Below are 111180 nucleotides of genomic sequence, written 5' to 3' on the forward strand. Positions count from 1 at the left end.
CGGCACGGCCACGGACGGCGGAGCCGCCACCGACGGAGGCACACCGGGCACGCCGGGCGGCACCGGGCCTCAGCTGGCCGCCCGCAGAGCGCTGGAGCAGTGAGCGCCCACGCCTCTCAGTGACCGCTGCGCCTGTCAGTGACCACTGCGTCCGTCAGTGACCGCTGGTCGCCTTGAGACCCACCACGGCGACCAGCAGCAGGCACACGAAGAAGATCCGGGCGGCGGTGGCCGGCTCCCCCAGCACCACCATGCCGAACACCGCCGCGCCGGCCGCCCCGATTCCCACCCACACGCCGTAGGCGGTGCCGATGGGCAGGGAACGGGCGGCGTACGACAGCAGCAGCATGCTGACGACGATGCCGGCGCCGGTGAACAGGCTGGGGACGAGACGGGTGAAACCGTCGGTGTACTTCATGCCGATCGACCAGGCGACCTCGAGCAGACCGGCGACGACGAGCAGAACCCAGGCCACGGTGGGCACCTCCGAGAGACGAGACTTCTTCACTGGGGTGCGTCGTCTTTGCCTGCGATCCCGGTACGGCGCGTCTCGTCGGGCGTCTTCCAAGCTAGCAAAGAAAAGCCGAAGGGGCTGGTGACCATGGTCACCAGCCCCTTCTTGTCCTGCGTGTCAGAGGTGTCAGGGGTCGCAGAGGTGTCAGAGGTGTCAGAGGTACAGGCCCGTGGAGTCCTCGGACCCCTCGAACCGGTCCGCGGCCACCGCGTGCAGGTCGCGCTCGCGCATCAGCACGTACGCGATGCCCCGCACCTCCACCTCGGCCCGGTCCTCCGGGTCGAACAGGACCCGGTCGCCCGGCTCCACGGTCCGCACGTTCTGCCCCACCGCGACGACCTCGGCCCAGGCCAGCCGACGGCCCACCGCCGCCGTCGCCGGGATCAGGATCCCGCCGCCGGACCGGCGCTCGCCCTCGCCGGCGTCCTGCCGGACGAGGACACGGTCGTGCAGCATCCGGATGGGGAGCTTGTCGTGCTGAGTGCTGTGCTCGCTTCTGTTACCGCTCACGCCTTCGAACCTACCTGCCTCGGACGGACGGGGACGCCGTCGGGTCAGCCCCGGCGACGGCGGGTGCTCAGGGCCAGCAGCCCCACCACCCCGACCACGACCAGGGCGAGGGGCACGACCCGCTCGAGACGCGGCGCGCCCTCCTCGTCCACGAACTGCGCCCGCACATCGCTCACGGCCCGGTTGACCTGCACATAGGCCCTGCCGAGCGTGTGGTCGACGTTGGCGACGACCTTGGCCTTGGCGTCCCCGACGATCGTCTTCGGGTGCACCCGCACCCCGATCTCGTCGAGCGTCTCGGCCAGGGTTTCACGGCGGCGCCTGATGTCCGCCTCGATCTGCGCCGGGGTTCTGGTGTCCGACGTGTCCGCCACGGTGGGGCCTCCGAAGTGAGCCGACGTTCCTACTTGTTCTGGACAGTCTGTCAGCTCTGTCCACGGCCGCACTGTCAGGACCCCCGGTTACGCTGGTCCGATGAGCGAGCGACTCCAGCCCGGCGACGTGGCCCCCGCCTTCACCCTGCCCGACGCCGACGGCAACGAGGTGTCCCTGTCGGACCACAAGGGCCGCAAGGTCATCGTCTACTTCTACCCGGCCGCCCTGACGCCGGGCTGCACCAAGCAGGCCTGCGACTTCACCGACAACCTGGACCTGCTGGCGGGCGCGGGGTACGACGTCATCGGCATCTCGCCGGACAGCCCCGAGAAGCTGGGCAAGTTCCGCGACAAGGAATCCCTGCGGGTCACCCTCCTCGCCGACCCCGACAAGAAGGTCCTCGACGCGTACGCCGCCTTCGGCGAGAAGAAGAACTACGGCAAGACGTACCAGGGCGTGATCCGCTCCACGATCGTCGTCGACGAGGAGGGCAAGGTCGAACGGGCCCTGTACAACGTCCGAGCGACCGGCCACGTGGCGAAGATCATCAAGGACCTGGCCATCTGAAACCCCCTCCCCCGCACTCGAACGGCCCGCACCGGACACCCCGGAGCGGGCCGCTCCGCATTTCGTGCGTGACTGTCCGATAAGCGGTTCGTTGTTCTGTGTGGGCCACGAACAGACATCCGGACAGGGGGGCGCATGAGCGCGCGGGCAGCACTGGGGCGATCGGACGTGTACAGCAAGGAACGGCTGGCGAGAGAGGTCGCTGGGGCACGCAACTGGGTTGACCTCATGCGACGGCTCGGCCTCGAACCGAGTGGCGGCCGACGACGCGTACTGCAGGAGCACGTGACGCGCCACGCGCTCGACACAAGCCACTTCGTCAAGCGCAGCCCCTGGCGCAAGTATCCCGACGCCGCCATCGCCGAAGCGGCCGCCGCGTCGTCCTCGCTCCGGGAAGTGGCCTTGAAGCTGGGTGCTGCTCCGGCAACAGGAACTCTCTCCCACATCCGACGCCGCATCGCCGCGGCGGGCATCGACATCAGCCATTTCCCCGGCATCGATCGCCCCGAACCGGACCTGCCTTTCACTCCCGAAGAACTCCGGGCCGCCGCGGCCGAAGCCACGAGCGTGCGTGGCGTGGCACGCGTACTGGGCGTTCCCGACGACAGCCGGTCGCGGGCGGCGCTCAGCCGCATGCTGGCAACCCAGCACATCGACGTCAGCCACTTCTCCTACCGGCGGGCAGCGATTCCCGAGGACAAGCTACGGAGTCTGGTAAGGAGTTCCACCAGCTACGCCGACGTCATGCGCGGTCTCGGCATGGAGGTGAACGACACCAATCACCGGCGCGTACGGCGAGCCGCTGCCCGCCTCGATCTCGACACCAGCCACTTCAAGCGTCGATCCTGCGGGCGGCCGGAGCGCCCCGCACCCCCACAGACTGCACATCGAGTGCTGGTCGTCCTCCCGGAGCAAGCCGGCCGGACGGACAGGACCCGACTTCACCGAGCCCTGACCGAGATCGGGGTTCCGTACGTATGCGTGGAGTGCGGCAACAACGGTGAGTGGCGCGGGCGGCCGATCACCTTGCAGATCGACCATATCAACGGGAACTGGCGGGACAACCGGCCAGAAAACCTGCGGTACCTGTGCCCCAACTGCCATGCGCTGACAGAAACGTGGTGTCGTCGGAAGAGCGGAGTGCCCCTCGCCGGACGACCCGACAGCCCCGTACACTGAGTGCCGTCGGTCGAGCGCGATGACCGTTTTTGAGCGGCCGTGATGGAATTTTGGCAGTCATGCTGGGTTTAGGTCCCAGTGGGTTAACACCCGTGTGGGTTCGAGTCCCACCGGCCGCACATGTACGAGGGGCCGTCCTATGGACGGCCCCTTTGCATACCTCAGCCCAACAGCTCCCGCACCACCGGTACCAGTGCCCTGAACGCCTTCCCCCGGTGGCTGATCGCGTTCTTCTCCTCCGCCGACAGTTCGGCGCAGGTTCGTGACTCGCCCTCGGGTACGAGGATCGGGTCGTAGCCGAAGCCGTTCGTGCCGGTGGGGGTGTGGCGGAGGGTGCCGGTCAACTGGCCTTCCACCACTCGTTCCGTGCCGTCCGGCAGCGCCAGGGCCGCCGCGCAGGCGAAGTGCGCGGTGCGGTGTTCCTCGGCGATGTCGGAGAGCTGGGCCAGCAGGAGGTCCAGGTTGGCCTTGTCGTCGCCGTGGCGGCCGGACCAGCGGGCCGAGAAGATGCCGGGGGCGCCGCCCAGGACGTCGACGCAGAGGCCGGAGTCGTCGGCGACGGCGGGCAGTCCGGTGGCCCGGGCCAGGGCGTGCGCCTTGAGGAGGGCGTTCTCGGCGAAGGTGACGCCGGTCTCGCGGACGTCGGGGATCTCGGGGTAGGCCTCCGCGCCGACGAGGTCGTGGGGCAGTCCTGCGTCGGCGAGGATCGACCGGAGTTCGGTGATCTTCCCGGCGTTGCGGGTGGCGAGGATCAGGCGGGTCATGGCCCCCAGTATCGCGGGGGCCGCCGCCCGGCGTTCATCACGGGGCGAGGCCCGGCACCCGCCCCGGGGCGGGGTCCGGCGTTCACCACTCGGCGAGGCCCGGCGTTCACCCCGGGAGCCCGGCGCGCACGCCGGGGCGCCGCTACGGGGTGCAGACCTTCGTCAGTTCGCCCGCCGCGTCGGTGACGGGGCTGAGGTCGGGCGTCTCGTCGCCGTTCTTGACGGCCGTGCGGACGTTGCCGACGGCCGTGGTGAGGTCGTCGACCGCCTTGCTGACGTCGGTGTTGTCGGTCGTGTCGCCGATCTTGGTGAGGTTCTGGTCGATGGAGTCGAGGGACTTCTCGAGCTGGGTCGGGTCGTCGGACGCGTTCTGCACGGCCTGCTGGAGTTCCGTGACGCTGTCCGCGATGGCGTCGGCGGTCTGGACGCAGTCCAGCGCCTTGTTGACGGCGTCGCAGCCGGTGGTGAGTCCGGCCGTGAGGCCGAAGGCCGCCAAGGCTGCGGCGGTCACGGCGATACGGCGACGACGGCGTCGGCTCTCGGCCATGGTGATGGTCCTCCCCTTGCTCAGCCCCCAAGGGCCCCCGTGCACTGACTGGCCGGGCGCGCGGCGGTGAACCGTACACCCGTACCCCTAGTGACGCGAGGGCGGCCGGCCCGGTTGCCCGCACCGGCCGCCCGTCTTGGCGTGTCTTTTTGTGTGCCCTTTACTTTTCCAGGACGGTATCAAGGGCCGTGCGCTGAAGGACAGTGAGTTCCGCGCAGCCCGAAACGGCCAGGTCCAGCAGGGAGTTGAGCTCCTCGCGGGCGAACGGCTCGGCCTCGGCGGTGCCCTGGACCTCGACGAAGCGGCCGTCGCCGGTGCAGACGACGTTCATGTCGGTCTCCGCGCGGACGTCCTCCTCGTAGCAGAGGTCGAGCAGCGGCACCCCGCCGACGATGCCGACGGAGACGGCGGAGACGGTACCGGTGAGGGGCTGCCGGCCGGCCTTGATCAGCTTCTTGCGCTGCGCCCAGGAGACCGCGTCGGCCAGCGCGACGTACGCGCCGGTGATGGCGGCGGTGCGGGTGCCGCCGTCGGCCTGGAGGACGTCGCAGTCGAGGACGATGGTGTTCTCGCCGAGCGCCTTGTAGTCGATGACGGCGCGCAGGGAGCGGCCGATGAGACGGGAGATCTCGTGGGTGCGGCCGCCGATCCGGCCGCGGACGGACTCACGGTCGCCGCGGCTGTTGGTGGCGCGGGGCAGCATGGAGTACTCCGCGGTGACCCATCCCTCGCCGCTCCCCTTGCGCCAGCGCGGGACTCCTTCGGTGACGGAGGCGGTGCAGAAGACCTTGGTGTCGCCGAAGGAGATGAGGACGGAGCCCTCGGCGTGCTTGCTCCAGCCGCGTTCGATGGTGACCGGGCGGATCTGGTCGGGCGTGCGGCCGTCGATTCGAGACATGGCGCTGAGCCTAGCGGGAGGAACGCGAGGGGCCCCTGCCGCGGGTGGGAAGGGGCCCGTCGGGGGTGAACCGCGGGGGCTACATGAGGTCTTCGATCTCGGCCGCGATCGGGTCGGCGTCCGTGCCGATGACGACCTGGATGGCGGTGCCCATCTTGACGACTCCGTGGGCGCCGGCGGCCTTCAGGGCGGCCTCGTCGACCAGCGAGGGGTCGGAGACCTCGGTGCGCAGGCGCGTGATGCAGCCTTCGATCTCCTCGATGTTGTCGATGCCGCCGAGCCCGGCGACGATCTTCTCAGCCTTGCTGGCCATGTTCGGTCTCCCTGAATTCCCTGGTGCGAAGCGTTGTGTGGCAGTAACCCACAGTCGGCCCAACTTCGCGAGCGATCGCGCTGTGGATGCCGAAGGATGGCGGCACAGTAACGAAATCGTCGGTAGCTGGTCTACACCACCTGACAGGCGGTCGCCAAACCATGAGTGCCGAGAGTGCCGGAAGCACGGCCGGGAGGCCGGCGAGCCCCGCGCGCGCCCGCTGGAGCAACCTGTTCCAGGGGCTTCAGAAGATGGGCCGCAGTCTCCAGCTTCCGATCGCGGTGCTGCCGGCCGCCGGCATCCTCAACCGACTCGGCCAGCCTGATGTGTTCGGGGACGAGGGGCTGGGCTGGACGAACGTCTCCAAGGTGATGGCGGGCGCGGGCGGGGCGCTGCTCGACGGGCAGTTGGGGCTGCCGTTGCTGTTCTGCGTGGGCGTGGCGATCGGCATGGCGAGGAAGGCGGACGGTTCGACGGCGCTCGCGGCGGTGGCGGGCTTCCTCGTCTACTACGGGGTGCTGAAGCAGTTTCCCGAGGGCTGTCCCGGGGGCTCGAAGGCGTTGGTGGGCATCGGCTGCCAGGCGACGGTCGACGGCACCGTGGTGGCGTTCACGTACCAGAACCCGGGGGTGTTCGGCGGCATCGTGATGGGCCTGCTGACCGCCTATTTCTGGCAGCGGTTCCATCGCACGCGGCTGGTGGACTGGCTCGGCTTCTTCAACGGGCGGCGGCTGGTGCCGATCGTCATGGCGTTCGTGGCCATCGCGTTCGCGGCGCTGTGCCTGTGGATCTGGCCGCCGATCGGCGGCGGGCTGGAGAGCTTCAGCGACTGGCTGGACGGTCTGGACGCGTGGGGCGCGGGCGTCTTCGGCGTCGCGAACCGGGCGTTGCTGGTGATCGGGCTGCACCAGTTCCTGAACGTGCCCATCTGGTTCCAGTTCGGCAGCTACACCAAGCCGGACGGGACGGTGGTGCACGGTGACATCAACATGTTCCTGGCGGGCGACCCGGACGCGGGCCAGTTCACCTCGGGCTTCTTCCCGATCATGATGTTCGCTCTGCCGGCCGCGGCCCTCGCCATGACGCACACCGCCCGTCCCGACCGCCGCAAGGAGGTCGGCGGTCTGATGCTGTCGGTGGCGCTGACGTCGTTCGTCACCGGCATCACGGAGCCGATCGAGTACTCGTTCCTGTTCGTGGCGCCGCTGCTGTACGCGATCCACGCGGTGCTGACGGGTGTGTCGATGGCGGTGACGTGGGGGCTCGGGGTGCACGACGGATTCAGCTTCTCGGCCGGGCTCATCGACTACGTCATCAACTGGAACCTCGCCACGAAGCCGTGGCTCATCGTTCCGATCGGTCTGTGCTTCGCCGCCGTCTACTACGTCCTCTTCCGCTTCGCGATCACCAGGTTCGACCTGAAGACGCCGGGAAGAGAGGCGGAGGAGGAGCGCGAGGACGTCGCCAAGTAGCCGAGCAGCCGAGTAGCGGCCCGGGAGAGCCGCGGGAAGCGGCCCCGAAATCGGTAGCCCACGGTAGTCCCGTGAACACGGGAACCGTGGGTTCCTTATGTCACCTTCATCGTGCTACAACAGGTCTACACCACTGAGTGGTGTAGACCACCACCCGATGGAGGAAGTCTATGAGCACCGCCACCTCGCCAGCGGCGGCCCCCACGAAGAAGTGGGGATCCGGTCTTTTGCAGGGCCTTCAGAAGGTCGGCCGCAGCCTCCAGCTGCCCATCGCCGTGCTGCCGGCGGCGGGCATCCTGCTGCGGCTCGGCCAGGACGACGTCTTCGGCAAGGACGGCCTCGGCTGGGACCAGGTCGCCAAGGTCTTCGCGACCGCCGGCGACGCCGTCTTCGCCAACCTGCCGCTGCTGTTCTGCGTCGGCATCGCCATCGGGTACGCCAGGAAGGCCGACGGCTCCACCGCCCTCGCCGCGCTGGTGGGCTTCCTCGTCTACAAGAACGTGCTGACCGCGTTCCCGATATCCGAGGAGAAGATCCAGAACGGCAAGGACGTCGCCGCGACCTACAACGATCCCAAGGTGCTCGGCGGCATCATCATGGGTCTGATAGCCGCGGTCACCTGGCAGCGCTTCCACCGCACCAAGCTCCCCGACTGGCTGGGCTTCTTCAACGGCCGCCGGCTGGTCCCGATCCTGATGGCCTTCATCGGCACCGCGGTGGGCGTCTTCTTCGGCCTGGTCTGGGAACCGATCGGGGACGTGATCACCAGCTTCGGCGAGTGGATGACCGGCCTCGGCGCGACCGGCGCGGCCGTCTTCGGCGCCATCAACCGCGCGCTCGTCCCGGTGGGCATGCACCAGTTCGTCAACACGGTGGCCTGGCAGGAGATCGGCAGCTTCAAGGACGCGTCCGGCGCCGTCTGGCACGGCGACCTGCCGCGCTTCTTCCACGGCGACCCGACCGCCGGTCAGTTCATGACGGGCTTCTTCCCCATCATGATGTTCGCCCTCCCGGCCGCCGCCCTCGCCATCACCCATTGCGCCCGCCCCGAGCGCCGCAAGGTCGTGGGCGGCATGATGATCTCTCTGGCCCTGACGTCCTTCGTCACCGGCATCACGGAACCGATCGAGTTCGCGTTCATGTTCATCGCGCCGCTGCTCTACGCGATCCACGCGGTGCTGACGGCCGTGTCCATGGCCGTGACCTGGGCCCTGGGCGTCCACCACGGCTTCACTTTCTCCGCCGGCTTCATCGACTACGCCCTGAACTGGAACCTGGCCACCAAGCCCTGGATGATCATCCCCATCGGCCTGGTGTTCGCCGCCGTCTACTACTTCGTCTTCCGCTTCGCCATCATCCGCTTCAACCTCCCCACCCCGGGCCGCGAGCCCGAGGAAGAGGTCGAGGACCTCACCAAGGCGTAGACCCCGCGCGCCCGTAGGGCAGGTAGCACGGCACGAGAAGGCCCCCGGAGCTGAACCGCTCCGGGGGCCTTCTTCCCGCTCGTACGCCTGAACCTCGTACGGCGGGACCAGTTCCCGCGGCGTGCCTAGACCTCGTACGAGACCCGCGGCACCGCCAGTTCCACCGGACCGGCGAAGACCTCGCGCGCGTCGGCGAGGTTGACCTCGGGGTCGGTCCACGGGGGGATGTGGGTGAGGACCAGGCGGCGGGCACCCGCCCGGGTCGCCGTCTCTCCCGCCTCGCGGCCGTTGAGGTGCAGGTCGGGGATGTCCTCCTTGCCGTGCGTGAAGGCGGCCTCGCACAGGAACAGGTCGGCGTCGCGGGCCAGTTCCTCCAGCGCCGGGGTGACGCCCGTGTCGCCGGAGTAGGTCAGCGCCTTGCCGCCGTGCTCGACGCGGATGCCGTAGGCCTCCACCGGGTGGGCCACGCGTTCGGTGTGGACCGTGAAGGGGCCGATGTCGAAGGTGGAGGGCTTCACCGTGTGGAAGTCGAACACCTCGCTCATGGAGGAGGCGGAGGGGGTGTCGGCGTAGGCCGTGGTGAGGCGGTGCTCGGTGCCCTCCGGTCCGTAGACCGGGATGGGGTCGCAGCGTCCGCCGTCGTGCCGGTAGTAGCGCGCCACGAAGTACGCGCACATGTCGATGCAGTGGTCGGCGTGCAGATGACTCAGGAAGATCGCGTCGAGGTCGTAGAGACCGCAGTGGCGCTGCAACTCGCCCAGGGCGCCGTTGCCCATGTCGAGAAGCAGCCGGAAGCCGTCGGCCTCGACGAGGTAGCTCGAGCAGGCCGATTCCGCGGACGGGAACGACCCCGAGCAGCCGACGACGGTGAGCTTCATGGAACAGAAACCTCCGCTGGCGGGAAACCGAGAGATACCGGGAAGGATCGGGGGACGAAAAGGACGTGCGAGGGTGGCGACAGGGGTCGTGCGGTCCGTCGAGCGTAAGGCGCAAAACCCTCGGTCGCTCCTCCGCCAGGGGCCGTTGTGGGCGAACTCACCTGTGCTGTCACCGGTTCGGCTGGAAGCGGGGCGCGTGAGGCGCGCGGGAAGGCGCGCGTTGCCGTACGCGCCCCGGTAACGTCGTCCTCATGGACACGTCCTGGTGGCTCGCGCTCGCGGCAGTCGTACTGCTGGCGCTCGTCGCCACGCTCGTCGACGGGTGGGGGCGCGGCCGGCGGCCCTCGGGGCGCAGGCCCCGGCCGCCGGGCCGGCCGTCCGGCAGGCCGACGCGGAGCCGGGGCGCGGCGGGCCGGCCGCAGCCGGCGGAGATCTGGTGGGCGAACGTGCCCTTCGAGGACGGTCCGGGCGCGAAGGACCGGCCGTGTCTGGTGCTGGTGGTGCGCGGGGACCGGGTGACCGTCGCGAAGATCACCAGCAGGTTCCGCGACGAGCGGTCCGGGGTGATCCCGCTGCCGCCGGGCGCGGTCGGGGACGCGCAGGGCAGGCCGAGCTTCCTGGAGACGGACGAGCTGCGGCAGGTGCGGGTGGCGGACTTCAGGCGGCGGGTCGGCGTCGTGGACCCGGTCCTGTGGGACCAGGTCCGTCATCTGACGCGCTAGCCGGCACATCGGTCACAGTCCGCCTGGTGAGGCTCACGCCCAGAGCTGGCCCTGGAGCGTCTCGATCGCTTCCTCCGTCGTCGCGGCCGTGTAGACGCCGGTGGAGAGGTACTTCCAGCCGCCGTCGGCCACGACGAACACGATGTCCGCGTTCTCGCCGGCCTTGAGCGCCTTGTTGCCGACGCCGATCGCGGCGTGCAGCGCGGCGCCGGTGGAGACGCCCGCGAAGATGCCCTCCTGTTGGAGCAGCTCGCGGGTGCGGGTGACGGCGTCGGCGGAGCCGACGGAGAAGCGGGTGGTGAGGACGGAGGCGTCGTACAGCTCGGGCACGAAGCCCTCGTCGAGGTTGCGCAGGCCGTAGACCAGGTCGTCGTAGCGCGGCTCGGCGGCGACGATCCTGACGTCCGGCTTGTGCTCGCGCAGGTAGCGGCCGACGCCCATGAGGGTGCCGGTGGTGCCGAGGCCTGCGACGAAGTGGGTGACGGAGGGGAGGTCGGCGAGGATCTCCGGGCCCGTCGTGGCGTAGTGGGCGCCCGCGTTGTCGGGGTTGCCGTACTGGTAGAGCATCACCCAGTCGGGGTGCTCGGCGGCGATCTCCTTGGCGACGCGCACGGCGGTGTTGGAGCCGCCCGCGGCCGGGGAGGAGATGATCTCCGCGCCCCACATGGCGAGCAGGTCCCGGCGTTCCTGCGAGGTGTTCTCCGGCATCACGCACACCATGCGGTAGCCCTTGAGCTTGGCCGCCATGGCGAGGGAGATGCCGGTGTTGCCGCTGGTCGGCTCCAGGATGGTGCAGCCGGGGGTGAGGCGGCCGTCCTTCTCCGCCTGCTCGATCATGTGCAGGGCGGGGCGGTCCTTGATCGAGCCGGTGGGGTTGCGGTCCTCCAGCTTCGCCCAGATGCGGACGTCGGCGGACGGCGACAGCCGCGGCAGGCGCACCAGAGGGGTGTTGCCCACCGCGGCCAGCGGGGAGTCGTAGCGCATGAGCGGTCAGCGACCCGTCAGGCCATGCCGCCGGCCACGGCCGGCAGGATCGTCACGGTGTCGCCGTCGGTCAGCTTGGTGTTGATGCCGTCGACGAAACGGACGTCCTCGTCGTTCAGGTACACGTTGACGAAGCGGCGCAGCTGGCCCTCGTCCACGATGCGGGCCTGGATGCCCGAGTGCCGGGTCTCGAGGTCGGCGAACAGGTCGGCGAGGGTGTCGCCGCTGCCCTCCACCGCCTTCTGGCCGTCGGTGTACTGGCGGAGGATGGTGGGGATGCGGACCTCGATGGCCATGATGCGGGCTCCTGTCGGGAGTGGTCGGGTCGGTGGGCGCGCGGCAGCGCCGGCACGGCAGGGGTGGTGCGTCGCGCCGCGGCTCACGGGCCGTACGGCGGCAGGGCCTGCGTCAACAGATGGCGCTGGCGAGCCTGCACAGGTCGACGTGCAGCCGCGCCACGAGCAGCGCTCCGGGCGTCCTGTCGCTCACGTCGTTCACAACCATGGGTTCATCGTATCGATTCCCGGTCCGGCTCCCGGAGGGTGATCCCACATGATGGACGAAATCGGGCCGGCGAGTGAGACCGACCTCGTCACAGGGCCCGTGCGGCGTCCGGGTTTCAGGCCGATCGCCGGCGCACCAGACGGGTCGGTCGTGGCGGCGATGAAGGCGAGGTCGTCGAAGCCGACGACGGCGACGTCCTCGGCTCGCCGTCGACCACCCGGGACACGGTGGACCTCGATACGCCCGTCAGTATGCCTCGACGATCTTGATCTCCTCCTCGGTCACCCGGCCCTCGACGATGCGGAAGGAGCGGAACTGGAACTCGCCGCCGCCGTCGGTGTCGGCGGTGGAGACGAGGACGTAGTGGGCGCCGGGCTCGTTAGCCAAGGAGATGTCGGTGCGCGAGGGGTAGGCCTCGGTCGCGGTGTGGGAGTGGTAGACGACCACCGGCTCCTCGTCGCGGTCGTCCATGTCCCGGTAGAGCTTGAGCAGGTCGCCGGAGTCGAACTCGTAGAACGTGGGCGACATGGCCGCGTTGAGCATCGGGATGAACCGCTCGGGACGGTCCGTGCCGGCCGGGCCGGCGACGACGCCGCACGCTTCGTCGGGGTGGTCCTTGCGCGCGTGCGCGACGATCTTGTCGACGAGGTCCTGGGTGATGGTCAGCATGTTCGTCAGGATAAGCAGACGGGCCGCCCCGTACCGAGGGGCGGTACGGGGCGGCCCGCATGGTGGACGTCCTGAGCGGCGGCCGGAGGGGGCGCCACGAGTGCTCCCTCCGGCCGGACGTCCTCGGCGGTGGTCAGCCCACCTTCTCCAGCTCCTGCTCGCCACGTCGGGCGACCTCGGGGTTGCGGGCCTTCAGCACGGCCCAGCCGATGCCGAGGGCGACGGCCCAGCCGGCCATGACGTAGAGGCAGATGCGGGAGTCGGCGTCGAAGGCGATGAGGCCGGTGACGAAGAGGAGGAACGCGATGGCGACGTAGGAGCACTTCGCGCCGCCCGGCGCCGGGAAGGACGAGGCCGGCAGCCGGCCCGCGTCGACCGCGCGGCGGTACAGGACGTGGCTGATCAGGATCATCAGCCAGGTCCAGATGCCGGCCGCGGTGGCGATGGACATGACGTAGCCGAAGGCCTTCTCCGGGACGACGTAGTTCAGGACCACGCCGATGCCCATGAAGAGCACGGAGACGAGGATGCCGAAGGCGGGCGTCTTGGTCGACGACAGCTTCTTGAAGACCGCCGGGGCCTCGCCGCTCTCGGCCAGGTTGCGCAGCATGCGTCCGGTGGAGTACATGCCGGAGTTGCAGGAGGACAGCGCGGCGGTCAGCACCACGAAGTTGACGATGCCGGCGGCGGCCGGGATGCCGATCTTCGCGAAGGCGGCGACGAACGGGCTGACGCCCTCCTCGAACTCGGTCCACTTCACCACGCACAGGATGACGGTGAGCGCGCCGACGTAGAACAGCGCGATGCGCCAGGGCAGGGTGTTGATGGCCTTGGGGAGCGTCTTCTCCGGGTCCTCCGACTCGCCGGCGGTGACGCCGACCAGCTCGACGGCGAGGTAGGCGAACATGACGCCCTGGAGGGTCATCAGGGACGAGCCGACGCCCTTGGGGAAGAAGCCGTCGAAGGCCCACAGGTTGGAGACGGCGGCGGTGTCGCCGGCGGCGCTGAAGCCGAAGGTGAGGACGCCGAGACCGATGACGATCATGCCGATCAGGGCGGTGACCTTCACCATCGAGAACCAGAACTCCAGCTCGCCGAAGAGCTTCACGGAGATCAGGTTCACCCCGAAGAGGACCACCAGGAAGACCAGCGCGGTCACCCACTGGGGGATGGACGGGAACCAGTAGTGGACGTAGATCGCGGCGGCCGTGAGTTCGGCCATGCCGGTGACGACCCACATCAGCCAGTACGTCCAGCCGGTGAAGTAGCCGAAGAACGGGCCGAGGAACTCACGGGAGTACTCGGCGAAGGAGCCCGAGACGGGGCGGTAGAGCAGCAGCTCGCCGAGGGCCCGCATGATGAAGAAGATGATCACGCCCGCGAGGGCGTACATGAAGATGAGGCTGGGACCGGCCTTGGCGATGTTCGCCCCGGCTCCCAGGAACAGGCCGACGCCGATGGCGCCGCCGATCGCGATCATCTGGACCTGACGGCTGCCGAGCCCGCGCTCGTATCCCTCTTCGGCCCCCTGCGGGACCTTGTCGTCCGTGCCGACCTGAGCGGAGGTCATGTGTGGTGCGCCTTTCTCCATGCCGAACCGGGCCTCTCGTCGGCCTCGGATCGGGTTTCGATCCCCCCGGATTGATGGAGCTGAGCGGGCTTCGCGGGCCCGCTCGTGCCTGGCCGGCGATCAACCGGCTCGGTGGCGCACCCGGCGGAACATAAGGGTGGTGTTCGCCGGGCGGTCGTGAAGATTTATCACGCCCGCAACATTGATCACGGGAGGCGGCTGTGGCGCATCGCACAAGAAGAAGCGGTCAAACAGTGAACAAAAGGGACACAGTCGGCCGCGCCGGTGACGGGATCGTTATCCGGATTTGAGCGTCCGCTGAGCGAACACAGGACGGTCACATTCGCGGCGAAACCGCCACAACTCACTGCATGAGCGTGGCGACCAGCGTCTCCTGGAGCCCGCCCAGCCACAGGTAGGCCATCACCATCGGCTTGCGCGGGTCCTCGTCCGGCAGCCGGTAGAGGAGGTCGGTGTCGTCCTCGTCGGCGATGTCCAGCCGGGAGCCGATCGCCAGCCGCAGGTCGTTGAGCGCGCCGAGCCACTGCCGGGAGGCCTCGGTCGACAGTTCGAGCACCGCCCCGCCCTCGCCCCCGGCCCCCAGCTCGTCCAGCGAGCGCACCACCGCGAGGGCGTTCTCGCGCTTGCCGGCCCGCAGGTCGTTCTCGGTGAAGCGGCGGAACTCGGCGGAGTGCGCCTGCCGTTCCTCCGCCTCGCGCGGTCCGGGCGTGGCCTCGGGGTCGGTGTAGGCGTCGGGGAAGAGCCGCTTGAGCACCGGGTCGGCGGGCGGCTCGCTCGGCCCCTCGGCGAACAGCTCGGCGAGCGGGTCGTCGGGGGCGTCCTCGGCGGGGCCGGGGCCGATCAACTCCAGGAGCTGCACGGCCAGCGACCGGATGATGGAGATCTCGACGTCGTCGAGGGCGACGGCCGCGCCGCCGCCGGGGAGCGGTTCGAAGTGTCCTGGCATCAGTGAGGTGACTACTTCCGGTCCTGCTGGAGGGTGGCCCACAGACCGTAGCCGTGCATCGCCTGCACGTCGCGTTCCATCTCCTCGCGGGTACCGCTGGAGACGACCGCCCGGCCCTTGTGGTGGACATCGAGCATGAGCTTGGTGGCCTTGTCCTTGGAGTAGCCGAAGTACGTCTGGAAGACGTACGTCACGTAGCTCATCAGGTTGACCGGGTCGTTGTGGACGATCGTGACCCAGGGGACGTCCGGCTCGGGGACGGCGAAGACCTCCTCCGCCGACTCGGTGCGTTCGATCTCTACGGGCGCGGGTGACGTCACAGGGCCCATGCTGCCACGCCCCACTGAAATCGTCACACCGACGAAAAGGGGGTACCATCTTCGTCATGCTGCATACGCCGGGGGACAACCCCCGGACCCCCGGCCGCCCCGGGGACACCCGGAGAGTCATAGCTAGGAGAGCTGTCGTGGATGTAGCGGACCTTGGGTTGCCGGTGGACGTTCCCTCGACGGCGCTCTTCACGGACCAGTACGAGTTGACGATGCTGCGGGCCGCGCTGAAGGCGGGCACCGCCGAGCGGCGCAGCGTGTTCGAGGTCTTCACCCGGCGGCTGCCGGAGGGGCGGCGCTACGGAGTGGTCGCCGGCACCGGGCGTGTCCTGGACGCCGTCGAGAACTTCCGCTTCGACGCGGACGTCCTCGGCTTCCTGCGGGAGCGGGAGATCGTCGACGAGGAGACTCTCGAATGGCTCCGCGGCTACCGCTTCTCGGGTGACGTCTGGGGCTACCCGGAGGGCGAGGTGTACTTCCCGGGCTCGCCGATCATGCGGGTCGAGGGCTCCTTCGCCGAGTGCGTGCTCCTGGAGACCGTGATCCTGTCCATCCTCAACCACGACTCCGCGATCGCGGCCGCCGCCTCCCGGATGGCCTCGGCCGCCGGGGAGCGCCCGCTGATCGAGATGGGCGCGCGCCGCACCCACGAGCTGGCCGCCGTCGCCGCTTCCCGCGCCGCCTACGTCGGCGGCTTCGCCACCACCTCCGACCTGGCCGCCGGCTTCCGCTACGGCATCCCCACCGTGGGCACCAGCGCGCACGCCTTCACCCTGCTGCACGACACCGAGCGCGACGCCTTCCGGGCCCAGGTGGACACGCTGGGCCGGGGCACCACCCTGCTGGTGGACACCTACGACGTCGCCGAGGCCGTCCGCACCGCGGTGGAGATCGCCGGGCCCGAGCTGGGCGCGGTGCGCATCGACTCCGGCGACCTGCTGCTCGTCGCGCACCGGGTGCGCCAGCAGCTGGACGAGCTGGGCGCGACCGGCACGAGGATCATCGTGACCTCGGACCTCGACGAGTACGCGATCGCCTCGCTGGCCGCGGCCCCCGTGGACGCGTACGGCGTCGGCACCCAGCTGGTGACCGGCTCCGGGCACCCCACCTGCTCGATGGTCTACAAGCTGGTCGCCCGCGCCGAGTCCGCCGACCCCGGGGCGCCGCTGGTGCCGGTGGCGAAGAAGTCGTCCGGCGGGAAGACCTCCGTCGGCGGCCGCAAGTGGGCCGCGCGGCGGCTGGACGCGCACGGGGTGGCGGAGGCGGAGGTCGTCGGCACCGGGGCCGTGCCCGCGGAGCTGGCCGACCGGCAGCTGCTGGTGGAACTGGTCAAGGGCGGCGAGGTCGTCGCCCGCGAGCCGCTGGACGTCGTCCGCGACCGCCACACGGCCGCCCGCTCCCGGCTCCCGCTGTCCGCGACCCAGCTCTCGCGAGGGGAACCCGTCCTTCCGACGGAGTACGTACAGGAGCGGTCGGGTAGCTAGAGCGCATGGCCCGCCGCCGGAGCACAGGGGACCGCGGCCGGGCCGTCCGCGCCCCCTCCCGCACCGCCGTCGAAGTCTCTAGGCTCGTAACTTCACCGATAGTCGAAGGACACCCACCATGCGCCGCGCCTTGATCGTCGTTGACGTGCAGAACGACTTCTGCGAAGGGGGCAGTCTCGCGGTGGCCGGCGGCGCCGACGTGGCCGCCGCGATCACCGAGCTGATCGGGCAGGCCCCCGCCGGGTACCGGCACGTCGTGGCCACCCGCGACCACCACATCGCGCCCGGCGGCCACTTCGCCGACAACCCCGACTACGTCCACTCCTGGCCGGCGCACTGCGTCGCGGGCACCGAGGGCGTGGGCTTCCACCCGAACTTCGCGCCCGCGGTCGCCTCGGGCTCCATCGACGCCGTCTTCGACAAGGGCGCCTACTCCGCCGCGTACAGCGGTTTCGAGGGCGCCGACGAGAACGGCGTCGCGCTGGGCGACTGGCTGCGGGCGAGAGAGATCGACGAGGTCGACGTCGTCGGCATCGCCACCGACCACTGCGTGCGGGCCACCGCCCTGGACGCCGCCCGGGAGGGCTTCCGCACCCAGGTGCTCCTCGACCTGACCGCCGGGGTGGCCCAGGAGACCACCGAGCGGGCCCTGGAGGAGCTGCGCGAGGCGGGCGTGGAACTGACCGGCAAGCCGGTCGTCCACTAGGCCCAGCCCCTCCAGGAGGGGTCCACTGCCGGCCATCCTCCAGGAGGGGTTCACGGCTGGGCCGCCGGTCTTCTCAGCAGGGATCTGATCGGACGCCACAGCTCCGGGACGCCGGCCGCCGCGGGGGCGGCGTTGTCGGGGGCCGTGCGCCAGATCAGGCCGTCGGGGTGGTGCAGGACGGCCGTGATCTCGTCCGGGGTCGGCGGGGCCGCGTTGCCCCGCAGGTAGACGGCGCGCAGGCCCAGGTTGCGCAGCCTGGTCAGGGCGCGGGCGCGGTTCTGGGCGACGACGAGGACGCGCACGCCGGCGGCGGCCTGGGCGGTGGGGCTGGGCAGGTTCAGCGCCACCACCACGCTGCCGTTCGGCAGCTTGCAGAACCCTCCTGCGGCCATGCGGTCACACCCCCGTGCGTATCGGCGTCGATGCGGCTGTCAATAAGAGAAGCACAGGAGGCACCTAAACACGATCGGCGGCGACCCGCCAGTGGGTCGCCGCCGATACGCCTTTGACCTGCGAAAACGTCGGCTACTTCGCCGACGGTCCCACCCGGACCGTGATCGTCTGGCCGCTCAGCGGCTCGCTGACGATCCGGATCGAGGTGTCGGTGTCAGTGACGCGGACGCCCGCGAGCGGGTTCGACTCGTCCCAGTGGTCGGACAGGCTGTCGTCGAAGACCGGGACGCCCGGACGGGACGGGATCTTGGTCGCGACGTCGGCCTTGTGCAGCGTCAGCGCGTCCGTCGGGTACAGGCTGAAGGTGGCGTCGAAGGACTGGATGCGGTTGCGCATCAGGGTGCCGTCGGTCCACTTCAGCGGGGTGGGGTGCGCGTCGACCGGGAGGATCAGACCCTCACCCGGGTGCTGGCTGGTGTTGTCGTCGGCCTGGGAGGTGTCCCACTTCCAGATCAACAGACCGTTCTGGTACGGGTAGTGCTCCACCCACTCCGGACGGGTCGTGGAGAAGCCGTAGTTGTACGGGCCGACCTTGAGGGTCGTGTCGTACGAGACGTACTGGCGGTTCTCCGCGATGTAGTACTGGGCGTAGTCGTCCGTGATGCCCGCGCCGATCCGGCTGAAGCCGTTGGCGGTCCACGCCGCGTCCGCGCTCTCCGCGTTGTCGGCGAAGAGGGTCGCGCCGTCGGCGGTCACCGTGATCTGGTCGGCCGTGAAGCCCTTCTGGGCCACGCCGCCGTCGGTGGCGTAACGGAAGCGCAGGCCGATCTTCTTGCCGGCGTAGGCGTCCAGCGGGAACGTCAGCTTCTGGTAGGCGTCGACCGTGCCGGTGAGGGCGGGCTTGCCGCTGCCGTCGCGCGGGACGGCGGTGCCGTCGGCGAGGGTGCCGTCGATCGGCGTCCAGTTGGCGCCGTCGGTGGAGACCTCGGTGTAGAGGTAGTCGTAGTCGGTCTCGATGTCCCACCAGCCGTCGAGGCTCAGCGAGGCGGAGGACTTGCCCGTGAGGTCGACCGAGCGGGTCAGGGTGTTGCGCAGGTCGTCGCCGCTGCCGCTCCACCACTGGGTGGCGCCCTGGGCGGGCGGGATCACGTCGGTGGTGACCGTCTTGTCGGGCAGTTCGACGATCAGCGCCTGCGCGTTCTTGGTGTTGTACTCGGCGACGCCCAGCTTGTGACGGGACTTCACGCCCGCCTTGGCGACCTCGTAGTCGAGCCAGCCGAGCTGGAGCTTGTCCCAGGCGTTCATGTCGCCGGGCAGGTCGCCGATGGAGTCCTTGCCGGTGCCGAGCCAGGAGCCGGACGACATCAGCGTCCAGAAGCCGGTGGAGTTCTCGCCGGCGCCGGAGGTGTCGTACTCGTCGGGCAGGCCGAGGTCGTGGCCGTACTCGTGGGCGAAGACGCCGAGGCCGCCGTTCTCCGGCTGGATGGTGTAGTCGCCGACCCAGATGCCGGTGTCGCCGACCTGGGCGCCGCCGAGCTTGTTGGTGTCGGGGCCGGTGGAGCCGGCGTCCGTGCCGAAGGCGTACCAGCGGTGGGCCCAGATGGCGTCCGTGCCCTGGGCGCCGCCGCCCGCGGACTCGTCCTCGCCGGCGTGCACGATCTGGAAGTGGTCGATGTAGCCGTCGGACTCGTTGAAGTCGCCGTCGCCGTCGAAGTCGTAGCGGTCCCACTGGTCGAACTCGGCGAGCTCCGCCTTGATCTCGGCGGGGGTGTCACCGGCGGCCTCGCGCTGGGCGACCCAGGCGTTGACGCCGTCCTGCACCGCGTACCAGGCGCCGGTGGTGGCGTCGTTGTGGCCGTAACGGGCCTCGTTGTAGGGGACCTTGACCCAGTCGGTGACCGCGCCCTCGACCGAGTAGCGGCCCGAGGACTGCTTCTCGTAGTACTTCTTCAGCGACTGGGTGCCCGGACCGGTGCCGAAGTACAGGTCCTCGAAGTGCTTGCGGTCGTAGTCCGCCTGCCAGGCCGTGCTGTTGTTCTTGGTGCGGTCGGGCTGGGCTATCTGGTTGTGCAGCGGGCCGGGGGTGCCGCCGTAGCGGGGGTCGACCTGGTCGCCGAACTCGACGAGGATCGTGAAGATCTTGTCGGTCTTCTCGCGGCCCAGCTCGACGTACTTGGGGTCGCCCTTCTGGCTCTTCAGCTGCACGACCTTCGAGCCGTCGCGGTCCTTGACGGCGGCCTGGCCGGATATGACCTGCTCCAGCGCCTCCTGCCGCTGGGCCTCCTGCCGCTTGCTGAGCGGCCCGTCGAAGTCGTGCTCGTGGGCCTGGGCCGGCTGCGGGTCGTGCCGGTCCGCGGCCGGGGCCTGCGCCGGCGCGCTGTCGGCGGCCTGGGCCACGGCGAACGTCGAGAACGTCGCCGAGGCCGCCGCGAGGGCGACGACCGTGGCGGCCGTCCTGAACGTCCAGGATCTCTTGGTCACTTGATTCCTCCCACTCACGCGACCTGCTGCGCGGAAGGGGGTTCCATGTCAAGGGAAGTCCGCGCGCGGTTATACGCGTGTAGTCAAGTGACGTCATTTGACTACTGGTTCACAGGAAAAGACAGACCTTGACTTGGACAGGTCAACTGCATTATTGGAAGCGGGGGTTCGCATTGCGGACACATGACGATCTCGTGACGGGCGCGCGGGTCCGTCCAGGGGGTGGACGTCATGACTCCGTGCGCCCCCCGTGCACCGGCACCGTGGGTCAGCTCACGCTTACCGCTCGTTCCGCTCGGGCATGCAGGCGAATAGAGTCGAGATCGCCCCCGCTTCCGAGGACACGATTGCCATGCCTCGTCCGACGCTCGCACAGCTCACGTACGGTTCCTGCGCCGTCATCCTCTCCACGCTCGCCATGCTGCTGCTGTCGCAGACGAGTTCGGGACCGGGGATCGCGGTCATCGCCGTCGCCGCGGTCGCGCTCGGCGTGCTCGTCGCCATGACGGTGCCGGCGCCCCGGCGTGCGCCCCTCGTCGTGGCCCGCTCCACCGTGGAGGAGCCCGTTCCCGCCTCCGTCGCCGCGGCGTCCGAACCGGTGCGGGAGCCGTCGGCTCCCTGAACCGCCCGTCGGAGGGCCCGCGTCACGCTGGCGCGGGCCTCCGTCGCGCTATGACGTTCCGTCAGGTGACGCTGACGACGACGGACTTGGCGGCCTTGTCGTGCAGGCCCTGCTTGTACGGCTTGTCGAAGAAGCTCCAGCCGCCGCAGATCGCCGTCCACAGACAGGCGCAGCAGAACGCGAACGGCACCCACAGCACCAGCGCGCGGATCAGCGAGGTCTGCACGGAGGGCGTGGAGCCGTTGTCGAGGTTGGCCACGCGCATGCCCAGCCACTTCTTGCCGAGGGTCTGGCCCGTCCTGGCGATCAGGAAGGTGTCGTAGGCGACGTAGAGGACGGCGGCCACCAGGGACTGGGCGAGGGACTTGCCGACCTCGACGCGGGAGCTGTCCACGTCGTACTCGTTGACGCCGAAGCCCCAGGTGAGCAGCCAGACGACGATGCCCACGAGGATCATGTCGATGATCCGGGCGAGGGTGCGTTTGCCGCTGTCGGCGAGCGGGGGCATGCCGGCGAGGGGGTCGGCGGGGTAGCCGCCGTAGGGGTCGCCACCGTAGGGGCCGCCGCCCGGAGGACCGCCGCCGTAGGGGCCGCCGGGGCCGCCTCCGTAAGGGCCACCGGGTCCGCCGGGACCGCCGGGGTCGCCGCCTCCGTACGGTGGGGGCTGCTGACCTCCATAGGGCGGGGGCTGTTGGCCGCCCTGGTCGCCCTGACCGCCCGGCCCCTGACCGTACGGGGGCTGCTGTGGCTGCTGCGGCTGCTGCGGGGGCTGCTTCCTGAACGGATCGTCCTCCGGCGGCTGGCCGCCGGAACCGGGGGGCGGTTCGGTCGTCATGGCCCGAGTCGACCGCGAACGCCACGGCTCCGCATCCGGCGAGCGGCCGTCCGGAGTACGAAATTCCCTGGGCCGTCTGCGGTAGGGGGTGGGGAGCCGGCCGGGCTAGCCCGATACGAACGTGCGTGCGGCCTTGTCGTGCCAGCACTGGCGCCACGGGCGGTCGAACACGCACCACAGGACGCCCACGACGCCGACGGCGAGCAGACCGGGCACGCTGTAGACGAGCCAGCGGCGCAGGGCCGCCCCGAAGGACGGGGGCTCACCGCCCTCGATGTCCCGCACCTCCAGGCCGAGCAGCTTCTTGCCCAGCGTGCGGCCCCACTTGGCGGTGGGCAGCGCCTCGTACAGGATCCCGAAGACCAGCATCACGGCGAGGACGATCCCCAGGTACACCGACGTCGTGCCGTCCAGCAGCCAGACGGTGACGGTCTCCCCGGAGAGCTTCGCCGCGTCGATCTTCTCGTTGACGTGCTCGACGGCCTTCGCCCCCAGCGGGACCGCGGCGGCGGCGGTGACGCCGCCCACGACGAGCGTGTCGACGAGCCGTGCGACCAGCCGCTTGCCGAGCCCGGCGGGGCGGGCCGACGCCTGACGCCGGGCGGCCGCCTGGAACACGTCGTCCACCGGCGGCTTCCAGGGCGCGACGGGCTGATCGTCCCCGGCTCCCGCGAGCTGGTGCACCTGCTGAGCCCAGGAGTGCTGACCACCACCGGGCCCGGCACTCATGGCCGACTGGGGCTGCTGCGGCCCCGGTTGAGCGGGAACGCCGGGAGCGGGCTGGGGGGTGGGAGCCGGCAGCGGGGACGCCTGGGCGGCGGGCGGGACCGGCGGTGCGGCTTGGGGAGCGGAGGTGGCGGGCTGGCCGGGGGCGGCTTGGCCAGGGTTCGGCTGAAGGGGGCCCGGCTGGCCGGGGATCGCCTGGGCTGGAGCTGCCCCCGCCTGGCCGGGAGCCGCTTGAGCAGGGCTCGGCTGGGCGGGGGCCGCCTGAGCGGAGCCCGCGTGGCCCTGACCGTGCTGAGCACCGAACGCCTCAGCTGAGCCGGGGACTTGACCGGAGGCCGCCTGACCGGGGCCTGCCTGCCCCGGGGCCGACTGAGCAGAGCCCACCGGCCCTTGCCCCTGCTGCCCGGCGAACGCCTGCGCCGATCCGGCCACTTGCCCGGGAGCCGCCTGGCCTTGGCCCTGCTGAACGGGGAACGCCGGTGCTGAGCCGGCAAGTTGCCCCGGTGCCGCCTGACCGGCACCGGCCTGAACGGCGCTTGCCTGGCCGGGGGCCGCCTGCCCCAAACCCTGCTGGCCCGCGAACGCCTCGGCCGAGCCAGCCACTTGACCAGGCACCGCCTGACCGCGACCGGCCTGACCCGGAGCCGCCTGGGCGGCACCCGCCTGCCCCAAACCCTGCTGAGCCGCGAACGCCTCGGCCGAGCCAGCCACTTGACCAGGCACCGCCTGACCGCGACCGGCCTGGCCGGAGCCCACCTGACCCGGTACCGCCTGCCCCGAGCCCGCCTGCCCTGGCCGCTGCTGTCCGGTGAACGGCTGTCCCGGGTCCGCCGGCTGGCCCTGGTCCTCGCCCTGTTGGGCAGGGAGTGCCTGGGGTGCTGCCGCGTGGTCGGCGGCGGCCTTGCCCGCGCCGAAGCCGGGGTTGGCCGCAGAGGCGCCGGTGCCCGAGGCGCCCGCCACGCCGACGGGGCCCTGGGGAGGGCCGAACCCCGACCCCGCGGCCCCTGCCGCGCCCACCGGCCCCTGCGGGCCGAAGCCGGGTGTGCCGTCCGACCCCTGGGGGCCGGCCGGTGCGGTCGTGCTCCCCTGGTGCGCGCCGGGTGCCCCGGGCCGGTCGGGTGTGCGCGGGGACGGCGCACGGAACGTCATGGCATCGGGCTCGCCCCCGGGGCCGTCGGCGTCGGACGGGGCGCTTCCGGAGGGAGATCCGGTCGGCGTACGGCGGAAGACGAACGTCCCGTCGGAGACCACGTCACCCGAGCCGGCCTCCGCGCTGTCCGGCTGCCCCTCCCCCACCCGGGGGTCGGGGCCCGGCGGAGTCCCCCAGGACACCCTGCGGTCCTGGTCGCCGCCGAAGCCGGACTGGTGGGAGCGGTCGGCGCCCCACGCGGACGCGGGTTCGGGACGGCTGCCGTACTGCTGCTGCTCCGCCGGCACCGGGTCCTCGTCGAAGAAGTGCGGCCCGGTCTCCTCCACGGAGGCGGGCGCGCCGGACGACGGCGAGGGCGGGGGCGCGAGCGGTTCGCCGCCGGACGGCGCCGGTCGGCTGGTGCCCGGCACCCAGGAGGCGCCGTTCCAGTACCGGACGTAGCCAGGGATGGACGGGTCCGGGTAGTACCCCTCGCGGGGCCTGTCGTCGCCGGGTGCCGGGGAGGGGGCGCTCATGTCCGTCGTCCCGTATCTGCTCGGGGGTGGGATGGGGGGCTCCACATCTATCAGACGAGCGCAACCCCCACCGCCAGTCCCGCCCGACCCACCCCTTTCCGGGCAACCCCGTGCACGCGCTTCACACGTTCGGACCGCGCGGACAAAAAAGTTCTCGGAACCCGCGTAATGCCGCCGCGCGGAACCGCTCTCCCCTCCGTACGGACCAACGCATCGCACGGACCGACGGATCGCAAGGGACCGCACGGACCGCGACGATCCGTGCCGAGAGGAGAACGGACATGCACCCCACCGTGGTGGAACGCGAGCTGGAGCTCGGACTCGTCCTGTCGCCGGAGCGCAGCATCCCGGTGCCGGCCCGGCTCGGCTATCACAGCGACGACCCCTTCGCCGTGCACGTGGCCTTCCACATCCACTCCGAGCGCCCCGTCCACTGGACGTTCGCCCGCGAACTCCTCGTGGAGGGGGTGTTCCGGCCGTGCGGGCAGGGGGACGTGCGGGTGTGGCCGACGAAGGTGGACGGGCGCGGCATCGTGATGATGGCGCTCAGCTCACCCGAGGGCGACGCCCTGCTGGAGGCGCCCGCGGCGCAGGTGACGGCGTGGCTGGAGCGGACGCTGCGGGCGGTGCCGCCGGGCACCGAGAGCGAGCGGCTCGGCCTGGACGAGGCCCTGGACGAGCTGATGTCCCCGGCGGGCGAGGACGACCTGTGGCTGTGCGACCGCTGGCTGCGCGATCCGGGACCGTCGGACGAACCGCACGACGGCGAGTGACGCCGCCCGGGACCGAAGCCCGCGCGGAAGGACGTCAGAACAGCTTGCCCGGGTTGAGGATGCCCAGCGGGTCGAAGACCTGTTTGACGGCCCGCTGCATCTCCAGGCCCACCGGGCCGATCTCCCGCGCCAGCCACTCCTTCTTCAGCACGCCCACCCCGTGCTCGCCGGTGATCGTGCCGCCCAGTTCCAGACCGAGGGCCATGATCTCGTCGAAGGACTCACGGGCGCGCCGGCACTCGTCGGGGTCCTGGGCGTCGAAGCAGACCGTCGGGTGGGTGTTGCCGTCGCCCGCGTGGGCGACGACGCCGATGGTGAGGGCGTACTTCTCGGCGATGCGCTCGACGCCGTCGAGCATCTCGCCGAGCCGGGAGCGAGGCACGCACACGTCGTCGATCATCGTCGTGCCCTTGACCGCCTCCAGGGCGACGAGGGCGGAGCGGCGTGCCTGGAGGAGGAGTTCGGACTCGGCGGCGTCCTCGGCCGGGACGACGGAGGTCGCGCCGGCGGCCTCGCACAGCGCGCCGAGGGCGGCGAGGTCGGCGGTCGGGTCGGGGGTGTCGAACGCGGCGAGCAGCAGGGCTTCGGTGGTCTGCGGGAGACCCATGTGGGTGAGGTCGTTGACGGCGTTCACCGTCGTGCGGTCCATCAGTTCGAGCAGGGACGGCACGTGCCCGCCCGCCATGATCTTGCAGACGGCGTCGCAGGCGGCGGTCCCCGAGGGGAACTCGGCGGCGAGGACGAGCTGCCGCGGCGGCTGCGGCTTCAGGGCGAGGACGGCGCGGACGATGACGCCGAGCGAGCCCTCGGAGCCGACGAAGAGGCGGGTGAGGTCGTATCCGGCGACGCCCTTCGCGGTGCGCCGGCCGGTGGTCATCAGCCGTCCGTCGGCGAGGACGACGTCGAGGCCGAGGACGTACTCGGCGGTCACGCCGTACTTCACGCAGCACAGGCCGCCGGAAGCGGTGCCGATGTTGCCGCCGATCGTGCAGGTCTCCCAGCTGGAGGGGTCGGGCGGGTAGTACAGGCCGTGCTCGCCGACGGCGCGGGAGAGCACCGCGTTGACGACGCCCGGTTCGACGACGGCGATCCGGTCGACGGGGTTGATCTCCAGGATCCGGTCCATCCTGGTGAGGGACAGCACGACGCAGCCGTCTGAGGCGTTGGCGGCGCCGGACAGGCCGGTGCGGGCGCCCTGCGGGACGACGGGGACGCGCAGTTCGGTGGCGGTGCGCATGACGTGCTGGACCTGTTCGACCGTCCGCGGCAGCACGACGGCGGCCGGGACGCCGGCCGGGCAGAAGCTCGCCATGTCGTTGGCGTACGAGGCCGTGACGTCCGCGTCGGTGAGGACCGCCTCGGCGGGCAGGCCGTCGCGGAGCCGGTCGAGGAGGTTGCCGGTCGCTTCGTCACGGGGAGCTTCGATACGGCTCATGATCACAGCGTCGCACCCGGGGCCATCGGTGTGAACCCCGCCTGCGGCACCCGGCGGATACCCCGGCCCCGCGTCCGTCCTGACGCACAGTGATCGCCATGGACGACAGCGCCCCGGAGACGACGACACCGAGCACCCCGGTGGGCGGAGCCCGCCCGGACGGGGCCCCCGACGGCGACGTCAGGCGTGGGCGGGGCGCGGGTCGGTGGCGGCGTCGGTCGGTGTGGGCGGTGGCCGCCGGGGTGGCGGCGTGCGGGCTCGGGGTGGGCGCGGTGATGTGGTGGCCGCCGGTGGAGGCGGGTCCGGAGAGGTCGGCCCTGCCGGCGCCGGGCGCGATGGGCCAGGCCGCGGTGCGCGGCGGGGTCACCGCCGCGCTGCCCGAGCTGGCCGCGCTGATCGGCGAGCACGAGGCCCGGGTGCGGGAGCGTCCCCGCGACGCCCGCAGCTGGGCGGTCCTCGGCGCGGCCTACGTCGAGCAGGGCCGCCGTACCGCCGACGCCGCCGTCCTCTATCCCAAGGCCGAGCGGGCCCTGCGCGCCTCGCTGAAGGCGCACCCGCGCGGCAACGCCGAGGCGCTCGCCGGTCTGGCCGCCCTCGCCAACGCCCGCCGTGACTTCCGTACCGCCCTCGAACAGGCCGAGGCCGCCCGCAAGCTCGCGCCGAAGCAGTGGACGCCGTACCCGCAGCTGATCGACGCCTACACCGGCCTCGGCGACTACAAGAAGGCGCAGGCCGCGCTGGAGCAGCTGAAGAAGCTCCGCTCCGGGCCGGCCGTGAAGGCGTGGGCCGCGGGCGTGTACCGGGACCGGGGCTGGCGTGAGGACGCGGCGGCCGCGCTGTCCGACGCGGTGGCCGGGGCGTCCACGCCCGCCGAGCAGGCGGCCTGGTTGGAACGGGCCGGGCAGCTCGCCTGGGAGCGCGGCGACCGCGAGGCGGCCCTGCGGCAGTTCCAGGAGGCGGTCCGGCTGGACCCCGACCAGCGGGCCGCGCAGGCCGGGCAGGGCCGGGCACTGGCCGCGCTCGGGCGGACGTCGGAGGCGCTCGACGCCTACCGCGTCGCCCTCGCCGAGCAGCCGCTGCCGCAGTACGCGCTGGAGCTGGGCGAGCTGTACGAGTCGCTGGGGCTCACCCAGGCCGCCCGGGTCCAGTACGACCTGCTGCGGGAACGCGTGTGGCGGGACGAGGCCGGCGGCGTCGACCAGGAGCTGGTGCTGGGGCAGTACGAGGCGGACCACGGGGACCCGGCGGCGGCGGTCGCCCGGCTGCGCGCCGAGTGGCGGCGGCAGCCGGGGATCGCGGTGGCCGACGCGCTGGGCTGGGCGCTGCACCGCGCCGGCGACGACCGGCGGGCCCTGCGGTACGCCATGATCGCCACCGACCGGGTGCACGGCGGCGCGGTGCGCAGCGCGCCGTACGCCTACCACCTGGGCATGATCGAGCACTCCCTCGGCCGGCACGGCGCGGCCCGCCGCCGTCTGGAGGAGGCCCTGCGGATCAACCCGTACTTCTCCCCGCTGCACGCCCCCAGGGCCCGCGCGACGCTGACGGCCCTGGGCGAGCCGTCGGTGAAGGACGTGCCGGACTTCCGGCCGCCGTCGCCCCGCGAGAGCGAGCCCCGCGGGAGTGAGCCTCCCGAAAGCGAGCCCCGCGAAAGCGAGCCCCCGCGGGAGTGAGCGCCGGCTACAGGTTGCCCCGCTTCTCCTGCTCCCGTTCGATCGCCTCGAACAGCGCCTTGAAGTTGCCCTTTCCGAAGCCCATCGACCCGTGCCGTTCGATGAGTTCGAAGAACACCGTCGGACGGTCCTGGACCGGCTTGGTGAAGATCTGGAGCAGGTAGCCGTCCTCGTCGCGGTCGGCGAGGATCTTCAGCTCGCGCAGGGTGTCCACGGGGACGCGGGTGTCGCCGACCCACTCGCCGAGGGTGTCGTAGTAGGAGTCGGGCGTGTCGAGGAACTGGACCCCGGCCGCGCGCATCGTGCGGACCGTGGCGACGATGTCGTTCGTGTTCAGCGCGATGTGCTGGACGCCGGCGCCGCCGTAGAACTCCAGGTACTCGTCGATCTGGGACTTCTTCTTGGCGACGGCGGGCTCGTTGATCGGGAACTTGACCTTCAGGGTGCCGTCCGCGACGACCTTCGACATCAGGGCGCTGTACTCGGTGGCGATGTCGTCGCCCACGAACTCCTTCATGTTCGTGAAGCCCATGACGTCGTTGTAGAAGCTCACCCACTCGTTCATCCGGCCGAGTTCGACGTTGCCGACGCAGTGGTCGATCGCCTGGAAGGTGCGCTGCGCGGGCGGCTCGACCATCGGGGCGGCGGCGACGTAGCCGGGCAGGTAGGGGCCGTCGTAGCCGGAGCGGTCGACGAGGGTGTGCCGGGTCTCGCCGTAGGTGGCGATCGCGGCCAGCACCACGGTGCCGTGCTCGTCCTTCAGCTCGTACGGCTCGGCGACCGAGCGGGCACCGTGTTCGAGGGCGTAGGCGTACGCGGCGCGCGCGTCCGGGACCTCTATGGCGAGGTCGACGACGCCGTCGCCGTGCTCGGCCACGTGCCGGTCGAGGAAGCGGCCCCACTCGGTGGCGGGCTTGATCACCGAGGTGAGCACGAAGCGGGCGGACCCGTTCTCCATGACGTAGCTCGCGGTCTCGCGGCTGCCGTTCTCCGGTCCGGAGTAGGCGACGAGTTTCATGCCGAAGGCGGTGGAGTAGTAGTGCGCCGCCTGCTTGGCGTTGCCCACGGCGAAGACGACCGCGTCCATTCCCTTGACCGGGAAGGGGTCGGCCTGCCGGGCGGTGTCGGGAGTCTGCTGGGTGTGCGATGAGGTCACGGCCATGACCGAAGCCTCGACCCGCCGGGCAAGGTGCGCAACACTTCCGTCGTCGGCTGGACAGTATGTGCAGCGCCACACCGGTGGCGGCAGGCTTTCTGTACAGGATGACCATCTGGGAGGCGGCATGGCGATCGATCATCTGGACGGCCGGATCATCGGCCTGCTGGCGCGCGAGCCGAGGATCGGCGTGCTGGAGATGTCCCGTCGGCTGGGGGTCGCCCGGGGCACGGTGCAAGCGCGGCTCGACCGGCTTCAGTCGAACGGAGTCATCCGCGGATTCGGCCCCGACGTCGACCCCGCGGCCCTCGGCTACCCGGTCACCGCGTTCGCCACGCTGGAGATCCGGCAGGGCCAAGGCCCCGACGTACGGGCCCACTTGGCGACCGTTCCGGAGGTGCTGGAGCTGCACACCACCACCGGCAGCGGGGACATGCTGTGTCGGCTGGTGGCCCGCTCCAACGCCGATCTCCAGCGGGTCATCGACCGGGTCGTCGGTTTTGATGGGATCGTCCGGGCCTCCACCGCGATCGTGATGGAGAACGCGGTTCCGCTGCGGATCATCCCGCTCGTGGAGCAGGCGGCGCGGGACCGGGAGCCGTAGCCGACGCGAGGTGGCAGCACGGGTGAACTTCTTCGAGTACCTGGGAAACCGCTACCAGCAGTTGCTGACCGACGCCTGGCAGCACGCCGGCGTCGTCTTCCAGTCCATGGTGATGGCCACCGTGATCGGGGTGCTGATCGGTGTCGTCTCCTACCGCAGCAGCTGGGCCGGCGATCTCGCCACCACCGCCACCTCGACCCTGCTCACCGTCCCCTCCCTGGCCATGATCGGTCTGCTGATCCCGATGGTGGGCCTGGGCGTGCCGCCGACGGTGATCGCCCTGACGCTGTACGGGCTGCTGCCGGTCGTGCGCAACGCGATCGTGGGCCTGCGGGGCGTCGACCCGGCGCTGGTGGACGCGGCCCGGGGCATCGGGATGTCCGGGGCGATGCGGCTGGCGCGGGTGGAGCTGCCGTTGGCCTGGCCGCCGATCCTGACCGGGATCCGGGTCTCGACGCAGATGTTGATGGGCATCGCGGCGATCGCCGCGTACGCCTCCGGGCCCGGCCTCGGCAACGAGATCTTCCGCGGGCTCGCCTCGCTGGGCAGCGCGAACGCCCTCAACCAGGTCCTCGCCGGCACCCTCGGCATCATCGTGCTGGCCCTGCTGTTCGACGCCGGGTACGTCCTGCTCGGGCGGCTGACGATTCCGAGGGGGATCCGTGTCTGAGCCCCGGCCCGTCGTGTCCCACGGCGCCTCCATCGAGCTGGAGAACCTCTCCAAGCGGTATCCGGGCAGCCCGTACCCCTCCGTGGACGGTGTGAGCATGGAGATCAGGGCCGGTGAGACCGTCGTCTTCGTGGGGCCGTCCGGCTGCGGGAAGTCGACGACCCTGAAGATGATCAACCGGCTGATCGAGCCGAGCGGCGGCCGCATCCGCATCGACGGCGAGGACGTCACCGACATCGACCCGGTGGGGCTGCGCCGCAAGGTCGGTTACGCGATCCAGTCGTCCGGGCTCTTCCCGCACATGACCGTCGCCCAGAACATCGCGCTCGTGCCGGGGATGGCCGGCTGGCCGAAGGCGCGGATCCGGCGGCGGGTGAAGGAGATGCTCGACCTGGTCGGGCTGGATCCCGGCGAGTTCCACGGGCGCTATCCGCGTCAGCTGTCCGGCGGTCAGCAGCAGCGGGTGGGCGTGGCGCGGGCGCTGGCGGCGGACCCGCCGGTGCTGCTGATGGACGAGCCGTTCGGCGCGGTCGACCCGATCACCCGCGACCACCTCCAGGACGAGCTGATCCGGCTCCAGCAGGAGCTGCACAAGACGATCGTGTTCGTCACCCACGACTTCGACGAGGCGATCAAGCTGGGCGACCGGATCGCGGTGCTGCGCGAGCGCTCGCACATCGCCCAGTTCGACACCCCGGAGGCGATCCTGACGAACCCGGCGGACGACTTCGTGTCGGGGTTCGTGGGGGCGGGGGCGGCGCTGAAGCGGCTGAACCTGACCCGGGTGCGGGACGTGGAGATCACCGACTGTCCGACGGTGGCCGTCGACGACCCCCTCCAGACGATCTTCAACCGCCTGCGCGCCGACGGCACGAACGAGATCCTGATGCTGGACCGGCACGGCCGGCCCTACAAGTGGCTGCGGCGCGGCGACCTGATGCGGGCCAGAGGTTCGCTGGCCCGCGCGGGCACGCTGGTCAGCGACACGGTGACCAAGGACGCCACCCTGCGGGACGCGCTGGAGGCGGTGCTCACCGACAACACCGGCCGGGCCGCGGTCACCGGGCGGCGCGGGGAGTACGTCGGGGTCGTCGACATGGAGACACTGCTGAACTCCGTCCACGAACTGCTGGAGGCGGACCGCCTGGAGGCCATGCAGGCCCGACACGACCTGGAGGAGTCCCGCTCCGCACAGACCCACGCGGAGCAGGAAGGCCACGGCGGGGAGGTGAAGGCGTGAGGGGCGGGACGGCGGGGGGCGGGACGGCGGGGGGCGGGACGGCCTCGGCGTCGGGGCCGGTGGAACGGCTCGGGGCGCTCGGGCGGACCGGGCCGTCGGGGGCGTCCGGTGACCCCGGGTCGCCGTACCTCGAACCGGACGAACCCGGGGCGGGTCCGGCGGAGCAGCTCGGTGAGGCCGGGCCGTCCGGTACGCCCGGTGCGCCTGGGGCGTCTGGGGCGTCTGGGGCGTCTGGGGCGGCCGGCTCGTCGTATCGGCGGGTCGGTTGGCGGAAGCTGACGCTTCTGCCCGCCTTCCTCGTCGCGCTGCTGCTCTCGACCTGGCTGTGGTTCCAGCGGGCCGACCTCGACCCGGTCTCCGAGAACGCGCTGGCCGACGGGCAGGTCACCAAGGCGCTGTGGCAGCACGTCCAACTGACCGTGATCTCCGCCTTCTTCGTGCTGATCATCTCCATCCCGCTGGGCATCCTGCTGACCCGCCGGGCCTTCCGCGGAGCCGCCCCGGCCGCGATGGCCGTCGCCAACACCGGGCAGGCGGCCCCCGCCATCGGTCTGCTCGCGCTGCTGGTGATCTGGCTGGGCACGGGCATGAAGGCGGCCCTGATCGGCATCATCGTGTACGCCGTCCTGCCGGTCCTGTCCAACACGGTCACCGGTCTGCGGGCGAACGACCCGACGCTGCTGGAGGCGGCGCGCGGCATCGGCATGTCCCCGCTCGGCGTGCTGTCCCGGGTGGAGCTGCCGCTGGCCGTCCCGCTGATCCTGGCCGGCGTGCGCACGGCGCTCGTCCTCAGCGTCGGCACGGCGACCCTTGCGGTGTTCGGCGGGGGCGGCGGCCTGGGCGTCCTGATCACGGCCGGCATCACCAACCAGCGGATGCCCGTGCTGGTGCTCGGCTCGATCCTCACCGTGGCGCTGGCGCTCCTCGTGGACTGGCTGGCCTCGCTGGCGGAGCTGCTGATGCGGCCCCGGGGACTGGAGACGGAGCGGTGAGACGGTCCGTACGGCGAGCGGGCGCGGCGGCACTGCTGACGCTGCCGCTGCTGACGCCGGCATCCGGCTGCGGACTGACCAGCGGCTCCCCCATGGTCGACGACGTCTCGCCCGGGTCGATCGGACGCGGCGAGCCGCTCAAGGGCGCCCGGCTGACCGTCACGTCCAAGTCGTTCACCGAGGGTCTCATCCTCGGCGCGATGATGGGCATCGCCTTCGAGGCGGCCGGCGCGGACGTCCTGGACCGCACCGGCATCCAGGGCTCCATCGGCGGACGCGAGGCGGTCCTCAAGGGCGAGGCCGACGCCGCGTACGAGTACACGGGCACCGCCTGGATCACGTACCTGGGCCACACCGACCCCATCCCCGACCCGCGGGCGCAGTGGCAGGCCGTCCACGACGCCGACCTGAAGAACGGGGTGACCTGGCTGCCGCCGTCACGGCTGAACAACACCTACGCGCTGGCGATGAACCAGGCCGACTTCCGCAAGTACGGCACGAGGACGCTGTCGCAGGTGGCCGCCCTGTCGAAGTCCGACCCGCCGGCGGTGACGCTCTGCGTGGAGGTCGAGTTCGCCAACCGCGCGGACGGACTGCGCGGCATGCAGAAGGCGTACGGGATGGACGTGCCGGCGTCCCGGATCACACAGATGGACACCGGGATCATCTACACGCAGACGGCGAAGGGGAGTTGCACGTACGGGGAGGTGTTCACCACCGACGGGCGGATCAAGTCGATGGACCTGGTGGTGATGGACGACGACAAGAAGTTCTTCCCCAACTACAACGCGGCCCCCGAGATCAACTCCCGCACGCTGGCGAAGTGGCCGGCGATCGCGGAGGTGCTGAACCCGGTGACGGCGAGGCTGGACAACACGGTGGCGCAGGAGCTGAACGCGCGCGTGGACGTGGACGGGGAGGACCCGCATCACGTCGCGCTGGAGTGGATGAAGGCGGAGGGGTTCGTGAAGTGACGTTCCGGGGCGGGCGGTTGGCGGTCGGCGGCCACCGGTCGGGCTCCGGCTAGCAGGAGGGCACGGACCCCTTGCCCGTCTCCAGGGAGACGAGCGAGTCGACGGCGCCCTTGAGCGTCGTCACCGGGATCAGCCGCAGTCCCTTGGGCAGTTCGCCCTTCGCGTCGGAGCACTCGTCCTTCGGGACGAGGAAGACGGTCGCGCCGTCCCGGCGTGCGGCCTGCGTCTTCAGGGAGACCCCGCCGACCGCGCCGACGCGTCCCTCGGCGTCGATCGTGCCCGTGCCGGCGATGTTCCGGCCGCCCGTGAGGTCGCCGCCGCTGCCGTCGCCGTCCAGCTTGTCGACGATGCCCAGGGAGAACAGCAGCCCGGCGCTGGGGCCGCCGACGTCGGCGAGCTCGAGCGTGACGTTGAGGTCGTCGTCGGCGCGGCCGAGGTACTTCAGCGCGGCCTGCGTCGCGGCGTCCTGGGACGCCTTCATCTGCTCGGTGTTGTGCTGCTCGATCTCCTTGCTGCTCTCCCCGCTGGGGTAGACCGCGTCCCGGGGCATGATCGCCTGGTCGGTGCGGAACCAGCCGTCGATCACGTCGCCGAGGGAGACGTCCGTGTCGGGGCTGGTCGCCTCGATCGTCGTCATCCGCAGCTGACCGGTGGTCTTCCGGGTGGGCGCCCCCGAGATGGTGATCACCGGGGTGCCCTTGTCGGTTCCCAGCACGTTCGCCGTCATCCCCGGCTGCGCCACCGAGAACGGCAGCGGCGTGAACACGGCGACGGCGATCAGCCCGACGAGGGGCAGGGCACAGCCGACGAGAGCCTGAGGACGCGAGAGACGAGAGAACACGGCCCCAATCTAAACACCTGCCGTTCCACCACGTAGCTGCGGGCAGTCGTGCCGCTGGGGCGATGGGTCCCCCCGCTCGAGCGAAGCCGAGAGTGGGGAAGGGTGGGCGCAGCGGCACCCCGCGCCGCGGGTCAGGCACACCATCCACCCGCACACCCGCACCGCGCTACCGCAACGCCTCCGCGACCTCCCGCGCCGCGTCCACCACCCGCTGCCCCACCCGTTCCGTCACCGCGTCCCTCAGCATCACCACTCCCACGCTCCCCTCGACCCCCGTCACCCCCAGCAGCGGAGCCGCGGCCCCGCTGGCCCCCGCCTCCAGCTCCCCGTGCGTCAGCGTGTACCCCGGCCCCTCCACCGCCCGCTGCCGTGCCGCGAGTATCGCCTTGCCCGCCGCCCCCCGCTCCAGCGGATGGCGGAACCCGGCCCGGTAGGCCACGTGGTAGTCCGTCCACGTCGGCTCGACCACCGCGACGGCAAGCGCCTCCGCCCCGTCGACGAGCGTGAGATGCGCCGTCGCCCCTATGTCCTCGGCCAGCGCCCGCAGCGCCGGCAGCGCCGCCTCCCGTACCAGCGGATGCACCTGCCGGCCGAGCCGCAGCACACCGAGCCCGACCCGGGCCCGTCCGCCGAGATCACGCCGTACGAGTGCGTGCTGCTCCAGCGTGGCCAGCAACCGGTACACGACGGTCCGGTTGACGCCCAGCTTGTTGGACAGCTCGGTGACGGTCAGCCCGTGGTCGGTGTCGGCCAGCAGCTTGAGGACCTTCAGTCCTCTATCGAGCGTCTGGGAGGTCTCCGCGGTCACGACGCCCACTCCTTAAGTGGTGAGGTCGGCAACCCCCGTCGCGGCGGATGCGTCACCGAGTCCCGTCAGTGACGCGCTACAGAGGCCGCCGATCGACAGATGGGCCCGGCGTGTCCGGGCCCAGTCGCTTCACGGCTGCGCTCCGCGGCGGCGCTGCCACGGGGCGTGTGCGTAGCGGGACATTAGCGAAGCCGGTTCGCTGAGCGGAAGAGTTTGTCCAGAATCCGGTCAATGGCTGGTATGGATCACTCGCGTTTCGCCCTGAAACACACTGCTCGGGCACCCGGCCCGCACGGCTGGGACACCCGGCCCGCACGGCTGGGGCACCCGGCTCTGCACGGCTGGGGCACGCGGGCCCACGCGGCTGGGGCGCCCAGGGCCCGCACGCACGCTCCCCCACCCCGGAGCGGCGTCACTTCATCCGGGTGGCCCACTCCTGCACCTTGGCGATCCGCTGCCGCAGCTGCCCCGCCGTGGCCTCCGCGCTCGCCGGCCCGCCGCACACCCGTCGCAGCTCGGTGTGGATGACCCCGTGCGGCTTGCCGCTCTGGTGGACGTACGCGCCGACCATCGTGTTGAGTTGCTTGCGCAGCTCCATCATCTCCTTGTGGGAGACCACCGGCCGCCGCTCGGCGGGCAGTTCGAGCAGGTCGGCCTCGTCGTCCGGCTTCTTGCGGCTGTGCGCGATCTGCTTGGCCTGCCGCTTCTGGAGCAGCAGTTGCACCTGCTCGGGCTCCAACAGCCCCGGGATGCCGAGGTAGTCCTGCTCCTCCTCGCTCCCCGGGTGGGCCTGCATGCCGAACTCGGCCCCGTTGTACATGACCCGGTCGAAGACGGCCTCCGACTCCAGCGCCTCGAAGGAGAACTGCTCCTGCTCGCCGGTGTCCTCGTCCTGCTCCCGGTTCGCCTCGTCCATCTCCTTCTCGGACTCGGCGTACGGGTCCTCGTCCTCGCCGCCCTTCTTGGGCTTGTCGAGGACGTGGTCGCGTTCGCGTTCCATCTCGTTGGCGAAGCCGAGCAGGTCGGGCACGGTCGGGAGGAACACCGACGCCGTCTCGCCGCGCCGCCGGGACCGTACGAAACGGCCGACGGCCTGGGCGAAGAACAGCGGCGTCGAGATCGTCGTCGCGTACACGCCGACCGCGAGGCGCGGCACGTCGACGCCCTCGGACACCATCCGCACGGCGACCATCCACCGGTCGTCGCTCGCGCTGAACTCGTCGATCCGGTTGGACGCGCCCGTGTCGTCGGAGAGGACGAGGGTCGCCTTGTTCCCGGTGATCTCGCGGATCAGCTTGGCGTAGGCGCGGGCCGAGTCCTGATCGGAGGCGATGACGAGGGCGCCGGCGTCGGGGATGGCCTTGCGGACCTCGGTGAGCCGCTGGTCGGCGGCGCGCAGCACGCTCGGCATCCACTCACCGCGCGGGTCCAGCGCCGTACGCCAGGCCTGGCTGATGGCGTCCTTGGTCATCGGCTCGCCGAGCCGGGCGGCGATCTCGTCGCCTGCCTTGGTGCGCCAGCGCATGTTGCCGCTGTACGACATGAAGATCACGGGCCGGACGACGTGGTCGGCGAGCGCGTTGCCGTAGCCGTAGGTGTAGTCGGCGGACGACCGCCGGATGCCGTCGTTGCCCTCCTCGTACGTGACGAAGGGGATGGGGTTGGTGTCGGAGCGGAACGGCGTGCCGGTGAGCGCGAGACGGCGGGTGGCCGGCTCGAACGCCTCCAGGCAGGCCTCGCCCCAGGACTTGGAGTCGCCGGCGTGGTGGATCTCGTCGAGGATGACGAGCGTCTTGCGCTGCTCGCTGCGGTTGCGGTGCAGCATCGGCCGTACGCCGACGCCCGCGTACGTGACGGCGACGCCGTGGTAGTCCTTGCTGAGCGGGCCCGCGCTGTACTCGGGGTCCAGCCGGATCCCTATCCGCGCGGCGGCCTCCGCCCACTGCTTCTTCAGGTGCTCGGTCGGCGCGACCACGGTCACCTGCTGCACGACGTGATGGTGCAGCAGCCAGGAGGCGAGGGTGAGCGCGAAGGTCGTCTTGCCGGCGCCGGGGGTGGCGACGGCGAGGAAGTCGCGCGGCTGCTCCTGTATGTACTTGTCCATCGCCCCCTGCTGCCAGGCACGCAGCTTGCTGGCGGTGCCCCAGGGGGCGCGGCCGGGGAAGGCGGGGGACAGGTGGTGGGAGGTGGAGGCAGACATAGGTGCGGGCCCGGAGGGCCCTCCGTTGAGGGTGGTGGTGGGTGACGGGCGGGCGGTAGTCACGGTCTCCGGTTCGGGGGTCGGGCGGCTCGTGTGCGTCTGGGTCCATGTCGGTTCGTCCGACGACCGGGCCACCCTACCGGCGGCCCGGGTTCGTCAACGCGCGGGCAGCGCCGGCTCAGCCGCGGATGGGATTCACCTCACACGGTCACTCGGCCAACTCCCGCAGCACCTCGGAGATCGCCTTGACGTCCTCGACGTCACCGGTGGCCACTCCGACCACCAACCGCTCGGCGACATCGATGTCCGGGCGCAACTGAACGTCGTTGAGCGCCAGGAACACGACGCACGACGTCCACGCGGTGCGCTTGTTCCCGTCGACGAACGGGTGGTTGACCGCGAGGGACTGGAGGAGGGCCGCCGCCTTGCCGAACAGGTCCGGGTAGGCCTCCTGCCCGAACATAGCGGCCGAGGGCCGGTGTGCCGCCGACTCCAGCAGACCCGCATCCCGCACGACGACGGTCTGGTCGTCGACGGCGAGCTCAGCGACGGCCAGCGCGTCCTCGGCCGACAGGAAGACCCACGTCACTTGAGCCGCTCCAGGAGTTCGGCCCACTTGGCGGTCTGCTCCTTGGCCGCGTTGCGGACCAGCGCCTGGTGCGCCGTACGGGCCAGGTAGTCGTCCACGGCCCGCAGGAGTATGGCGTGCATGCTGGTGCCCTCTTCCTCGGCGCGCAGTCGCAGGGCTTCGGTCTGGTCGTCGCGGAGACGCACGTTCATAGCCATACCAGAACGGTACCAGCACTTTGGGGTCAAAGTGGTACCACTCCGTTCAGGGGGCTGCCTTCAGCCGCCTCGTCACCCAGGCCCCCACCAACGCCACCCCCGCCATCGGCAGGAACACGGCGGCGAAGGCGGCCGGGTGTGAGGCGGAGGCCTCCGTGGCCGTGTGGGCCGCGTGGCTGACCGTTCCGCCGCCGAGCGCCGCGAAGGCCGCGCCGCCCGCGGCCAGCAGGATCGCGTTGGAGAGCCCGTCCGAGATCTGGAGCGCGGCGGAGTTCGTGCCGGCCTCCTCCGGGGCGGACAGCTTGAGCAGCAGCACGCTGCTGGAGGAGATCACCAGCCCCATCCCGAAGCTGCCGAAGGTCCAGGCGACGGCGACGGCCCAGGCGGGCACGGCGTCGATCAGCACGCTCGGCGCGCCGGCGATGGCGGCGGCCACCAGCACCATTCCGAGGGTCATCAGCCGCTCCCGGTACGGCTCCGCCCGCGGCCGGGACTGCACCCACGACCCCAGCGCCCAGGTCGCCCCGCCGGCGGCGAGGGAGAACCCGGCGAGGGTCGGGCTCAGGCCCCGCTGGGTGACCAGCATCAGCGGCACGAACGACTCGGCGGCGATGAAGGAGCCCGCGGCGACGCCGCGCAGCAGCACGACCGAGGGCAGCCCGCGGGCGGCCCGGTAGGTGCCGCGGGGCAGCAGCCCCAGCACGGCCGGCACGAGCAGCGCGACGCCCGCGGCGGCGGGCAGCACGGACAGGGGCCGCAGGTCCTGCGCGGCGTACTGGAGCAGGCCGGCGCCGAGGGAGATCCCGAGGGCGAGACGGATCCGCCGCCGATCGAAGGAGGAACCCTCGCGGCCCCCCTCGGCCCCGCCGACCGGGCCCGCCGCCCGCCGGCGTATCTGCGGCAGCGCGAGCGCCAACGGGAACACCACGAGGGCGGGTATCCCGACGAACACCCACCGCCACCCGAGATGCTCGGTCACCGCCCCCGCCGCGAGCGGCCCGACGATGGACGGCACGACCCAGCCGGCCGCGAACGCCGCCATGATCGCGGGCCGCAGCCGCTCGGGGTAGGCCCGCCCCACGACGACGTACAGGGCGACGATCACCAGCCCGCCGCCGAGCCCCTGCACGGCCCGCCCCAGGATGAACAGCCACATGGCCCCGGCGGTCCCGGCCAGCAGCAGCCCCGCCGCGAAGGTGGCGATCCCGCAGGTCAGCGGCCCGAGCGGGCCTCGCCGGTCGGACCACTGCCCGGACAGCACCATCCCGAACAGACTGGTCGTGAAGTACCCCGAGAACGCGAACGCGTACAACGCGACGCCGTCCAGCTCCCGCGCCGCCACCGGCATGGCCGTCCCGACGGCGGTCGCCTCGAATGCGATCAGCAGCACGACGGAGACGATCCCGACGCTCAGCGCCCGATACGACCGCCCGAGCACGGTCTCACCGTCGGACGGCTCGGCGGCGGGGGACGCGTCGGCGACACCGGAGTCGCGCGGTTCGAGGAGGGCCATGCCCGCCAGAGTAAGGTCCACACCCCCCGTTGACCCCTGTCCGAAGACGGACCCACCCTGCACCATTGGTCGTACACCCCCCTGCCCTCCCACCCACCCCCGCCCTTCCATGAACGGCGTATGGCAGTCCTGTTGCACCCGCCCCGATTCCCTTGAGCGGGGCCGGCTCCGCCCTCTACGGTCAATACACGCAGTACCGACTGGCCGTGTGCCCGAGTGGTTCAGGGACTCGCCCGCGCTGCACCCGATAGCGAGCTCCGCTCGCGGGGAGTTACGCGGGTCCGATCCCCACCACGGCCGTGACAAGCAGTACCGACTGGCCGTGTGCCCGAGTGGTTTAGGGACTCGCCTGCAAAGCGAGTTACGTGGGTTCGATTCCCGCCACGGCCTCAAGTGCCTTGACCAGGCAAAAGGAAAGGGCGGCACCCTCCGAGGGTGCCGCCCTTTCATACGTCCGTCTCACTCTCCGTCTCAGTCCCAGTCGGCTAGCACGATCGCGCTGGCCGCACCGCACCCTGAACCAGGGTTCGGCCTGTCTCGCCGAGCGCAGCCATGAGACCATCTGCCAATCGGCAGGTAAGGTCACGCGATCCGGGGGGACCATGGACGTGCCGCTGTCCGCCATCATCAGTTCCGGGGTCGGAGGCGCAGCGGTCGCGCTCATCACCTACGTAACGACGCGACCACGCACGCGGGCCGAAGCACGCAAGCTCGAAGCGGAGGCGGAGCGAACCAGAGCCGAAACCACGAAACTGCTCGCCGAATCCACCACGCAACCCGACCCGGAATTCGACTCAGCAGACCTCCCCAAAGGGTGGTACGTCACCGGAGGCCGGGCTGAGGACTACACCTACGGCCTCGACAGCCAGGTACACCAGTCGGGAACCGCAAGTGCGTTCATCCGCGCGCAGCAGAGCCCGCGAGACTTCGGCGGTCTCATGCAGGCCTTCCGGGCTGACGACTACGTAGGGAAGCGGGTTAGGCTCTCAGCCGTCATGCGGACGAAGGATGTGGCCCAACAGGCCGCAATATGGCTGCGCGTCGACGCCCGCGGGAAGTTCATCGCTTTCGAGAACACCGCAACCGAGAGCCGAAAGCTGAGTGGAACAAGCGGTTGGGTGCGGAGAGAAATTGTCCTAGATGTCCCTCCAGAAGGAGAGGAGATCGCCCTTGGTGCGTTTCTGAGCGGCAGTGGATGTCTTTGGATCGACTCCTTCGCGTTTGAGATTGTCACCAACGAAGTCCCGCTCACCGGCTTGGCAGAGGAACCCCTGACTCAGCCGCTGAATCTTGACTTCACTCAAGGCCTGAACTGATCAGAACATGGGCGACACCCACAGGGGTGCCGCCCCTTGCTCACCCGGCTCAGTTGGCCGGTGCGAAGGCACCAGCCGCCCCGTCGTCCCCGTCGGACCGGTCAGTCTCGGGTTTCCAGATCAGGCCGTCCACCTGCCTCGCGATGTCCGTCCGTACCGCGTCGACCATGTGCTGATATCGAGCGGCCATGGCAGTCGTCGACCACCCCATGAGCCCCATGACCGCCCGCTCGGGGACACCGAGGATGAGCAGCACCGTCGCGGCGGTATGGCGCGCGTCGTGCAGACGCCCGTCACGAACCTTCGCCTCCGCCAAAAGAGACTTCCACTCTGCCCAGTCTCGACGGTGGGACGGGCTACGGCCGTGCTCGTCCGGGAACACCAAGCTGTTCTCTTCCCACCGCTTCCCCGCCGCCCGCCGCTCCGCTTCCTGCGCCTTGAGGTGCGCGCCAAGCAGGTCAACGAGCTGTTCGGGGAGACCGACCGCACGACGGCCGGCGCGGGACTTGGTGGTGGACAACTCCAGGTTGGTTCGCCGCCTTTGCGGGCAGTACCCTGCCGCCTTGCGTCCGCAGGGCTCCGCGCATCCGTGGGCGTACTGCGGCCGGTGGCGACTACGGCGGACAACGAGGAACCCACCCTCAAGGTCCACGTCCTCCCACTTCAGCCCCAACACCTCGCCCTGGCGCAGTCCGAGGGCAAGGGCAACGGCCCACCGTGCGGAGTTGCGATGCCGGTCAGCGGCCTTGAGCAACCGCTGTACCTCCTGGACGCTGTAGGGCTCCACCTCGTACTCCCCCGTCTTCGGGGCCTTGGCCAACTGAACGGGGTTCTTGCCGAGATGCCCTCGCCGTACGGCTTCATTGAGGGCGGCCCGGAAGGTGCGGTGCACCTGGTGGGCGGTCCCCGGCTTGCTGCCGTTGGCCTGCATGTTCGCGTAGAACACCTCGATGTGCTCGGGCTTGAGCCGGTCGAGACGGTGAGCCCCCAAACCGGGGATCAGGTGCCTCCGCACGGCGACGCGGTACCCGACCATGGTGTTGTCGTTGACGGCGAGGGGCGCAACGTTCTCGATCCAGTGCGTCAGCCACGTCCTGACTGTCCACGCCTTGCCCGGCTTCCGCACCGTCTTGGCGTCGCGCTGCTTCTCCAACTCGCGTACGGCGGCCGTCGCTTCGGCGCGGGTCTTCCGTTCGACGTGGCGGCGGTCCGGGGTGCCGTCGTCTCGGATGCCAACCGTGACGCGGCCGTGCCACTTGCCGTCACTGCCCTGATAGATGGAACTGCGGCCGTTGGGCTGGCGGGTGCGCTTCTTGTCTTCCGCCACAGGCGGACTCCCTTGAGGTCGAGGCGAGCGAAAACGGCCGGAGCGCCACCCCGCGTGGGCAGCGCTCCGGCGAGAGGGGTAGGTCAGGCCGCCTGCTGTTCGGCGCGACGGCGGGCGAGGTAGGCGGCCGGGGCGTCGGCGGGGACGCGCCTCAGTCCGCCGACCATCAGGGATTCCAGCTCCCCGGTGCGGATGAGGGCGAAGCAGGTGGTTCGGCCGATGCGAAGGCAGCGCGCGGCCTCTTTGACGGTCAACAGAACGGGGGCCGGGCTGCTGGCCTCGGCGGGTCGAGCGGTGTCCAGGATGGTGGTGCCCATGCGGGTCTCCTCGGTGGCGATCCTTCGGGGGTACCTCTGAGGGCCGCTACTTCCGCTACCGCCGCTACCGTGCAGGTCAGGAGCCTGTTCGAGGTAGCGGGAAGGGGTAGCGGTAGCGGATGGGTAGCGGCGCGGTAGCGGCAGAGTCCGGCGCTTGCCGCTACCACATCGCTGCTGGTCAAGCAGCGTTTTCCATGCCCGGTAGCGGAGGTAGCGGACTTTCCGGGGGTGGGGGGCAGTAGCGGGCCCACGCGTCCCAGAGGTCGGTGGCGTAGTAGCCCTTGAGGACGCTGCCGGCGGCCTTGATGTTGCGGGAGGTGATCGGCTCGTTGTCGGCCGTCATGTACTCGGCGAGCATCTTGGACAGACGCCGGTTGTCGAGCGGTTTGCCGCCGAGGTCGGCCCAGGGGGCGTCGTCCATGGCGTTGAGCCGGTCGAGGATGGCGACGGTGGGGAGGCGGTCGATGCCGACCATGACGTGGTCGCGCAGGTCGGTCAGCAGCCGCACGCCCAGGCTTCCCTTGTCGTTGGCGCGGGAGGCTTTGACCACGGTCAGGCAGGCTTCCCGTGCCCGCTCGGGCCAGTCGCCGCCGGCGGCGTCGGCGATGGCGAGGAGCGGTTCCCACACGTCGGCCGGGCGGTCGGCGACTCCGTCGGGCATGTCCGGCCACGCCCCCATGACGAACCCTCGTACCTGCTCCGCCCATGCGGCGAGCCGGTCACGCAGCTTGTGCCCCTCCGCCTCGTGGATGCGGGCCCGGAAGGGTTCGACCTTCTCGTTCCTGGCCCGGCGGCGCATGCGGATGATGACGGAGCGGGTCAGGATCGTGTCGGGCAGCGAGCCGAGTCCGGCGACCGCGACCGCGCAGTACGAGGGGAACGCCTGGACGGTCTGGTTGCCGCCGTCGCCGATGCACCGGTAGGTGACTCCGGTGCGGCGGTGTCCGGCGTTGAGGAACCCGCGCAACTCCTCGTTGTCGCCGGCCTTGGGGCCGAAGACGGTGTCGATCTCGTCGAACAGGATCGTGGGCTTGCCGCCGGGCCCGGAGACGGACCGGAACAGGGCGGCGGCGGACGCGTTCACGGCCGTCATCGGCTGCGGCACGAGGGTTTCCACGATCTCCAGCGCCCGTGTCTTGCCCGACCCCGGTTCCGGGCTCAGGAAGGCGATGCGGGGGGTGGAGTCGAAGCAGTCGAGCAGGTGGGCGTGCGCGTCCCACAGGGCGACCGCGACGAACGCGGCGTCGGTGGGGAAGACGTTGAAGCGACGGTGGAAGGCTTCCACCTCGTCCAGCAGGGCAGCGCCGTCGATGGCGGGCGGGGTCATGCGGCGGTCCTCCGTTCGGTCGGCGCGGCGGGGGTGCCGGTGCAGAAGTGCTTGTGGGCCGCGTAGTCGGTGACCAGATCGGCCACGGCCCTTTGGCCGGTGGCGGTGGCGATGTGACCGCATGGGCAGGCGTAGGCGGCGCTGGGGGTGTCGCCGTAGCGCTTGGACCAGCGGGCCCCGTCATGGGGGTGCCGGTAGACCGGCGGGGCGTAGATGCGGATCCCAGGGCACTCGGGCGTCGGGTCACTGCCAACAGCAACGGGGACGCCCTTACGGGCGGCGACCGTCGGCGCGCCGACGGCCGTCGTGTCCACAGCCTGTGGAGCGGCATGCAACCCGGTCGGGGTGGGGGTGATGCTCTTCAGAGGGGGGCGGGCCGGGGCGCTCATGCCGCGCCTCGGCGGGTCTGGTTGTGGGCGATGGACCAGTTGAGGGCGCTGCGGAGGGTGGAGCGGCACTCGGCGACGGTGAGTCCGGCCGCCTCCCCCGCCTCCTGAAGAGCCTGCTCCACCACGTGCCGGGGGAGGTCGCCCCACGCGACGAAGCGTCCCAGGGCGCGGGCGGCGCGGAACAACGTCCCTTCCCGCGCCCCGGGTTGGGCCGTGGCGACGTTCCGCGTCTCGGCGGTGAGCGCTACATCCGCATATCGGCGGGATTGCCCCGCTACGGTCATCGAGGGGGCCTGAGACGGCTTGGGGGCCGGTCGCAGGATGCATTGCAGCCATCCGGGCAGTACGGCCGTCTCAGGGCCGCACAGCGCCTCGTACGGTCCGGCGGGGGTGAGGGATCCGGCGGCGACGACGTATCCGCCCCATGCCCGGGTGTCGACCAACTCCCCGATCGCGCCTGCCGTGTTGGGCAGGCGGACGCCGGCGGGGGCGGTGAAGTACAGGTGCTCACCGCCGCTCGCGGTCCGCACCCGGTAGGTGGCGGGGACGGCGTGGCCGGCGCGCTCGCAGAGCGCTCGAAAGGTCGTCGCGCCGTCAGGCGCGTCCGAACTGCCCTTGTCCTTCAGCACGTCCAAGTCGATGACGACCAGTCCGGAGGGGCCGGTGGCGATGCCGACGTTGAACACCCCGTGCGACCAGGTGGCGCGGATGCGGTCCGGGTCGGTGGTGGCACGCTGCTCCCACTTCAGATGCCCGTGGGTGCAGGGGCCGGTGCGGGGGCACGCGGACTCGCCGTGCAGGGCGGGCCGCTTGGTGCCCGGGCGCAGGGGGAAGACGTGCCAGCCGCGTTCCGCGGCGGTCAGGGCAGCGTTCAGGAGGGTCTGGTTCATGCGGCGCTCCGGTCGGTCAGGAGCATCTGGTGGTGGGTGGGGATGGCGTTGATGACGCGCTCGCGCCACTTCAGGGCGTAGTCGATGCAGTTGGCGCAGTTCTTGTGCGTGTGGCCGAGCAGCGGGGGCCGGCGGCGGGCGTGGGAGCTCCAGGCGGCGGAGTCCGCGGAGGCGAGCAGGTGACCGACGCGTTCCAGGCCGAGGATTTTGAAGCCGAAGCCGTGCAGCTTGAAGCCGTGCGCGGCCATGGCCGTGACGATCGCGGCCCCCTGGCGGGTGGACTGCAACCGGCACACCGAGCCCAGCCCGACGACCGGTTCGGCCCGCAGGTCCACCCCCGCCTTCTCGTACAGCTCCACGCACCGCTCGTAGGCGGGGATGGTGTCCCCCTGGATCACGGGGGCGATGCGCAGATCGGGGGCGAGGGAGCGCAGTTCGAGGAAGTTGGCCACGGTGCGGCGCTGGTGTTCGGCGACGCTGAGATGGGTGCCGACGAAGTACTGACCGCCGAACCAGCCGCCCTCGATGATCGCTTTCTCGCACATCCAGTCTTGCGGGGCGGCCCAGTCGTAGGGGCCGACGTGCTCCCAGATGCGGCGCAGGTCATCGACGTACCGTCGGGGCGGGCGGGTCCATGTGCCCTTGTCCTTCAGCTCCATAAAGCCGCCCGAGTCGATGGCGTAGGGGCCGCGGGCTTCGTCCCACTTGACGGCACGGTCGAAGTGCTCCGACTTGAGGAACAGCGGCACATCGGTGAGGCGCAGCCAGTGCCGCTTGTGGGTGGTCAGGTAGAACCGCATCTCGCCCGCGGCGGGAGCTCCCGCGGGCGGGGTCTGGATGGCCGGCGGTAAGGCTCGCCGGACGGTGGTGGGTTGCGTCATGCTGGTCTTCTCCAGTTCCTTGATGGGTTCTGGCTGGCAAGGGCGGCCCCGCGTTCTTTGGCGAGAGGTGGGGGCCGCCCTTGGCGTAGCTACTGGTCGCGGGTGGTCATAAGGGCGTACTGCTGGCGGACGTAGGCGCGCGGCTTGCGATCGGCGTGGGCGTCGTCGAGGTCGACCAGGAACACGGCCGCGGTGTGGGCGGTGTCGTCGTCGCGGCGGTCGGCTCCGTCGGTGAGGGCGATCCGGTCGAGGACGGCGGCCTTGCGCAGGTAGTAGTCCCGTTCCATCGCGGTGAAGCACTTGGCGGTGTTGAGGGTGCGGGCGATCCAGTCGAGTTCGCTGTGGATGCTGGGGGCGGTGGCGTAGGCCTGCTCGGGGTCGGGCCAGACGTCGGCGTGGTCGGCGTCGAGGTAGAGGCGCACACGGTGGCCATCGCGGGCAGGGCGGACGGTGACGCGGCCGGCCTTGAACGCGGTCTCCAGCGCGGTGGTGACGCGGTCGGTGTCGGTGGGGTCGCAGATGACGCGGATCTCGAACACAGGGGCTCCTGTCAGCCGTGGAAGTGGTTGCGCTTGAAGGTGGCCTTGCGGATGTGGACCGTCGTTCCGTGCTCGCCGTGGTCGCGTCCGTTGAAGATCTGCACGGCGATCCAGCCGCCGAAGACGACGGCGGCGAGGGTGATGAGCTGGGTGATGAGCGCGGCGAGCGCGGCGATGAACGTGGTGAGCAGCAGTAGTCCGCCGCAGACGGCGAGGAACCCGACGCCGCCGAGGGCGACGTTCACCGCCGTCCGCGAGACGGCCGGCTTGGCGACGTGCGGCGCGGCGTGGTGGGTGGGGACGGCGTAGCCGGTGACGACGCGGCCGTCGGGCAGGACGACGCTCGCGACCGCCGGCACGTCGTGCGGCTGCACCGGGGCGAGCGGCGCGGCCAAGGCCACGTGGGCGGGGGCGATCGGGGTGGGCCGGTGGACTTCCGGGGCCCGTATCGCGGGCGGACGGTGGGTGTGGTCGGGGTACATGCGGAATCCCTTCCGGTGCTTGGTCGGGGAGGCAGGGACACCCCCTGCCGGGGGCGCTGCGGAGGGGGTTTCGGGGGTGCTGACCTGCGCGCCTCCCCACCTCCCCAATCGGGTGTTTTCGCTGATCAAGGCGGGGGAGGCAGGGGTGGGGAGGCGGTTGGGGAGTTCTCCCCGCCTCCCCGGCACGGGAGGGCGCGCCTCCCCGCTACTGGGAGGCGGAAGCGGAACCGTCGGCGTCGCGGTCGGCGAGGGCGCGGGTGACGTCCTCGGTGCGGACGACCATGCGGCCGTGCGACTTCTTCGCCTCGATGCCGTCGGCGTCCAGGACGCGGGTGAGGTCGCCGAACGACCAGTCGTTGTAGGCACCCGGGGCCAGTGCGGCGAGCCGCTTGATGACGTCCTGGGTGAGCACCCGCTTCTCGTCGCCGAGGACGGTGAAGATGTCGGCGAGCGGGTCGCGCTCCTCGTCCCGGTCGATGCTGCGCAGGGTGGTGACGCCGTCGCGGATGGCCTTGGCGCGGTCGGTGATGGCCTTGGCCTCGTCGTCGTCGATGTAGTGCGTGCGCACCGTCAGAGACGACTGCCCCTTGGGGATCTCGATCCCGTCGGAGGCCACGACCAGAGTTCCCTTGTCCAGGCCCTGCCGCAGCAGGTGCGGCGCGGCCCCGCCGTTGACGGCCTTCTCCCCCAGCGCCATGACGGCCTGCGACTCGGTGCCCAGCGCGAGCGAGGCGCGGGTGTGCGCTCCCTCACGGACCAGCTTGGGAAGGTTCTGGTCGGTGGGGTCCTGCGTGCCCTGCCACATCAGCACGTCGACCGCACGCCCCTGGTTGTGGATCTTGCGGACGCCCATGAAGTACCGGGACGTGGCCTTGGAGCCGCCGTAGGGCCGCTTCTGGTCGTCCACGGCCGGGCACATGAACGCCACCTGCGCCTCGTCCACGATGCAGATCAGCGGATCGAACACCGCGCCGGGGTCGAGCCGGCGCTCCTCGATCCGGCGGTTCATCTCGTCCAAGGCGTCCTCGACCATCTCGGTCGCCTCGATCACGTGCTCATCCGTCGGACCCTGAATCAGCACCGTGGCCAAGCCGTCGAACATGGCCCAGTCGCCCACGCCCTTCAGATCGGCGACCCGAAACTCGATCCGCCTGTCCAGCGCGGCCCACAGCGCCAGCGCCCGAAGCGACGCGGTCTTGCCCTGGTTCGACAGACCCGTGATCAGCAGATGCCGCTGATACAGGCTCAGCGATGCCGCGTCGCCGCGCAGGTCCTGCCCCCACGGGGCCTTGCCCTTGACGTAGTCGGCGGTCATCGACTCGTCCGTGACCAGCGGCGAGGGGCCGATCGGCTCGTCCAGCGCCCCGGAGTCGGCGATCCACAGCCGGACCGTGCGCGCGGCCTCCGGGATGGTGATGAACACCTCGTGCTCGTGCCGGGAGAGGTTCTCCGCGAGCTTGCGACGCTTGGCCTGCACCTCGTTGGTGGCCACCCCGGAGGGCAGGGTGACGTCGACCTCGACGCCGCATCCGGCGATCCGGATCGGCCCGAGCATGGACGCGCCGGCGTCGCCCATCTCCTTGATGGCGTTGCGCAGCGCGGGCACGCCGAGGTCGCGCAGGGCCTTGACCACGATGGACGGGGTGATCGGCTCGCCCTCGCCGTTGCGCACGTTCGCGGGCATCGCCCACGCGGGGGCGGCCTGCTGATGCTGGCCGACCGCCCACAGTGCGAGCAGGGCCAGGAACGGCCCGAGGGAGATGAGCGGGCCCCACACCACCTGCACGATGGTGATGAGGAGGTTGATGAAGTCCACCGTGGCCATCAGCGGCGTGACGACGTCGGTCACGTCTTTGGTGGCGATCGCCATGACGACCCCGAGGGCGACCAGGGAGCCGATGCCCATGCCGGTGGTGACCGCGACCCCCTTGGCCGCGTCCACCGGGGAGTGGAGCAGGTCCATGCGGCGGCGGTGCCGGGCGTCGCGGTAGCGCTGGGCACGCTCCTCCCACTCCATCGCCGCGTCCATGTCGCCCGCGGCTTCCGCCGCGCGCATGAACCGCTCGTAGCGGGCGGCGGTCTTGCCGTCCCACGTGCGGCGGCCCACGATCCTCGCTCCGCCGAGGACGTACAGGCCGTGCCGGGCGACCGCGCGGCCGGCGGTGCGGGTGTTCTCGTGCGTGACGGCGGTCTTCACCGCGCGCCCGGAGCGCACCCACAGCGGCACGGGTGCCGGCGGGGCCGGGTCGGGGACCACGGTCAGCGTGGTCACGGTGGCCGGTTCGGCGGGCGGGGCGGTGTTCTTGTGCAGGTGGACGACGGTGTCACCCATGACGGGAGCACTCCTGACTGCCCTGGACGGGGCGGGAAGTTGAGGGCACCCCGCCCGGCAACCCGGGCGGGGAGGAGGGTGGTTCAGCGGCCGTGACGGGCGCGGTTCTCGCGGTGGCTGAGCTGGGACGGCTCGGTGCGCGGGCCGTCCAGCCAGCAGAACGGGCGGATGCCGTCGGCGGCCTTGAACACGCGGATGGCCGTACCGGGCGCGGCGTGCGGGAGGGCGTAGACGCGTCCGCCGTCGAGGGAGGCGAGCATGCGGGCACCGTGGTGCTCGCAGCCGTCCGCGCCGCCGTTGAAGCGGTCCAGCACGGTCACCACGACCTCACCGCCGCACGGGGTGGGGTCTTCCGGGTGCGCGGCCGGGCAACGGCCGCTCGCGGGCGGAATGTTCACCACCAGCGGGAGGCCTTCTTGGCGGCCTTGGCGGCGGCGTGGTCGCGCACGATCCGCTGACGCTCCATGTGCAGCGCGGTCAGCTCGGCCGTCAGCCGGGTGACCGCCTGCTCGGAGACGGAGTCCAGGCGCTGTTCGGCGCGGGCCGGGCTCTTGCCGCGCAGGACGCGGTACGAGCCGCCGGCGAGCGCTCCGAGGACGGCGCGCCGCTCCGAACTGGTCAGGGGCCACATCTCGCCCCGGCGGACCGCTTCCAGCTTGCGGGTGGCCTTCTCGATCTCGCGGTCGAGGCGGCGGGTGTCGGGCTTGCCCATCAGGAACTCCTCAAGGGCTCGGCGGGGGTGGGGTAGGCGCAGGGCGTGCAGGTGCCGAGGGACGGCGGGATGACGTATCCGGCGTCGCGGCGGCAGGCGGGGCAGACGCGGCGGGCGGCGTTGGCCTTGGCCAGAGCCGCCCACTTCGCGGGGGTCATGGGCCGTACCGGCTTGGCGAGGTCGACGCGGTAGAGGTAGGCGACCAGCGGGGGCCGGCGGCGGCGCGGCCGTTCGAGCTGGGCGGCCACGTCCTGTCCGCCGGGGCGCAGGTTCCGCGCCCGGAGCTGGCGGCGGGTGGCGTAGCCGTCCGGGGCCAGGTGCCACCGGAACACGGGCAGCGCGCCCATCAGGCGACGCGCTTCCACGCGGCGCGCAGGCGGACTTCGGAGGCGGCGTGGCCGGTGGCGCGGAAGCGGGCGGCCATCTCGCGGTAGGACAGGGCCGGGGTCTGGCTGTGGCGGATCCGGTCGACCAGCGCGTCAAGCTCCGCGTCGGTGAGCGCGGGCCCGGCTTCCAGCGCGGGAACCGGCTCCGTCGGCCCCCACACCGGGAGTTCCCAGCGGGGTGTGACGCCGGGCGTGACGGGGGTCGTCACGCTGGTCAGCGCCCTGCCGGTGTCCTCCCCGGTGCGGGCCGTCGCCAGCGTCGACCAGGCGGCGGCGAGGGTGGCGGCGGTCCTGGCCTGGACGCGGGCGACGCGCGCCCCCGCCTGCGTCACGGCCGTCAGCCGCGTCTCCTCGGTGGCCGCCTCGGCGCGCAGCCGGGCGCGGGCCACGGCCGCCTCGTCGCGCGCCTCCTGCTGGATGCCACGGATCGCTCCGAGGGCGGCGGGGGTGAGCGCGGTGCGCTCCCACATGCCGTGCACCAGCCACAGGGCCTTGGCCGCGATGGGGAGCCAGGCGACGGCCAGCCACGCGCCGGCCGACGACTCGGCGGTGAGGGCGTGCGCGATGAGGACGCCGGCGGCGATGAGGCCGAACGACCAGCCCACGGCGGTGACCGTGCGGCTGTGGTCACCCTGGGCGGCCAGACGGCGTTCGTAGGCGAGGGTGGCCAGCCATCCCCCGTCGATGCCGAGTCCAACGATCAGCGCGACCGGCCACGGCATGACCGCACCGAGCCACATCACGACCACGGCGAGGGTGAGCACCATGGACACCGCGGTCATCGCCACGGCGGGCAGCGCGGTCTTCGCCCTCATGCCGCACCCGCCAGGGCGAGGACGGCGGCCAGGATCAGCAGGGCGACGCCGGCGCAGGTGGCGTCGACCGCGCGGCGCAGGCAGGTGAACTTGGCGACCGCCAGCTTGGACAGTCCGGCGACGTCGGCGGCGAGGTCGCCGCCGTTGACGGTGGCGGTGATTTCCTCCGGGGTGAGCGTGGCCCACAGCGGGAAGCCGTGCCGGCCGCGCAGGTTCGGCCGCGTCGACCGCAGCAGCAGCACGGCCGCCCCGATGAGCACGGCCATCCCGAGCCCGCCGGCGACGCAGGCGGGAACGGTCAGCGGGACGTCGCGGGCGAGGGTGGCGACGCCGGCGAGGACCGCGCCGACGAATGCCAGCAACAGCCCCGTCTTCGTGTCCGTGCGGGTGATCTCCGCCTTCACCTCGGCGTGCGCGGCCTGGAGGGCCGTCTGCGTCCCGGCGTTCACGCGGCACCGCCCGGCACGATCGTGTCGGTGGCGCGGTTGGCCAGCGTCCGGCGGGCGGCCAGCACCCGGTTCCGGGCCCGGCGGATCCGCCGCTCGTCCACCTCGTTCACGGGGCGGTCCATGGCCTTGATCTGCGCGTCCAACAGGTCGACCTCCGCCAGGATCAGCGGAGACTCCAGCTCGATCGCGTCCAGCTCCGCGAGCGTCGGCTCACGGTCGAACCCCTTGGCGGTAACAACCACCTGAAGTGCACCGATGTGCTTCATGGGTCGTGATTCCTCTCCTACAGGAACGGCCCTACTGCGGTCCCGGTGTTCCCGCACCGGGACCGCGCCGTTGAAGTCGGAACATCCGGCTCCCCTCAGCGCTGCACGTACGAGACGTGCAGCGGAGGCAACCGGCCGCAGCAGGCGCTGCGGAGATTGAGTTGCGCTGTTCCTCACACGGGAGTGAGCCCGCGTGGCCGCCTACTTGGCCGAGGAGAGGCGGCGTGATCCCCATTCAGTTGTCAAAGGGCCTGCGCTTCCTTCGTACTCACCCCTGCGGGCTTTCCTCCGGGCGCAATACGTGCAGGTCAGGCAGCCGCGCTCAACCACCCCCGCCTTGCCTAGGGGGGGTTGCCGCCTTGCTTGATAGGTACCGTAGGCAAATCCGAGGCTGCGCGCAACCCCCTCTCGCGGTAGAGTTCGATAGCCCCCCTAGGCGATGTTGGGAGAGACGTGCAGGACGACATGGAGAAGGTCTCCGGGATCACAGACCCCGTTGACCGCGCCAAAGGCGCAATCGACCTGATGGCGCGGTACCAGAGCCACGTGAACGAGCTGTCGCGCATCCGTCGGGAAGCGATCGAAGAGGCTCAGGCATCGGGCATGACGCAAGCCGAGATCGCGAAGCGACTAGGCGTCAGCCGGGGACGCGTAGGACAGCTCGCGTCAGCCGGCCCCCCGCCAGAGCGCGCCTTCTTCGGCACCGACCTGGTCACGGTGTCCCTCGGCGGCAAGTACGAAGCAGGGAAGACTCCCGACCAGCGCCCCAACGAGGTCGTCGCTCGGGAAGACCTCAACAACTTCGAGCACCTTCGGAAGCTGTTGGGCGGCATGAAGCTGGACACCCAGTACGAGGTGATCCCGCCCACCGGGATCGTGAACCTCAACCGTGAAAACCACGTCGTGGTCTGCGGGCCCCGCCTCTCTCCGATCGTGGCGCAGGTACTCGAAGGTGACGACAACCTTCGGTTTGCCAAGGACAGCGCGTGGCACCTGGTGGACCAGGTGGCGGGGAAGGAGTACCGATCCCCGCAGGATGAAGACGGATCGGCTGGTGACGTCGGGTACCTGGGCCGGCTCCCTCGTCTGGACGGGAAGGGGACATTCCTCTACATCGCAGGTATCCACGCCATTGGAGCGAACGGAGTCGTTCACTTCCTGGAAAACAACCTGGCAGAGCTCTACCGAGAGGTTCGCACCCGTCGCTTTTCCACTCTGATTTCCTGCCGCTACGACCCGAAGACACTTGACGTCTTGGAGAGTCGGCGCGTTACCCCGTTGTACCGACATGAAGGTTGATCATGCGAGTCGCGATCGACACACAACCCGGCGGAGTGGCCCCCAACGAGGATTGGGTCGCTGGCACGCCGGCGCTCGCCGTCGTGCTAGACGGTCTAAGCACTGCGGGCCTAGACACGGGATGCGAGCATGGCGTGCCCTGGTATGTGGCGCACCTTGGCAGTCAGATTGTCAGCGCATTCGCAGACCCGAACACTTCGCTGACCGTCGGCTTGGCAAGGGCGCTCGAACGGGTGGCGGCATTGCACCCTCAGTGCGACCTCAGCAATCCCGGTACGCCCTCTGCCACCGTCGCAATACTTCGGGAACGACACGGCTTCCTTGATCACCTAGTTTTGGCGGACTCCCCCATCATTTTCGATGGCCACCAAGACATTTCCGTGATCACGGATCTACGAGTGGATCAGGTCCTTCCCGAGTTGAAGGCCGAAGTCGCTCGGCACGAGACCCATACGGCGGGGCACAAACAGGCTCTGAGGAACTTGGTGGCTGCGCAGAGAGAAACCCGCAATACGGCCACTGGATACTGGGTTGCGGCCGCCAATCCCGAGGCAGCGAACCAGGCACTGACTGGCACGGTTCCCGCCGGCGACGTACGCGCCGCAGCCCTGCTGTCTGACGGCGCGGCGTGCCTCGTGACGGATTACGCCATGTCGACCTGGCCCGAAGTCTTCACGACGCTTCGAGTCGCGGGACCCAGAGGTTTGATCGACACCGTCCGGAAGGTGGAGGCCACCGATCCAAGTGGCCAACGATGGCCCCGCTACAAGTCCGGCGACGATGCCGCCGTGGCCTTCTGTCAGTGGTGATCGTGGCTGCTCTGTGCGGCGGTCTTCCGTCTCACTCCGTCTCAGTTTCCGTCTCATTCAACTCCGTCCGAAGCCGTTCACGGCGGTCCGCGCTTCGGACGCGCGTACGGCAATGAACGAGGTTGAACAGGAGCGGATCGGACTCTGACCAGCCCGGACAAACCTGCAAAGCGAGTTACGTGGGTTCGATTCCCGCCACGGCCTCAAGTGCCTTGAACAGGCGAAACGAAAGGGCGGCACCCTGGTAAGGGTGCCGCCCTTTCGCCGTCCGTCTGAGTTTGTCCGCGCCAGCGGTGCTGTGCTGGCGGCGGCCGAGCGGAACACCGGTGAATCCTTCAGCGACTCCAACCTGTTCCGCTCGGCACTGGTCACGGCCCGCCTCGCCGAACCGTACCCGGAGCTGCTGGCCGCGAGTTCCCATCTCCTGGCGATGGGACGGGCGCCGGGCGCTGAGCTCTCCTAGGTCGCCTCCGGCCCCGTACGCCGTCCGCGACCTACGCGTAAAGCCCGCCCCCCGCCTCGTCCTCGAACACCCCCGGCCAATATCTCCAGCCGTCGTCGGTCGGGGTGGACGGTGTGGGGTCGGTGGAGGTGGGGTCCAGGGATTTGAGGGTGTGGGTCAGGGTGGTGGCGAGGTGGTCGTAGGCCTCGGTGAGGGTGTGGTCGGTGTCCAGGGTTCTGGCTCGGTGGATCAGCCAGAGGGTGAAGGCCAGGGTCGAGATGTCGGCGTTCAGGGGGCGCAGGGTCGCGTCCGGCTCGCTCCAGGAGAAGACCGCGCCCGTGGTGCCGTCGACGACCAGGGCGGTGTCCTCCAGCAGGCTGCCCAGGCGGAACAGGCGGTCCGTGAGGGCGGGGAGCGGGGCGTCGGTGTCGAGGGTGAACCAGACGCATTCCTCGGGCAGGCCCACCTCCAGCAGGAAGCGGCGGGTCGGCTCGTGGGTGAGCGTGGACGGGAGGTCGACGTCCTCGAAGCGGACGACGGCACGGGCGCCGAACTCCTCGTCCAGCAGGCGGGGCGGGAGGTCCAGGGCGAGGCCCGAGCGGGTGCCGGGGCCGGCGATCAGCGCGAGGGGGCGGATGACCGCCGCGATGCGCCAGAACGGCGGCACCTCGCCGTGCGACCCCGCTTCGTACAGGGCGAGGAGCTGGGCCGAGGCCTCCGCCACCGCCTCACGGCCGTACCGGCCCGCGTAGGCCGCGAACTGGCCTCGCAGCGCGGCCAGTTCGTCCGCCGCCGTCGCGAAGCGCACGAGCGTCTCCAGAGACGGCGCGAGCGGGCGGCGGTCCATCAGGTCGAGGCGGTCGTGGAAGAAGCACGTCGTCGTGACCTCCCCGGTCGCGCCGTCGAGCAGCACCGAGTCCGTCTGCGGGCCGTCCAGGCCGACGAGGCCTCCTATGACGAGCTGTTCACGCAGGTCCGCCGCCAGGCGGCACTCCGGGTCGTCCGTCGAGTCCGCCACCGTGCGCAGACCGTCCGCGCGCAGCGCGTCGAAGGTCAGCAGGCCGCCGACGCCCGGCAGTCCGGGGCCCGTCAGCCAGCGGCGCGTCGGCGCGTGCGTGACGTACGGGTCCAGCTCGGTGTCGGTGAAGGTGATCACCGCCGTGCCGGCGGCGGTACCGGTCGTGCCCATGTGGTTCCCCCGTGCGTGAAGTGTGCCGTCCTGGCGGCAGGCCGCGTCACCGCGCCCGCCGCTGTCCCACTTCCTCGAACACTACGCGGCACCACTGACAACGGGTCCTGCACCGGATAGACGTCGGAGCGCCCTCGCACGTTCCCGCCCGTGCGTCACGGGAGCCGGTCGCCCACCGGCCCGTCAGCCAGACACCCCGTCAGCCCCTCAGCCCGTCACCACCGCCGCCTGGGGTCTTATCGGCAGGCGGTTGACCGGGCGGCCCGTCGCCGCGCGGACGGCGGAGGCGATCGCCGCCGGGGACGTCACCACCGGGACCGCGCTGGCCGCCTTCGCGCCGAAGGGAGCCACCACGTCCCGCTCCTCGACCAGCTTCACGATGCGGATGTCGGGCGCGTCCAGAGCCGTCGGGAGGGCGTAGCCGGTGAGGTCGGGGTGGCGGACGAGGCCGCGCGGGGTGCGCAGGTTCTCGGTGAGCGCGATCCCGACGCCCTGGGTGACGCCCGCCTCGATCCGGGCGGTCAGCTGCGCCGGGTTCAGCACCCGGCCGACGTCCTGGGCGACCGCCAGCTCCACCACCCGCACCGAGCCCAGCTCGATGTCGACGTCCACGACCGCGCGGACCGCGCAGAACGCGAGCCCGACGAAGGCGTCGCCCTGGCCCGCGCCGTCCAGCGGCTCGGTCGGATGCGGGCGGCACTGGGCCGTCGCCCAGAGTTCCTTGCCGTGCAGTTCCTCGGCGACGGTGGTCGACAGGACGCCGTCGTACGAGGTGATCTTGCCGTCGGTGATCTGGAGGAGTTCGGTGGACATGCCGAACTTGTGGGCCAGGGGTTGCAGGAGCTGCGTGCGGACCATCTTCGCCGCGCGTTCCACCGCACCGCCGGAGACCCAGGTGTGACGGCCCCGGCAGCCCGCGCCTGCGGGCGGCTGGTCGGTGTCGACGGGCGCCACGTGCACCTCGTCGATGCCGAGGGTCTCCTGGACGATCTGACGGGCGAGGGTGGTGAAGCCCTGCCCGGTCTCCACCGCCGCGCACAGCACGGTGGCGACGCCGTCCTGGACCTTGACGGTGGCCGTGGAGACCTCGTCCGCGCCCTCCGCGCCGAGCATGTGGACCATGCCGAGGCCGTAGCCGACGCCCCGGCGCACCGCGCCCGGTTCGCCCGCGCCCTCGGGGCCGCCGGGCAGCAGCCAGTCCTCCTCGGGGGTGTCCTTCGGCAGCGGCGGGAGGGGGAACTCCTGGACGGCCTGGAGGAGTTCGGCGACCGGCGCGGGGCAGGTCACCGACTGGCCGGTGGGGAGCACGTCCCCGGTCGCCATGACGTTGCGCAGGCGCAGCTCCGCCGGGTCGACGCCGAGCCGCTTCGCCAGCTTGTCCATCTGCGCCTCGTAGGCGGCGCAGACCTGCATCGCGCCCTCGCCCCGGACATGGCCGGAGGGCGGGTTGTTGGTGCGGACGGCCCAGCCCTCGATGAAGGCGTTCGGGACGACGTAGGGGCCGCAGGCGAAGGAGACCGCGGCGGCCAGGGCCTCGGCGGAGGTGTCGGCGTAGGCGCCCGCGTCGAGCAGGATCTGCGCCTCGACCTTGACGAGCCGGCCCTCGGCGTCGGCGTGGTGGCGGTATCTGAGCAGGGTGGGGTGGCGGTGGGCGTGGCCGAGGAAGGACTCCTCGCGGGTCGCCGTCAGCTTCACCGGGCAGCCCGTCTTCAGGGCCAGCAGGCCGAGCGGGAGCTGGAAGCCCTGGTCCTCGCGGTCGGCGGTGGCGCCGGGCACGCCGGTGACGACGATCTTCACCCGATCGGCGGTCAGCCCGAAGCAGGAGGCGGCGGTGTCACGGTCGGCGTGCGGGTCGGTGGAGGCGAGGTAGAGCTCCACGCCGCCGTCGGGCCGGGGCACGGCGAGTCCGGCCTCGGCGCCGATGGGGGCGGGGTCGGCGCGGCCGATGCGGTACTGGCCCTCGACGACGATCTCGCCGGACGCTCCCGGGTCGCCGTGGTGCAGCGGGATGTGCCGGATCAGGTTGCCGTCCGGGTGCAGGGACTCCGCCTCGAAGGCCAGTTCGGGGTCGATCACCGGGTCGAGGATCTCGTACTCGACGATGACGGCCGCGGCGGCCATGCGCGCGGTGTCCGGGTGGTCGGCGGCGACCGCGGCGATGGGCTCGCCGTGGTGGCGTACGACGTCGGAGGCGAACACCGGGCGGTCGGCCCTGCCCCGGCCGTGCAGCGGGCTGCCGGGCACGTCCTCGTGGGTGACGACGGCCCGCACGCCGGGCATGTCACGCGCGTGGGACGTGTCGATCGACACGATGCGCGCGTGCGCGTGCGGGGAGCGCAGCACGGCCGCCCACAGCAGGCCCTCGGCCCACAGGTCGGCCGCGTAGGGGAAAGTGCCCTCCGTCTTGGCGCGGGCGTCGGCCGGTGGCAGCGAGGCGCCGAGGCCGTGCGGGAGCGGCTCGGGGGCCGGGGCGGCCTCCGCGGGGCTCGTCGCGGTGGCTGCTTCGTTGCTCACGCCTGGCCTCCGTCCTGGCCCTGTCCGTACACCGGGTCGTGCGGGTGGGGCTGTGCCGGGTTCTCGAACGCCGACGGGTGGACGCCGCCCGCGCCCGGACCCGCCTGATGGGGAATACGTGCCTCGTCGCCGTCCGTCTCAGCGTCCGCCGCGGCGTGCGCCTCGCGTTCGGCGACGACGTCCTCGACGGCCCGCAGGACGCCCCGGTAGCCGGAGCAGCGGCACAGGTTGCCGCAGAGCGCCTGGCGGGTCTCCAGCTCGGTGGGGGCGGGGTTGCCCTCCAGCAGGTCGTGCACGGTCATCGCCATGCCGGGCACGCAGAAACCGCACTGCACCGCCCCGCACCGGGCGAGCGCCCGCTGCACGTCCGAGGGCTGCCCGTCGACGGCGAGGCCCTCCACGGTGCGGATCTCGCTGCCGGCCGTGGTGACGGCCGGGACCAGGCAGGAGGCGACGAGACGGCCGTCCACCTGGACGTTGCAAGCCCCGCACTCGCCCTGCGAGCAGCCGTCCTTGGCGCCGGCGAGTCCGAGGCGCTCCCGCAGGACGTAGAGCAGGGACTCGCCGATCCAGGCGTCGGTGACGGGGCGGTCGGAGCCGTTGACGCGCAGGACGTAGGAGGCGAGGGGGTGTTCCTCGTGGAAGGGCGGGGCCTCGGCCGCGTGGCCGGCGGCGGGGTCCGTGCCCGGTTCCGTGCCGTGCTCGTCGTCCACGCGCGTGGACGACGTCGTGTCGTCGTCGGAGGCGGGGGCCTCGGACCGGAGGGCGGCGGACTCCGTCCGCGGGCCCTCGTCGGCCGTCCCGGTCGCGTCCCGGTCGGCGGACGGGCGGCCCTCGTCGGCGGCCTCCGCGTCCCCTATGGGCTCCGCGTCGCGTACGAGTTCGTCGTCCCGTGCGGCTTCGGCGTCCCCTGCGTCCCCTGTGTCGTCCGACTCGCGTGCGGGTCGTTCGTCCCATCCGGCGTCTTCGTCGCGTGCGGCGTCCGTGTCGCGTCGGGCCCCGGTGGCCGTCTCGGTCTCGTAGAGGCGCTCCGGGTCGCCGTAGCCGCCCTCCGAGCCGCTGTACGGGCCCTCGGAGCGCCTGTAAGCGCCCTCGGCGGCCCCGGGGGCGTCGTCGGCCCCGTCGGCGGGCTCGCGGCGCTCCACGGCGTCCACGCCGCCCTCGGCGGCCGGGAGTTCACGGGCGAACGCGGCGGCGTCCGCGGCGAACCGCGCGCGCTCCGCCGCGCGGCCCGCCTCGTCGGCAGTGCCGGGCTCCCGCGTCCACGGCTGCGCCGACGGGCTCACCGTGTCCGGCGCGGGCGCCGTCGCCCAGGGCGCGGCCGCGCCTCCGGGCAGGGTGGCCGGGGGCGTGCCGCCCCACTGCTCGACCAGGGACGAGGTGGTGAACTCGCCCGATTCGTCGGGAAGGTCGCCGCCCGCGACGGGGATGGACCATTGCCCGGTCACGTCGTGGCCGGGGGCGGGGGCAGCCGGGGTCTCGTCGAACGTCCACTGCCCGGTCGCGCCCGGGTGGTACGAGAACCGGTCGTCGCCCGCGGTCGAGCCGCTCGCGGGGTCCGGCCACTCGGCGCCGCCGGCCGGGGCGGGCCACGCGCCCGTGCCGGTCCCGTCGGCGTCGGGCCGGTCGGGCGCCGCCGCGATCCGCGGCGGGACGTACCCGTGTCCGGGGGCCGCGAGCGGGCTGTCGCCGCGTCCGGCGAGGAGGGCGTCGATGCCGCCCTCGGGAAGCTTCACGAAGGCGGTGGCGCCGTCGTCGTAGTCGCCCTGGGGCAGCGGGTCCCAGCGGCCTCCGCCCTGGGGCGCGCCCTGCCCTTGTCCGTGCTGGTCGTCGGTCACGACAGCGCCCTCCCCAGTGCTCGTCGGGCCAGCGCGGCGACGGTGCGCCGCAGGTGCAGTACTGCGGGCGGCAGCGGTTGCACGGATCCGTCCTCGGCGGGGACCGGGTCGGGGATGCAGGCGGCCGCGACGTACTCCCCGAAGGCGTTCAGGGCCTCGGGGACGATGGTGCGGCCGTTGTCCCAGTCGATGAGCCGGGCGACCCACTGCTCGGCCTCCAGGGGGCGCAGCGGCATCGGCGCTATGGCGCCGACGGCGCACCTGACCCCGCGCCGGGCGGGGTCGAGGACGAGGGCGACGGAGGCGGCGGCGCGCCCGGGGCCGGTGCGTCCGGTCGCCTTCAGGAAGACCTGCGGGGCGTGCAGCAGCGGCACGCGCACGAAGCCGATGAGTTCGCCGCCGCGCAGCATCTCCATGCCGGCCAGCAGATGCGACACCGGGATCTCGCGGCGGGCTCCGCCCGGGCCCGCGATGATCAGCGTCGCCTCCAGCGCGGCCAGCACGGGCAGCGCGTCGCCCGTGGGCGCGGCCGAGGCGATGTTGCCGCCCAGGGTGCCCGCGTTGCGGATGTGCGGCGGTCCCGCGGCGCGCGAGGCGGCGGCGAGCGCGGGGATGAGGGCGGCGAAGTCGGGGCGGCCCATACGCGCATGGGTGAGTCCCGCGCCGAGCAGCGCGTGGCCGTCCTGGTACTGCCAGCCGCGGATCTCGCTGATCCGGCCGAGGCCGACCAGGGCGGCGGGCCTGAGCTGGCCGGAGTTGACCGCGGCCATGAGGTCGGTGCCGCCGGCCACCGGCACGGCCGCGGGATGGGCCGTGAGGGCCGCCACGGCCTCGTCCAGTGTCGTGGGCAGCGTGACGGCCTGCGCCGCCTGCGGTGCGTGCGTGCTCAAAACCGGCTGCCCCTTCCCGCTGCCCCACCTGGTCCCGCCTGTGTTGCCGTACGGTACGTGCTGACAGGGCGGACGTGGCAACTCTGGCACATCTTCGCAACGCTCGAACGCGGGGGTCCGCTAGGAGGCATTCGCCCGCCTCACCAGCGAGATGGCCCGTTTTCGCACGGCATCGCCGGTGTGCTCGGATTGCCACTCTTCGGTGACCCTGCCGGGTTTCTCCCTGACGTGCGGCCTCCTCGCCGCCGGGCTGTCGGACTGCCGGGCCGTCGGCCTACCGGTCGGGGGGCGGGCCGTCGATCGGCCGGCCGAGTACTCCCGGCCGCTTCTGCCAGGGCTTGGGGCCGCCCGGTGGCCGGTAGGCGACGCCCAGGGCGTCAAGTCGCGCGTAGTGGGCCTGCATCCGCCGCTCGAAGCCGGCGAAGTCACGTTCCGCCGGGGCGGGCAGCCGGCTCCAGGCGACCTCGGCGAAGGCGGCGAGCCGGGGGAAGGCCTGGTAGTCCACGCGCGCGTGGTCCTCCATCGCCTCCGTCCACAGGTTGGCCTGCGTGCCCAGCACGTGCGCCGCCTCCCGCGGCGTCAGCTCCGGCGGCACGGGCTCGAACCGGTAGACGTCCTCCAGGGTGCGCACATAGCCGATCGGCACGGGCTCGTCGGCGCCGCCGTCCTGCCGGTGGTCCAGATAGACCCGCTGCTCGGGGCACATGACGACGTCGTGCCCCGCGCGCGCGGCGGCGATCCCGCCCGCGTACCCCCGCCACGACGACACGGCCGCGCCCGGGGCGAGGCCCCCTTCCAGGATCTCGTCCCAGCCGATGAGCCGACGCCCGCGCGCGGAGAGCCACTTGTCGAAGTGCGCGACGAACCACGCCTGGAGCTCGTCCTCGTCCGCGAGGCCGAGTTCCGCGATCCGCGCCTGCGCGGCCGGCGAGCGCCGCCACTGCTCCTTGGGGCATTCGTCGCCGCCGATGTGCACGAACCGCGAGGGGAAGAGTTCCAGGATCTCCTCGAACACCCCCTCGTAGAAGCGCAGGGTGTTGTCAGTGGGGGCCAGTACGTTGGGACTGACCCCCCAGGTGTCCCAGACGGAGAGGGCGGTGGTGTCGATGACGTCGGTGTTGCCGAGTTCCGGATACGCGGCGACGGCCGCCTGCGAGTGCCCGGGCACGTCTATCTCGGGGACGACGTCGATATGCCGCTCGGCGGCGTAGGCGACGACCTCCCGGATGTCGTCCCGCGTGTAGAAGCCGCCGTGCGGCCTCTCGTCCCACAGCGGTGAGGCGCGGTGGCCGAATTTCGTACGGGAGCGCCAGGAGCCGACCTCGGTGAGCCTCGGGTACCTCTCGATCTCGACGCGCCAGCCCTGATCGTCCGTGAGATGCAGATGGAGGACGTTCAGTTTGTGCGCGGCCATCAGGTCCAGGTAGCGCAGGACGCCGTCCTTGGGCATGAAGTGCCGGGCGACGTCGAGCAGGAGGCCGCGCCAGCGGAAGCGGGGGGCGTCCTCGACGGTGACCGCGGGGAGGTCCCAGGCCTTCTCGCGCCGCAGCGGGGCCCGGCGGAAGGCGTCGGGGCCGAGGAGTTGCCGGAAGGTCTGCGCGCCCCAGTGGACGCCGGCCGCGCCGCCGCCCTGGATCAGCAGGTCCGGGCCGTCGAGGACGAGCCGGTAGCCCTCCGGGGGCAGATCCGCCACGACGCTCAGCGCGATGCGGGAGCCGGGGCCGCCACCGCCCTCCGGGAGGTTCAGCCCGGTCGCCGCCCCGAGCTCCGACCGCAGCCGGCGTGCGACGCCCTCGGCGCCGGGCCCCGCCACCAGCCGCGTCGCCTCGTCGAGGCCGCAGGGTCCGCCGGGGCCGCCGCCGGACGCGGGTCCGGGGCCGTGGCGGATGACGCGCCGGGGCGCGGGGATCACGTCCGTCATGTGCGCGAGAGCGTCCACGGCCGGAGGCTAGTGACCTCGCGAACCCGGCCACAAGAGGTCTCGACCAATCTGTGCCGCCTCCCGGACGCCCCCCGGGGACGCCCCCGGACACCCCCGGCGGCGGAACGACGTGAAGGCCCTCGGGGCGCACGCCGAAAAGCGCGTGCCCCGAGGGCCTTCACGAAGTCGGGCGGCTACTTGTCGCCCTTGCCCTTGTCGTCGCCGCCGCCGACGCCCATGGACTCGTAGATCTCCTTGCACATGGGGCAGACGGGGTACTTCTTCGGGTCACGACCGGGCACCCAGACCTTGCCGCACAGCGCTACGACGGGGGTCCCGTCGAGAGCGCTCGCCATGATCTTGTCCTTCTGGACGTAGTGCGCGAAGCGCTCGTGGTCACCGTCACCGGACGACACCTGCGGCGTCGGCTCTACGAGGGTCCCCGTACCAGTGCCGCGCTCGGGCTCAAGAGTGCTCATGCGCCCAAGGGTACTGAAGCTCACACCCATCAGTTGAGCGAAGGGTCGTCCGGATACGTGGCCACCATCGCCAGTTCGTTGCGCTGCCTGCGCAGCACCTCGCGCCAGAGCTTCTCCGGCGCCGGCGAGGACACGTCGCCCGGCTCCGACTCGACGACGTACCAAGCGCCGTCCGCCAGCTCGTCCTCCAGCTGGCCCGGGCCCCAGCCGGCGTACCCGGCGAAGATCCGCAGCGAGCCCAGGGCCGAGGCGAGCAGCTCCGGCGGGGCCTCCAGATCGACGAGGCCGATCGCGCCGTGCACCCGCCGCCAGCCCAGGGGCGCGCCGTCGACGGCGGAGCCGCCGGGGATCACGGCGACGCCCAGCGCCGAGTCGAGGGAGACCGGGCCGCCCTGGAAGACGACGCCCGGTTCGCCGGTGAGATCCGCCCAGTCCTCCAGGATGTCGCCCACGCCCACCGGCGTCGGGCGGTTGAGGACGACGCCGAGCGAGCCCTCCTCGTCGTGGTCGAGGAGGAGCACCACCGCACGGTCGAAGTTCGGGTCCGCCAGGGCGGGGGTTGCCACGAGCAGCCGCCCTGTGAGCGAGGACACCTCGGTCATGCCAGACATGATCCCGCATCTTCCCTGGATAGGGGGAGGCGGTGGGGGCGGGCGGGTGAGTGCAGGTCGGGCTCACGGACGCGGTTCGGGCGCACGGACACGGAGACGGCCTTCCGGTGACCTTGCGTGCCCGTCGGGGAACCGTTCGTGTTGTGACACAGCCATGACGTCCCTGAGGGGCTCCTGGGCTTACGGGACAAGGCCACTCGGCGATTACTCTGTCTCTCTCTGGCCCTGCCCCACTTCCATGGAACGCGAGATACATGACCGTCAACGACGATGTCCTCCTTGTCCACGGCGGAACCCCGCTCGAGGGCGAGATCCGTGTCCGCGGTGCGAAGAACCTCGTGCCCAAGGCCATGGTCGCCGCCCTGCTGGGCAGTGAGCCGAGTCGGCTGCGCAACGTTCCGGACATCCGTGACGTGCGGGTCGTACGCGGCCTGCTGCAACTGCACGGGGTGACGGTCCGTCCGGGCGAGGAGCCGGGCGAGCTGGTGATGGACCCGACCTACGTCGAGAGCGCGAACGTCGCCGACATCGACGCGCACGCGGGCTCCAGCCGCATCCCGATCCTGTTCTGCGGCCCCCTGCTGCACCGCCTGGGGCACGCGTTCATCCCCGGTCTCGGCGGCTGCGACATCGGCGGCCGGCCCATCGACTTCCACTTCGACGTGCTGCGGCAGTTCGGCGCGAAGATCGAGAAGCGGGCGGACGGCCAGTACCTGGAGGCTCCGCAGCGGCTGCGCGGCACGAAGATCCGGCTGCCGTACCCGTCCGTCGGCGCGACCGAGCAGGTGCTGCTGACGGCCGTCCTCGCGGAGGGCGTCACGGAGCTCTCGAACGCGGCCGTGGAGCCGGAGATCGAGGACCTGATCTGCGTCCTTCAGAAGATGGGCGCCATCATCGCGATGGACACCGACCGCACGATCCGCATCACCGGTGTGGACAAACTCGGCGGTTACGACCACCGCGCCCTCTCGGACCGCCTGGAGGCCGCCTCCTGGGCGTCCGCCGCGCTGGCGACCGAGGGCAACATCTACGTCCGCGGCGCCCAGCAGCGGTCGATGATGACGTTCCTGAACACCTACCGCAAGGTGGGCGGGGCCTTCCGCATCGACGACGAGGGCATCCGCTTCTGGCACCCCGGCGGCCAGCTGAAGTCCATCGCGCTGGAGACGGACGTCCACCCCGGCTTCCAGACCGACTGGCAGCAGCCGCTGGTCGTCGCCCTGACGCAGGCCACGGGCCTGTCCATCGTCCACGAGACGGTGTACGAGTCCCGCCTCGGCTTCACCTCCGCGCTCAACCAGATGGGCGCGCACATCCAGCTCTACCGCGAGTGCCTGGGCGGCTCCGACTGCCGCTTCGGTCAGCGCAACTTCCTGCACTCCGCGGTCGTCTCCGGCCCCACGAAGCTCCAGGGCGCCGACCTGGTCATCCCCGACCTTCGCGGCGGCTTCTCCTACCTGATCGCCGCCCTGGCGGCCCAGGGCACCTCCCGGGTCCACGGCATCGACCTCATCAACCGAGGCTACGAGAACTTCATGGAGAAGCTCGTGGAACTGGGCGCGAAGGTGGAACTCCCGGGCAAGGCACTCGGCTGACGGCCGCCCGGCAACACCGGCCGGGGCAGCACCGCCCCGGGCCGGGGGTCCGGGGGTCGTCCCCCGGGCAGACACAGCATGGAGAAGCTCGTGGAGCTGGGCGCGAAGGTCGAACTCCCGGGCAAGGCACTCGGCTGACAGCCGCCCGGCAACACCGGCCGGGGCAGCACCGCCCCGGGCCGGGGGCTCCGGGGGTCGTCCCCCGGGCAGACACAGCATGGAGAAGCTCGTGGAGCTGGGCGCGAAGGTCGAACTCCCGGGCAAGGCGCTCGGCTGACGGCCGCCCGGCAACACCGGCCGGGGCAGCACCGCCTCGGCCGGGGGCTCCGGGCTGACGCTTGGTTGCAGGAACGCCGATGGGGCGGCCACCCGTGTCCGGGTGACCGCCCCATCGGCATTGTCCGCGCCCTCGGCAGACGCGCCTCGGCGCACGCGCCCCGAAGGGGCGCGGGGAACTGCGCGACCGGCCAGTGGCGGCCCGCAGCCGCCGACGGCGCTACCTGCCCACGGCGTCAGTGGACGGCGCTCTCAGCGGAGCGTCACTTACCCTTGGCCGCTTCCTTGAGCTTCGAGCCCGCGGAGACCTTGACGCTGTAGCCGGCCGGGATCTGGATCGGGTCGCCGGTCTGCGGGTTGCGAGCGGTGCGAGCGGCACGGTGGGTGCGCTCGAAGGTCAGGAAGCCGGGAATGGTGACCTTCTCGTCGCCCTTGGAGACGATGTCGCCGACGACCTCGGCGAAGGCGGCCAGGACGGCGTCGGCGTCCTTGCGAGTCACCTCGGCGCGGTCGGCCAGCGCGGCCACCAGCTCACTGCGGTTCATGTTGTTACTCCCGTGTTCTTCTTGCCATTGAGGCGTGCCACGCGGCGGAGCCGCATGGGGGACAGCGAAGTCGATGCCCACGCGCCCAGGAACGCATCCTGCCCCTACCTGCGGCGGTAAAGCCAATCCGGCACCCGCAGGAGTCGTGAGAACACCCTTGGGAGTCACACGAAGAGCGCCAGACCCGGCCGTCACAGTAGAGGCATGCCCCGCGAGCGGGGTTCCACGACGCGCCGGGGGCCGGCCGTGGCGATCCTCACAGCCCCCGCGCGCGGGACGTCGACGTCGTTACGGCTGCGAGAGCGCTGCCGCGCCCGCCGACTTCGCGGCCTCCCGGACCGCGCCGGCGACCGCGCCCGCGACCTTGTCGTTGAAGACGCTCGGGACGATGTAGTTCGGGTTCAGCTCGTCCTCGGTCACCACGTCGGCGAGGGCTTTCGCCGCCGCGAGCATCATCTCGGTGTTCACCGTGCGGGACTGCGCGTCCAGCAGGCCGCGGAAGACGCCCGGGAACACCAGCACGTTGTTGATCTGGTTGGGGAAGTCGGAGCGGCCGGTGGCCACGACCGCCGCGGTCTGGCGGGCGATCGCCGGGTCCACCTCGGGGTCGGGGTTCGCGAGCGCGAACACGATGGCGTCGTCGGCCATGGCGGCCACGTCGTCGCCGTCGAGGACGTTCGGGGCGGAGACGCCGATGAAGACGTCGGCGCCGCGCACGGCCTCCTTGAGGGTGCCGGTGAGGCCCTCGGGGTTGGTGTTGTCGGCGATCCAGCGCAGCGCCGAGCCGGGAGCGGCGTCCACGAGGTCCTCGCGGTCGGCGTGGACGACGCCGTGGATGTCGGCGACGACGGCGTTCTTCACGCCCGCCGCGATCAGCAGCTTGAGGATGGCCGTGCCGGCCGCGCCGGCGCCGGACATGACGACGCGGATGTTCTCGATCGCCTTGGTCGCGACACGCAGCGCGTTCGTGAGGGCGGCGAGGACGACGATCGCGGTGCCGTGCTGGTCGTCGTGGAAGACGGGGATGTCGAGGGCCTCGCGCAGCCGGGCCTCGATCTCGAAGCAGCGGGGCGCGGAGATGTCCTCGAGGTTGATGCCGGCGAAACCGGGGGCGATCGCCTTGACGATCTCGACGATCGCGTCGGTGTCCTGGGTGTCGAGGCAGATCGGCCAGGCGTCGATGCCGGCGAACCGCTTGAACAGGGCCGCCTTCCCCTCCATGACGGGCAGCGCGGCCTTCGGGCCGATGTTGCCGAGGCCCAGCACGGCGGAGCCGTCCGTCACGACCGCAACGGAGTTGCGCTTGATGGTGAGGCGGCGCGCGTCCTCGGGGTTCTCGGCGATCGCCATGCAGACGCGGGCCACACCCGGCGTGTAGACCATGGACAGGTCGTCACGGTTGCGGATGGGGTGCTTCGACGCCATCTCGATCTTGCCGCCGAGGTGCATCAGGAACGTACGGTCGGAGACCTTGCCGAGCGTCACGCCCTCGATGCCGCGCAGCTGCTCGACGATCTCGTCGGCGTGCGCGGTGGAGGTGGCCGCGATGGTGACGTCGATGCGCAGCTTCTCGTGGCCGGAGGCGGTGACGTCGAGGCCGGTGACCGAGCCTCCGTGGGACTCGACGGCCGTGGTGAGCTGGGAGACCGCGGTTCCGCTCGCGGGCACCTCCAGCCGGACCGTCATCGAGTAGGAGACGCTGGGCGCCGTTGCCATGGCCGACTTCCTCTGCTTTCACCGGTGTCGCGGATTGCGGTCCGATCGTCGCACCTACTGCCGGGTAGGAGTTAGCCGCGTCGGATTGCGAACGTTTTGTTCACAACGAAAGAGGCCCACGTCACATCGGACGTGGGCCTCTCCCTCACGGAGATGACACCGACCCGCCATGCTCGCCTCGCGGCAAGTGGTCGCTCGTAGCGACGAAGGTTGGGCCCGGGGGCTTGGATCGGGCCGGTGTCACATCCAGGCTAACAAACGGAACCCGGAAGGCCATTCCCGTCCGGCGAGTTCACAGAAAGCGGCCCCCGTTCGGTCCCGGAGGCGGGATCCCGTTCAGTCGCGCAGCAGGTCCGGCATTCCGTCCGCGTCCGGTTCGTCGCGCTCCCCCGAGACGACCGTGAGCTGCTGGGTCGCCCGGGTCAGGGCGACGTACAGCACCCGCAGTCCGGCCGGCGACTCGTCGGCGATCTCCGCCGGGGAGACGACCACCGTCGCGTCGTACTCCAGGCCCTTGGCCTCCAGGCTGCCGAGCGCCACCACGCGGTCGCCGAGCCCGGCGAGCCAGCGGCGCGCCTCCTCGCGGCGGTTCATGGCGACGACGACGCCGACCGTGCCGTCGACCCGGTCCAGGAGGCGTTCGGCCTCCGCGCGCACGGTCGCGCCGAGCGAGCCCGAGGCGGCCGTGAAGCGGGGGACGACGCCGGTGGAGCGGACCGCGGCCGGGGACTCCGCGCCGGGCATGGCGAGCGCCAGCACCTTCGCGGCCAGCTCCGCGATCTCGGCCGGGTTGCGGTAGTTGACGGTCAGTCGGAAGCGGCGGCGCGGGCGGGTGCCGAGGGCCTCGTCGCGGGCCTCGGCGGCCTCGTCGGGGTCGGACCAGGAGGACTGGGCGGGGTCGCCGACGACCGTCCAGGTGGCGTGCCGGCCGCGGCGGCCGACCATGCGCCACTGCATCGGCGTGAGGTCCTGCGCCTCGTCGACGATGACGTGCGCGTACTCGGTGCGCTCCTGGGCGAGCCGTTCGGCCCGCTCGCGCTGCGTCTCCTCGCGCACCGGCATCAGCTCCTCCAGGCCGGTGAGCTGGTCCAGCGGGTCGAGTTCGCGGCGCTTCTTGGGGCGGGCCGGTGCGCCGAGGATCGCCTGGAGCTCGTCGAGCATCGCGATGTCGTGCACGGAGTGGCCGTCCCGCCTCAGCGAGCGGGCGACCCTGCGGACCTCGCCGGGGTTGAGGATGCGGCGGGCCCAGCGGCCGAGCCGCCGTTCGTCGGCCATGGCCGCGAGGACGGCCTTCGGCGTCAGCTCCGGCCACCATGCGTCGAGGAACTCGATGAAGGAGTCCTCGCTCGTGACGTCCTCGTCGAAGGAGGAGCGCAGTTCGGCGGCGAGTTCGGCGTCGGTGTGCCGGCCGGCGGAGCCGGAGCGCTCCCACAGGGCGTCCAGGAGGAGCTTGCGGGCGCGGGGGCGCAGCAGGTTGACGGGCGCGGTGCCGCCGAGGGCGGACCGCCGGATCCGCTCCAGGTCCCCGGCCTCCAGCTCCAGCCGCCGCCCGAAGGCGACGACGCGCAGGCGGGCGGGCGGACCGGAGGGGACCTGGGCGGCCGGGCCGGTGCCACCGCCGATGCCGTCACCGCTGTCGTGGCCGGTGTCGTCGAGGGTGAGCTGACCGGCCGCGGGGGCGCCGGGGCGGCCCAGTTCGAGGGCGCCGCGCGCCGCCTTCCGCAGGACCTTCAGCATCCGGTACGAGCCCTTGGCGCGGGCCACCGCCGGGGAGTCGTACAGGCCGGCCTCGACGCCGTCGACGAGGGAGCCGATCGCGCGGACGGCGACCTGGCCCTCCTCGCCGAGGGAGGGCAGGACGCCCTCGGTGTAGGCGACGAGCAGGGGGGTGGGCGAGACGATCAGGATGCCGCCCGAGTAGCGGCGCCGGTCCTGGTAGAGGAGGTAGGCCGCGCGGTGGAGGGCGACGGCCGTCTTGCCGGTGCCGGGGCCGCCCTCGACGTAGGTGACGGAGGCGGCGGGGGCGCGGATGACGAGGTCCTGCTCGGCCTGGATGGAGGCGACGATGTCGCGCATGGTGTGGCTGCGGGCCTGGCCGAGGGCGGCCATCAGCGCGCCGTCGCCGACGACGGGCAGCTCCTGTCCGTCGAGGGAGGCTCTCAGCTCGGGGCGCATCAGGTCGTCCTCGACGCCGAGGACGCGGCGGCCCTTGGAGCGGATCACCCGGCGGCGCACGACCCGGCCCGGGGCGACCGGGGTGGAGCGGTAGAAGGGGGCGGCGGCGGGCGCCCGCCAGTCGATCACCAGCGGGGCGTACTCCGCGTCGAGGACTCCGATGCGCCCGATGTGCAGGGTCTCGGCGATGTCGGCGGTGTGGTCGTCCCGTACGGCGCCGTCGGCGGGCTCGACGGCGGTGTAGGCGCCGTCGGGCCCCTTCTTGCCGTCCTGGCCGCGGAGGAGGTCGATACGGCCGAAGAGGAAGTCCTCGAACTCGTTGTTGAGCCGGTTGAGGTGGACGCCCGCCCGGAAGACCTGCGCGTCCCGCTCGGCGAGCGCGCCGGGCGTTCCGACGTGGCCGCGCTGGGCCGCGTCGTGCATGAGGAACTCGGCCTCGTGGATCTTCTCCTCGAGCCGGCGGTACACCCGGTCCAGGTGTTCCTGTTCGATGCTGATCTCCCGGTCGCGGACGGAGTCCTGGACTGAGTCCTGGATCGCGTCCCGAACCGGGCCGACCGCGGTTTCCTGCTGTGCCTGAGCGGCCACCGGGCCCCCTTCTGACGTGCTGGGCAGCCGTCAACCGTACGCGAAGGGGGCCGGTGGAGGCGAGGGGCCTGCCCGGACTCGCCGGACAGGCCCCAAAGCTGCGGGAGGATCAGACGTCGATCTGGGCGAGCTTCTTGCCGTCGAAGGTCATGATCTCGAAGTGGTCGATCTGGTTGGGGGTGAAGGCGGCGCCGCCCTGTACGTACAGGGGCTGCTTGGCCTGCTCGGTCTTGGCGTCCGGGAGGCCGTAGCCCCATTCCGGCACCGACCAGGAGGAGACGGTCTCGCGCTCGCCGTTCTTGCCGACGGCGATGAGCGAGCACTTGTTCGGACCCGCGACGTTCGAGAGCTGGACGACGGCTTGGGTGCCCCACGCCTTCTCGGACATGGCGACGGTCGCGGAGACCTTGGTGGAGGCGTCCGTGGCCGACTTCTTGTCGGGGAGCGCGTCGAAGACGGCCTTGGCGGGGTTGGCGGTGTCCGCCTGAAGCGTCTGGGCTCCGCCGCCGTCGTCACCGCCGGTCACCGCGAGCACGCCCAGCGGGCCGCCGGCGATCAGCGCGACCGCGGCCGCGAGCATGAAGAAGGAGCGGCGGCGCTTGGCGGCGCGGCGGTCGGCCACCTCGTCGACCAGCCGTTCCGCGAGTCGCGGGTTGGGCTTGGCGGAGAGGGACTCGCCGATCGCGGGCGTCCCGGAGCCCGGCAGGTCCGCGAGCGCGGCCAGCATCGGTTCCATCCCGGCCAGCTCGTCGAGCTGCTGGGCGCACCACTCGCATCCGGCGAGATGTGCCTCGAAAGCGGTCGCCTCGGCGTCGTCGAGGATGCCGAGGGCGTAGGCGCCGACGGTCTCGTGTTCGCTCGGGCTCGGAGATCCCACAGCTCCCTGCATGGGGCCAGACATACCCGGCCCTCCCGCTCCGAACCCCCCGTAAATGCTCATCACGCCGTCACACCCCGCTCTTCCAGAGCCAGCTTCATCGACCGCAGGGCATAGAACACCCGTGAGCGCACGGTGCCGCTGGGTATGCCCAGCGTCTCGGCCGCCTCATTGACGGTACGCCCCTTGAAATAGGTCTCGACGAGCACCTCCCGGTGGGCCGGGGTCAGGTCGTCGAGTGCGTCCGACAGCGTCATCAGCCACAGCGCCTTGTCGATCTCGTCCTCCGCGGGAATGACCTCCAGCGGCGACGGGTCGACCTCCTGCGGCCGGGCCTGCCGGCTGCGGTGGCCGTCGATGACGATGCGGCGTGCGACCGTCACCAGCCAGGGGCGTACAGATCCGGTCGCTCGATTGAGCTGGCCGGCGTTCTTCCAGGCCCGGATGAGCGTCTCCTGTACGACGTCCTCAGCTCGTTGACGGTCTCCGGCAACCAGGCGCAGGACATACGCAAGCAGGGGTCCGGCATGCTCCCGATACAGGGCACGCATCAGCTCCTCGTCAGGCTCCGAGGGCTGGGACATGCGATGTCGGGCCCTCGATCCACGTTCATTGGCCACGGCCGCATCCTTGCGCACGCCCACCTCCGGTGTCCGGGGGTTCCCCCAGTCGGTCGCTCCCACACCGGTACGCAAGCGATGAGTTGAGTGTTCAAAGTGGGGCGACAGTTTTCTTCGAGGTGTCATGACGAGGGGGACATGGAGGCACATTCCCACCCCCCTTCCTTCACAACTTCGCCACACGGGACGGAGCGAGGGCGGTTCCCGGTCGGCCGTAAAGGTAAACGGTGTGTAATCGAAATCACTTCGACAGTGGGGTTACGAACGGGGCATAGCGGACGGGGAGTTGAGGGGGGAGGGTCGTCGTGGGCGCGTGCGCGTGAAGGTGAAGGGCCGCCGAAAGGCCGTCACGCGCGGGCCAGTGCCGCGCGCCTGCGGTGGCGGGCCACCCGTTCCCGGTTGCCGCAGACCTCGCTGGAGCACCAGCGTCTTCTGCGCCCGCGGGAGGTGTCGACGTACACGATCGGGCAGTTGTCACCCTCGCACTGCCGCAGCCCCGCCCGCGCGGCGGGATCGGTCAGCAGCTCCACGGCGTCCCGCGCGATCTCGGCGAGCAGCGCGGCGCAGGCCGGGGGTCCGTCCAACCGCCGTACGAGCGTGCCGTCCTGGGCGCGCACGGCGAGGGGAGCCGGGGGCGGGGCGGCACGGGCGGCTTGGTTGACGTGGGCGAGGGCGCGGGTGGTGGCGTGGGTGAGGGCGAGGTCGTCGTGGACGTCGTGGACGTCGTGGGCGTCGTGGACGTCGTGGACGTCGTGGACGTCGTGGACGTCGTGGACGTCGTGGACGTCGTGGACGTCGTGGACGTCGTGGGCGAGCCAGCCGTGCACCAACTGTCCGACATGTCCGCGCAGTTCACGGAAGGCGGCCGGCCAGGCGGGGTCGGCGTGGGCGAGGGGCGTGCCCGGCGGGACGAGCCCGGACCCGGTGATCCACGCGCACAACGCCGGGAGGGCGTCGAGGCGTTCGAGGGGATGGGTGGTGGCGAGGAGGTCCAGGCAGATCCGTCCGGCGTCGAACCGCAGGTCGTGGGGGGCCGGAGTGGCCGAGGGCGTACCCAGTGCCATGTGCCTGTCACCGCCTCGAAAGGACCTCTCGGAGTCCTACACACAGTGCCGGGCACCCGCCGCCCACGGAAGCCCTCGTACCGGGGGCGGCGTTCTGGGTCACCGGGGTGAGCGGCTGCTCGGGCACCGAGGCCGGACCGCTGCTCGGCCGAAGGCTGAGGAGGAGGCGCAGGCCGCTACTTGGAGCGCGGCTCATGCCCTCCACCGCGCGCTCAACAGCCCAGCGCTCGGATCACTGCGCGACCCACGAACCAGCTCACCGCTCAGGGGCTCCGGGGCTCAGGGGCTCCGCAGCCTCGATCAAGCCACGGCTCGGCCTGCCCCGCAGCCCGCAGGCCGCAGGCCGCAGGCGAGCCCTCCGCCCGATCGCGGCACGGTCCTCCGCTCGTCCGCCCGCCTGCTCAGCGCTCGCTCGGCCCACCCCCAGCTCACCCCTCAGCTCAGCGCGCCACCGCCTCACCCCGCGTTCCCCTCGCCCCGGGATCGGTCAACGCCCTCTCGCTCAGGCTTCGTTCACGCGTCCGCGTACTTCGTGTCGGCTGCCGGATCCAGGGCCAGGCGGTAGCCGCGTTTCACCACCGTCTGGATGAGTTTCGGAGTGCCGAGGGCCGTACGCAGGCGTGCCATCGCGGTTTCGACGGCGTGTTCGTCGCGGCCCGCGCCCGGCAGTGCCCGCAGCAGGTCCGACCGCGGTACCACCCAGCCCGGCCGCCGGGACAGCGCGCGCAGCAGGGACATCCCGGCCGGCGGCACGGGCCGCAGACAGCCGTCGACCAGCACCGCGTGCCCCCGGATCTCCATCCGGTGCCCGGCGACGGGCAGCGCCCGCGCCCGCGCCGGCAGCTCCTGGCACAGCAGCTGCACGAGCGGCCCGAGCCGGAACCGCTCAGGCTGCACGGTGTCCACGCCGCGTGCCTGGAGCGGCAGCGCGGTGACCGGCCCGACGCAGGCCGGCAGCACGTCGTGGTGGAGGGCGGAGAGCAGGTCGGACAGCAGCCCCCGCTCCTCCGCCCGCGACAGCAGCGAGGCGGCGGCGGGCGCGCTGGTGAAGGTGACCGCGTCCAGCCCGCGGGAGACGGTGGCGTCGAGAAGCCGGTCGAGCGGCGAGAGGTCCTCCGGCGGCATCCACCGGTACACCGGCACGCCCACCACCTCCGCTCCCCCGGCCCGCAGCGCCTCAACGAACCCCGGCAGCGGCTCGCCGTGCAGCTGGACGGCGACCCGGCGGCCGTCGACGCCCTCCTCCAGCAGCCGGTCGAGCACCTCCGCCATCGACTCGCTCGACGGCGACCAGTCCTCCGTCAGCCCCGCGGCGCGGATCGCCCCTTTGACCTTGGGCCCGCGCGCGAGCAGCTCGACGTCCCGCAGCCGGGCGAGGAGCCGCTCACCGAGCCCCCAGCCGTCGGCGGCCTCCACCCACCCGCGGAAGCCGATGGCGGTGGTGGCGACGACGACATCGGGCGCCCGGTCGATGAGGTCCTCGGTGGCGGCGAGCAGTTCGCCGTCGTCGGCGAGCGGCACGATCCGCAGGGCGGGCGCGTGCAGCACCGCCGCACCGCGCCGCTGGAGCAGCGCGCCGAGCTCGTCGGCGCGGCGCGCGGCGGTGACGCCGACGGTGAACCCGGCGAGGGGTCCGTGCGCTTCGGCGTCCCGGCCGCCGCCGGCCTGTTTCGGTCCCTGCTGTTGCTGCTCGTACATAACTCTCGTCCCGCGCTCGAGTCGAAGCACCTACACGAGGTGGCGTTTCACCTGCATGCCGAGCGAGCCTGTCAACGGTGCGTGACAGGCTCGGTTCGGCTTCATGTCGCCAGTGTTACGTCACACCTCGGCGTAGCTGAGCTGCGGCTTCGCCCCGGAGGCGCCGGAGGCGGTGATCCGGCCGGCGGGACGGCGAAGGTATACGGCCCAAGTGACCGCGAAGCAGGCGCCGTAGAAGGCGAGGAAGGCGACGAACGCGCCGGTTCCGGAGCCGTAGGAGAGGAAGGACTGCCGGAAGGCCAGGTTGATGCCGACGCCGCCGAGCGCGCCGACCGCTCCGATGAGCCCCATGGAGGCGCCGGAGAGCCGGCGTCCGTGGGCGGCGGCCTCCTCGCCCACGAGCCCCTTGGCGAGGGCCTTCGCCTGGAAGATACCGGGGATCATCTTGTACGTCGATCCGTTGCCGAGGCCGCTGAGCACGAAGAGCACGACGAAGACGGCGACGAAGAGCCCCAGCGACTTCTGCATGCTGGCGAAGATCAGGACGGCGGTGGCGGCGGCCATGCCGACGTAGTTGTAGAGGGTGATGCGGGCGCCGCCGTAGCGGTCGGCGAGCCAGCCGCCGACGGGGCGGATCAGGGACCCGAGGAGCGGGCCGATGAAGGTGAGGTAGGCCGCCTGGAGGGGCGTACGGCCGAACTGGTTGGTCAGGACCTGCCCGAAGGCGAAGGAGTACCCGATGAAGGAACCGAACGTGCCGATGTAGAGGAAGGACATGATCCAGGTGTGGGCGTCCTTCGCGGAGTCGATCGCGGCGCCGGTGTCGTTCTTCACCGAGGCGAGGTTGTCCATGTACAGCGCGGCGAGGACCGCGGCGATCACGATCAGCGGGATGTAGATCCCGAGCAGCACGCGCGGGCCGCCGGCGGCGCCGATGACGGCGAGGCCGATCAGCTGGAGCACCGGCACGCCGATGTTGCCGCCGCCGGCGTTGAGGCCGAGCGCCCAGCCCTTCTTGCGGAGCGGGAAGAAGGCGTTGATGTTGGTCATGGAGGAGGCGAAGTTGCCGCCGCCGATGCCCGCGAGCAGGCCGACGAGGAGGAAGGTGCCGAACGAGGTGCCCGGCTCCATCACCGTGAACGCGGCGACCGTGGGGACGAGCAGCAGCAGGGCCGAGACGATCGTCCAGTTACGGCCGCCGAAGACGGCGACGGCGAAGGTGTACGGCACCCGCACGACGGCGCCGACCAGCGTCACCATCGACGTCAGCAGGAACTTGTCCGCCGGGGTGAGCCCGTACTCCGGGCCCATGAAGAGCACCAGCACGGACCACATGGTCCAGACCGAGAAGCCGATGTGCTCGGAGAGCACGGAGAAGAGGAGGTTGCGACGGGCGACCTTCTCGCCGGTGGCGTTCCAGAAGGCCTCGTCCTCCGGATCCCACTGCTCGATCCAACGGCTCCCCCGCTTCGGCGCGGCCGACGCGGTCGGGGATGCCGGGGATGCTGAGGACTCCTGGGTTGCGGGACCTGTCCCAGCGGCTGTCATGACGCCTCCACGTGCTCCGGGGCTCGGGTGGTTCGGGGGAATGAGCGGTGATGAGTCCCGAAGGTAGGGAGGGCGCGTTTCCACCCTGTGGCGATGGGTGACCGGAAGGGAACGTTGCTCTCACCTTGAGCGGGGGTGGGGTGAGAGGTTCGGTTCACGGGGAGTGCGGGTGGGGCGGCGCAGGACCGCCGAACAGGGATTCGGAGTGTACTGCTCCGGGTGGCGGCGAAGGCGCCCGTTCCAGATTGATTCCTCGACGCCAGAGGTCTTTGATCGTCGAGCAGCTCGATATTCTCTAGCGGACCCCGCACAGGGATGGGAGGGTCCATGCCGGCCGACTCGAGGCCCGAAACCCCGAAGGCATCACGTGCTCAGCGTTCCTTCGGCGGGAAGGTGCTTTTCGCCGCAGGGCTTATCTTCGTCCTCGCGACGACGTTGCTAGGGGCCTTCGCCTGCGTGGCACTTCTACTCAGGCTGGGCGACACCCCGCCCCTGTCGTCCGTGGTTCCCGAGGATGGACAGGGAGCACTGGTGATCGGCGGCATCGGTGTCGGCGGCATCTCCGGTCTGCTGCTGCCCACGGTTCTCTTCGGCATGGTCAGGGGCAACGAGGACACTCCCCGTGTGGGAGCCGGCGCGGCCGGTCGGAAGCTGCTCGCGCTGCTCGTCTTCGACGTATGTCTCCTGATCGTGGCCTTCGCCGTGTCGCTGCTGGGATCGTTTCTGCCGCAGCCGCTCACCACGTTCGTCGCGGTTCTCGCCGTGGGTTTCAGCTGGGTGCCGGCAGCACTTGCGCCCTGGGAGAAGATCGGGTTGCGCGGCGTGACGGGACGGCCTCCGTCGCCCCGCCGACCGGGTTCAGACCAGCCGGACTGATTCCGCCAACTCTTCTGCCATCTTCAGCAGTTCCTCGCCGAACCCCAGGTTCGACCACAGCAGCCGGCACTCCAGGACCGTGGAGTGCTCACGCGGCACGATGTAGTGCGCCACGCCTTCCACAATCGTGCCCCCGTCACTGTCTGGCGCGGTCGGCTCCTGGCGGTGGACTCGGAGCGCCGGGCCCAACGGAAGCTCGACCTGAGCGAGTCGTTGGCCGCCGAAGTACGGGCCCTCCGAGCGAAGCGCTTCGGCGCGCAGGGCTTCGACGCTCAGGAACTCCCGGGAGACTTTCAGTTCCCGGACCGTGTAGGAGGCGATCACCGCGCTGTCCGCCGGTACCAGCAGTGCCGCGCACAAAGCTCCTTGGCGAAGCGCAGAGTCCCGGTACCACAGGACATCCGCAGCGAACGCATCACGGACCTCGGAGCAAGCATCTGCGGCCACATGCTCCCCCGCGACCTTGCCGGCCCACGCCTCCTGGTCCGTGCGTTGCAGGTCCAGCACCAGCCAGTTGTGCGGAGCGGGCAGGACGACCTGGCATTCATGCCAGTCGTTCGCAGTCGCGGGCGTCATGTCTCGGCTCACCCTCCTGCCAGCGAGGCGTCGGAGCCGGTGACGTCGATCTCCGGATCGCCTCCGAACAACCCGAAGAAGCTGATGCTGTCGGAGGTCGCGCCCACGCTGGTGCCGCCGAGTGACACGGTGTTGTACGCGATGGCCTGCTTGAAGGCGTCGGGTGTTCCGATGAAGCCCAAATCCGCGGCATCGATGCCTTTCATCCGGCCGAGTTCGTCGACCATGCCAGGTCCCGCGTACATGCTCGCCACACCCCGCGCACCGGCCACGTTGTATGCGTCACGGACCGCAGACGTGTTGTCGCCGAACTTGAACAGGTCGCGCCAGTTGCTGCGAATCTTCGCCACGTCGTCCGCGAAGGAGGTGGGAAGACCTCGGAAGGCGGCTGCCAGCGACACGTCGGGCAGCGCGAGATCGGGAACGGCACCGGCCCGCGGACCGACCATCCGCTCGACGAGCGTGCGCCGCGCGGCCGAACTCAGATTCGGGTGCCACCCGCGAACATACTGCGAGGCCGCGTTCCAGACCCTGCTGCGCCCGACCGTGGCCGCGAGTTTGGCGCCCGAGGAGAAGACCCGGCCGATGCCGAACGTCGCCAGCCCGAGGACGTCCACCGCCACGTCGCTCCAGGACCCGTCGCCGTTGACGGCGAGCAGTACATGGCAGATGAGTGAGACGGCTGTCATCACCAAAGCGATCGTGCCCAGCACACCGGCGAGAGCCTGACCGATGATCGGGATCCAGCCGACGAGCAGTGCCAGGATTCCGCAGACCGCGGCGACGGCTCCTGTGATCTCGCTGACGATCTTCAGGGTGTCACGCAGATCGTCGAGCCACGTGTCATTGAGGCCGTCGCTCTCGGTGGTGTCGTGGATCTTCGTTGCCGCCTTGTCACCGGCGTCCCTGTGCCGCTGCTTCAGCGAGGAGAGTTGCGAGCGCAGCCCGTCCAGCCCGTCCTGGAGGTCGGTCACGTTCTTGTCGAGCTTGTCCTGCGCACCATTGTCAGTGCCCTTGGGCGGGTTCTTGGCCTTGGACTTCGCCGTGGCCAGGTCGCTGCTCTGCGTCTCGGCATCCCTGAGCAGTTTGTCCGCCTCGCCCTGAATGGTCTCCAGGTCGGTGTAGTACTCCTTGAGGGCCGCGCCACCGTCGGCATAGCGCTTGTAAGCCTTGCTCACTGTCTTCGCGGTGTCGTTCGCCTTCTCGGCGAAGGCGCGCCCCGCGTCGGAGTCCCAACTCTCCAGATTTCCGAGCCGACGCAGCGCGTCCGCCGTGTCGGTGATGGTTTTCGCCGTGGCTTCGAACCGACCGGCAAGGGCCTTCATGTCGTGGACGTCGCCCGGCACCGGGTCGCCGCTCTCCCCCAGCACCTCCCATCGGTGTCCGGCCGGGCGGGTCACTTCTGCTTCCCCTTGCCGACCAGCGCGTCGTACAGCGCGATGTCGACCTCGGTGTAGGCCTTGCCGGCCTCCTTGGCGAGCTTCCCGAGACCCTGGATCTCCTCGATCATCTTCTTGCGGTTGTCGTCCCAGCCGTCGGAGAAGTCCTGCAACCGCTCGTGCAGCAGTTGATGTCCGACGGTTCGTCGGTCGTAGGCGTCCATGAGCTTGTCGAGGCCTTCCAGTTCGGTCGCCACCGTCCGAAGGCCCGTACCTGCCGTGTGCAGGTCGTCGGTCGACACCTTGAGCTTCTCGCTCATTCCGCTGCTCCTTCCGCCTCCGCGTTTCGGCGCTGCCAGCGCAGGGTGCCGGCCACCGCGTCGAACAGTCCCACCATCGCCTCCGCGATCGGTTCCAGCGGGGTGCTGAAAGTCAGCATCAGCACCTCCTCGCGATCCGGAAGCGGGACGAAGTACTCAACGACGGTGTCCTCGAACTCGGACCCCAACTTCCGTGTCTGCTTGGCGCGCTCGCGGCGTTGAAGCCTGGCCGCCCGGCCGACCGCGGGCAGCGTCACCAGACCCACCTCACCGGACCCGACGAGTGCCGCTACGGCGTCGAGGTCGTCGAACTTCGTGCGGAGGTGGCTGACAAGGAGCGACGCGGACAAAGGGACGCCGACGGCCTCCATGAAGGAGAGGTACAGCACGACGCCGCCTTGCGTCACACCCGCTTCGGCCGTGCCGAGCAGTTGATGCTCCGCCTTGCGGCGCAGGACCGGCTGGTCGTCCGCGCCCGCGAACTGGCGCTTGATCAACGCGTGGACGGCGGCTTCACGGCGGTCCTGCGGCTGGAGTGGAATGCGGTACCAGTCCTCGGGTGTGATCAGCCCGAAGACCGGAGCTGCCGCGCCGGGTAGGTCGGCTGATGCCGATTTCTCCATGTGATCCACTTTGGTTCCCCCGAGCACATCTGGTCAAAGCACGTTAGCGGTTGACGGCTTGGATCTCCTGGACTACCACATTCTGGGGGGCGCCGAAGCTGCCGTCCGGGAGTCTGTCGCCTGTGTTGCCGGTGCCGGTCCAGGTGATCTGCCAGGTGACCGTGGCTCGGAGGGGGAAGGATGTGTCGCCCGAGGAGCGCAGGTACTTCACTCCGCAGGGCGGGGTCAGGTCGGCCTTGCCCTTCTCGTACGGTTCGCCGATGCGGCTGCCCGTGCTCTCGCAGACGCCGGAGGCGGGGTAGGTCTGCGCGTCCGGCGTGCCCGGGTCGATCCGCAGGGAGACCGGCGTCGCCGTCGTGGTCGCGCTGATGCCGAGGACCGGGACGGAAGCGGTGACGGAGACCGGCTTGAAGTCGGCGGCGTCCAGCCAGGCCCACGTCGGGAGGTTGACCTTCGTGGTGCCTGCGGGGGCGAGGGTGATCTCGGTCGTGGGTACGCGGATCTCGGCGTAGGCGAGTTCGGCGAGGATCCGGGGGGTCACGGCGTTCACGATGCCGGGGGGAGGCGGGTCGCCCTGGTCCACCCAGAAGTAGTCGGCGTCGCACTTGTCCCAACCGGGCGGGAAGGACTTGTTGACGTACGAGCCCCACCAGTAGCCCTTGCCGGTCCTGTCCTTGTTGAAGTCCTTGTCCGGCTCTTCCTTGTTGAGGTACTTCTCGCGCTGCTCGGCGTCCCACTCGTAGCCGGTGGACTCCGCCTCCCAGATCGGCTCCAGGTACGCCTGAAGTTGCTCCGGCGTGTACTTCGGCGCGTACCAGCAGGCGGGCGGGGTCCAGGAGGTCGCCGCGGTGACGGGGCCGGCGGCGGGGCCGGTGCCGTTCTTGGAACGATCGAAGACGATGCCTCCGGCGGTCGCGGAGAGGGTGTCACCGTCGGCGTCGCCCGACGTCCCGTTGCCGGATCCGCCGAAGGAGCCGCCGGGAGGGCCCTGGTCCGCGCCCGCGGGGAAGGACGAGAGCAGGCAGAGCGAGCCTGCGGCCAGCAGCGCCGCGGCGGCGCGGACGGGCCGGATCACGGCTGGCACCGGTCGGCCCCACGGGTGGAAGCGATCTTCACCAATTCCCAGACCCCCTTCGCGTTCTTCTGCACCTGCACTCCGTAGGCCACGTAGCTGTTCTTGGTCGCCTGCGTCTTCTTGATCTCGCCGGTCTTGACGACCTTGTTGTAGCCCTTGCTTTCGTCCGCGCAGTAGCTCAGCGAGGCTTTGTCCGCGGACTCGAGGACCACTTGGCGGTCGAAGTAACGCACCGCTCCGGTGACGGTGTAGCCGGTGTCCTTGAACGACTGCACCCACTGCTGAGCCGCTGCGGCACCCTCGCCCTCGGTGTAGTACTCGAGAGCCGGGAACCGCGGATCCTGCGCTTCGATGGCGGCGTCCAGCGCTCGAACCAGCTCCGCGTTGTCCTGAAGAATCGCGTCCTTGATGGCGTCGCCCGTCTTCTCCGGACTGAAGGTGAGCGACACGTCCGCCGGCAGCTCGATCTTCGGTCGGTCCCCCGTTGTCGGAGGTGATGTGTTTGGGGGTGTCGGGGTCTTGCTTCCTGTTTCCGCGCCCGCGATCTTGTCGTTGTCCTTCGGGTCGCTGGAGCCGCCGCAGGCCGTCAGGAGGAGGGCGGCCGTCGCTCCGGCGGCGGCTGTGGCGAGCAGGCGGGGGCGGCGGGTCACGAGGGGCTCCTGGTGGGGCGTCTGGGGTTGAGGAAGCAGCGTTACGGTAGCCGGGGCGCGGGGGAAGGCACCAGAGCGAATTGCTGTCGGACGGTGAGTGAATGCCGATTCCGGCGGGGGCGAGGGCGGAAGTTCCGGCTCCTCAAGGATTGTTGAGCCACACCCCGGCCCCCGTGAGCGTCGCCAGTTGGCCTGTGCAAACAGCTCGCCGAGTCGCAGCCCCGGCTCGCTCACCTCGCCCGGTGAGTGCCCGTCCCCTTGCCCGTCCTCCCGTTCGGCCACACGCGTGGTCTGCGGGACGCCGCCAGGTCCTCCACCCAGCCGAAGCAGACCACGCACGCCGCCGTCAGCAGCCAGATCAGCGGGAGTTGGGGCCACGGGCTCAGCAACAGCCAGGAGGCGTGGGTCTCCAGGAGGGTGACGTCCCACAGGTGGTCCCACAGGGACTCCGTCAGGACGATGCACAGGTTGTGCCACAAGTAGATCGTCACCGCACGGGAGTTGAGCAGTGTGATCAGCCCGTCCCAGCGGCGCAGGCGGCGCGGCCACTCCTGCCAGGCGGGGCTGAAGCGCAGCAGGAGCAGCACCGTCGCGAAGGACCACAGGGACTGGGCGAACGGCATGTCGTCCAGGTCGTGGCCCTGCCGGAAGCCGTCGCCCAGGGCGTACCAGAGACCGGCGGCGCCGACCGCCGGGGCCAGCGAGCAGACGACGTACCGGGGCATCCGGCGCAGCACGCCCCGCTGGTGGGCCATGCCCAGCAGCCAACAGGCCCCGAACGCGCCGAAGTCGCTGAGCGCCGAGTCCAGCCGCCAGTACGGCACGGTCAGCAGGCCCCGCTCCAGCGCCGCCGACAGCGCGATCGGCGCGAGGATCGTCGGCCACGCCGCGACGCGCAGGGCGCGCAGCAGCAGCGGGGAGAGGAGCACGAACAGCAGGTAGGCCCGGAGGTACCACAGGGGGACCGCCATCGCCGTCGCCCAGTTGTCGGCGATCAGGCCGTCGACGCCGGGGAGTCCCTCGCCGTAGGGCGGATCGCTCAACGGGACGATCCACAGGGCGAGATGGAGCCACCAGCGGACGGGGTCGCCGTCGCCGTCGTCCGGGCCCCAGCCCCCGAGCAGCATGCCGGTCACGCCGACCGCCCCCAGCAGCCACAGCGGCGGCAGGAGGCGGCGGACGCGCCCGCGCACGACGGCCGTCGCGGGGCGACCCGCGAGGGAGCGGGCCATGAGGGTGCCGGCCAGGGCGAACATCACGCCCATGGAGGGGAAGACGACGGGCAGCCAGGCCCAGCCCATGAGGTGGTAGAAGACGACGCGGAAGAGGGCGACCGCCCGGAGGAGGTCGAAGTAGCGGTCGCGGGGGCGGGGTTGCGGTGACCCTGCCGTTCTCGACCGCGTCGACGTGCGCGTCGTCTCCGGCAGAGGTGTGGTCAACGATGTGGTCGTCGTCGTTGCCTCCGCCTCCGCCGCCCCGGACGCCGAAGCCGCAGCCGCAGCCGCAGCCGGGACCGACGTCCAGGCGTCCGGGGGCCGGTGGCTCATCAGGCCGTGCCCCTCTCCATCGCCACCTCGCCCGGCGGTGCCGCCACCTGCCCCTTCCTGCGCAGTTTCTGCCAGCGCAGGCGGCCGCCGGTGAGGGCCGTGATCCAGGACTGGAGCAGCACGATGTACATCAACTGGCGGTAGATGAGCTGCTGGAGCGGCAGGGAGATCAGCGGGGTGAGGCGTTCGCGGTCGAGGACGAAGGCGTACGCCGCGCAGGCCGCCTGCACCGCGAGGACGCCGAACCAGGCCGCGATCGTCTTGCCGGTCGGGCCGAACAGCAGGCCGTAGATCAGGAACAGGTCGATCAGCGGGGCGAGCAGCGGGGCCACGACCATGAAGAGGGAGACGAGCGGCAGTCCGACCCTGCCGAAGCGGCCGGACGGGCCCCGCTCGACCAGGGCCCGGCGGTGCTTCCAGATCGCCTGCATGGTGCCGTAGCACCAGCGGTAGCGCTGGGACCACAGCTGTTGGATCGATTCCGGCGCCTCGGTCCAGGCGCGCGCCTTCTCCGCGTAGACCACCTTCCAGCCGTCGCGGTGCATGGCCATCGTGATGTCGGTGTCCTCGGCGAGGGTGTCGTCGCTCATGCCGCCGACCCGGTTCAGGGCGGTGCGGCGGAAGGCGCCGACCGCGCCGGGGATGGTGGGCATGCAGCGCAGGACGTCGTACATCCGGCGGTCGAGGTTGAAGCCCATCACGTACTCGATGTGCTGCCAGGCGCCGATCAGCTTGTTCTTGTTGCCGACCTTGGCGTTGCCGGCGACCGCGCCCACCTGGGGGTCGGCGAACGGCTGGACGAGCTCGCGGACGGTGGACGGTTCGAAGACCGTGTCGCCGTCCATCATCACGATGATGTCGTGCCGGGCGTTGGCGATGCCGCGGTTGAGCGCGGCCGGCTTGCCCGCGTTGACCTGGCGGACGACGCGTACGCCGGGCAGGTCGAGTTCCTCGACGATGCGGGCGGTGCCGTCGGCCGAGCCGTCGTCGATGACCAGGATCTCGACCGGGTGATCGCTCTTCACCAGCGAACGGACCGTGTTCTCGATGCACTTGGCCTCGTTGTACGCCGGGACGAGGACCGAGACCGGCTCGGTGACCGGCGCGTCGGGACCCCAGACGAAGTCGCGGCGGCGGGTGCGGCGGGTGTGGATCGCGGACAGCAGCAGCATGAGGCCGAAGCGCGCGAAGACGAGGAAGCCGATGACGGCGAGGCCGACGACGAGGAAGCCCGTGAGGCTGTCGGCGGCGGCGACCAGGGCGGTCCAGGCGCGGCCCTTCCACAGTTCGAGACCGGCCACCTCGGTGTGCGCGCTCGGGGCGTCGAGCGCGCCGGTGAGGTTGTCGAACTGGTAGCCCTGGCTCTTGAGTTGAGGGAGGTAGGTGTCAAGTGCCTTGAGCGTCTGGCTGCGTTCGCCGCCGGAGTCGTGCATGAGCACGATCGCGCCCTTGCCCTTCGGCGGTGTGGAGTTGCGGATGATCTGGGCGACGCCCGGCCTGCGCCAGTCCTCGCTGTCGGCTCCGGTGAGGACGGTGAGGTAGCCGCGGCTGCCGACGTACTGCGTCACCGGCCAGGAGTTGTTGTCCAGGGCGGAGGCGCTGGAGGAGTACGGCGGGCGGAAGAGGGAGGTGCGGATGCCGGCGGCGCCCGCCAGGGCGAGCTGGTTCTGGGTCAGCTCCCAGTCGATGCGCTTCTTCGACTGGTAGGAGAGATCGGGGTGGTTGAAGGTGTGCAGCCCGATCTCGTGGCCCTCGTCCACCATCCGCCTGACGAGTTCGGGGTGGCGGGAGGCCATGGTGCCGGTGATGAAGAAGACGGCGTGCGCGTCGTGCTTCTTCAGGACGTCGAGGACCTGCGGCGTCCAGCGCGGGTCGGGGCCGTCGTCGAAGGTGAGGACGATCCGGCGGTCCGGTACGTCCATGCTGGTCGCCTGGCCGCCACGGGTGTCGACGACGGGGCCGCCCTCCCGGATCTTCTGCGGCACCCGGTCGGCGGCGGCCTCGGGGCGGATGCGGTAGTCGGCGAGGACCTCGCTGTGCACATAGCCGCGCAGCATCAGCATCGCCATCATCGCCACGAGGACGAGGAGGGGCAGCAGATGGCGCAGCCGCAGGGGCTGGAGCAGCCGCCGCCGGGCCGCGGCGGCCCGGTTCTCACCGCCTCCGGCGGCCCGCCCGCCGGATATGCGGCGGCCTCGCGACCGCCGTGGGGCGGAGCGCTGCGCGGACCTCGGGGCGGATCGTCGCGTGGAGCGGTGCCCGCCGCCGGCCCCGCCGCTCGCCCCGTCGGGCGCTGGGGAGGCGTACGGCTCGTAGGGCGCGTTCGGCTCGTAGGGATCTGCGGGCGTGTCCGGCGGACCGGTCGAGGAGCGGGCGTCCGGGCCGCCGTCGAAGGACGGGGCCGACGGGGCGGACGGAGCGGAGTGGGATGCGTGGCCGGCGGACCGTCGGGTCGCACGCCGGCCGGTGTGAGATGCCATGAAGGGGACGTTCTCCGGGGACGAGGGACGGGTCAGGCGGCGAGACCGGGGACGGCGGCGGCCGGGGAGCCGGGCGCGGTCGCGGAGCGGGATGCGGCTGCGGACGCAGATTCAGATGCGGATGCGGATGCGGTGCCTGCCGTCGCGTGGCCGGCTGCGGCTGCGACGGCGGTCGCGGCGGTGGGGTCCGGTGCGACGGCGGTCGGCGGGACGGCGGCGAACACGGCGGATACGGCGGACGCGATGGGCGCGGTGGGCGCGGTGGACGGAGTCGATGCGGTGGACGCGGTCGATGCGGCCGGGCCGTTCACCGAGGCGCCGCGAGCGGGTGCGCCGCCCGCCACCGTGGTGCCCGCGCCCCCCGCCGGGGAAGGCGAGGACTCGGGCGACGGCGACGCGCTGGCCGACGGCGACGGGGGCGGCGGCGAGGACGCGGCCGGGCTGCTCGGCGCCTGGGGAGACGGCTCCCGGCTCGGCGCGGGGCTCGGCCGGACGGAGGAGGCGCCGCTCGGCGAGGGCCGCGCGGACGCCGACGCGCTCGGCGGTACGGCGCTGCTCCGTGCGCTGGGCGACGCGCTCGCGCCCGGCGACACGCGCGCGGGACCGGAAGCGGTGGCTCCGGGACGCCCCGGCGCCGCGTATCCGGGGGCGCTCTGGCTGGCCGACGCCGTGGGCACCGGGCTGGTGTCCACCTGGCGGGCCGGCTCGTCGTCCTTCTGGCCCGGCACCGGCAGCCAGGGCGCGCTGGAGTTGCCCGACAGGAGCGTGGCGACGATGACGACGGCGTACGCCGCGCAGGCGATCCCGACGAGGATGCCGATCCGGCGGAACGTACGGCTGCGGCGGCCGGACTCGTCGACGAACACCGGTACGTCGGAGGCGTCCTGAGCGCCCCCCGCGCGCGGCGTGCCGGGCGGGGAGTCGAGCTGGACGGTCACCTCGTCGGGGTCGTGGTCGTCGTCACCGCCCACGCCGCCGGCGCTCCCCACGGATCCCGCCTCGCCCACGACACCCGCGACGCCTGAGACACCAGCGCTCACCATGCCGTCTCCCGAGCCTCCCGGTCCGCTCAGTTCATCCAGGCCGCCCCGGCCACCCGAGCCGCCCAAGCCGCCCAAGCCGCCTGAGCCGCTCGAACTGCCCGAGCCGCCCAGGCCGCCGAGCCCTCCGACGCCTCCGACGCCGCCCAGGCCTCCGAGACCGCCGGACGGTCCGCCGGCGCCCTCTCCCCAGGGATCCCGCAGCCCCCCGCTCAACCGTTCATTTTCGGAAAGGTTGTTCGAGAGTGCAGATCCACCGGTTTCCATCGGATTGTTCGGTAATGCCCGGCACCCCTCGCCGGCGGACATCTCCGGGAAGGACGCTCGCACGCCCCCCTCGGGAACACCTCTCGACGACGGTCGTACAGCTCCGGGAAACGCCTGCGTGTTTCCCTCCACAACCGGTACGTTCCCGGTCGGCGACGCCGCTTCCGGCCACTCCGGATAGGCGTCTTCCAGCCATTTCTTCACGTGTGCGTTTCCCCCCATGGGACACCACGGGTCTGTACTGGGCGTGCCTACGACGGCGAGCACATGCCGCGAAACCGGGCCCCCACCCGGCCAACACGCCCCCATTTACCCGGACTTTGCTCAGGCCGACGAATCTAGCGCAGGCGTGCGGCCCATGTTCACGTTGTCGCATTTATGGGGAGAGGTCATGTTCATGTCTATGGCCGGAATCCATCCCCCGGCCGGACGCTCCAGCCATGACTCTGCGAACCCGAGTTCGACGGCCGCCCGGCGCAGTGCGTCGAGCGCCGAATGGACCAGCCCCTTTCGCCACACCAGCGACACGGGGGACAACGGGACCGGCTCGACGAGCGGTCTGAGCACCGTTCCAGGCATGGCTGGAAAGTCCACCGCCGAGAGGACCGGATTGCGGGTCTTCGCCATGATGCGCCGGAATTCCTCCTCCCCGACGGCGAGCGGGGCGGGCGGCGCGACCTCGATACCGCGCCCCTCGAACAGCAGCCGGGCCAGGTCGGTCCACTCCGGCGTACGCGGGTTGCCGGCCCCCGCGTACACACGCTCCCCGGCCAGCTCGGCCAACGGCACCTGGGCGAGCGCCGCCAGCCGGTGGTCCTCGGGCAACACCACCGCCAGCGGCTCGTAGCGCACGATCTGATGCTCCAACTGCCGCCGCAGCGCCGGTTCCAGACCCGCGTACCGGCCGAACGAGGCGTCCAGCCGCCCCGCGACGATCTCGACGGCCGCACCGGTCAGGCCGCTCTCGTAGCGGGCCATCAGCTCCTGCTCGGGGGCGAGTTCACGGGCCCGGTGCAGCACACGGCGGGCGGTGACCAGCCCCGGCGAGTTGAGGTCGACCAACAGGGGCCGGGCGGGCCCGAACGCGGCCAGCAGGTCGTCCTGCGCCCGGAGCACCCGGCGCGCGTGCGGCACCAGCCGCTCGCCGTCGGCGGTGAGCGTCACCTGCCGGGTCGTCCGCACGAACAGCTCGACGCCCAGCGTGCGTTCGAGCCGCCGCACATCCCGGCTCAGGGCCTGCTGGGCGACGTAGAGACGGGCCGCGGCCCGCGTGAAGTGCAGCTCCTCGGCGACGGCCAGGAAGGCGCGCAGGAGTCGGGGGTCGAGGTGGGCGGGCATCCGGTGAAGCTACAACGGCGGGGCGGACTCACAACACCTGTGCGTGAATCATGGTCGGGAAGGTGTTGGACCCCCTGATCGCGGGCGGGCGACGGTGGTGCCATGCCCATCCCCGATCCGACGCCGCCCCAGGCGCCGACGCCCCTGCCCGGCCCGACACCTACGCCCTCGCCCTCGCCCACATCCCTGTCCGGCCCCACGCCAGCGCCGACGCCGACGCCCATGTCCGGCTCCACGCCAGCGCCGACGCCGACGCCCATCTCCGGCTCCACGCCAACGCCGACGCCGACGCCCATCTCCGGCTCCACGCCCCCGCCGGCTTCCACCCCCACCCCCGCATCCAGCCCCGACCCCATACCCGGGCCCGAACCCGGCCCCCCGCCCCGCCGCACCGCCCCCTACCGACGTCTCCTCGCCCTCCCCGGCGCCCGCGCCTTCGCCGCCGGGAGTCTGGTCGCCCGGCTGCCCATGGGCATGTTCAGCGTGAGCGCGGTCGTGATGATCGCCGGCACGCGCGGCTCGTACGCCCTCGCCGGCGCCGTCACCGCGACCGGGCTCGCCGCGACCGCACTGGTCGCGCCCTGGACCGCGCGGCTCGTCGACCGGTACGGGCAGGCGCGCGTCGCCGTACCGGCGACCCTGTGCGCCGCGCTGGGCAGTCTCGCCCTGGTGCTGTGCGTGCGGACGGGCGCCCCGGACTGGACCCTGTTCGCCGCGTACGCCGCCACCGCGACCACGCCCAACACCGGGGGCATGTCCCGCGCCCGCTGGACCCACCTCCTGGGCGCCGACCGGGACGCCCTGCACACCGCCAACTCCTTCGAACAGGCCGCCGACGAGCTGTGCTTCATGCTGGGCCCGGCCCTCGCGGCGTTCCTGTGCGGCACGTTCTTCCCGGAGGCGGGCACGCTGACCGGCGTGGCCCTGCTGGTCACCGGCGTCCTCGTGTTCGCCGCCCAGCGCTCGACCGAGCCGCCTCCTCAACCCCGTACGAAGTCGGCTTCTCCCCTGCGCTCCCCCGGCTTCGCGCCGCTGCTCGCCGTATGTCTCGCGCTGGGGGCCGTGTTCGGGGCGACGGAGGTCGTCACGATCGCGTTCGCGGACGCGCGCGGGCACGCCACGGCGGCCGGGGCCGTGCTGGCGCTCCAGGCGGCCGGGTCGTGCGCGGCCGGTCTGGTCTACGGGGCGGCGCGGCCGTCCGGGCCGGCCTCCCGGCGGCATCCGTGGAACGTGGCCGCGATGACCGTCCTGCTGACGCTTCCGCTGCTCGCGAGCGCCGCGGCCGGCTCGCTCCCGCTGCTGGCCGGCGCGCTGCTGGTCGCCGGGACGGCGACCGCGCCGACCATGGTCACCACCATGGCCCTGATCCAGGAGCGCACCCCCGAGGGCAGGCTCAACGAGGGCATGACCCTGGCCGTGACCGGTCTGCTCGGCGGGATCGCCTGCGGCAGCGCGATCGGCGGCCGGGTGGCGGAACATGTCTCCCCGGCCGCCGGATTCGCCGTGCCGGTGGCAGCGTCCGCGACGGCGCTGCTGCTGTCCCTCGCCGCCGCCGGGACCACCGACAGAACCGCAGCCGGAACCACCGCCGGGAAAGCCGCCGCACCGGCCGATGGAACCACCGCCGGGAAAACCGCCGCACCGGCCGATGGAACCACCGCCGGGAAAACCGCCGGACCCGCCGCCCGAGAAGCCGCCGGACCCGCCGACGGAACCGCCGCCAAGAAAGCCACCCCCACCACATGAAGCCCGCGCACACAGCAAAAGCCCCGCTGCTCGGAAGCAACGGGGCTTTTGCCCACATGGGATGGATCTTGTGGAGATGGCGGGAATCGAACCCGCGTCCAACGGTGCGGAACCAGGGCTTCTCCGTGTGCAGTTCGCTGCGATTTTCTCGGCCCCGGCGATCACGCGAACAAGTCGCCGACGGGCCCAGTCACTGTTTGTTTTCCCTCTTCACCCCGTGACCGAGATCAAGGTTTAGTCCCCTAGCTGATGCCAGGAACCGGGTCGGGAACACTCCCGGGCTGACACTCCCATAAGAGAGCAGACGCTGTCGCTACCTGAGATCAGGCGGCGAGAGCGAACTGCTCGGGAGAATCGCTCTTGGAATTGGCGATTATTTTTTTCGGCCTGTGGTTTACGAGATCATGGCCGCTTTCTCGACACGCTTCCCCTGCCTCGACAACCGCTGTCGAAACCGATCATCCCCATGTTGTTTTTTCAAGACCCTCCGGAGAGGGACGCGCACCCGCTGTGGGGTGCAGATGCCATCGTACGTGACCGACGGACGTCGATGCCACCGTATTCCTACGCGTTCCTACGCGCCCCGCTGCCGCCGCTTGGCCGCCGCGATCGCGCGGTCCGTCTCCCGGCGGTCCTGCTTCTCCCGCAGGGTCTGGCGCTTGTCGTACTCCTTCTTGCCGCGCGCCAGCGCGATCTCGGCCTTCGCCCGGCCGTCCTTGAAGTACAGGGCGAGCGGCACGATCGTGTGCCCCGTCTCCTCGGACTTCACCGCCAACTTGTCGATCTCCTCGCGGTGCAGGAGCAGCTTGCGCTTGCGGCGCACGGAGTGGTTCGTCCACGTGCCCTGGAAGTACTCCGGGATGTGGGCGTTGTGCAGCCACGCCTCGCCGTCGTCGATCTGGACGAAGCCGTCGGCCAGCGAGGCCCGGCCCTGGCGCAGCGACTTCACCTCGGTGCCGGTGAGCACGATCCCCGCCTCGTAGACGTCGATGATCGCGTAGTCGTGCCGGGCCTTCTTGTTCTGCGCGACGATCTTGCGCTTGCCGTCCTTGGCCCTGCCCTCGGCCGGCTTGCCCTGCTTCGGCTGGGACTCTTTCGGTACGTACATTCCCTTGCTCATAGTGCGGCCATTTTCGCACCACGAGGGGGCCCGGGGGAAAGCCGATTACGCGGTTCGCGCCCGGCGGAACCACGACCGGTCCGCCGCGGCCTCAGGCCGTGTCGCCCAGCCCGCTCAGGACGGTCTCCGCGCGCTCCAGCGCCCCGTCGTCCGCCTCCAGGTCGGGGGCGACGCCCTGGCCGTCGACGCTGCGGCCGGACGGGGTGCGGTAGTGGCCGACGGTCAGCTCGGCGACGGAGCCGTCGGGCAGCCGGCTCGGCATCTGCACCGAGCCCTTGCCGAAGGTGCGGGAGCCCACGACGACCGCGCGGCCGCGGTCCTTCAGCGCGCCGGTGAGCAGCTCGGCCGCGCTCATCGTGCCGCCGTCGACGAGCGCGACCAGGGGCCTGGCGGTGTCGCCGCCGGGCTCGGCGTGCAGGGCGCGCTGCTCGCCGTCGACGTCATAGGTGGCGACGAGGCCGCCGTCGAGGAAGACGGAGGCGGTGGAGACGGCCTCGGTGACCAGGCCGCCGGAGTTGCCTCGCAGATCCAGGACGATCCCGGCGTCGGCCGGGGCCTCGCGGACGGCGGTGCGGACGGTGTCGCCGACGCCCTTGGTGAACGCGGCGACCGTGATGACGGTGACGCCGTCGGCGAGCCGGCGCACGGTGACGGAGTCGGTGGACAGGCGGGCCCGGCGCAGGGTCTCGGTCCACGCGCGCGTACCGCGTTCGAGGCCCAGCCGGACGGTGGTGCCGGCGGGGGCGTCCGTGGCGTCGCCACGGAGTAAGGAGACGACGTCGGTGACCGGGCGTCCCTCGACCTTCGAGCCGTCCACGCTGCTCAGCCGGTCGCCCGCGCGGATCCCCGCGGCGGCGGCGGGCGACCCGGACTGCACCTTGGTGATCTCGATCCGCCCGTCCCGCTCGCGCCGTGCCTCCAGGCCGACGCCGGTGTACCGCCCGTCCAGGGAGTCCGCGAACTCCTCGTACTCGCCCTCGGAGTACACCGCGGCCCAGCGGTCCCCGCTGCGGCTCACGGCGCGCTCGGCGGCCTCCAGGGGCGACTTCCCGTCGGCCATCGCCTCCTCGGCGGCCCTGGTCACCGCCTCGGGGTGACCGACCGGAGCGGCCGGACGGGACTCGGCGGACCCCGTCCCGCGCCCGCCGCCCGGCAGCGAGCCGGTCGCCGCCCCCGCGACGAGCACACTCGCGAAAACCAAGGTCAGGGCGGCCCCGCGGCCGAAGCGACGGGACGGACAGAACGGGTCACGGCCTGACATGGCCGTGAGTCTAGGGGAACGCGAAGGGGCCGTACGTTCGCTTGACCGTACGACCCCCTTGGCATGCGTCACACCTTCAGGTACTTGCGCAGGGCGAAGAAGGCGGCCAGGGCCGGCATCAGGACGCTCGCGGCGAGGATGAGCGGGAGCTTCGTCAGGACGGCGTCCCAGCCCACGAAGTTGATGAGGGTCAGCTTCTCGGAGAGCTCCATGCCGTGGTCGACGGTGAAGTACCGCCCGATCACCAGGAACGTGCACGCCAGACCGCCTCCGATCAGCCCGGCGACGGCGGCCTCCGCGATGAACGGCGCCTGGATGTAGAACCCGGAGGCGCCCACCAGACGCATGATCCCGGTCTCCCGCCGACGGCTGAACGCCGAGACGCGCACCGTGTTGACGATCAGCAGCAGCGCCACGATCAGCATGAGCGCCATCACGCCGAGCGCGGCCCGGTTCATCAGGTTGAGCAGCTGGAAGAGGTTGTCCAGGATGCCCTTCTGGTCCTGCACCGACTGCACGCCGGCCCGCCCGTCGAAGGCGGTCGCGATGACCTGGTACTTCTCCGGGTCCTTCAGCTTGATGCGGTACGACTCCTGCATCTGGTCCGGCGTGAGGGAGGCGGCCAGCGGGGAGTCGCCGAACTGCTCCTTGTAGTGCTTGTACGCCTGGTCCTGCGACTCGTAGGTGACCGTGTCGACGACCGACATCTCACCGAGGTCCGACTTGATCTGCTTCTTCTGGTCCTCGGTGACCGCGCCCTTGGCGCAGTTGGGGTCGGACTCGGCGTCGCTCTTGTTGCAGAGGAAGATCGAGACGTTGACCTTGTCGTACCAGTAGCCCTTCATCGTGCCGACCTGGTCGCTCATCAGGAGCGACCCGCCGAACAGGGCGAGCGACAGGGCGACGGAGACGATGACGGCGAAGGTCATCGTCAGGTTGCGGCGGAGACCGACACCGATCTCGGACAGTACGAACTGGGCGCGCATGGCGGGTTCTTCGGGCCTTTCCGTGGACGGTCGCGGTCAGTGCTGGTAGCCGTAGACGCCGCGTGCCTGGTCTCGGACGAGGCGGCCGCCTTCCAGCTCGATGACGCGCTTGCGCATCTGGTCCACGATGTTCTGGTCGTGCGTGGCCATGACGACCGTCGTGCCGGTGCGGTTGATCCGGTCGAGCAGCTTCATGATGCCGACGGAGGTCTGCGGGTCGAGGTTGCCGGTGGGCTCGTCGGCGATGAGCAGCTTGGGCCGGTTCACGAACGCGCGCGCGATGGCCACGCGCTGCTGCTCACCGCCGGACAGCTCGCCCGGCATCCGCTCCTCCTTGCCGCCGAGCCCGACGAGGTCGAGCACCTGCGGCACGGACTTGCGGATCTCGCCGCGGGACTTGCCGATGACCTCCTGCGCGAAGGCGACGTTCTCCGCCACCGTCTTGTTCGGCAGCAGCCGGAAGTCCTGGAACACCGTGCCGAGCTGGCGGCGCATCTGCGGCACCTTCCAGTTGGACAGGCGCGCGAGGTCCTTGCCGAGGACGTGCACCTGACCGTGGCTGCACCGCTCCTCGCGGAGGATCAGCCGCAGGAAGGTGGACTTTCCGGAGCCGGAGGACCCCACGAGGAACACGAACTCGCCCTTCTCCACCTCGAGGGAGACATCCCTGAGTGCGGGGCGGGTCTGCTTGGGGTAGACCTTGGATACGTTGTCGAATCGGATCACGGGTGCACCACGGGTCGCCGGGGGTAGATGAGCGTGACCTTACGCGAACCGGGTACGCATGCGCAGTCACCGGTTGCGGTTGCGCGGGGGTTGTGCCCTTTTGTACGGGCGGCGCTCTCCCGAAGCTCCCGGGCGGGCTCCTGGGGAACCTGGCACAGTGGTGGGGGGAACGTTCGCGCCGCCGCGAGCGTTGAGAGTGTGGAACCGGTGCAAGGAGGGCGAGCGCATGACGTACGACCGGCTGGTGTGCGCTAACTGCGCGGCGCCCGTGAGCGAGGGCCGGTGCCCCGTGTGCCGTGCGAACCGCGAGCGGATGCAGCAGGACAACTTCTTCTCGGGCCTGAACCCGATGGCGCTGATCGCGCTGCTGGCGGTGCTGGTGGCGGCGGTGGCGCTGCTCGCCCACCAGAGCGCCTAGCCGTACGACGCCGAAGGGGCCCGGAGCTGAGAGCTCCGGGCCCCTTCGTGTGCGCGCGTACGGTGCGTGCGGGTGCGGCTACCGTCAGGCAGCCGCTCCGCCGCGGCCCTCGACGAGGCGCGGCAGCACACGGAAGCCGACGCCGCCGGCGATCATGGTCGCGGCGCCGAGGATCAGGAAGGTGGTCTGCCCGGCACCGGTCTCGGCCAGCTCCTTGCCGCCGCCCTGGGCGGCGGCGTCGGAGGTGGTGTCCGAGGTGTCGGTCAGCGCGGAGGTACCGGCGCCCTGCGGGGAGGTGTTGCTGCCCCCATCGGGAGTGGTACCGGAACCGCCGGTGGAGGAACCTCCGGTGGTGGTGGAGCCGCCGTTCTGGGAGCCACCGTTCTGGGAGCCACCGTTCTGGCCGCCACCGTTCTGGGAGCCACCGTTCTGGCCGCCACCGTTCTGGTTGCCACCGTTCTGGCCGCCACCGTTCTGGTTGCCACCGTTCTGGCCGCCACCGTTCTGGTTGCCACCGTTCTGGTTGCCACCGTTCTGGCCGCCACCGTTCTGGTTGCCGCCGTTCTCAGCGCCACCATTCTGGTTGCCGCCGTTCTCAGCGCCACCATTCTGGTTGCCGCCGTTCTCGGCACCACCATTCTGGTTGCCGCCGTTCTCAGCGCCACCGTTCTCGGAGCCACCGTTCTCGGAGCCACCGTTCTCAGCGCCACCGTTCTCGGAGCCACCGTTCTCAACGCCACCGTTCTCAGCGCCGCCGTTCTCAGCGCCACCGTTCTCAGCGCCACCGTTCTCAGCGCCACCGTTCTCAGCGCCACCGTCGGTGCAGACGGTAATCTCGCAGGGGTCCGGCTCGCCCGGGTCGCCCGGGTTGCGCGGGTCCTTGTCGCCCTGACCCGTGATCGTCTCCACCAGGTTGCTCGTGCCACCCTCGTTGCCGGTGGCCGATGCGACGCCCGCCACGGTCAGCGAGGCGCCCGCGGCGATCACGGCGCCGGCGGCTATGCGCGCGACCCGGATCCGCGTCTTCTTCGTCATATGGTTGCTACCCCCAGTAGCCGAATCGTGAATGAGGCCGCGTCGGGGCGGTGATCGACGGGAGTAGCTGGGTCGTTCTCTCAGCCCCCCGGTTCACATGCGCCCCAGAGATACGCATGCCACGCTTCACCCTTCCCACTTTTCAAAGCAACGTCAAGGCCGTTGCGCACGCAATGTCCAAGACGGCCCGCTTTGCCGGGAATTGAAAACTGTGAGTGTGACCTAAAAGGCAACCGCCCCTGTTCAAGGGGCGGTTGCCTTATCGACAAACCTACTTCTCCTGCTGCTTGCGCCAGCGAATTCCGGCCTCCAGGAACCCGTCGATCTCACCGTTGAACACGGCCTCGGGGTTACCGACCTCGAACTCGGTGCGCAGGTCCTTGACCATCTGGTACGGGTGCAGGACGTACGAACGCATCTGGTTTCCCCAGGAGTTGCCGCCGTCGCCCTTGAGGGCGTTCATCTTCTCCTGCTCCTCCTGCCGGCGCCGCTCGAGCAGCTTGGCCTGGAGGACGTTCATCGCGGTCGCCTTGTTCTGGATCTGCGACCGCTCGTTCTGGCAGGAGACGACGATGCCGGTGGGGAGGTGGGTGAGGCGCACCGCGGAGTCGGTGGTGTTCACGCCCTGGCCGCCGGGGCCGGACGAGCGGTAGACGTCCACCCGCAGTTCGGACTCGTCGATCTCGATGTGGTCCGTCTGCTCGACGACGGGGAGGATCTCGACGCCCGCGAAGGAGGTCTGACGGCGCCCCTGGTTGTCGAAGGGCGAGATGCGCACCAGCCGGTGCGTGCCCTGCTCGACGGAGAGGGTCCCGTAGGCGTACGGCACCTGCACGGCGAAGGTGGTCGACTTGATGCCGGCCTCTTCCGCGTACGACGTCTCGTAGACCTCGGTCTTGTAGCCGTGCTGCTCGGCCCAGCGCAGGTACATGCGCTGGAGCTTCTCGGCGAAGTCCGCGGCGTCGACGCCGCCGGCCTCGGCGCGGATGTTGACGAGCGCCTCACGGGCGTCGTACTCACCGCTGAGCAGCGTCCGGACCTCCATCTCGTCCAGCGCCTTCCTGACGGCGGCGAGCTCGGTCTCGGCCTCGGCGCGGGTGTCCGGGTCGTCCTCCTCCTCGGCCATCTCGAACAGCACCGCGAGGTCGTCGATCCGGCCGCGCAGGGTGTCGGCCTTCCTGACCTCGGCCTGGAGGTGGGACAACTTGCTGGTGATCTTCTGCGCCTCGTCCGGGTTGTCCCACAGGGACGGCGCGGCCGCCTGCTCCTCGAGCACGGCGATGTCTGCCCTCAGCCTGTCGAGGTCCAGAACGGCCTCGATCGACTCCATGGTCGAGGAGAGGGACTTGAGCTCTTCGGATACGTCGACGACTGCCACGCCCCCAGCGTAACGGCTCCGCCGAGCGGGAACGCCGGTGAGTGCGCCTCGGCTGTGCACCGGCACCGGCACGAACGCCCGGGGGCTCCGCCCCCGGCCCCCCGGCCTGTGCCCACCCACCACCCGATCGGTTGGAGACGAAGGCGGGGGCGAACCCCGGGCCTCAGGGGGACGCCGGTACCGAGTTCTTTGTGTCCTGCGGCGCAGCCCCTTCGTCGGAGGTCGCCGCCCACGTCCCCACCCCCGCCGCCGTCACCAGCACCACCGCCGCCACGCCCAGCGTGATCCGGCGTCGCCGGGTGGCCGCGCGGGCGCGGGCCGAGCCGGGGCGGGGGGAGCCCGCCGTCCGCGGCACCCGCGCGGTGCCGTGCGCGCCGCCGGCGAGCTCGTCGGGCGCGGGCACCCGCATCGAGGTGTGCGTGTCACGGTTGGAGTCCGGCTTCGCGCCGGGCACCAGCGGCACGGACCCGCGCCGTACCGCCGCGGAGGCCGCCGGGGACGGCTCGGCCTCGTCCGGCTCGCCCTGCGGCCCGTCCTCGGCCGCCTCGGCGTCCGGTTCGTCGACGTCCAGCGGCGGCATGCCGGCCAGCGTCGGCAGCTGCTCGCGCAGCCGTGCCGCGAGCTCGGACGCCCGCAGCCGGGAGGCGGGCGCCTTGGCCAGGCACTGCACGAGCAACTGCCACAGCTCGTCGGGGATGCCGGGCAGCGGCGCGACGGTCTCCGTGACGTGGCGTCGCAGCACCGCGCCCGGATGGCCGCCGCCGAACGGCGTGAAGCCGGCCAGCAGCTCGTACAGGACCGTCGCCAGCGCGTAGATGTCGACGGAGGCGCGGGGCGGGAGCCCCTCGACGATCTCGGGGGCGAGATAGTCGGGCGTGCCGATGATCTTCGTGGCGCGGGTCCGCTTGGGGGTGTCGATCAGCTTGGCGACGCCGAAGTCGGTCAGCAGCGCGCGGTGCGAGCCGCCGGGGCCGAGCGGGCCCTGCATGTCGAGGAGGATGTTCTCCGGCTTGACGTCCCGGTGCACGACCCCGGCCGCGTGCGCGACCGCGAGCCCCTCCGCCACGTCCGCGACGATCGCCACCGCGGCCTCGGGCGCGAGCCGCCGGTCGCGGTCCAGCCGGGTGCGCAGGTCGGTGCCGCGCACGAGGTCCATGACGAGCGCGAGATCGTTGCCGTCGACCACCAGGTCCCGGACGGAGACGATGTTCGGGTGCTCCAGGCCGAGCAGGGCGGTGCGCTCCTGCACGAAACGGCCCACCAGCTCCTCGTCGGACGCGAGGTCCTCGCGCAGCAGCTTGACGGCGACGGGGCCGTCCGGTCCCTCGCCGAGCCACACCGTGCCGGCGCTGCCCCGTCCCAGGATCTGGTGGGCGGTGTACCGGCTGCCGATCTTCCGTGCCAAGACTGCTCCTACCGACGCGTGAGCCTCAGCCGATAAAACTACGCGTCCGAAGAGCCAACCTTCACCGCGGAGACGGAAATCACCCGCCGGGAGTCGACAAATCTCCAGACTCGCGGCGTCAGGGGCTCGGTTCGCAGCGGCGGAACCGCGTCAGTTCGTCGTGCCGCCCGATGTTCCGCCCGAGCCGCCGGAGTCCCCGCCCAGGTCGCCGATCCACTTGCCGGCTTCCTCGAACCAGTCGCCGAGCTGCGTCCAGTAGCCCTTGCCGGTGCCGATCCAGCTCTGGAGCGGGCTCAGTTCCCAGATCAGCCAGCCGGCGACGACCAGGATGACGATCGTGAACAGGCAGCCCTTCAGGCAGCCGAGTCCGGGGATCTTCATCGGGTTGGCGCTGCGCTGGCGCGGCTGCCGGGGCTGGCGCGGCTGCGGCGGTTCCGGTGCGGGCCGGCGCTGAGGCTGCTGGGGCTGCTGCGGCTGGGGCGGCGCGTACCGCTGGGGCTGCTGCTGCGGGGCGTACTGCTGCTGCTGTTGCTGCTGCTGCGGTTGGCCGTAGCCGCCCTGCTGCCGGCCCCGCTGCGGCGGGCGCTGCTGGGGCTGCTGCCCGCGCGGTTGCTGCGGCTGCTGCTGCGGGCGGGCGACCTGGCGCTGGGGACGGCGGCGCAGCGGGTCCTCGTCCGGGTCGACGTAGTGGACCTGCGTCTGTTCGTTGCGGTCGCGGGCGGCGCGCAGCTGGTTCTGCCAGGGGTGCGGCTGCTCGGGCTGCTGCCCCTGCTGCCCGTGCCCGCCGGGCTGGTGCGGGGGGACCGGCGGGAGGACGGCGGTCGGGTCCGCGTTGCCGGGGCCGCCGGGGCCCGCGGTGTGCGGCAGGACGGCGGTGGGGTCGGCGGCGCCCGGCGGGTTCCCGGGGCCGGAGGTGTGCGGGAGCACGCTGGTCGCGGCGTTGGGGTCGTACGCGCCGGCGGGAGCGCCGTGGGGCGTGCCGGGGACGGTCGCGGGGGCCGGGTCGGGCGCGAGCACATGGCCGACGCCCTCGGCGGCGGCGATCTGCATCGAGTTCGCGTGCACGCCGACGCCCTCGGCGACGATGCGCAGCCCGCGCGCGAGGTTCTCGGCGCTGGGCCGTTCGTCGGGGTTCTTGCGCAGGCAGCGCTCGATGACCGTCCACAGCGGGTCGGGGACGGTGGACGGGCGGCGCGGCTCGGCGCTCAGGTGCTGGTGGAGGACCTCCAGGGCCGAGCCGCCGGAGAACGGCGGGCGGCCGGTGACCAGTTCGTACAGCAGGATGCCGGCGCCGTAGATGTCGACGGCGGAGGTCTGCGGGCGGCCCTCGGCGGACTCCGGCGCGACGTACGCGGGCGTGCCGACGAACTCGCTGGTGCGGGTCAGGCCCGGGGAGTCCGCGAGGCGGGCGATGCCGAAGTCGGTGAGCATCGGGTGCATCTGGCCGCCGTCCTGCCGCAGCAGCACGTTGGCGGGCTTCAGGTCGCGGTGGACGACGCCGTCGGTGTGGCTGGCGGCGAGCGCGTCGGCGACCTGCGCGGTGAGCAGGGCGGCGGCGACGGGCGTGAGGGGGCCGTTCTCGCGCAGGTAGCGGTGCAGGTCGGGGCCGTCGACGAGGTCCATGACCAGCGCCAGCAGATCGCCCTCGACGACCAGGTCGCGGACCCGGACGATGTTCGGGTGCGTGAGGCGCAGCAGGACGGAGCGCTCCCTGAGGAAGCGCATCACGACGTCGGGGTCGCTCGCGAGCTCCTCCTTGAGGACCTTGATCGCGACGGTCTCCCCGGGCTGGCCGGGCACGGCCGCCTCGGCGCCCGCGGTCTCGCGCTGGCGGGCTCGCCAGACGGTGCCCGTGGCGCCGCGTCCGAGCGGCTCCTCAAGGAGGTACTTGCTCCCTACCGGACGCACGTCATGCGCTCCCTGCTGCTTGCTCGGCTGCCTGCTCGGCCGCTTGTCTGATCTGGTCGTCTGCCGGTGCTACGAAGTCCGGGACCCTGGAGTTCCGGGTTCCGCCCCACTGTAGTGCCGCCGCGCGGCCCCGGGGCTGTCGTCCGACTGTGGGCCTTTGCATAAAGGTTTCGAAGGAACATGAGAAAAAGACGCGCCCTTTGGTTCCTTGGTTGCCGCAGACGGACGTGACCGATCTCAAGCGGTGCTCGAGCGGTCGCCGCCGACGCATCTGTCAGGCACTTTTGCGGGCAGAGCCGACCAATCAAGATCACTTGCCGCTCGGAGGCGGGCGCGTTGTCAGTGACAGGTGCGAGGATGCCTGGAGTACTGGCGTACGTGCTCGTGTCGGGGTGGGGGGAAGTCCGCGCCCGCGCAGAAGGGACCGCTGACGGCGATGCAGATCCGGCTGACCGTCGTAGACCCGCAGGGCCCGCCCTCCGCGGCGCGCGGCCGTGCCGCGAGCTGCGACGTGCTGGTCACGGCGCCCGCCGGTACGGCCCTGGCCGCGGTGGCGTCCGCCCTGGCCGCGGCGGTCACCGGGGAGAGCGGCGCCGCTCCGTCCGGCGGCGCGCAGACCGTGCTGTACGCGGGCGCGGAGCGGCTCGACGCCCAGCGCTGCACGCTCGGCGAGCCGCCGCTGACCGACGGCGCCGTGCTGGCCGTGGGCGCTCCGGCCGACCCGGAGCCCCACCCCGAGGTGGACGATGCCCCGGCCCGTCTGGACATCGTCGCCGGCCCGGACGCGGGCGGGGTCCATCTGCTGCACGGCGGCCAGATCCGCGTGGGCCGCTCCGCCGACGCCGACGTCCCGCTCGACGATCCCGACGTCTCCCGGCTGCACTGCGCGGTGACGCTCTCGGCCGACGGCCAGGTCACGGTCGCCGATCTCGGCTCGACCAACGGCACCACGCTGGACGGCGGCCAGGTCAAGTCCCGTCCGGTCCGGCTGTCCCCGGGCGCGCTCCTCAGGGTCGGCGAGTCCGCCCTGCGGCTGGCTCCGCCGGGAGGCGCGGGGGCGCGGGTGACGACGACGCCGGACGGCGAGGGGCACGTACGCGTGGCGTGCGGCGGCCAGGAGGCCATGGACGGCGGCTCGGACGGTTCCGGCGACTCGACCGGCCCGGACGCTTCCCCCGGGGGGCGCGCGGGGGCTGCGGCTCGGGCGCGCGGGGATGCGCGGCCGTCGTCCGGGATGCGCTACGACGGGGTCCCTGCGGGCGCTGCCCAGGAGTCGGCCCACGCGCGCGGGGCGGGCGGCGGCGACCGGAGCGGGCCGCACACGCGCGTGACGGAAGGCGTCGGCGAGACCGTCGCCGATCACGCCCGAGGGAGCGGCGCGACGGATCCCTCCCCCTCCCCCGGCAGCGCCCACGCGCGCGCGACCGGCGACCAAGACCCGTCGGGCCCGACCGGGCACGCCTACGGCACCGTGGACTGGAGCGACTCGCCGGCCGCCCGGGGCGAGCGGCGCACCCGTGGCTCGGGCGACACGCCCCTGGTGCCCGGCCAGGGCGGCGCACCGCACATCGAGAGCCACGGCGGCGGCTCCCGTCGCCCGGGACCGCCCGGGGGCGGCCTCCCGTCGGCGACGCCGTCCGGCGACCGCACCGCGGGCAGCCCGCGTCCGCCGGCGTCCTCCGACGCCCGCCCGGGAGGCGGCCCGCGTCCCGGCGCGTCCTCCGACGCACGCACCGCAGGCGGCCCTCCGGCGTCCTTCGACGACCGCCCCGCCGTCGCGGAGACGCACGGCGGCCGGGCCGGGCTCGGTTCGTTCGCCTCGGGCGAGCCGGGGCCCGACGCGCGCGGGCCGCACGCGCCCGCGTCCCCGGCCCGCTCCCGTCCGCCCGCCCCGCCGCACGCCCAGGACGACGGCGGCCTCGACCCGCGCGTCACCGCGCCCCACCCCGACGACGAGGCCGGCTCCCAGCCCGCATCCCGCCGCAAAGGCACCCCCCTCCGCGGCACCGACGTTCCCCCGGGCGTGCGCAGGCGCGGGGGGCTCTCCGCGTGGGCGCGGCGGCTGACCGGCGGGCGGGGCGGGGCCCAGGAGGACTTCGGCCCGGAGATCCGTGCGGACGTCGCAGCCGCGGTGGAGCCCACGGCCCCCTACGTCGCCGCCCCGTACCCCGTGCCGGACACCTGGCCCGACCCGGCCGCGCTGCTGCTGACGGCGCTGGGCCCCGGCCCCCGCCTCTGGGAGCGCGGCCCGGGTCACCCGGAGGCCCTCGCGGTGCGGCTCGGCACGGCGGACCGGGCGGCGCCCGACGGCTCGGGCCTGCTGCCCGCCGTGCCGGTGACGGCGGGGCTGCGCGAGGTCGGCGCGCTGGGCCTGGCCGGACCGCGCCCGCGGCTGTCCGGGCTGGCGCGCGCGGTGCTGGCCCAGCTCGCCGCGCTGCACTCCCCGGACACCCTGGAGATCGTGCTGATCAGCACGGACCGGGCGCGCTCCGAGGAGGAGCGCACCGCCGAGTGGTCCTGGCTCGGCTGGCTCCCCCATCTGCGCCCGGGACACGGCCAGGACTGCCGTCTCCTCCTCGCCTACGACCGCGACCAGGCCACCGCGCGCGCCGACGAGCTCATGCGCCGTCTGGAGGACCACCTCGCGGACGCCAGGACCGCCGCGCCCGCGCCGATCCCGGCTCCCCGGGGCACGGCCCGCCGCCCCTCCTGGGCGCTGGCGGACGACTCCGCCGACGACTTCCCCGGCCCGTACACGGTCGTCGTCGTGGACGGCGACCCGGGCGGGGCCGATCTGCGCGGGGCGATGACCCGGCTGGCCTCGGCCGGGCCCCGGGCCGGGATACACGTGGTCTGCCTGGCGGAGACGCCCGCCGCGTCCCCCGCCTCACCGGTGACGGAGACGTACGAGGCCGCGTGCGCGGCGGCGCCCACGTTCGGCGCGTGCGGGGCGGTCGCGCTGCTCAGCGGCGACGTGGCCACGGCGCTGCGGCTGCTGCGGGTCGCACCGACCGGAACCGCCGGGTCCGCAGAAGCCGCGGGGGCGTCAGGGTTCTCCGCGTCCTCCGGCTCCTCCCGGTCCTCCGGTGCGGACGCGGAGCAGCCCGCCGGCCCGGTGGGCCACGGCACCGTCGGCACGGTGGACGCCGTCTCCGCCGCCTGGACCGAGCGGTTCGCGCGGGCGCTCGCCCCGCTGCGCCCCGACGGCACCGGCGGCGAGCGGCACACGCGTGTGTCCGCGCCGCTGCCCCCGTCGGCGCGGCTCCTGGACGAACTGGGCCTCGCCCGGGCCACCCCGGCGTCCCTGATGGCGCGGTGGGCGGACGCGACCGACGACACAGAGGCGCTCGGCGGCCGGGCGTGCGCCGTGCTCGGGGCGGGCCCGCGCGGCCCGGTCCCGGCCGACCTGGTCGCCGAGGGCCCGCATCTGCTGATCGAGGGGCCGCCCGGCAGCGGGCGCACGGAGCTGCTGCGGGCGGTCGTCGCCTCACTGGCCGCCGCCGAGCGCCCCGACCGGCTGGGGATCGTCCTGATCGACGGCCGCGACACCGCGGGCAAGAGCGGCGGGGGCCACGGCGACGGACTGCGCGTGTGCACCGACGTACCGCACGTCACCACCCATCTCACCGCCAACGACCCGGTCCGCATGCGGGAGTTCGCGCAGTCGCTGAGCGCGGAGCTGAAGCGGCGGGCCGAGCTGGTGGGCCGTGCCGACTTCGCGGAGTGGCACCGGCACCGCGCGGTGTCGGGCCGCGTCGTCCCGCAGCGGCAGCCGAGCGGTCAGGGAGGCGGGGCCGCCGACCTCGACGCCCCGCCCAGCTCGACGCTGCGCCTGCGCCCCGGGGCGGCGGCCCGGCAGCGCACCGAGGCGGCCCCGCCGCTGCCCCGGCTCGTGGTCGTCGTCGACGACCTGGACGCGCTGGTCTCCCCCGCCCTCGGCTCGCCGGGACGGCCCGCCGCGGGCTCCGTGATGCGCGCGCTGGAGGCGGTGGCCCGGGAGGGTGAGCGGCTCGGGGTGCACCTGGTGGCCGCCACCGTTCCGGGCGGCCGTACGGCGGAGTCGGAGCCCGCCCGGCAGGCGACGGTGCTGATCACGCTCGACACGCCGGGCTCCGGCGCGGACGAGCCTGCGCCGGGCCGCGGCCGGGTGCGGGGCGCGGACGGCCGACTCACCCCGTTCCAGGCCGGCCGCGTCACCGGCCGCATCCCGCGCACGGCGACCCTGCGTCCCACGGTGGTCCCCCTGGAGTGGCAGCGCATGGGCGACCCCCCGGCCCGCCGCCCCGTACGGGAACTGGGCAACGGCCCCACCGACCTCGCCCTGCTGGCGAGCGCCCTGGAGCGGGCGGCCCGCGAGGTCGCGGCGGCAGAGGTGCCGTCGCTTCTGTAAGGGGCACCGTCAATCCTGTAAGAGACGCCGTCACTCCTGTAGGGGACAGGTGCCGAGAACGCTGCCCGCGCGAGGCCGGCCGGCTCTGCCGCCGCCGACCACGGTGTGACGACCGCAGCCAGTCACGACGCGGTCACGATCGCGCACTTGACACCGCACGCGCTCTTGCCGACCCCCCGCACCCGGCGTAGACCAGTGCCACGGGACAGCGCTCAACGTTCGACGAGGACGAAGAACGGGGCAGTGATGCGCAGCAGCAACACCATCCGGACACGCAGGACCGTGAAGACGGCAGCCGCACTCCTCGCGGGAGCGCTCGCGCTCTCGCTCACCGCGTGCGGCGGCGACGACGACAAGAGCGACGGAGGCGAGAGCGGTCCGGCCAAGGAGCCGGGCAGCAGCGGCCTGACCCTCCCCAAGCTGAACGGCACCACGCTGGAGGTCGCCGCCGTCTGGACCGGCGCCGAGCAGGCCAACTTCAAGAAGGTGCTCGCGGAGTTCGAGAAGCGGACGGGCGCCAAGGTGACGTTCGTGCCCGCGCAGGACCCGATCATCAACTTCCTGGGCTCCAAGGTCGCGGGCGGCCGGCCGCCGGACGTGGCGATGCTCCCGCAGCCGGGCGCGATCAAGCAGGCCGTGGAGAAGAAGTGGGCGAAGCCGCTGGGCGCGGCGGCCCTGAAGGAGCTCCAGAAGAACTACTCGCAGGGCTGGCAGGACATCGGCAAGATCGGCGGCGATCAGTACGGCGTGTACTACAAGGCCGCCAACAAGTCGCTGATCTGGTACAACGCCCAGGTCTTCGAGAACGCGGGAGCCGCCGAGCCCAAGACCTGGGACGAATTGCTCACCACCGCGCAGACGGTCTACGACTCGGGCGTCACCCCGTTCTCGGTGGGCGGCGCGGACGGCTGGACCCTGACCGACTGGTTCGAGAACGTCTACCTCTCCCAGGCGGGCCCGGAGAAGTACGACCAGCTGGCGAAGCACGAGATCAAGTGGACGGACCCGTCCGTGAAGGACGCGCTGACCACGCTCGCGCAGGTGTGGGGCAAGAAGGACTACGTCGCGGGCGGCGCGACCGGCGCGCTCCAGACGGACTTCCCGGCCTCGGTGACGCAGACCTTCACCGGCGGCGACCAGCCGAAGGCGGCCATGGTCTACGAGGGCGACTTCGCGCAGGTCAACATCGACCAGGCGGGCGTGAAGGTCGGCACGGGCGCGAAGGTGTTCCCGTTCCCGAAGGCCGGCGACACCGCGCCCGTGGTGTCCGGCGGCGACGCGGCGGTGATCCTGAAGGACTCCGAGGGCGCGCAGGCGCTGGCGACCTTCCTCGCCTCCCCGGACGCGGCGGCCATCCAGGCGAAGCTGGGCGGCTATCTCTCGCCGAACAAGAACGTCGACCCGTCCGTGTATCCGAACGACGTGCAGCGCAAGATCGCCGAGGCGCTGATCGCGGCCGGCGACGATTTCCGCTTCGACATGTCCGACCAGGCCCCGCAGGCGTTCGGCGGGACGCCGGGCAAGGGCGAGTGGAAGGCGCTTCAGGACTTCCTGAAGAACCCGGCGGACATCGCGGGCACCCAGCAGAGGCTGGAGGCCGACGCGGCGGCGGCCTACGGCGGCTGACGCGATGACGTCCGCCACGGCGGCGGGGGGCGGACCGTCCCCCGCCGCTCCCGGTTCGCGCAAGAGCGTGACCGGCACGCGCAGGACCGTGGCAGCGCTGTTCCTGCTGCCCGCTCTCGTGCTGCTGGGCGCGCTCGTGGTCTACCCGATCGGGTACTCGGTCGTGCGCAGTTTCTACGACCAGTCCGGCGACGGGTTCGCCGGATTCGACAACTACCAGGCCCTGTTCACCGACGACGGCATCCGCACCGCGCTGAAGAACAACGTGATCTGGGTGGTGTTCGCGCCGACGGTCGCGACCGCGCTGGGTCTGATCTTCGCGGTGCTGACCGAACGGGTGCGCTGGGGAACGGCGTTCAAGCTGATCGTCTTCATGCCGATGGCGATCTCGATGCTCGCGGCCGGCATCATCTTCCGGCTGGTGTACGACCAGGACCCGGACAAGGGCGTCGCGAACGCGGTGTGGGTCGGCGTGCACGACACGTTCGCGCAGTCGTCGGCGTTTTCCAAGGCGCACCCGGGGCGGAACTCGCCGCTGGTGCCGGAGAAGGGCGGCGCGTTCATCACCGAGGCGCCCGTGCGCATGGGCGACTCGGTGGCGCTGCCGCTGGTGGGCGTGGCCCCCGACCTGCTGCCCGACGACGCGGAGCGGGCCGTGCTGCCGGCGGGGAAGCTGGGCGAGGTCACCGGCTCGACCTGGCAGGACTTCACCCGCGGCGAGGGCGTCGGCAGGCTGGGGCTGCCGGACGCCTCCGAGGTCGGCTATCCGGGGATGCGGATCGAGGCGGTCAAGGACGGCGAGGTGGTCGCCTCGACGACGGCCGCGGCGGACGGCAGCTTCACGCTTCCCGCGGCGGCCGACGGGGCGCGGCTGCGGCTGCCGGCGAGCAACTTCCAGGAGGCGTACAGCGGCCTGGACTGGCTCGGCCCGGCGCTGGTCACGCCCGCGATCATCGGCTCGTACATCTGGATGTGGGCGGGCTTCGCGATGGTGCTGATCGCGGCGGGGCTGGCGAGCGTGCCGCGGGAGCTGATGGAGGCGGCGCGGGTCGACGGGGCGAACGAGTGGCAGGTGTTCCGCAGGGTCACGGTGCCGCTGCTGGCGCCGGTCCTCGCGGTGGTCGCCGTCACCCTGATGATCAACGTGCTCAAGGTGTTCGACCTGGTCTTCATCATCGCCCCCGGCTCCTCCCAGGACGACGCGAACGTGCTCGCCCTGGAGCTGTACCGCAAGGGCTTCTCCGAGGACCAGCCGGGCGTGGCCAGCGCGATCGCGGTGTTCCTGCTGCTGCTGGTGATCCCGGTGATGTGGTTCAACGTGCGTCGGCTGCGGCGGGAGGTCAGGCGATGAGGGTGCACCTGTCTTTCTGCTGGGGGTCCGGGGGTCGTCCCCCGGATGAAAGCAGTAACGTGCGTCGGCTGCGGCGGGAGGTGCGGCGGTGATCGTCCACATCGAGACCAAGGGGACGACGGACGCGCGAGCCAGGCGGTCGTTCGCCTCTCGGGTCGTCGAGAGGCTCAACGGCGGCCTGGTGCGCGTCTTCCTGATCCTCGTCGGCCTGTTCTGGCTGGTGCCGACCATCGGTCTGCTGATCTCCTCGCTGCGCACGCCGGAGGACATGAGCGCGAGCGGCTGGTGGAAGGTGTTCGCCGAGCCGTCCCAACTCACCGTCGACAGCTACCAGAAGCTGCTGGAGAACGACGACATCACCGGCTCCCTCCTCAACACCGCGCTGATCACGGTCCCGGCGACGGTCCTGGTCGTGGTCATCGGCTCGCTCGCCGGATACGCGTTCGCGTGGATGGAGTTCCCCGGCCGCGACTGGTGGTTCCTGGGCGTGGTCGGCCTGTTGGTGGTGCCCGTGCAGGTGGCGCTGATCCCGATCGCCGAACTGTTCGGCAAGATCGGTCTGTTCGGTTCCGTCCTCGGGGTGATCCTGTTCCACGTCGGCTTCGGTCTGCCCTTCGCGGTGTTCCTGCTGCGGAACTTCTTCGCGGAGATCCCCCGCGAGCTGCTGGAGGCGGCCCGTCTCGACGGCGCGGGCGAACTGCGCCTGTTCGCACGGGTCGTGATGCCGCTGGGCGGCCCCGCGATCGCGAGCCTCGGCATCTTCCAGTTCCTGTGGGTGTGGAACGACATGCTGGTCGCGCTGGTGTTCACCGACGCGGACAGCCAGCCCGTCACGGTCGCCCTCCAGACGCAGGTACGGCAGTTCGGCAACAACATCGACGTGCTGGCGCCGGGCGCGTTCATCTCGATGGTGATCCCGCTGGCCGTGTTCTTCGCGTTCCAGCGGCAGTTCGTGTCCGGCGTGATGGCCGGCGCGGTCAAGTAGGCAGGCGGGGCGGGCACAGCCGTCAAGTAGGCGGCGTAACAAGGGGGGTGGGCCGTCAACGGTCCACCCCTCGCCGTTCACCCGGTGTCCCCCGTATGACGTAGGCGAACGTAACCAAGTCACTCCATCGGCCGTTCCCGGGCAAAGCCCTGTCTTCTGCCCGCGCCGACCCATGGACGTCCGTTGCCCAGCTTCAGTGTCATCGCCCGCCACCGCCCTCACCGCGTTCCGGGCGCGCCCGTGCCGGCGCGGGCGCGGCTGCGGCACACCGTCGTCCGGCTGGGGCTGAGGCGCGGTCTCGGGCGCGCCCACCGTGCGCTGCGGGCGGTCGCGTACACGGGACGCCGGGCGCACAAGGCGGCCGTGAAGTCCGGCCGCGCCCTGCGGGCGGCGGCCCTGAGGGCACACCACCGGATGCGCCTGCGGCAGGCGGGGCCGCGCGCCCGCCCGACGGCGCCGGCCCGCCTGCCGCACCTCGTGCCCGCCGGCCTCGGCCACCGGCCCGCCGTACGCGCCGCCCGGCCCCTCACCCGACCCCGGCCCGACGCCCCGCTCCCGCGCACGCCCCCTGCGCCGTCGACCCGCTCCCCGCACACCCCCACCCCGCACACCCCCGCCCCGCGCACCCCGGAGCGGCTCCCCACCGCCCCGCTCACCACCGTGCCGCAACCCGCCGCCCCCGCCCCCGTCACCGAGCGCCTCTGACGCCGTTTGCCCGTCCGGGAGCCCTCCGGCGACCACCGACAGAGAAAGAGCAGAATGCCCCGCTTCAGCATCATCGTCCCGTCCCACGGGGTCGTGGGCCGGCTGTCCCAGGCGCTGGACTCCGTCCTCGCCCAGTCCTTCGGCGACTTCGAGCTGATCCCGGTCTGCGACGCGCCCGACGCCCCGGCCGCGACCGTCGCCGCCGGCTACGCCGAGCGGGACTCCCGGGTGGCCCCGGTGCACTCGCCGCCGTCGGCGGGCCTCGCCGGGGCGCGCAACACCGGGATGCGGGCGGCGACCGGCGCCTACCTGCTGTTCCTCGACGGCGACGACACCCTCGCGCCGGGCGCGCTGACCGCCCTGGACGCCCGTCTGACCGAGACGGGCGACGTCGACGTCCTGTACGCCGAGCACGAGCGCGCGCCCTGGTGGGAGGGCGAGCCGGCCAACCCGGCCGCGCCGCTGCTGGCGAGGACCCCGAAGGGCGCGTTCGCCCCCGCCGACGCCCCCCGGGTGACCGGCGTGGAGCTGCCCGCGTGGAGCGCGGCCTACCGGCGGGCGTTCCTCGCCGAGCACCGACTCGCCTTCCCCGACGGCCACTTCACCGACCTCGGCTTCGGCGGCCTGGTCACCGTGCGCGCCCAGCGCGTCGCGGTCCTGCGCTCCGTCGTCGTACGGCACCGGCTGCGCCGGCAGGGCAGCCGGCTCAACCTGCCGGGCGCGCACCACGCCGAACTGCTGGACCGCGTCGAGCTGGTGCTGTCGGCGGCAGCCGAACTCGGCCTGTGGGAGCGGCGGTCGGGGCCGCTGTTCGAGCAGCTCTTCGCCCTCGTCCTGAGGACGGCCGCCCATCCGGCACGGCTGCCGGGATCGAGCCGCCGCAAGTTCTTCCGCCGGGCCGGCCGCCTCTACCGGCGGCACCGCCCGGCCGGTTTCCGCCCGCCCGGCGGAAGCCTCGGCGTGCAGCACCGGCTGCTCGCGGCGGGAGCGTACTCCGCGTTCCGCGCGCTGCGCGGCGCCAACCAGCGGGCGTCGGCCGCCGCCCAGCGCGTCCCGCGCCCCGGCGGTCTGCGCACCCGCCTGT

At 71.6% G+C, this 111180-nt stretch carries 105 protein-coding genes, 3 tRNA genes, 1 other RNA gene, 2 pseudogenes and 1 riboswitch (2 of these 112 running past the window's edge); of the genes and pseudogenes, 35 read left to right on the forward strand and 76 right to left on the reverse strand.

Annotation, left to right across the window (positions count from 1 at the left end):
- Nucleotides 1–103, forward strand: the end of a protein-coding gene (locus ACFYX4_RS05750; protein WP_389326294.1) for a transglycosylase domain-containing protein. Its footprint begins 2327 nt before the window's first position; the window shows 103 of its 2430 coding nt (coding positions 2328–2430); its start codon lies off the left edge, out of view; its stop codon occupies nucleotides 101–103.
- 51 nt (nucleotides 104–154) lie between these two features.
- Here the strand turns inward: ACFYX4_RS05750 and sugE are convergent, their stop codons facing one another.
- The 3 genes from sugE to ACFYX4_RS05765 form a co-directional block, all read right to left on the reverse strand.
- Nucleotides 155–475, reverse strand: coding sequence for a quaternary ammonium compound efflux SMR transporter SugE (sugE, locus tag ACFYX4_RS05755; RefSeq protein ID WP_389326297.1), 321 nt, complete (start codon nucleotides 473–475; stop codon nucleotides 155–157).
- 36 nt (nucleotides 476–511) lie between these two features.
- Nucleotides 512–584: riboswitch (guanidine-III (ykkC-III) riboswitch) on the reverse strand.
- Nucleotides 585–667: 83 nt separating this feature from the next.
- A complete protein-coding gene (locus tag ACFYX4_RS05760) occupies nucleotides 668–970 on the reverse strand; it encodes a GroES family chaperonin (protein ID WP_389326783.1) in 303 nt (100 codons plus the stop codon).
- A 98-nt stretch (nucleotides 971–1068) separates the two neighbouring features.
- Entirely contained in the window at nucleotides 1069–1398 is a 330-nt protein-coding gene (locus ACFYX4_RS05765; RefSeq protein WP_389326300.1) for a DUF3618 domain-containing protein, read from the reverse strand.
- A 100-nt stretch (nucleotides 1399–1498) separates the two neighbouring features.
- On the opposite strand from ACFYX4_RS05765, the gene bcp reads away from it, so the two are divergent.
- From bcp to ACFYX4_RS05780, 3 genes are all read left to right on the forward strand, one after another.
- Nucleotides 1499–1966 (forward strand): thioredoxin-dependent thiol peroxidase, encoded by a 468-nt coding sequence (bcp, locus tag ACFYX4_RS05770; protein ID WP_389326303.1) that lies wholly within the window; start codon nucleotides 1499–1501, stop codon nucleotides 1964–1966.
- Between the two features lie 168 nt (nucleotides 1967–2134).
- Nucleotides 2135–3145, forward strand: a complete 1011-nt coding sequence (locus ACFYX4_RS05775; RefSeq protein WP_389326305.1) for an HNH endonuclease signature motif containing protein — start codon at nucleotides 2135–2137, stop codon at nucleotides 3143–3145.
- A 33-nt stretch (nucleotides 3146–3178) separates the two neighbouring features.
- Nucleotides 3179–3264, forward strand: a tRNA-Leu gene (locus ACFYX4_RS05780).
- A 42-nt stretch (nucleotides 3265–3306) separates the two neighbouring features.
- On the opposite strand, the gene rdgB is transcribed toward ACFYX4_RS05780, so the two are convergent.
- The 4 genes from rdgB to ACFYX4_RS05800 all read right to left on the reverse strand — a co-directional run bounded on the left by rdgB (nucleotide 3307) and on the right by ACFYX4_RS05800 (nucleotide 5667).
- Entirely contained in the window at nucleotides 3307–3909 is a 603-nt protein-coding gene (rdgB, locus tag ACFYX4_RS05785; protein ID WP_389326308.1) for an RdgB/HAM1 family non-canonical purine NTP pyrophosphatase, read from the reverse strand.
- Nucleotides 3910–4051: 142 nt separating this feature from the next.
- A complete protein-coding gene (locus ACFYX4_RS05790) occupies nucleotides 4052–4456 on the reverse strand; it encodes a hypothetical protein (protein WP_389326312.1) in 405 nt (134 codons plus the stop codon).
- 160 nt (nucleotides 4457–4616) lie between these two features.
- Nucleotides 4617–5354: a ribonuclease PH gene (gene rph / locus ACFYX4_RS05795; RefSeq protein ID WP_389326315.1), complete on the reverse strand. Its 738-nt coding sequence runs from the start codon at nucleotides 5352–5354 to the stop codon at nucleotides 4617–4619.
- 79 nt (nucleotides 5355–5433) lie between these two features.
- Nucleotides 5434–5667 (reverse strand): glucose PTS transporter subunit EIIB, encoded by a 234-nt coding sequence (locus tag ACFYX4_RS05800; protein WP_147999538.1) that lies wholly within the window; start codon nucleotides 5665–5667, stop codon nucleotides 5434–5436.
- 161 nt (nucleotides 5668–5828) lie between these two features.
- On the opposite strand from ACFYX4_RS05800, the gene ACFYX4_RS05805 reads away from it, so the two are divergent.
- Together ACFYX4_RS05805 and ACFYX4_RS05810 are read left to right on the forward strand one after the other, a co-directional pair.
- The gene (locus tag ACFYX4_RS05805) at nucleotides 5829–7139 is read left to right on the forward strand and encodes a PTS transporter subunit EIIC (protein WP_389326319.1); all 1311 of its coding nucleotides are present in this window, start codon (nucleotides 5829–5831) and stop codon (nucleotides 7137–7139) included.
- A gap of 170 nt (nucleotides 7140–7309) precedes the next feature.
- Complete coding sequence (locus tag ACFYX4_RS05810) at nucleotides 7310–8563, forward strand: PTS transporter subunit EIIC (RefSeq protein WP_389326323.1); 1254 nt, start codon at nucleotides 7310–7312, stop codon at nucleotides 8561–8563.
- A 125-nt stretch (nucleotides 8564–8688) separates the two neighbouring features.
- Here the strand turns inward: ACFYX4_RS05810 and ACFYX4_RS05815 are convergent, their stop codons facing one another.
- On the reverse strand, nucleotides 8689–9441 hold the full coding sequence (locus ACFYX4_RS05815) for an MBL fold metallo-hydrolase (RefSeq protein ID WP_389326326.1): 753 nt from the start codon (nucleotides 9439–9441) through the stop codon (nucleotides 8689–8691).
- A gap of 251 nt (nucleotides 9442–9692) precedes the next feature.
- Here ACFYX4_RS05815 and ACFYX4_RS05820 point away from each other — a divergent pair, with 251 nt between their 5' ends.
- Nucleotides 9693–10163, forward strand: coding sequence for a type II toxin-antitoxin system PemK/MazF family toxin (locus tag ACFYX4_RS05820; RefSeq protein WP_389326329.1), 471 nt, complete (start codon nucleotides 9693–9695; stop codon nucleotides 10161–10163).
- Between the two features lie 33 nt (nucleotides 10164–10196).
- Here ACFYX4_RS05820 and ACFYX4_RS05825 read toward each other — a convergent pair whose 3' ends face one another.
- The 7 genes from ACFYX4_RS05825 to clpS form a co-directional block, all read right to left on the reverse strand.
- Nucleotides 10197–11147 carry a PLP-dependent cysteine synthase family protein gene (locus tag ACFYX4_RS05825; RefSeq protein WP_389326332.1) on the reverse strand — a complete coding sequence of 317 codons (951 nt, stop codon included), beginning with the start codon at nucleotides 11145–11147 and terminating at the stop codon, nucleotides 10197–10199.
- 17 nt (nucleotides 11148–11164) lie between these two features.
- Entirely contained in the window at nucleotides 11165–11443 is a 279-nt protein-coding gene (locus ACFYX4_RS05830) for a MoaD/ThiS family protein (RefSeq protein ID WP_389326335.1), read from the reverse strand.
- A 112-nt stretch (nucleotides 11444–11555) separates the two neighbouring features.
- Complete coding sequence (locus ACFYX4_RS05835) at nucleotides 11556–11651, reverse strand: putative leader peptide (protein ID WP_347400473.1); 96 nt, start codon at nucleotides 11649–11651, stop codon at nucleotides 11556–11558.
- Nucleotides 11652–11897: 246 nt separating this feature from the next.
- Complete coding sequence (locus tag ACFYX4_RS05840; protein ID WP_389326339.1) at nucleotides 11898–12320, reverse strand: Mov34/MPN/PAD-1 family protein; 423 nt, start codon at nucleotides 12318–12320, stop codon at nucleotides 11898–11900.
- Between the two features lie 133 nt (nucleotides 12321–12453).
- Nucleotides 12454–13890, reverse strand: coding sequence for an amino acid permease (locus tag ACFYX4_RS05845; protein ID WP_389326342.1), 1437 nt, complete (start codon nucleotides 13888–13890; stop codon nucleotides 12454–12456).
- A 364-nt stretch (nucleotides 13891–14254) separates the two neighbouring features.
- The gene (locus tag ACFYX4_RS05850) at nucleotides 14255–14857 is read right to left on the reverse strand and encodes a DUF2017 domain-containing protein (RefSeq protein ID WP_389326345.1); all 603 of its coding nucleotides are present in this window, start codon (nucleotides 14855–14857) and stop codon (nucleotides 14255–14257) included.
- A gap of 11 nt (nucleotides 14858–14868) precedes the next feature.
- The gene (gene clpS, locus ACFYX4_RS05855) at nucleotides 14869–15186 is read right to left on the reverse strand and encodes an ATP-dependent Clp protease adapter ClpS (protein ID WP_058925046.1); all 318 of its coding nucleotides are present in this window, start codon (nucleotides 15184–15186) and stop codon (nucleotides 14869–14871) included.
- Nucleotides 15187–15323: 137 nt separating this feature from the next.
- On the opposite strand from clpS, the gene ACFYX4_RS05860 reads away from it, so the two are divergent.
- A complete protein-coding gene (locus tag ACFYX4_RS05860) occupies nucleotides 15324–16670 on the forward strand; it encodes a nicotinate phosphoribosyltransferase (protein WP_389326348.1) in 1347 nt (448 codons plus the stop codon).
- Between the two features lie 118 nt (nucleotides 16671–16788).
- The gene (locus ACFYX4_RS05865) at nucleotides 16789–17376 is read left to right on the forward strand and encodes an isochorismatase family protein (protein ID WP_389326351.1); all 588 of its coding nucleotides are present in this window, start codon (nucleotides 16789–16791) and stop codon (nucleotides 17374–17376) included.
- Nucleotides 17377–17426: 50 nt separating this feature from the next.
- Here the strand turns inward: ACFYX4_RS05865 and ACFYX4_RS05870 are convergent, their stop codons facing one another.
- Nucleotides 17427–17768, reverse strand: a complete 342-nt coding sequence (locus ACFYX4_RS05870; RefSeq protein WP_389326354.1) for a hypothetical protein — start codon at nucleotides 17766–17768, stop codon at nucleotides 17427–17429.
- Nucleotides 17769–17901: 133 nt separating this feature from the next.
- Nucleotides 17902–20250 carry an immune inhibitor A domain-containing protein gene (locus ACFYX4_RS05875; protein WP_389326357.1) on the reverse strand — a complete coding sequence of 783 codons (2349 nt, stop codon included), beginning with the start codon at nucleotides 20248–20250 and terminating at the stop codon, nucleotides 17902–17904.
- A gap of 352 nt (nucleotides 20251–20602) precedes the next feature.
- Between ACFYX4_RS05875 and ACFYX4_RS05880 the strand changes: the two genes are divergently transcribed.
- Nucleotides 20603–20872: a hypothetical protein gene (locus ACFYX4_RS05880; RefSeq protein ID WP_389326360.1), complete on the forward strand. Its 270-nt coding sequence runs from the start codon at nucleotides 20603–20605 to the stop codon at nucleotides 20870–20872.
- Between the two features lie 61 nt (nucleotides 20873–20933).
- Here ACFYX4_RS05880 and ACFYX4_RS05885 read toward each other — a convergent pair whose 3' ends face one another.
- Nucleotides 20934–21707 carry an RDD family protein gene (locus ACFYX4_RS05885; protein WP_389326363.1) on the reverse strand — a complete coding sequence of 258 codons (774 nt, stop codon included), beginning with the start codon at nucleotides 21705–21707 and terminating at the stop codon, nucleotides 20934–20936.
- Between the two features lie 105 nt (nucleotides 21708–21812).
- A complete protein-coding gene (locus ACFYX4_RS05890; RefSeq protein ID WP_389326786.1) occupies nucleotides 21813–22436 on the reverse strand; it encodes an RDD family protein in 624 nt (207 codons plus the stop codon).
- A 1144-nt stretch (nucleotides 22437–23580) separates the two neighbouring features.
- Between ACFYX4_RS05890 and ACFYX4_RS05895 the strand changes: the two genes are divergently transcribed.
- Nucleotides 23581–24024 carry a hypothetical protein gene (locus tag ACFYX4_RS05895; protein ID WP_389326805.1) on the forward strand — a complete coding sequence of 148 codons (444 nt, stop codon included), beginning with the start codon at nucleotides 23581–23583 and terminating at the stop codon, nucleotides 24022–24024.
- On the opposite strand, the pseudogene ACFYX4_RS05900 reads toward ACFYX4_RS05895, so the two are convergent.
- A pseudogene (locus tag ACFYX4_RS05900) lies at nucleotides 24006–24098 on the reverse strand (DUF2510 domain-containing protein); the annotation flags it as partial. The gene ACFYX4_RS05895 and the pseudogene ACFYX4_RS05900 sit on opposite strands and share 19 nt — an antisense overlap.
- 281 nt (nucleotides 24099–24379) lie before the next feature.
- On the opposite strand from ACFYX4_RS05900, the gene ACFYX4_RS05905 reads away from it, so the two are divergent.
- Complete coding sequence (locus tag ACFYX4_RS05905) at nucleotides 24380–24871, forward strand: SsgA family sporulation/cell division regulator (protein ID WP_389326366.1); 492 nt, start codon at nucleotides 24380–24382, stop codon at nucleotides 24869–24871.
- Between the two features lie 34 nt (nucleotides 24872–24905).
- Here ACFYX4_RS05905 and ACFYX4_RS05910 read toward each other — a convergent pair whose 3' ends face one another.
- The gene (locus tag ACFYX4_RS05910; RefSeq protein WP_389326369.1) at nucleotides 24906–26312 is read right to left on the reverse strand and encodes an FAD-binding oxidoreductase; all 1407 of its coding nucleotides are present in this window, start codon (nucleotides 26310–26312) and stop codon (nucleotides 24906–24908) included.
- A 92-nt stretch (nucleotides 26313–26404) separates the two neighbouring features.
- Between ACFYX4_RS05910 and ACFYX4_RS05915 the strand changes: the two genes are divergently transcribed.
- Nucleotides 26405–27979 (forward strand): tetratricopeptide repeat protein, encoded by a 1575-nt coding sequence (locus ACFYX4_RS05915; RefSeq protein ID WP_389326372.1) that lies wholly within the window; start codon nucleotides 26405–26407, stop codon nucleotides 27977–27979.
- Between the two features lie 7 nt (nucleotides 27980–27986).
- On the opposite strand, the gene hppD is transcribed toward ACFYX4_RS05915, so the two are convergent.
- Nucleotides 27987–29141 carry a 4-hydroxyphenylpyruvate dioxygenase gene (gene hppD / locus ACFYX4_RS05920; RefSeq protein ID WP_389326374.1) on the reverse strand — a complete coding sequence of 385 codons (1155 nt, stop codon included), beginning with the start codon at nucleotides 29139–29141 and terminating at the stop codon, nucleotides 27987–27989.
- A gap of 121 nt (nucleotides 29142–29262) precedes the next feature.
- On the opposite strand from hppD, the gene ACFYX4_RS05925 reads away from it, so the two are divergent.
- From ACFYX4_RS05925 to ACFYX4_RS05945, 5 genes are read left to right on the forward strand one after another with little or no spacing between them, the layout of a single operon-like run.
- A complete protein-coding gene (locus ACFYX4_RS05925; protein WP_389326377.1) occupies nucleotides 29263–29739 on the forward strand; it encodes an Lrp/AsnC family transcriptional regulator in 477 nt (158 codons plus the stop codon).
- 22 nt (nucleotides 29740–29761) lie between these two features.
- Nucleotides 29762–30409, forward strand: coding sequence for an ABC transporter permease (locus ACFYX4_RS05930; protein WP_389326789.1), 648 nt, complete (start codon nucleotides 29762–29764; stop codon nucleotides 30407–30409).
- Nucleotides 30402–31649, forward strand: a complete 1248-nt coding sequence (locus tag ACFYX4_RS05935; RefSeq protein WP_389326381.1) for a betaine/proline/choline family ABC transporter ATP-binding protein — start codon at nucleotides 30402–30404, stop codon at nucleotides 31647–31649. The genes ACFYX4_RS05930 and ACFYX4_RS05935 overlap by 8 nt, the downstream gene beginning before the upstream one ends.
- A 59-nt stretch (nucleotides 31650–31708) precedes the next feature.
- Nucleotides 31709–32641: an ABC transporter permease gene (locus ACFYX4_RS05940; protein ID WP_389326792.1), complete on the forward strand. Its 933-nt coding sequence runs from the start codon at nucleotides 31709–31711 to the stop codon at nucleotides 32639–32641.
- Nucleotides 32638–33615, forward strand: coding sequence for a glycine betaine ABC transporter substrate-binding protein (locus ACFYX4_RS05945; RefSeq protein WP_389326384.1), 978 nt, complete (start codon nucleotides 32638–32640; stop codon nucleotides 33613–33615). Before ACFYX4_RS05940 ends, ACFYX4_RS05945 begins: the two co-directional genes overlap by 4 nt.
- Nucleotides 33616–33664: 49 nt before the next feature.
- Here ACFYX4_RS05945 and ACFYX4_RS05950 read toward each other — a convergent pair whose 3' ends face one another.
- The 6 genes from ACFYX4_RS05950 to ACFYX4_RS05975 all read right to left on the reverse strand — a co-directional run bounded on the left by ACFYX4_RS05950 (nucleotide 33665) and on the right by ACFYX4_RS05975 (nucleotide 39763).
- Nucleotides 33665–34456, reverse strand: a complete 792-nt coding sequence (locus ACFYX4_RS05950) for a PDZ domain-containing protein (protein WP_389326387.1) — start codon at nucleotides 34454–34456, stop codon at nucleotides 33665–33667.
- A gap of 166 nt (nucleotides 34457–34622) precedes the next feature.
- The gene (locus ACFYX4_RS05955; RefSeq protein ID WP_389326390.1) at nucleotides 34623–35264 is read right to left on the reverse strand and encodes an IclR family transcriptional regulator; all 642 of its coding nucleotides are present in this window, start codon (nucleotides 35262–35264) and stop codon (nucleotides 34623–34625) included.
- A gap of 412 nt (nucleotides 35265–35676) precedes the next feature.
- The gene (locus ACFYX4_RS05960) at nucleotides 35677–37464 is read right to left on the reverse strand and encodes a DEAD/DEAH box helicase (RefSeq protein ID WP_389326393.1); all 1788 of its coding nucleotides are present in this window, start codon (nucleotides 37462–37464) and stop codon (nucleotides 35677–35679) included.
- 208 nt (nucleotides 37465–37672) lie between these two features.
- The gene (locus ACFYX4_RS05965; RefSeq protein WP_389326396.1) at nucleotides 37673–38053 is read right to left on the reverse strand and encodes a type II toxin-antitoxin system death-on-curing family toxin; all 381 of its coding nucleotides are present in this window, start codon (nucleotides 38051–38053) and stop codon (nucleotides 37673–37675) included.
- Nucleotides 38050–38250 carry a ribbon-helix-helix protein, CopG family gene (locus ACFYX4_RS05970; RefSeq protein WP_389038727.1) on the reverse strand — a complete coding sequence of 67 codons (201 nt, stop codon included), beginning with the start codon at nucleotides 38248–38250 and terminating at the stop codon, nucleotides 38050–38052. Before ACFYX4_RS05970 ends, ACFYX4_RS05965 begins: the two co-directional genes overlap by 4 nt.
- A gap of 46 nt (nucleotides 38251–38296) precedes the next feature.
- Entirely contained in the window at nucleotides 38297–39763 is a 1467-nt protein-coding gene (locus ACFYX4_RS05975) for an MFS transporter (protein WP_389326399.1), read from the reverse strand.
- A gap of 202 nt (nucleotides 39764–39965) precedes the next feature.
- Here ACFYX4_RS05975 and ACFYX4_RS05980 point away from each other — a divergent pair.
- From ACFYX4_RS05980 to ACFYX4_RS05990, 3 genes are all read left to right on the forward strand, one after another.
- Nucleotides 39966–40063: transfer RNA gene (locus tag ACFYX4_RS05980), tRNA-OTHER, on the forward strand.
- An 18-nt stretch (nucleotides 40064–40081) separates the two neighbouring features.
- Nucleotides 40082–40153 (forward strand) — tRNA-Cys (locus ACFYX4_RS05985).
- A 212-nt stretch (nucleotides 40154–40365) separates the two neighbouring features.
- The gene (locus ACFYX4_RS05990; protein ID WP_389326402.1) at nucleotides 40366–41079 is read left to right on the forward strand and encodes a hypothetical protein; all 714 of its coding nucleotides are present in this window, start codon (nucleotides 40366–40368) and stop codon (nucleotides 41077–41079) included.
- Nucleotides 41080–41128: 49 nt separating this feature from the next.
- Here ACFYX4_RS05990 and ACFYX4_RS05995 read toward each other — a convergent pair whose 3' ends face one another.
- From ACFYX4_RS05995 to ACFYX4_RS06065, 15 genes are all read right to left on the reverse strand, one after another.
- Nucleotides 41129–42406, reverse strand: coding sequence for a tyrosine-type recombinase/integrase (locus ACFYX4_RS05995; RefSeq protein WP_389326406.1), 1278 nt, complete (start codon nucleotides 42404–42406; stop codon nucleotides 41129–41131).
- 83 nt (nucleotides 42407–42489) lie between these two features.
- On the reverse strand, nucleotides 42490–42723 hold the full coding sequence (locus ACFYX4_RS06000) for a helix-turn-helix domain-containing protein (RefSeq protein WP_389326409.1): 234 nt from the start codon (nucleotides 42721–42723) through the stop codon (nucleotides 42490–42492).
- A gap of 178 nt (nucleotides 42724–42901) precedes the next feature.
- On the reverse strand, nucleotides 42902–44050 hold the full coding sequence (locus tag ACFYX4_RS06005) for a DUF3631 domain-containing protein (RefSeq protein WP_389326412.1): 1149 nt from the start codon (nucleotides 44048–44050) through the stop codon (nucleotides 42902–42904).
- Complete coding sequence (locus ACFYX4_RS06010) at nucleotides 44047–44439, reverse strand: hypothetical protein (protein WP_389326415.1); 393 nt, start codon at nucleotides 44437–44439, stop codon at nucleotides 44047–44049. Before ACFYX4_RS06010 ends, ACFYX4_RS06005 begins: the two co-directional genes overlap by 4 nt.
- Nucleotides 44436–45329: a bifunctional DNA primase/polymerase gene (locus tag ACFYX4_RS06015; RefSeq protein ID WP_389326419.1), complete on the reverse strand. Its 894-nt coding sequence runs from the start codon at nucleotides 45327–45329 to the stop codon at nucleotides 44436–44438. The genes ACFYX4_RS06010 and ACFYX4_RS06015 overlap by 4 nt, the downstream gene beginning before the upstream one ends.
- A complete protein-coding gene (locus tag ACFYX4_RS06020; RefSeq protein ID WP_389326423.1) occupies nucleotides 45326–46210 on the reverse strand; it encodes a hypothetical protein in 885 nt (294 codons plus the stop codon). The genes ACFYX4_RS06015 and ACFYX4_RS06020 overlap by 4 nt, the downstream gene beginning before the upstream one ends.
- Nucleotides 46211–46299: 89 nt before the next feature.
- Complete coding sequence (locus ACFYX4_RS06025; RefSeq protein ID WP_389326426.1) at nucleotides 46300–46749, reverse strand: hypothetical protein; 450 nt, start codon at nucleotides 46747–46749, stop codon at nucleotides 46300–46302.
- 11 nt (nucleotides 46750–46760) lie between these two features.
- The gene (locus ACFYX4_RS06030) at nucleotides 46761–47231 is read right to left on the reverse strand and encodes a hypothetical protein (protein ID WP_389326429.1); all 471 of its coding nucleotides are present in this window, start codon (nucleotides 47229–47231) and stop codon (nucleotides 46761–46763) included.
- A 205-nt stretch (nucleotides 47232–47436) separates the two neighbouring features.
- On the reverse strand, nucleotides 47437–49563 hold the full coding sequence (locus tag ACFYX4_RS06035) for an ATP-binding protein (protein ID WP_389326432.1): 2127 nt from the start codon (nucleotides 49561–49563) through the stop codon (nucleotides 47437–47439).
- Nucleotides 49564–49646: 83 nt separating this feature from the next.
- Nucleotides 49647–49964: a hypothetical protein gene (locus ACFYX4_RS06040; protein WP_389326435.1), complete on the reverse strand. Its 318-nt coding sequence runs from the start codon at nucleotides 49962–49964 to the stop codon at nucleotides 49647–49649.
- Nucleotides 49958–50275 carry a hypothetical protein gene (locus tag ACFYX4_RS06045; RefSeq protein ID WP_389326438.1) on the reverse strand — a complete coding sequence of 106 codons (318 nt, stop codon included), beginning with the start codon at nucleotides 50273–50275 and terminating at the stop codon, nucleotides 49958–49960. Before ACFYX4_RS06045 ends, ACFYX4_RS06040 begins: the two co-directional genes overlap by 7 nt.
- The gene (locus tag ACFYX4_RS06050; RefSeq protein WP_389326441.1) at nucleotides 50275–50622 is read right to left on the reverse strand and encodes an RRQRL motif-containing zinc-binding protein; all 348 of its coding nucleotides are present in this window, start codon (nucleotides 50620–50622) and stop codon (nucleotides 50275–50277) included. The genes ACFYX4_RS06045 and ACFYX4_RS06050 overlap by 1 nt, the downstream gene beginning before the upstream one ends.
- Nucleotides 50622–51476: a protein spdB gene (locus ACFYX4_RS06055; RefSeq protein ID WP_389326444.1), complete on the reverse strand. Its 855-nt coding sequence runs from the start codon at nucleotides 51474–51476 to the stop codon at nucleotides 50622–50624. The genes ACFYX4_RS06050 and ACFYX4_RS06055 overlap by 1 nt, the downstream gene beginning before the upstream one ends.
- Nucleotides 51473–51925 carry a Pycsar system effector family protein gene (locus ACFYX4_RS06060; protein ID WP_389326447.1) on the reverse strand — a complete coding sequence of 151 codons (453 nt, stop codon included), beginning with the start codon at nucleotides 51923–51925 and terminating at the stop codon, nucleotides 51473–51475. Before ACFYX4_RS06060 ends, ACFYX4_RS06055 begins: the two co-directional genes overlap by 4 nt.
- Entirely contained in the window at nucleotides 51922–52191 is a 270-nt protein-coding gene (locus ACFYX4_RS06065; protein ID WP_389326450.1) for a DUF6284 family protein, read from the reverse strand. Before ACFYX4_RS06065 ends, ACFYX4_RS06060 begins: the two co-directional genes overlap by 4 nt.
- A 453-nt stretch (nucleotides 52192–52644) precedes the next feature.
- On the opposite strand from ACFYX4_RS06065, the gene ACFYX4_RS06070 reads away from it, so the two are divergent.
- From ACFYX4_RS06070 to ACFYX4_RS06080, 3 genes and pseudogenes are all read left to right on the forward strand, one after another.
- Entirely contained in the window at nucleotides 52645–53490 is an 846-nt protein-coding gene (locus ACFYX4_RS06070) for a sigma factor-like helix-turn-helix DNA-binding protein (RefSeq protein WP_389326453.1), read from the forward strand.
- A 2-nt stretch (nucleotides 53491–53492) separates the two neighbouring features.
- Nucleotides 53493–54299, forward strand: a complete 807-nt coding sequence (locus tag ACFYX4_RS06075; protein WP_389326456.1) for a hypothetical protein — start codon at nucleotides 53493–53495, stop codon at nucleotides 54297–54299.
- Between the two features lie 295 nt (nucleotides 54300–54594).
- Nucleotides 54595–54762: pseudogene (locus ACFYX4_RS06080) on the forward strand (SAM-dependent methyltransferase); the annotation flags it as partial.
- A 31-nt stretch (nucleotides 54763–54793) separates the two neighbouring features.
- On the opposite strand, the gene ACFYX4_RS06085 reads toward ACFYX4_RS06080, so the two are convergent.
- The 7 genes from ACFYX4_RS06085 to ACFYX4_RS06115 all read right to left on the reverse strand — a co-directional run bounded on the left by ACFYX4_RS06085 (nucleotide 54794) and on the right by ACFYX4_RS06115 (nucleotide 64174).
- Nucleotides 54794–55930, reverse strand: a complete 1137-nt coding sequence (locus tag ACFYX4_RS06085) for an SUKH-4 family immunity protein (RefSeq protein ID WP_389326459.1) — start codon at nucleotides 55928–55930, stop codon at nucleotides 54794–54796.
- A 207-nt stretch (nucleotides 55931–56137) separates the two neighbouring features.
- A complete protein-coding gene (locus tag ACFYX4_RS06090; RefSeq protein ID WP_389326462.1) occupies nucleotides 56138–58444 on the reverse strand; it encodes a xanthine dehydrogenase family protein molybdopterin-binding subunit in 2307 nt (768 codons plus the stop codon).
- Nucleotides 58441–60282, reverse strand: a complete 1842-nt coding sequence (locus tag ACFYX4_RS06095) for a 2Fe-2S iron-sulfur cluster-binding protein (RefSeq protein WP_389326465.1) — start codon at nucleotides 60280–60282, stop codon at nucleotides 58441–58443. The genes ACFYX4_RS06090 and ACFYX4_RS06095 overlap by 4 nt, the downstream gene beginning before the upstream one ends.
- Entirely contained in the window at nucleotides 60279–61172 is an 894-nt protein-coding gene (locus ACFYX4_RS06100) for an FAD binding domain-containing protein (RefSeq protein WP_389326468.1), read from the reverse strand. The genes ACFYX4_RS06095 and ACFYX4_RS06100 overlap by 4 nt, the downstream gene beginning before the upstream one ends.
- A gap of 274 nt (nucleotides 61173–61446) precedes the next feature.
- Nucleotides 61447–63093: a beta-N-acetylhexosaminidase gene (locus ACFYX4_RS06105; RefSeq protein ID WP_389326795.1), complete on the reverse strand. Its 1647-nt coding sequence runs from the start codon at nucleotides 63091–63093 to the stop codon at nucleotides 61447–61449.
- A gap of 194 nt (nucleotides 63094–63287) precedes the next feature.
- Nucleotides 63288–63572: a DUF3039 domain-containing protein gene (locus ACFYX4_RS06110; protein WP_389326471.1), complete on the reverse strand. Its 285-nt coding sequence runs from the start codon at nucleotides 63570–63572 to the stop codon at nucleotides 63288–63290.
- 29 nt (nucleotides 63573–63601) lie between these two features.
- Entirely contained in the window at nucleotides 63602–64174 is a 573-nt protein-coding gene (locus ACFYX4_RS06115) for a YqgE/AlgH family protein (RefSeq protein ID WP_389326474.1), read from the reverse strand.
- 263 nt (nucleotides 64175–64437) lie between these two features.
- Here ACFYX4_RS06115 and murA point away from each other — a divergent pair, with 263 nt between their 5' ends.
- The gene (murA, locus tag ACFYX4_RS06120; protein WP_389326477.1) at nucleotides 64438–65778 is read left to right on the forward strand and encodes a UDP-N-acetylglucosamine 1-carboxyvinyltransferase; all 1341 of its coding nucleotides are present in this window, start codon (nucleotides 64438–64440) and stop codon (nucleotides 65776–65778) included.
- Nucleotides 65779–66317: 539 nt separating this feature from the next.
- On the opposite strand, the gene ACFYX4_RS06125 is transcribed toward murA, so the two are convergent.
- The 8 genes from ACFYX4_RS06125 to ACFYX4_RS06160 all read right to left on the reverse strand — a co-directional run bounded on the left by ACFYX4_RS06125 (nucleotide 66318) and on the right by ACFYX4_RS06160 (nucleotide 76885).
- Entirely contained in the window at nucleotides 66318–66599 is a 282-nt protein-coding gene (locus tag ACFYX4_RS06125) for an HU family DNA-binding protein (RefSeq protein WP_004000874.1), read from the reverse strand.
- A gap of 288 nt (nucleotides 66600–66887) precedes the next feature.
- The gene (locus tag ACFYX4_RS06130) at nucleotides 66888–68315 is read right to left on the reverse strand and encodes an NAD-dependent malic enzyme (RefSeq protein WP_389326481.1); all 1428 of its coding nucleotides are present in this window, start codon (nucleotides 68313–68315) and stop codon (nucleotides 66888–66890) included.
- A gap of 336 nt (nucleotides 68316–68651) precedes the next feature.
- Entirely contained in the window at nucleotides 68652–71078 is a 2427-nt protein-coding gene (locus tag ACFYX4_RS06135; RefSeq protein ID WP_389326484.1) for a HelD family protein, read from the reverse strand.
- A gap of 109 nt (nucleotides 71079–71187) precedes the next feature.
- The gene (locus tag ACFYX4_RS06140) at nucleotides 71188–71967 is read right to left on the reverse strand and encodes an anti-sigma factor family protein (RefSeq protein WP_389326487.1); all 780 of its coding nucleotides are present in this window, start codon (nucleotides 71965–71967) and stop codon (nucleotides 71188–71190) included.
- Nucleotides 71968–72017: 50 nt separating this feature from the next.
- Entirely contained in the window at nucleotides 72018–72539 is a 522-nt protein-coding gene (locus tag ACFYX4_RS06145) for a sigma-70 family RNA polymerase sigma factor (RefSeq protein ID WP_010039908.1), read from the reverse strand.
- Nucleotides 72540–72922: 383 nt separating this feature from the next.
- A complete protein-coding gene (locus tag ACFYX4_RS06150) occupies nucleotides 72923–73639 on the reverse strand; it encodes an ABATE domain-containing protein (protein WP_389326490.1) in 717 nt (238 codons plus the stop codon).
- A 513-nt stretch (nucleotides 73640–74152) separates the two neighbouring features.
- Complete coding sequence (locus ACFYX4_RS06155) at nucleotides 74153–75337, reverse strand: uroporphyrinogen-III synthase (protein WP_389326493.1); 1185 nt, start codon at nucleotides 75335–75337, stop codon at nucleotides 74153–74155.
- Between the two features lie 120 nt (nucleotides 75338–75457).
- Nucleotides 75458–76885, reverse strand: coding sequence for a nitrate/nitrite transporter (locus tag ACFYX4_RS06160; RefSeq protein ID WP_389326497.1), 1428 nt, complete (start codon nucleotides 76883–76885; stop codon nucleotides 75458–75460).
- A 327-nt stretch (nucleotides 76886–77212) separates the two neighbouring features.
- Here ACFYX4_RS06160 and ACFYX4_RS06165 point away from each other — a divergent pair, with 327 nt between their 5' ends.
- Nucleotides 77213–77761, forward strand: a complete 549-nt coding sequence (locus ACFYX4_RS06165; protein WP_389326500.1) for a hypothetical protein — start codon at nucleotides 77213–77215, stop codon at nucleotides 77759–77761.
- Here ACFYX4_RS06165 and ACFYX4_RS06170 read toward each other — a convergent pair.
- The 8 genes from ACFYX4_RS06170 to ACFYX4_RS06205 form a co-directional block, all read right to left on the reverse strand.
- A complete protein-coding gene (locus ACFYX4_RS06170; protein ID WP_389326503.1) occupies nucleotides 77744–78337 on the reverse strand; it encodes a hypothetical protein in 594 nt (197 codons plus the stop codon). The two genes, ACFYX4_RS06165 and ACFYX4_RS06170, sit on opposite strands and share 18 nt — an antisense overlap.
- Nucleotides 78338–78345: 8 nt before the next feature.
- Nucleotides 78346–79737, reverse strand: a complete 1392-nt coding sequence (locus ACFYX4_RS06175) for a hypothetical protein (protein WP_389326506.1) — start codon at nucleotides 79735–79737, stop codon at nucleotides 78346–78348.
- Complete coding sequence (locus tag ACFYX4_RS06180) at nucleotides 79734–80036, reverse strand: hypothetical protein (RefSeq protein ID WP_389326509.1); 303 nt, start codon at nucleotides 80034–80036, stop codon at nucleotides 79734–79736. The genes ACFYX4_RS06175 and ACFYX4_RS06180 overlap by 4 nt, the downstream gene beginning before the upstream one ends.
- Entirely contained in the window at nucleotides 80033–80668 is a 636-nt protein-coding gene (locus tag ACFYX4_RS06185) for a hypothetical protein (RefSeq protein WP_389326512.1), read from the reverse strand. The genes ACFYX4_RS06180 and ACFYX4_RS06185 overlap by 4 nt, the downstream gene beginning before the upstream one ends.
- A gap of 34 nt (nucleotides 80669–80702) precedes the next feature.
- Nucleotides 80703–81743: a hypothetical protein gene (locus tag ACFYX4_RS06190; protein ID WP_389326515.1), complete on the reverse strand. Its 1041-nt coding sequence runs from the start codon at nucleotides 81741–81743 to the stop codon at nucleotides 80703–80705.
- Nucleotides 81731–82384, reverse strand: coding sequence for a hypothetical protein (locus tag ACFYX4_RS06195; protein ID WP_389326518.1), 654 nt, complete (start codon nucleotides 82382–82384; stop codon nucleotides 81731–81733). Before ACFYX4_RS06195 ends, ACFYX4_RS06190 begins: the two co-directional genes overlap by 13 nt.
- 230 nt (nucleotides 82385–82614) lie before the next feature.
- Nucleotides 82615–83931 carry an acyltransferase family protein gene (locus ACFYX4_RS06200; RefSeq protein ID WP_389326521.1) on the reverse strand — a complete coding sequence of 439 codons (1317 nt, stop codon included), beginning with the start codon at nucleotides 83929–83931 and terminating at the stop codon, nucleotides 82615–82617.
- Complete coding sequence (locus tag ACFYX4_RS06205; protein WP_389326798.1) at nucleotides 83931–86003, reverse strand: bifunctional polysaccharide deacetylase/glycosyltransferase family 2 protein; 2073 nt, start codon at nucleotides 86001–86003, stop codon at nucleotides 83931–83933. The genes ACFYX4_RS06200 and ACFYX4_RS06205 overlap by 1 nt, the downstream gene beginning before the upstream one ends.
- Before the next feature lie 540 nt (nucleotides 86004–86543).
- Between ACFYX4_RS06205 and ACFYX4_RS06210 the strand changes: the two genes are divergently transcribed.
- Nucleotides 86544–87299 carry a hypothetical protein gene (locus tag ACFYX4_RS06210; RefSeq protein WP_389326524.1) on the forward strand — a complete coding sequence of 252 codons (756 nt, stop codon included), beginning with the start codon at nucleotides 86544–86546 and terminating at the stop codon, nucleotides 87297–87299.
- 743 nt (nucleotides 87300–88042) lie between these two features.
- Here the strand turns inward: ACFYX4_RS06210 and ACFYX4_RS06215 are convergent.
- Nucleotides 88043–89056: a LysR family transcriptional regulator gene (locus tag ACFYX4_RS06215; RefSeq protein WP_389326527.1), complete on the reverse strand. Its 1014-nt coding sequence runs from the start codon at nucleotides 89054–89056 to the stop codon at nucleotides 88043–88045.
- A gap of 222 nt (nucleotides 89057–89278) precedes the next feature.
- Here ACFYX4_RS06215 and ACFYX4_RS06220 point away from each other — a divergent pair, with 222 nt between their 5' ends.
- On the forward strand, nucleotides 89279–90802 hold the full coding sequence (locus ACFYX4_RS06220) for an MFS transporter (RefSeq protein WP_389326531.1): 1524 nt from the start codon (nucleotides 89279–89281) through the stop codon (nucleotides 90800–90802).
- 68 nt (nucleotides 90803–90870) lie between these two features.
- Here ACFYX4_RS06220 and ssrA read toward each other — a convergent pair.
- From ssrA to ftsE, 5 genes are all read right to left on the reverse strand, one after another.
- Nucleotides 90871–91268, reverse strand: a transfer-messenger RNA (tmRNA) gene (ssrA, locus tag ACFYX4_RS06225).
- Between the two features lie 108 nt (nucleotides 91269–91376).
- Nucleotides 91377–91910: an SsrA-binding protein SmpB gene (gene smpB, locus ACFYX4_RS06230; RefSeq protein ID WP_389326534.1), complete on the reverse strand. Its 534-nt coding sequence runs from the start codon at nucleotides 91908–91910 to the stop codon at nucleotides 91377–91379.
- A 103-nt stretch (nucleotides 91911–92013) separates the two neighbouring features.
- On the reverse strand, nucleotides 92014–93183 hold the full coding sequence (locus tag ACFYX4_RS06235; protein WP_389326537.1) for a S41 family peptidase: 1170 nt from the start codon (nucleotides 93181–93183) through the stop codon (nucleotides 92014–92016).
- A 68-nt stretch (nucleotides 93184–93251) separates the two neighbouring features.
- Nucleotides 93252–94169, reverse strand: a complete 918-nt coding sequence (gene ftsX / locus ACFYX4_RS06240) for a permease-like cell division protein FtsX (protein WP_389326540.1) — start codon at nucleotides 94167–94169, stop codon at nucleotides 93252–93254.
- Nucleotides 94170–94205: 36 nt separating this feature from the next.
- Nucleotides 94206–94895 (reverse strand): cell division ATP-binding protein FtsE, encoded by a 690-nt coding sequence (ftsE, locus tag ACFYX4_RS06245; RefSeq protein ID WP_389326543.1) that lies wholly within the window; start codon nucleotides 94893–94895, stop codon nucleotides 94206–94208.
- 226 nt (nucleotides 94896–95121) lie between these two features.
- On the opposite strand from ftsE, the gene ACFYX4_RS06250 reads away from it, so the two are divergent.
- Nucleotides 95122–95313, forward strand: coding sequence for a hypothetical protein (locus ACFYX4_RS06250; RefSeq protein ID WP_389326547.1), 192 nt, complete (start codon nucleotides 95122–95124; stop codon nucleotides 95311–95313).
- A gap of 84 nt (nucleotides 95314–95397) precedes the next feature.
- On the opposite strand, the gene ACFYX4_RS06255 is transcribed toward ACFYX4_RS06250, so the two are convergent.
- From ACFYX4_RS06255 to ACFYX4_RS06270, 4 genes are all read right to left on the reverse strand, one after another.
- On the reverse strand, nucleotides 95398–96348 hold the full coding sequence (locus tag ACFYX4_RS06255) for a hypothetical protein (RefSeq protein WP_389326550.1): 951 nt from the start codon (nucleotides 96346–96348) through the stop codon (nucleotides 95398–95400).
- Nucleotides 96349–96619: 271 nt separating this feature from the next.
- Nucleotides 96620–97726: a peptide chain release factor 2 gene (gene prfB / locus ACFYX4_RS06260; RefSeq protein WP_389326553.1), complete on the reverse strand. Its 1107-nt coding sequence runs from the start codon at nucleotides 97724–97726 to the stop codon at nucleotides 96620–96622.
- Between the two features lie 163 nt (nucleotides 97727–97889).
- On the reverse strand, nucleotides 97890–99131 hold the full coding sequence (locus ACFYX4_RS06265; protein ID WP_389326556.1) for a serine/threonine-protein kinase: 1242 nt from the start codon (nucleotides 99129–99131) through the stop codon (nucleotides 97890–97892).
- 150 nt (nucleotides 99132–99281) lie between these two features.
- A complete protein-coding gene (locus tag ACFYX4_RS06270; RefSeq protein WP_389326559.1) occupies nucleotides 99282–101039 on the reverse strand; it encodes a serine/threonine-protein kinase in 1758 nt (585 codons plus the stop codon).
- A gap of 436 nt (nucleotides 101040–101475) precedes the next feature.
- On the opposite strand from ACFYX4_RS06270, the gene ACFYX4_RS06275 reads away from it, so the two are divergent.
- The 6 genes from ACFYX4_RS06275 to ACFYX4_RS06300 all read left to right on the forward strand — a co-directional run.
- Entirely contained in the window at nucleotides 101476–105429 is a 3954-nt protein-coding gene (locus ACFYX4_RS06275) for an FHA domain-containing protein (protein ID WP_389326562.1), read from the forward strand.
- Nucleotides 105430–105675: 246 nt separating this feature from the next.
- A complete protein-coding gene (locus tag ACFYX4_RS06280; RefSeq protein ID WP_389326565.1) occupies nucleotides 105676–107055 on the forward strand; it encodes an ABC transporter substrate-binding protein in 1380 nt (459 codons plus the stop codon).
- 4 nt (nucleotides 107056–107059) lie between these two features.
- The gene (locus ACFYX4_RS06285) at nucleotides 107060–108406 is read left to right on the forward strand and encodes a carbohydrate ABC transporter permease (protein WP_389326569.1); all 1347 of its coding nucleotides are present in this window, start codon (nucleotides 107060–107062) and stop codon (nucleotides 108404–108406) included.
- An 88-nt stretch (nucleotides 108407–108494) separates the two neighbouring features.
- Nucleotides 108495–109391 carry a carbohydrate ABC transporter permease gene (locus tag ACFYX4_RS06290; protein ID WP_389326572.1) on the forward strand — a complete coding sequence of 299 codons (897 nt, stop codon included), beginning with the start codon at nucleotides 108495–108497 and terminating at the stop codon, nucleotides 109389–109391.
- Between the two features lie 183 nt (nucleotides 109392–109574).
- The gene (locus tag ACFYX4_RS06295) at nucleotides 109575–110096 is read left to right on the forward strand and encodes a hypothetical protein (protein WP_389326575.1); all 522 of its coding nucleotides are present in this window, start codon (nucleotides 109575–109577) and stop codon (nucleotides 110094–110096) included.
- Nucleotides 110097–110150: 54 nt separating this feature from the next.
- Nucleotides 110151–111180, forward strand: the beginning of a protein-coding gene (locus tag ACFYX4_RS06300) for a CDP-glycerol glycerophosphotransferase family protein (RefSeq protein WP_389326578.1). Its footprint extends 1175 nt past the window's final position; 1030 of the gene's 2205 nt are visible here — the first part of the coding sequence; the start codon lies at nucleotides 110151–110153; its stop codon lies beyond the right edge, outside the window.

The sequence above is a fragment of the Streptomyces sp. NPDC002328 genome, assembly GCF_042890065.1.
Taxonomy (GTDB): domain Bacteria; phylum Actinomycetota; class Actinomycetes; order Streptomycetales; family Streptomycetaceae; genus Streptomyces.

Coding starts and splice junctions, on each gene's coding strand:
- ACFYX4_RS06255 (WP_389326550.1), bottom strand. CDS start 96,348: ATGACGAAGAAGACGCGGATCCGGGTCGCGCGCATAGCCGCCGGCGCC.
- ACFYX4_RS05800 (WP_147999538.1), bottom strand. CDS start 5,667: ATGGCCAGCAAGGCTGAGAAGATCGTCGCCGGGCTCGGCGGCATCGAC.
- ACFYX4_RS05970 (WP_389038727.1), bottom strand. CDS start 38,250: ATGGCTATGAACGTGCGTCTCCGCGACGACCAGACCGAAGCCCTGCGA.
- ACFYX4_RS06285 (WP_389326569.1), top strand. CDS start 107,060: ATGACGTCCGCCACGGCGGCGGGGGGCGGACCGTCCCCCGCCGCTCCC.
- clpS (WP_058925046.1), bottom strand. CDS start 15,186: ATGGGCCCTGTGACGTCACCCGCGCCCGTAGAGATCGAACGCACCGAG.
- rdgB (WP_389326308.1), bottom strand. CDS start 3,909: ATGACCCGCCTGATCCTCGCCACCCGCAACGCCGGGAAGATCACCGAA.
- ACFYX4_RS06165 (WP_389326500.1), top strand. CDS start 77,213: ATGCCGGCCGACTCGAGGCCCGAAACCCCGAAGGCATCACGTGCTCAG.
- ACFYX4_RS05990 (WP_389326402.1), top strand. CDS start 40,366: ATGGACGTGCCGCTGTCCGCCATCATCAGTTCCGGGGTCGGAGGCGCA.
- ACFYX4_RS05760 (WP_389326783.1), bottom strand. CDS start 970: ATGCTGCACGACCGTGTCCTCGTCCGGCAGGACGCCGGCGAGGGCGAG.
- ACFYX4_RS06280 (WP_389326565.1), top strand. CDS start 105,676: ATGCGCAGCAGCAACACCATCCGGACACGCAGGACCGTGAAGACGGCA.
- ACFYX4_RS06180 (WP_389326509.1), bottom strand. CDS start 80,036: ATGAGCGAGAAGCTCAAGGTGTCGACCGACGACCTGCACACGGCAGGT.
- ACFYX4_RS06115 (WP_389326474.1), bottom strand. CDS start 64,174: ATGACCGAGGTGTCCTCGCTCACAGGGCGGCTGCTCGTGGCAACCCCC.
- ACFYX4_RS05895 (WP_389326805.1), top strand. CDS start 23,581: ATGGCATCGGGCTCGCCCCCGGGGCCGTCGGCGTCGGACGGGGCGCTT.
- ACFYX4_RS06045 (WP_389326438.1), bottom strand. CDS start 50,275: ATGGGCAAGCCCGACACCCGCCGCCTCGACCGCGAGATCGAGAAGGCC.
- hppD (WP_389326374.1), bottom strand. CDS start 29,141: ATGGCCGTGACCTCATCGCACACCCAGCAGACTCCCGACACCGCCCGG.
- ACFYX4_RS06250 (WP_389326547.1), top strand. CDS start 95,122: ATGACGTACGACCGGCTGGTGTGCGCTAACTGCGCGGCGCCCGTGAGC.
- ACFYX4_RS06065 (WP_389326450.1), bottom strand. CDS start 52,191: ATGAAGCACATCGGTGCACTTCAGGTGGTTGTTACCGCCAAGGGGTTC.
- ACFYX4_RS06005 (WP_389326412.1), bottom strand. CDS start 44,050: ATGACCCCGCCCGCCATCGACGGCGCTGCCCTGCTGGACGAGGTGGAA.
- ACFYX4_RS06110 (WP_389326471.1), bottom strand. CDS start 63,572: ATGAGCACTCTTGAGCCCGAGCGCGGCACTGGTACGGGGACCCTCGTA.
- ACFYX4_RS06015 (WP_389326419.1), bottom strand. CDS start 45,329: ATGAACCAGACCCTCCTGAACGCTGCCCTGACCGCCGCGGAACGCGGC.
- ACFYX4_RS06125 (WP_004000874.1), bottom strand. CDS start 66,599: ATGAACCGCAGTGAGCTGGTGGCCGCGCTGGCCGACCGCGCCGAGGTG.
- bcp (WP_389326303.1), top strand. CDS start 1,499: ATGAGCGAGCGACTCCAGCCCGGCGACGTGGCCCCCGCCTTCACCCTG.
- ACFYX4_RS06075 (WP_389326456.1), top strand. CDS start 53,493: ATGCGAGTCGCGATCGACACACAACCCGGCGGAGTGGCCCCCAACGAG.
- ACFYX4_RS06140 (WP_389326487.1), bottom strand. CDS start 71,967: ATGCAGGGAGCTGTGGGATCTCCGAGCCCGAGCGAACACGAGACCGTC.
- ACFYX4_RS05790 (WP_389326312.1), bottom strand. CDS start 4,456: ATGGCCGAGAGCCGACGCCGTCGTCGCCGTATCGCCGTGACCGCCGCA.
- ACFYX4_RS05915 (WP_389326372.1), top strand. CDS start 26,405: ATGGACGACAGCGCCCCGGAGACGACGACACCGAGCACCCCGGTGGGC.
- ACFYX4_RS05905 (WP_389326366.1), top strand. CDS start 24,380: ATGCACCCCACCGTGGTGGAACGCGAGCTGGAGCTCGGACTCGTCCTG.
- ACFYX4_RS06020 (WP_389326423.1), bottom strand. CDS start 46,210: ATGACGCAACCCACCACCGTCCGGCGAGCCTTACCGCCGGCCATCCAG.
- ACFYX4_RS06200 (WP_389326521.1), bottom strand. CDS start 83,931: ATGAGCCACCGGCCCCCGGACGCCTGGACGTCGGTCCCGGCTGCGGCT.
- ftsX (WP_389326540.1), bottom strand. CDS start 94,169: ATGCGCGCCCAGTTCGTACTGTCCGAGATCGGTGTCGGTCTCCGCCGC.
- ACFYX4_RS06170 (WP_389326503.1), bottom strand. CDS start 78,337: ATGACGCCCGCGACTGCGAACGACTGGCATGAATGCCAGGTCGTCCTG.
- ACFYX4_RS06035 (WP_389326432.1), bottom strand. CDS start 49,563: ATGGGTGACACCGTCGTCCACCTGCACAAGAACACCGCCCCGCCCGCC.
- ACFYX4_RS06085 (WP_389326459.1), bottom strand. CDS start 55,930: ATGGGCACGACCGGTACCGCCGCCGGCACGGCGGTGATCACCTTCACC.
- ACFYX4_RS06220 (WP_389326531.1), top strand. CDS start 89,279: ATGTCCGGCTCCACGCCAGCGCCGACGCCGACGCCCATCTCCGGCTCC.
- ACFYX4_RS05820 (WP_389326329.1), top strand. CDS start 9,693: ATGGACACGTCCTGGTGGCTCGCGCTCGCGGCAGTCGTACTGCTGGCG.
- ACFYX4_RS05805 (WP_389326319.1), top strand. CDS start 5,829: ATGAGTGCCGAGAGTGCCGGAAGCACGGCCGGGAGGCCGGCGAGCCCC.
- ACFYX4_RS06145 (WP_010039908.1), bottom strand. CDS start 72,539: ATGTCCCAGCCCTCGGAGCCTGACGAGGAGCTGATGCGTGCCCTGTAT.
- ACFYX4_RS05960 (WP_389326393.1), bottom strand. CDS start 37,464: ATGTCTGCCTCCACCTCCCACCACCTGTCCCCCGCCTTCCCCGGCCGC.
- ACFYX4_RS05830 (WP_389326335.1), bottom strand. CDS start 11,443: ATGGCCATCGAGGTCCGCATCCCCACCATCCTCCGCCAGTACACCGAC.
- ACFYX4_RS05840 (WP_389326339.1), bottom strand. CDS start 12,320: ATGCTGACCATCACCCAGGACCTCGTCGACAAGATCGTCGCGCACGCG.
- ACFYX4_RS06030 (WP_389326429.1), bottom strand. CDS start 47,231: ATGTACCCCGACCACACCCACCGTCCGCCCGCGATACGGGCCCCGGAA.
- ACFYX4_RS05845 (WP_389326342.1), bottom strand. CDS start 13,890: ATGACCTCCGCTCAGGTCGGCACGGACGACAAGGTCCCGCAGGGGGCC.
- ACFYX4_RS05885 (WP_389326363.1), bottom strand. CDS start 21,707: ATGACGACCGAACCGCCCCCCGGTTCCGGCGGCCAGCCGCCGGAGGAC.
- ACFYX4_RS06275 (WP_389326562.1), top strand. CDS start 101,476: ATGCAGATCCGGCTGACCGTCGTAGACCCGCAGGGCCCGCCCTCCGCG.
- ACFYX4_RS06050 (WP_389326441.1), bottom strand. CDS start 50,622: ATGGGCGCGCTGCCCGTGTTCCGGTGGCACCTGGCCCCGGACGGCTAC.
- ACFYX4_RS05870 (WP_389326354.1), bottom strand. CDS start 17,768: ATGGCCGCAGGAGGGTTCTGCAAGCTGCCGAACGGCAGCGTGGTGGTG.
- ACFYX4_RS06150 (WP_389326490.1), bottom strand. CDS start 73,639: ATGGCACTGGGTACGCCCTCGGCCACTCCGGCCCCCCACGACCTGCGG.
- murA (WP_389326477.1), top strand. CDS start 64,438: ATGACCGTCAACGACGATGTCCTCCTTGTCCACGGCGGAACCCCGCTC.
- ACFYX4_RS05850 (WP_389326345.1), bottom strand. CDS start 14,857: ATGCCAGGACACTTCGAACCGCTCCCCGGCGGCGGCGCGGCCGTCGCC.
- ACFYX4_RS06155 (WP_389326493.1), bottom strand. CDS start 75,337: ATGTACGAGCAGCAACAGCAGGGACCGAAACAGGCCGGCGGCGGCCGG.
- ACFYX4_RS06105 (WP_389326795.1), bottom strand. CDS start 63,093: ATGACGGACGTGATCCCCGCGCCCCGGCGCGTCATCCGCCACGGCCCC.
- ACFYX4_RS06160 (WP_389326497.1), bottom strand. CDS start 76,885: ATGACAGCCGCTGGGACAGGTCCCGCAACCCAGGAGTCCTCAGCATCC.
- ACFYX4_RS05865 (WP_389326351.1), top strand. CDS start 16,789: ATGCGCCGCGCCTTGATCGTCGTTGACGTGCAGAACGACTTCTGCGAA.
- ACFYX4_RS05825 (WP_389326332.1), bottom strand. CDS start 11,147: ATGCGCTACGACTCCCCGCTGGCCGCGGTGGGCAACACCCCTCTGGTG.
- ACFYX4_RS06215 (WP_389326527.1), bottom strand. CDS start 89,056: ATGCCCGCCCACCTCGACCCCCGACTCCTGCGCGCCTTCCTGGCCGTC.
- rph (WP_389326315.1), bottom strand. CDS start 5,354: ATGTCTCGAATCGACGGCCGCACGCCCGACCAGATCCGCCCGGTCACC.
- ACFYX4_RS05810 (WP_389326323.1), top strand. CDS start 7,310: ATGAGCACCGCCACCTCGCCAGCGGCGGCCCCCACGAAGAAGTGGGGA.
- ACFYX4_RS05835 (WP_347400473.1), bottom strand. CDS start 11,651: ATGGTTGTGAACGACGTGAGCGACAGGACGCCCGGAGCGCTGCTCGTG.
- ACFYX4_RS06010 (WP_389326415.1), bottom strand. CDS start 44,439: ATGAGCGCCCCGGCCCGCCCCCCTCTGAAGAGCATCACCCCCACCCCG.
- ACFYX4_RS05925 (WP_389326377.1), top strand. CDS start 29,263: ATGGCGATCGATCATCTGGACGGCCGGATCATCGGCCTGCTGGCGCGC.
- ACFYX4_RS06205 (WP_389326798.1), bottom strand. CDS start 86,003: ATGATGGCGATGCTGATGCTGCGCGGCTATGTGCACAGCGAGGTCCTC.
- ACFYX4_RS06000 (WP_389326409.1), bottom strand. CDS start 42,723: ATGGGCACCACCATCCTGGACACCGCTCGACCCGCCGAGGCCAGCAGC.
- smpB (WP_389326534.1), bottom strand. CDS start 91,910: ATGTACGTACCGAAAGAGTCCCAGCCGAAGCAGGGCAAGCCGGCCGAG.
- ACFYX4_RS06130 (WP_389326481.1), bottom strand. CDS start 68,315: ATGGCAACGGCGCCCAGCGTCTCCTACTCGATGACGGTCCGGCTGGAG.
- ACFYX4_RS06235 (WP_389326537.1), bottom strand. CDS start 93,183: ATGTCAGGCCGTGACCCGTTCTGTCCGTCCCGTCGCTTCGGCCGCGGG.
- ACFYX4_RS05880 (WP_389326360.1), top strand. CDS start 20,603: ATGCCTCGTCCGACGCTCGCACAGCTCACGTACGGTTCCTGCGCCGTC.
- ACFYX4_RS06055 (WP_389326444.1), bottom strand. CDS start 51,476: ATGAGGGCGAAGACCGCGCTGCCCGCCGTGGCGATGACCGCGGTGTCC.
- ACFYX4_RS05815 (WP_389326326.1), bottom strand. CDS start 9,441: ATGAAGCTCACCGTCGTCGGCTGCTCGGGGTCGTTCCCGTCCGCGGAA.
- ACFYX4_RS05890 (WP_389326786.1), bottom strand. CDS start 22,436: ATGAGTGCCGGGCCCGGTGGTGGTCAGCACTCCTGGGCTCAGCAGGTG.
- ACFYX4_RS05975 (WP_389326399.1), bottom strand. CDS start 39,763: ATGGCCCTCCTCGAACCGCGCGACTCCGGTGTCGCCGACGCGTCCCCC.